General features: G+C 34.1%; 108 protein-coding genes (2 of these 108 only partly in view). 46 read left to right on the top strand and 62 right to left on the bottom strand.

Going from position 1 to position 115343, the window contains the following annotated elements:
* From Q0783_RS06040 to Q0783_RS05960, 17 genes are all read left to right on the top strand, one after another.
* A protein-coding gene (locus Q0783_RS06040) for a tetratricopeptide repeat protein (RefSeq protein WP_298893991.1) crosses the window boundary here: on the top strand, positions 1-643 show its 3' end. 1133 nt of this gene lie to the left of the window's left edge; the window shows 643 of its 1776 coding nt (coding positions 1134-1776); its start codon lies beyond the left edge, outside the window; the stop codon is at positions 641-643.
* A gap of 7 nt (positions 644-650) precedes the next feature.
* Positions 651-1163: a GNAT family N-acetyltransferase gene (locus Q0783_RS06035; RefSeq protein WP_298893989.1), complete on the top strand. Its 513-nt coding sequence runs from the start codon at positions 651-653 to the stop codon at positions 1161-1163.
* Between the two features lie 44 nt (positions 1164-1207).
* Complete coding sequence (locus Q0783_RS06030; protein ID WP_298756244.1) at positions 1208-1531, top strand: DUF4286 family protein; 324 nt, start codon at positions 1208-1210, stop codon at positions 1529-1531.
* A 1-nt stretch (position 1532) separates the two neighbouring features.
* Positions 1533-2324, top strand: a complete 792-nt coding sequence (gene rsmA / locus Q0783_RS06025) for a 16S rRNA (adenine(1518)-N(6)/adenine(1519)-N(6))-dimethyltransferase RsmA (protein WP_298893987.1) — start codon at positions 1533-1535, stop codon at positions 2322-2324.
* Positions 2325-2338: 14 nt separating this feature from the next.
* Positions 2339-3709, top strand: coding sequence for a magnesium transporter (mgtE, locus tag Q0783_RS06020; protein ID WP_298893985.1), 1371 nt, complete (start codon positions 2339-2341; stop codon positions 3707-3709).
* Between the two features lie 114 nt (positions 3710-3823).
* The gene (locus Q0783_RS06015; RefSeq protein WP_298893983.1) at positions 3824-4189 is read left to right on the top strand and encodes a cupin domain-containing protein; all 366 of its coding nucleotides are present in this window, start codon (positions 3824-3826) and stop codon (positions 4187-4189) included.
* 6 nt (positions 4190-4195) lie between these two features.
* Positions 4196-5131 (top strand): 2-hydroxyacid dehydrogenase, encoded by a 936-nt coding sequence (locus tag Q0783_RS06010; RefSeq protein WP_298893981.1) that lies wholly within the window; start codon positions 4196-4198, stop codon positions 5129-5131.
* A gap of 46 nt (positions 5132-5177) precedes the next feature.
* On the top strand, positions 5178-5588 hold the full coding sequence (locus Q0783_RS06005; RefSeq protein ID WP_298893979.1) for a response regulator transcription factor: 411 nt from the start codon (positions 5178-5180) through the stop codon (positions 5586-5588).
* Positions 5589-5693: 105 nt separating this feature from the next.
* Entirely contained in the window at positions 5694-6200 is a 507-nt protein-coding gene (locus Q0783_RS06000; RefSeq protein WP_298893977.1) for a DUF4199 domain-containing protein, read from the top strand.
* Between the two features lie 10 nt (positions 6201-6210).
* Positions 6211-6669, top strand: coding sequence for a DUF1801 domain-containing protein (locus Q0783_RS05995; RefSeq protein WP_298756224.1), 459 nt, complete (start codon positions 6211-6213; stop codon positions 6667-6669).
* Positions 6670-7056 carry a VOC family protein gene (locus Q0783_RS05990; protein ID WP_298893975.1) on the top strand — a complete coding sequence of 129 codons (387 nt, stop codon included), beginning with the start codon at positions 6670-6672 and terminating at the stop codon, positions 7054-7056.
* 52 nt (positions 7057-7108) lie between these two features.
* The gene (locus Q0783_RS05985; protein WP_298893974.1) at positions 7109-7654 is read left to right on the top strand and encodes a DUF883 family protein; all 546 of its coding nucleotides are present in this window, start codon (positions 7109-7111) and stop codon (positions 7652-7654) included.
* Positions 7655-7709: 55 nt separating this feature from the next.
* On the top strand, positions 7710-8210 hold the full coding sequence (locus Q0783_RS05980) for a YtxH domain-containing protein (protein WP_230934853.1): 501 nt from the start codon (positions 7710-7712) through the stop codon (positions 8208-8210).
* Positions 8211-8314: 104 nt separating this feature from the next.
* The gene (locus Q0783_RS05975; RefSeq protein WP_298756212.1) at positions 8315-8638 is read left to right on the top strand and encodes a metalloregulator ArsR/SmtB family transcription factor; all 324 of its coding nucleotides are present in this window, start codon (positions 8315-8317) and stop codon (positions 8636-8638) included.
* A 54-nt stretch (positions 8639-8692) separates the two neighbouring features.
* Positions 8693-9190: a DUF6428 family protein gene (locus Q0783_RS05970; protein ID WP_298893971.1), complete on the top strand. Its 498-nt coding sequence runs from the start codon at positions 8693-8695 to the stop codon at positions 9188-9190.
* 8 nt (positions 9191-9198) lie between these two features.
* Positions 9199-9693 carry a GNAT family N-acetyltransferase gene (locus tag Q0783_RS05965; protein ID WP_298893969.1) on the top strand — a complete coding sequence of 165 codons (495 nt, stop codon included), beginning with the start codon at positions 9199-9201 and terminating at the stop codon, positions 9691-9693.
* A complete protein-coding gene (locus tag Q0783_RS05960) occupies positions 9693-10109 on the top strand; it encodes an arsenate reductase ArsC (RefSeq protein WP_298893967.1) in 417 nt (138 codons plus the stop codon). Before Q0783_RS05965 ends, Q0783_RS05960 begins: the two co-directional genes overlap by 1 nt.
* Here Q0783_RS05960 and Q0783_RS05955 read toward each other — a convergent pair.
* Genes Q0783_RS05955 through Q0783_RS05940 form a run of 4 tightly spaced genes read right to left on the bottom strand, consistent with a single transcriptional unit; the run spans position 10106 to position 14701 of the window.
* Entirely contained in the window at positions 10106-11122 is a 1017-nt protein-coding gene (locus Q0783_RS05955; RefSeq protein WP_298893965.1) for a carboxypeptidase-like regulatory domain-containing protein, read from the bottom strand. The genes Q0783_RS05960 and Q0783_RS05955 overlap by 4 nt on opposite strands.
* Positions 11115-12947, bottom strand: coding sequence for a lysophospholipid acyltransferase family protein (locus Q0783_RS05950; RefSeq protein ID WP_298893963.1), 1833 nt, complete (start codon positions 12945-12947; stop codon positions 11115-11117). Before Q0783_RS05950 ends, Q0783_RS05955 begins: the two co-directional genes overlap by 8 nt.
* 22 nt (positions 12948-12969) lie before the next feature.
* The gene (locus Q0783_RS05945) at positions 12970-14220 is read right to left on the bottom strand and encodes an aspartate kinase (RefSeq protein ID WP_298893961.1); all 1251 of its coding nucleotides are present in this window, start codon (positions 14218-14220) and stop codon (positions 12970-12972) included.
* Between the two features lies 1 nt (position 14221).
* Positions 14222-14701: a GNAT family N-acetyltransferase gene (locus tag Q0783_RS05940; RefSeq protein WP_298894168.1), complete on the bottom strand. Its 480-nt coding sequence runs from the start codon at positions 14699-14701 to the stop codon at positions 14222-14224.
* Positions 14702-14818: 117 nt separating this feature from the next.
* Here Q0783_RS05940 and fbp point away from each other — a divergent pair, with 117 nt between their 5' ends.
* Positions 14819-15823 (top strand): class 1 fructose-bisphosphatase, encoded by a 1005-nt coding sequence (fbp, locus tag Q0783_RS05935; protein WP_298893959.1) that lies wholly within the window; start codon positions 14819-14821, stop codon positions 15821-15823.
* Positions 15824-15881: 58 nt separating this feature from the next.
* Here the strand turns inward: fbp and Q0783_RS05930 are convergent, their stop codons facing one another.
* Positions 15882-16313 carry a TerB family tellurite resistance protein gene (locus tag Q0783_RS05930; protein ID WP_298893957.1) on the bottom strand — a complete coding sequence of 144 codons (432 nt, stop codon included), beginning with the start codon at positions 16311-16313 and terminating at the stop codon, positions 15882-15884.
* 98 nt (positions 16314-16411) lie between these two features.
* Here Q0783_RS05930 and mfd point away from each other — a divergent pair, with 98 nt between their 5' ends.
* From mfd to Q0783_RS05915, 3 genes are read left to right on the top strand one after another with little or no spacing between them, the layout of a single operon-like run.
* On the top strand, positions 16412-19741 hold the full coding sequence (gene mfd, locus Q0783_RS05925) for a transcription-repair coupling factor (RefSeq protein ID WP_298893956.1): 3330 nt from the start codon (positions 16412-16414) through the stop codon (positions 19739-19741).
* Positions 19738-20604, top strand: a complete 867-nt coding sequence (locus tag Q0783_RS05920) for an EamA family transporter (RefSeq protein ID WP_298893955.1) — start codon at positions 19738-19740, stop codon at positions 20602-20604. The genes mfd and Q0783_RS05920 overlap by 4 nt, the downstream gene beginning before the upstream one ends.
* Before the next feature lie 53 nt (positions 20605-20657).
* Positions 20658-21968 carry a TlpA disulfide reductase family protein gene (locus Q0783_RS05915; RefSeq protein WP_298893954.1) on the top strand — a complete coding sequence of 437 codons (1311 nt, stop codon included), beginning with the start codon at positions 20658-20660 and terminating at the stop codon, positions 21966-21968.
* Positions 21969-22036: 68 nt separating this feature from the next.
* Here Q0783_RS05915 and lysM read toward each other — a convergent pair whose 3' ends face one another.
* On the bottom strand, positions 22037-22546 hold the full coding sequence (gene lysM / locus Q0783_RS05910; protein WP_298893952.1) for a peptidoglycan-binding protein LysM: 510 nt from the start codon (positions 22544-22546) through the stop codon (positions 22037-22039).
* A gap of 197 nt (positions 22547-22743) precedes the next feature.
* On the bottom strand, positions 22744-23688 hold the full coding sequence (locus Q0783_RS05905) for a nicotinic acid mononucleotide adenyltransferase (RefSeq protein ID WP_298893951.1): 945 nt from the start codon (positions 23686-23688) through the stop codon (positions 22744-22746).
* A 230-nt stretch (positions 23689-23918) separates the two neighbouring features.
* Here Q0783_RS05905 and Q0783_RS05900 point away from each other — a divergent pair, with 230 nt between their 5' ends.
* Positions 23919-24920: an NAD(P)H-dependent glycerol-3-phosphate dehydrogenase gene (locus Q0783_RS05900; RefSeq protein ID WP_298893950.1), complete on the top strand. Its 1002-nt coding sequence runs from the start codon at positions 23919-23921 to the stop codon at positions 24918-24920.
* A gap of 31 nt (positions 24921-24951) precedes the next feature.
* On the opposite strand, the gene Q0783_RS05895 is transcribed toward Q0783_RS05900, so the two are convergent.
* A complete protein-coding gene (locus tag Q0783_RS05895; protein WP_298893949.1) occupies positions 24952-25347 on the bottom strand; it encodes a hypothetical protein in 396 nt (131 codons plus the stop codon).
* Between the two features lie 103 nt (positions 25348-25450).
* Here Q0783_RS05895 and Q0783_RS05890 point away from each other — a divergent pair, with 103 nt between their 5' ends.
* The gene (locus Q0783_RS05890; RefSeq protein WP_298893948.1) at positions 25451-26803 is read left to right on the top strand and encodes a kelch repeat-containing protein; all 1353 of its coding nucleotides are present in this window, start codon (positions 25451-25453) and stop codon (positions 26801-26803) included.
* Here Q0783_RS05890 and pheS read toward each other — a convergent pair.
* Together pheS and Q0783_RS05880 are read right to left on the bottom strand one after the other, a co-directional pair.
* A complete protein-coding gene (gene pheS, locus Q0783_RS05885; RefSeq protein WP_298893946.1) occupies positions 26800-27819 on the bottom strand; it encodes a phenylalanine--tRNA ligase subunit alpha in 1020 nt (339 codons plus the stop codon). The two genes, Q0783_RS05890 and pheS, sit on opposite strands and share 4 nt — an antisense overlap.
* A 144-nt stretch (positions 27820-27963) precedes the next feature.
* Positions 27964-28320 (bottom strand): hypothetical protein, encoded by a 357-nt coding sequence (locus Q0783_RS05880; RefSeq protein ID WP_298893945.1) that lies wholly within the window; start codon positions 28318-28320, stop codon positions 27964-27966.
* 113 nt (positions 28321-28433) lie between these two features.
* Here Q0783_RS05880 and Q0783_RS05875 point away from each other — a divergent pair, with 113 nt between their 5' ends.
* Positions 28434-28964 (top strand): CvpA family protein, encoded by a 531-nt coding sequence (locus Q0783_RS05875; protein ID WP_298893944.1) that lies wholly within the window; start codon positions 28434-28436, stop codon positions 28962-28964.
* Between the two features lie 7 nt (positions 28965-28971).
* Here the strand turns inward: Q0783_RS05875 and Q0783_RS05870 are convergent, their stop codons facing one another.
* From Q0783_RS05870 to Q0783_RS05790, 17 genes are all read right to left on the bottom strand, one after another.
* A complete protein-coding gene (locus Q0783_RS05870) occupies positions 28972-29337 on the bottom strand; it encodes a DUF6686 family protein (RefSeq protein WP_298893942.1) in 366 nt (121 codons plus the stop codon).
* Positions 29338-29468: 131 nt separating this feature from the next.
* Entirely contained in the window at positions 29469-30098 is a 630-nt protein-coding gene (locus Q0783_RS05865) for a carbonic anhydrase family protein (protein ID WP_298893941.1), read from the bottom strand.
* A gap of 19 nt (positions 30099-30117) precedes the next feature.
* The gene (locus Q0783_RS05860; RefSeq protein ID WP_298893940.1) at positions 30118-31986 is read right to left on the bottom strand and encodes a SulP family inorganic anion transporter; all 1869 of its coding nucleotides are present in this window, start codon (positions 31984-31986) and stop codon (positions 30118-30120) included.
* Between the two features lie 94 nt (positions 31987-32080).
* Complete coding sequence (locus Q0783_RS05855) at positions 32081-32887, bottom strand: universal stress protein (protein ID WP_298893939.1); 807 nt, start codon at positions 32885-32887, stop codon at positions 32081-32083.
* Positions 32888-32899: 12 nt separating this feature from the next.
* Positions 32900-34495, bottom strand: a complete 1596-nt coding sequence (locus tag Q0783_RS05850) for a SulP family inorganic anion transporter (RefSeq protein ID WP_298893938.1) — start codon at positions 34493-34495, stop codon at positions 32900-32902.
* 85 nt (positions 34496-34580) lie between these two features.
* Complete coding sequence (locus Q0783_RS05845) at positions 34581-34856, bottom strand: hypothetical protein (protein ID WP_298893937.1); 276 nt, start codon at positions 34854-34856, stop codon at positions 34581-34583.
* Between the two features lie 89 nt (positions 34857-34945).
* On the bottom strand, positions 34946-35707 hold the full coding sequence (locus Q0783_RS05840) for a tetratricopeptide repeat protein (RefSeq protein WP_298893936.1): 762 nt from the start codon (positions 35705-35707) through the stop codon (positions 34946-34948).
* Between the two features lie 2 nt (positions 35708-35709).
* A complete protein-coding gene (locus Q0783_RS05835; RefSeq protein ID WP_298893935.1) occupies positions 35710-37485 on the bottom strand; it encodes a BatD family protein in 1776 nt (591 codons plus the stop codon).
* A 23-nt stretch (positions 37486-37508) separates the two neighbouring features.
* Positions 37509-38318, bottom strand: coding sequence for a BatD family protein (locus Q0783_RS05830; RefSeq protein WP_298893934.1), 810 nt, complete (start codon positions 38316-38318; stop codon positions 37509-37511).
* A gap of 34 nt (positions 38319-38352) precedes the next feature.
* Entirely contained in the window at positions 38353-39183 is an 831-nt protein-coding gene (locus Q0783_RS05825; RefSeq protein WP_298893933.1) for an aerotolerance regulator BatC, read from the bottom strand.
* Between the two features lies 1 nt (position 39184).
* Positions 39185-39685, bottom strand: a complete 501-nt coding sequence (locus tag Q0783_RS05820) for a hypothetical protein (protein ID WP_298893932.1) — start codon at positions 39683-39685, stop codon at positions 39185-39187.
* A gap of 84 nt (positions 39686-39769) precedes the next feature.
* A complete protein-coding gene (locus Q0783_RS05815) occupies positions 39770-40813 on the bottom strand; it encodes a VWA domain-containing protein (RefSeq protein ID WP_298893930.1) in 1044 nt (347 codons plus the stop codon).
* A gap of 5 nt (positions 40814-40818) precedes the next feature.
* Positions 40819-41823, bottom strand: a complete 1005-nt coding sequence (locus Q0783_RS05810; RefSeq protein WP_298893928.1) for a VWA domain-containing protein — start codon at positions 41821-41823, stop codon at positions 40819-40821.
* Complete coding sequence (locus Q0783_RS05805; RefSeq protein ID WP_298893926.1) at positions 41823-43442, bottom strand: hypothetical protein; 1620 nt, start codon at positions 43440-43442, stop codon at positions 41823-41825. Before Q0783_RS05805 ends, Q0783_RS05810 begins: the two co-directional genes overlap by 1 nt.
* Before the next feature lie 39 nt (positions 43443-43481).
* Positions 43482-44348, bottom strand: a complete 867-nt coding sequence (locus Q0783_RS05800; RefSeq protein WP_298756123.1) for a DUF58 domain-containing protein — start codon at positions 44346-44348, stop codon at positions 43482-43484.
* Between the two features lie 116 nt (positions 44349-44464).
* A complete protein-coding gene (locus tag Q0783_RS05795; RefSeq protein ID WP_298756121.1) occupies positions 44465-45466 on the bottom strand; it encodes a MoxR family ATPase in 1002 nt (333 codons plus the stop codon).
* Positions 45467-45620: 154 nt separating this feature from the next.
* Positions 45621-46193 (bottom strand): DUF4382 domain-containing protein, encoded by a 573-nt coding sequence (locus Q0783_RS05790; RefSeq protein ID WP_298893925.1) that lies wholly within the window; start codon positions 46191-46193, stop codon positions 45621-45623.
* A gap of 104 nt (positions 46194-46297) precedes the next feature.
* On the opposite strand from Q0783_RS05790, the gene Q0783_RS05785 reads away from it, so the two are divergent.
* Genes Q0783_RS05785 through Q0783_RS05765 form a run of 5 tightly spaced genes read left to right on the top strand, consistent with a single transcriptional unit; the run spans position 46298 to position 50422 of the window.
* Positions 46298-47164, top strand: coding sequence for an aldo/keto reductase family oxidoreductase (locus Q0783_RS05785; protein ID WP_298893924.1), 867 nt, complete (start codon positions 46298-46300; stop codon positions 47162-47164).
* A gap of 13 nt (positions 47165-47177) precedes the next feature.
* On the top strand, positions 47178-47930 hold the full coding sequence (locus tag Q0783_RS05780; protein WP_298893923.1) for an SDR family NAD(P)-dependent oxidoreductase: 753 nt from the start codon (positions 47178-47180) through the stop codon (positions 47928-47930).
* The gene (locus Q0783_RS05775; RefSeq protein ID WP_298893922.1) at positions 47927-48556 is read left to right on the top strand and encodes a hypothetical protein; all 630 of its coding nucleotides are present in this window, start codon (positions 47927-47929) and stop codon (positions 48554-48556) included. The genes Q0783_RS05780 and Q0783_RS05775 overlap by 4 nt, the downstream gene beginning before the upstream one ends.
* A complete protein-coding gene (locus Q0783_RS05770) occupies positions 48531-49292 on the top strand; it encodes a phosphodiester glycosidase family protein (protein ID WP_298893921.1) in 762 nt (253 codons plus the stop codon). Before Q0783_RS05775 ends, Q0783_RS05770 begins: the two co-directional genes overlap by 26 nt.
* Entirely contained in the window at positions 49289-50422 is a 1134-nt protein-coding gene (locus Q0783_RS05765; RefSeq protein ID WP_298893920.1) for an ATP-binding protein, read from the top strand. Before Q0783_RS05770 ends, Q0783_RS05765 begins: the two co-directional genes overlap by 4 nt.
* Before the next feature lie 44 nt (positions 50423-50466).
* Here Q0783_RS05765 and Q0783_RS05760 read toward each other — a convergent pair whose 3' ends face one another.
* The 3 genes from Q0783_RS05760 to Q0783_RS05750 all read right to left on the bottom strand — a co-directional run bounded on the left by Q0783_RS05760 (position 50467) and on the right by Q0783_RS05750 (position 54173).
* Complete coding sequence (locus Q0783_RS05760) at positions 50467-51039, bottom strand: hypothetical protein (protein WP_298893919.1); 573 nt, start codon at positions 51037-51039, stop codon at positions 50467-50469.
* Positions 51040-51606: 567 nt separating this feature from the next.
* Positions 51607-52797, bottom strand: coding sequence for a DUF1501 domain-containing protein (locus Q0783_RS05755; protein WP_298893918.1), 1191 nt, complete (start codon positions 52795-52797; stop codon positions 51607-51609).
* A 2-nt stretch (positions 52798-52799) separates the two neighbouring features.
* Positions 52800-54173 carry a DUF1800 domain-containing protein gene (locus Q0783_RS05750; protein ID WP_298893917.1) on the bottom strand — a complete coding sequence of 458 codons (1374 nt, stop codon included), beginning with the start codon at positions 54171-54173 and terminating at the stop codon, positions 52800-52802.
* Between the two features lie 136 nt (positions 54174-54309).
* On the opposite strand from Q0783_RS05750, the gene Q0783_RS05745 reads away from it, so the two are divergent.
* The gene (locus Q0783_RS05745; RefSeq protein WP_298893916.1) at positions 54310-54714 is read left to right on the top strand and encodes a hypothetical protein; all 405 of its coding nucleotides are present in this window, start codon (positions 54310-54312) and stop codon (positions 54712-54714) included.
* 51 nt (positions 54715-54765) lie between these two features.
* Here the strand turns inward: Q0783_RS05745 and Q0783_RS05740 are convergent, their stop codons facing one another.
* A complete protein-coding gene (locus tag Q0783_RS05740) occupies positions 54766-56319 on the bottom strand; it encodes an aldehyde dehydrogenase family protein (RefSeq protein WP_298756086.1) in 1554 nt (517 codons plus the stop codon).
* Positions 56320-56440: 121 nt separating this feature from the next.
* Between Q0783_RS05740 and Q0783_RS05735 the strand changes: the two genes are divergently transcribed.
* The 7 genes from Q0783_RS05735 (at position 56441) to Q0783_RS05705 (ending at position 67224) form a co-directional block, all read left to right on the top strand.
* The gene (locus Q0783_RS05735) at positions 56441-57514 is read left to right on the top strand and encodes an isoaspartyl peptidase/L-asparaginase family protein (protein WP_298893915.1); all 1074 of its coding nucleotides are present in this window, start codon (positions 56441-56443) and stop codon (positions 57512-57514) included.
* A gap of 190 nt (positions 57515-57704) precedes the next feature.
* Entirely contained in the window at positions 57705-63287 is a 5583-nt protein-coding gene (locus Q0783_RS05730) for an MG2 domain-containing protein (protein ID WP_298893914.1), read from the top strand.
* Between the two features lie 10 nt (positions 63288-63297).
* Complete coding sequence (locus tag Q0783_RS05725; RefSeq protein ID WP_298893913.1) at positions 63298-63546, top strand: hypothetical protein; 249 nt, start codon at positions 63298-63300, stop codon at positions 63544-63546.
* Entirely contained in the window at positions 63536-64003 is a 468-nt protein-coding gene (locus tag Q0783_RS05720) for a hypothetical protein (RefSeq protein WP_298893912.1), read from the top strand. The genes Q0783_RS05725 and Q0783_RS05720 overlap by 11 nt, the downstream gene beginning before the upstream one ends.
* On the top strand, positions 63990-64301 hold the full coding sequence (locus tag Q0783_RS05715) for an antibiotic biosynthesis monooxygenase (protein ID WP_298893911.1): 312 nt from the start codon (positions 63990-63992) through the stop codon (positions 64299-64301). Before Q0783_RS05720 ends, Q0783_RS05715 begins: the two co-directional genes overlap by 14 nt.
* Complete coding sequence (gene pbpC, locus Q0783_RS05710) at positions 64298-66646, top strand: penicillin-binding protein 1C (protein ID WP_298893910.1); 2349 nt, start codon at positions 64298-64300, stop codon at positions 66644-66646. Before Q0783_RS05715 ends, pbpC begins: the two co-directional genes overlap by 4 nt.
* Before the next feature lie 137 nt (positions 66647-66783).
* Entirely contained in the window at positions 66784-67224 is a 441-nt protein-coding gene (locus tag Q0783_RS05705) for a hypothetical protein (RefSeq protein WP_230934800.1), read from the top strand.
* Between the two features lie 55 nt (positions 67225-67279).
* On the opposite strand, the gene Q0783_RS05700 is transcribed toward Q0783_RS05705, so the two are convergent.
* Positions 67280-68350 (bottom strand): endonuclease/exonuclease/phosphatase family protein, encoded by a 1071-nt coding sequence (locus Q0783_RS05700; protein ID WP_298893909.1) that lies wholly within the window; start codon positions 68348-68350, stop codon positions 67280-67282.
* Between the two features lie 146 nt (positions 68351-68496).
* Here Q0783_RS05700 and Q0783_RS05695 point away from each other — a divergent pair, with 146 nt between their 5' ends.
* From Q0783_RS05695 to Q0783_RS05685, 3 genes are all read left to right on the top strand, one after another.
* A complete protein-coding gene (locus Q0783_RS05695) occupies positions 68497-71346 on the top strand; it encodes a TonB-dependent receptor (protein ID WP_298893908.1) in 2850 nt (949 codons plus the stop codon).
* Positions 71347-71412: 66 nt separating this feature from the next.
* Positions 71413-72831 carry a DUF5689 domain-containing protein gene (locus tag Q0783_RS05690; RefSeq protein ID WP_298893907.1) on the top strand — a complete coding sequence of 473 codons (1419 nt, stop codon included), beginning with the start codon at positions 71413-71415 and terminating at the stop codon, positions 72829-72831.
* 69 nt (positions 72832-72900) lie between these two features.
* Complete coding sequence (locus Q0783_RS05685) at positions 72901-73284, top strand: hypothetical protein (protein WP_298893906.1); 384 nt, start codon at positions 72901-72903, stop codon at positions 73282-73284.
* Between the two features lie 70 nt (positions 73285-73354).
* On the opposite strand, the gene Q0783_RS05680 is transcribed toward Q0783_RS05685, so the two are convergent.
* The 5 genes from Q0783_RS05680 to Q0783_RS05660 form a co-directional block, all read right to left on the bottom strand.
* Positions 73355-78403, bottom strand: coding sequence for a choice-of-anchor L domain-containing protein (locus Q0783_RS05680; protein WP_298893905.1), 5049 nt, complete (start codon positions 78401-78403; stop codon positions 73355-73357).
* Positions 78404-78546: 143 nt separating this feature from the next.
* Positions 78547-80460: an OmpA family protein gene (locus tag Q0783_RS05675; RefSeq protein ID WP_298893904.1), complete on the bottom strand. Its 1914-nt coding sequence runs from the start codon at positions 80458-80460 to the stop codon at positions 78547-78549.
* 19 nt (positions 80461-80479) lie between these two features.
* Complete coding sequence (locus Q0783_RS05670; RefSeq protein WP_298893903.1) at positions 80480-81382, bottom strand: type IX secretion system membrane protein PorP/SprF; 903 nt, start codon at positions 81380-81382, stop codon at positions 80480-80482.
* A 71-nt stretch (positions 81383-81453) separates the two neighbouring features.
* Positions 81454-86868: a gliding motility-associated C-terminal domain-containing protein gene (locus Q0783_RS05665; protein ID WP_298893901.1), complete on the bottom strand. Its 5415-nt coding sequence runs from the start codon at positions 86866-86868 to the stop codon at positions 81454-81456.
* Between the two features lie 218 nt (positions 86869-87086).
* Complete coding sequence (locus tag Q0783_RS05660; RefSeq protein ID WP_298756043.1) at positions 87087-88052, bottom strand: endonuclease/exonuclease/phosphatase family protein; 966 nt, start codon at positions 88050-88052, stop codon at positions 87087-87089.
* A 71-nt stretch (positions 88053-88123) separates the two neighbouring features.
* Between Q0783_RS05660 and hflX the strand changes: the two genes are divergently transcribed.
* On the top strand, positions 88124-89335 hold the full coding sequence (gene hflX, locus Q0783_RS05655; RefSeq protein ID WP_298893899.1) for a GTPase HflX: 1212 nt from the start codon (positions 88124-88126) through the stop codon (positions 89333-89335).
* 74 nt (positions 89336-89409) lie between these two features.
* On the opposite strand, the gene Q0783_RS05650 is transcribed toward hflX, so the two are convergent.
* The 5 genes from Q0783_RS05650 to Q0783_RS05630 all read right to left on the bottom strand — a co-directional run bounded on the left by Q0783_RS05650 (position 89410) and on the right by Q0783_RS05630 (position 92331).
* A complete protein-coding gene (locus Q0783_RS05650) occupies positions 89410-90351 on the bottom strand; it encodes a DUF3078 domain-containing protein (protein ID WP_298893897.1) in 942 nt (313 codons plus the stop codon).
* 163 nt (positions 90352-90514) lie between these two features.
* Positions 90515-91024 carry a DUF2480 family protein gene (locus tag Q0783_RS05645; RefSeq protein ID WP_298893896.1) on the bottom strand — a complete coding sequence of 170 codons (510 nt, stop codon included), beginning with the start codon at positions 91022-91024 and terminating at the stop codon, positions 90515-90517.
* Position 91025: 1 nt separating this feature from the next.
* Positions 91026-91352: a DUF59 domain-containing protein gene (locus Q0783_RS05640; protein ID WP_230934787.1), complete on the bottom strand. Its 327-nt coding sequence runs from the start codon at positions 91350-91352 to the stop codon at positions 91026-91028.
* Positions 91353-91359: 7 nt separating this feature from the next.
* Positions 91360-91782 (bottom strand): SufE family protein, encoded by a 423-nt coding sequence (locus Q0783_RS05635; RefSeq protein ID WP_298893894.1) that lies wholly within the window; start codon positions 91780-91782, stop codon positions 91360-91362.
* Positions 91783-91836: 54 nt separating this feature from the next.
* Positions 91837-92331, bottom strand: a complete 495-nt coding sequence (locus Q0783_RS05630; protein ID WP_298893892.1) for a hypothetical protein — start codon at positions 92329-92331, stop codon at positions 91837-91839.
* A 154-nt stretch (positions 92332-92485) separates the two neighbouring features.
* On the opposite strand from Q0783_RS05630, the gene Q0783_RS05625 reads away from it, so the two are divergent.
* Positions 92486-92941: a hypothetical protein gene (locus tag Q0783_RS05625; RefSeq protein ID WP_298893890.1), complete on the top strand. Its 456-nt coding sequence runs from the start codon at positions 92486-92488 to the stop codon at positions 92939-92941.
* Between the two features lie 55 nt (positions 92942-92996).
* Here the strand turns inward: Q0783_RS05625 and Q0783_RS05620 are convergent, their stop codons facing one another.
* The 8 genes from Q0783_RS05620 to Q0783_RS05585 all read right to left on the bottom strand — a co-directional run bounded on the left by Q0783_RS05620 (position 92997) and on the right by Q0783_RS05585 (position 100337).
* On the bottom strand, positions 92997-94052 hold the full coding sequence (locus Q0783_RS05620) for a zinc metalloprotease (protein ID WP_298893888.1): 1056 nt from the start codon (positions 94050-94052) through the stop codon (positions 92997-92999).
* Between the two features lie 197 nt (positions 94053-94249).
* The gene (locus Q0783_RS05615) at positions 94250-95488 is read right to left on the bottom strand and encodes a cysteine desulfurase (protein WP_298893886.1); all 1239 of its coding nucleotides are present in this window, start codon (positions 95486-95488) and stop codon (positions 94250-94252) included.
* On the bottom strand, positions 95488-96801 hold the full coding sequence (gene sufD / locus Q0783_RS05610) for a Fe-S cluster assembly protein SufD (RefSeq protein WP_298893884.1): 1314 nt from the start codon (positions 96799-96801) through the stop codon (positions 95488-95490). Before sufD ends, Q0783_RS05615 begins: the two co-directional genes overlap by 1 nt.
* Positions 96802-96845: 44 nt before the next feature.
* Complete coding sequence (sufC, locus tag Q0783_RS05605; RefSeq protein WP_230934780.1) at positions 96846-97598, bottom strand: Fe-S cluster assembly ATPase SufC; 753 nt, start codon at positions 97596-97598, stop codon at positions 96846-96848.
* A 1-nt stretch (position 97599) separates the two neighbouring features.
* On the bottom strand, positions 97600-98034 hold the full coding sequence (locus Q0783_RS05600; protein ID WP_298893881.1) for a hypothetical protein: 435 nt from the start codon (positions 98032-98034) through the stop codon (positions 97600-97602).
* A gap of 20 nt (positions 98035-98054) precedes the next feature.
* Positions 98055-99506 carry a Fe-S cluster assembly protein SufB gene (gene sufB / locus Q0783_RS05595; protein WP_298893879.1) on the bottom strand — a complete coding sequence of 484 codons (1452 nt, stop codon included), beginning with the start codon at positions 99504-99506 and terminating at the stop codon, positions 98055-98057.
* A 9-nt stretch (positions 99507-99515) separates the two neighbouring features.
* On the bottom strand, positions 99516-99845 hold the full coding sequence (locus Q0783_RS05590; RefSeq protein ID WP_298893877.1) for an iron-sulfur cluster assembly accessory protein: 330 nt from the start codon (positions 99843-99845) through the stop codon (positions 99516-99518).
* A 252-nt stretch (positions 99846-100097) separates the two neighbouring features.
* Positions 100098-100337, bottom strand: a complete 240-nt coding sequence (locus Q0783_RS05585) for a hypothetical protein (protein WP_298756004.1) — start codon at positions 100335-100337, stop codon at positions 100098-100100.
* Positions 100338-100499: 162 nt separating this feature from the next.
* Between Q0783_RS05585 and thiL the strand changes: the two genes are divergently transcribed.
* Complete coding sequence (gene thiL, locus Q0783_RS05580; RefSeq protein WP_298893875.1) at positions 100500-101552, top strand: thiamine-phosphate kinase; 1053 nt, start codon at positions 100500-100502, stop codon at positions 101550-101552.
* On the opposite strand, the gene Q0783_RS05575 is transcribed toward thiL, so the two are convergent.
* The 3 genes from Q0783_RS05575 to Q0783_RS05565 all read right to left on the bottom strand — a co-directional run bounded on the left by Q0783_RS05575 (position 101533) and on the right by Q0783_RS05565 (position 102987).
* The gene (locus Q0783_RS05575) at positions 101533-101802 is read right to left on the bottom strand and encodes a hypothetical protein (protein WP_298893873.1); all 270 of its coding nucleotides are present in this window, start codon (positions 101800-101802) and stop codon (positions 101533-101535) included. The two genes, thiL and Q0783_RS05575, sit on opposite strands and share 20 nt — an antisense overlap.
* A 77-nt stretch (positions 101803-101879) precedes the next feature.
* A complete protein-coding gene (locus Q0783_RS05570) occupies positions 101880-102149 on the bottom strand; it encodes a hypothetical protein (RefSeq protein ID WP_230934773.1) in 270 nt (89 codons plus the stop codon).
* A gap of 64 nt (positions 102150-102213) precedes the next feature.
* Positions 102214-102987, bottom strand: coding sequence for an alpha/beta hydrolase (locus Q0783_RS05565; protein ID WP_298893871.1), 774 nt, complete (start codon positions 102985-102987; stop codon positions 102214-102216).
* A gap of 80 nt (positions 102988-103067) precedes the next feature.
* On the opposite strand from Q0783_RS05565, the gene Q0783_RS05560 reads away from it, so the two are divergent.
* The gene (locus Q0783_RS05560; RefSeq protein ID WP_298893869.1) at positions 103068-104384 is read left to right on the top strand and encodes a branched-chain amino acid transport system II carrier protein; all 1317 of its coding nucleotides are present in this window, start codon (positions 103068-103070) and stop codon (positions 104382-104384) included.
* Between the two features lie 31 nt (positions 104385-104415).
* Here the strand turns inward: Q0783_RS05560 and Q0783_RS05555 are convergent, their stop codons facing one another.
* The 3 genes from Q0783_RS05555 to Q0783_RS05545 are packed head-to-tail and all read right to left on the bottom strand — an operon-like array spanning position 104416 to position 108449.
* Positions 104416-105876, bottom strand: a complete 1461-nt coding sequence (locus Q0783_RS05555) for a serine hydrolase domain-containing protein (RefSeq protein WP_298893867.1) — start codon at positions 105874-105876, stop codon at positions 104416-104418.
* A 15-nt stretch (positions 105877-105891) separates the two neighbouring features.
* Positions 105892-106965 carry an alpha/beta fold hydrolase gene (locus Q0783_RS05550; RefSeq protein ID WP_298755984.1) on the bottom strand — a complete coding sequence of 358 codons (1074 nt, stop codon included), beginning with the start codon at positions 106963-106965 and terminating at the stop codon, positions 105892-105894.
* Positions 106965-108449 carry a serine hydrolase domain-containing protein gene (locus tag Q0783_RS05545; protein ID WP_298755982.1) on the bottom strand — a complete coding sequence of 495 codons (1485 nt, stop codon included), beginning with the start codon at positions 108447-108449 and terminating at the stop codon, positions 106965-106967. Before Q0783_RS05545 ends, Q0783_RS05550 begins: the two co-directional genes overlap by 1 nt.
* Positions 108450-108538: 89 nt before the next feature.
* Between Q0783_RS05545 and Q0783_RS05540 the strand changes: the two genes are divergently transcribed.
* Entirely contained in the window at positions 108539-109048 is a 510-nt protein-coding gene (locus tag Q0783_RS05540) for a helix-turn-helix domain-containing protein (RefSeq protein ID WP_298755979.1), read from the top strand.
* A gap of 1 nt (position 109049) precedes the next feature.
* On the opposite strand, the gene Q0783_RS05535 is transcribed toward Q0783_RS05540, so the two are convergent.
* The 4 genes from Q0783_RS05535 to Q0783_RS05520 form a co-directional block, all read right to left on the bottom strand.
* Positions 109050-109814: a hypothetical protein gene (locus Q0783_RS05535; protein WP_298755976.1), complete on the bottom strand. Its 765-nt coding sequence runs from the start codon at positions 109812-109814 to the stop codon at positions 109050-109052.
* Between the two features lie 111 nt (positions 109815-109925).
* A complete protein-coding gene (locus tag Q0783_RS05530) occupies positions 109926-110747 on the bottom strand; it encodes a LytTR family DNA-binding domain-containing protein (RefSeq protein ID WP_298755973.1) in 822 nt (273 codons plus the stop codon).
* 20 nt (positions 110748-110767) lie between these two features.
* A complete protein-coding gene (locus Q0783_RS05525) occupies positions 110768-112057 on the bottom strand; it encodes an aminopeptidase P family protein (protein ID WP_298893865.1) in 1290 nt (429 codons plus the stop codon).
* 97 nt (positions 112058-112154) lie between these two features.
* The gene (locus Q0783_RS05520; protein WP_298893863.1) at positions 112155-112739 is read right to left on the bottom strand and encodes a Crp/Fnr family transcriptional regulator; all 585 of its coding nucleotides are present in this window, start codon (positions 112737-112739) and stop codon (positions 112155-112157) included.
* A 135-nt stretch (positions 112740-112874) separates the two neighbouring features.
* On the opposite strand from Q0783_RS05520, the gene Q0783_RS05515 reads away from it, so the two are divergent.
* Complete coding sequence (locus tag Q0783_RS05515; protein WP_298893861.1) at positions 112875-114683, top strand: T9SS type A sorting domain-containing protein; 1809 nt, start codon at positions 112875-112877, stop codon at positions 114681-114683.
* A gap of 68 nt (positions 114684-114751) precedes the next feature.
* Here the strand turns inward: Q0783_RS05515 and Q0783_RS05510 are convergent, their stop codons facing one another.
* Positions 114752-115054, bottom strand: coding sequence for a hypothetical protein (locus tag Q0783_RS05510; protein WP_298893858.1), 303 nt, complete (start codon positions 115052-115054; stop codon positions 114752-114754).
* A 137-nt stretch (positions 115055-115191) separates the two neighbouring features.
* Positions 115192-115343: the 3' portion of a hypothetical protein gene (locus Q0783_RS05505; RefSeq protein WP_298893855.1), read on the bottom strand. The gene runs 1114 nt beyond the window's last position; the window shows 152 of its 1266 coding nt (coding positions 1115-1266); its start codon lies beyond the right edge, outside the window — the gene reads right to left on this strand; its stop codon occupies positions 115192-115194.

Genomic DNA, 115343 nt, shown 5'->3' with positions numbered 1-115343 from the left:
TATTCTTGTATTTCAAGAACGGTTTAATGAAGCCTTAATTTACTATACGCAAATTCAAGCCAACCTAAAAAATAGCACCATTTCCCAAGAGGCCAGATTTAAAGTGGCAAAAACCAGTTATTACAAAGGAGATTTTCAATGGGCAGAATCACAATTAAAAATATTAAAGGCATCTACATCTCAGTTAATCGCTAATGACGCTTTAGATCTTAAGTTATTGATTTCAGACAATAAAGATGAAGACTCATTACAAACGTCATTAAAACTCTACTCGAAAGCAGACTTAATGTCCTTTCAAAATAAAAATGAAGAAGCCATTGCTCTTTTAGATAAAATACTAACCGAGCATAAAGGCGAAACTATAGAAGATCAAGCTCTGTTTATGCAAGCCAAGTTATTTGAAAAAACCAATCAAATTAGTAAGGCAGTTGATAATTATGAATACATTATTACCAATTACAGGGATGAAATTCTAGCAGACGATGCGCATTACTACTTAGCCGAGCTTTACCAGACCAAATTGGATCAGCCCGAAAAAGCCAAAGAGCTTTATGAAAAAATTATTTTTGATCATGAAGACAGCATCTACTTTATTGAAGCCAGAAAACGTTTTAGACGATTACGTGGTGATGCTATAAATTAGATAACCAATGCAAATAGCCGAAACCAATCGCCTTATCCTCACAAAAATCACAACAGATGATGCGCCATTTATTTTAGAATTAATGAACACACCTGGTTGGATCAAATACATTGGTGATCGCAATGTAAAAACTGTAGAACAAGCTGCAACATATATTCAAAATAACCAACTTAAGTGCTATGAAGATTTTGAATTTGGATACTATATTGCCAGAACTAAATCTAAAAACATGACACCTATAGGCTCGTTTGGTTTATTAAAACGTGATACTTTGGATCATGTTGACATTGGCTTTTCGTTACTTCCAGATTATGAAGGCCTAGGCTATGGTTTCGAAGGTGCCAACGCAGTAATGAGGCTCGCTAAAAACACTTTCAATATAAAAACAATAAGCGCCATTACGCTTCCAGAAAATCAACCATCCATACATCTTTTGGAAAAATTAGGCTTATCTTACCAAAAAAGAGTAAAACCCTTTGACAACGACGAAGAACTTCTGTTATTTGTAAAAGATTTATAAAACTCATGATCTGCTTGTGATGCAGAACACATAAATACATGCAAATGATTATATACAACGTCACAATCAATATAGACGATAGTGTTCATGATGAATGGCTACTTTGGATAAAAGAACACATTCCTCAAGTATTAGGAACTGGAAAATTTGATAAAGCCACTTTGACCAAAGTTTTGGTAGAAGAAGAAATGGGCGGACAAACCTATTCTGTACAATATCGTTCTTACTCTCGTGAAGCACTAGACGCATACTATAGAGAAGATGCCGAAAGACTTAGAACCGACGGATTAAAAAAGTTCGCCGATAAAATGCTGGCCTTTAGAACAGAACTTCAAATAGTAGATGAATACACCGTAAATTTTAAATAACGTGGCAAATAACCATCAGGTCAAAGCAAAAAAACACTTAGGTCAACACTTCTTGACTGACGAATCTGTAGCTCAAGATATCGCCAACACCTTAACTTTAGAAGGTTATAAGCATGTGCTTGAAATTGGACCAGGAATGGGTGTTCTCACTAAGTACCTACTGGACAAACCCATCAAAACACATGTTATTGAAATCGATACCGAATCAGTAGATTATTTAAAAGCCAATTACCTCAATTTAGCCAATCGCGTATATGAGCAGGATTTTTTAAAGTATGATCTTACAGAAATTTTCGGTGATGAACCATTTGCCATCATAGGAAACTTTCCTTATAACATTTCAACACAAATTGTTTTTAAAACTTTAGAAATGCGCAACCAAATCCCCGAGTTTTCTGGGATGTTTCAAAAAGAAGTTGCTCAGCGTATTTGCTCTAAAGAAGGTTCCAAAGTCTACGGAATCCTCTCAGTACTCACACAAGCATTCTACGATACCGAATATCTATTTACAGTGCCACCTACTGTTTTTAATCCACCGCCAAAAGTTGACTCTGGTGTATTACGACTTAAACGAAAAGAAAACTTCACCTTGCCAGTCGATGAAAAGCTATTCTTTAGAGTGGTAAAAACAGCGTTTCAGCAACGTAGAAAAACATTACGTAACAGTTTAAAAACATTCAATCTTTCCGATAATTTAAAAGCAAATGTTATATTTGGCAAACGCCCAGAGCAGTTGAGTGTAGATTCTTTTTTAGAACTCACGCAACTCATTGAAAACGATAGTACAAATTAGCAAAACCATCTCGTTTGATCGAAGAGAAAGAAAATATCCAATTTGAGCTTACTCATGAACTCATTGAGCAGGTAGAAATGCTTGTCGCTAATAGCGATGATAAAGCATTAAAACTGCTATTGAATGATTTTCATTATGCTGATGTTGCCGAAATTCTAGATGAACTAGATCTCGAGGATTCTATCTATGTCATTAAATTATTAGATTCTGAAACCACTTCAGATATTCTTACAGAACTTGATGATGATACCAGAGAAAAGGTCCTCGAAAACTTATCGGCCAAAGAAATTGCTGAAGAAGTAGAAGAATTAGATACCGATGATGCTGCAGATATTATTGCCGAATTACCCGAAGAACGTCAAGCCGAGGTTATTTCAAGAATTGAAGATGATGAACATAGGGATGAAATTACAGAACTACTTACCTATGATGACGACACTGCAGGTAGTTTAATGGCAAAAGAGCTTGTTAAGGTTTACGAAACTTGGACAGTTGCAGGATGCTTACGTCGTATTAGAGGACAAGCTAAAGAAGTGACTAGAGTACACTCTATTTATGTCGTTGATAAAGAAGAAAAGCTCATTGGACGCTTATCATTAAAAGATCTAATCGTTGCAAAAAGTGAACAAAAAATAGCTGACATAGCAAAAGAGAATGTAGATTTTGTCAATGTTGCAGATGATGTAGAGGATGTTGCAAAAGTGATGGCTAAATATGATTTAGAAGCCATACCTGTAGTAGATAATCTGCAAACTTTACTTGGTAGAATTACCATTGATGATATTGTCGATGTCTTAAAAGAGGAAGCCGATAAAGATTATCAATTGGCGGCAGGTATTACTCAAGACGTTGAAGCCGATGATAGTATTATAGAACTTACACGAGCCCGTTTACCTTGGTTATTCTTAGGTTTAGTTGGTGGTGTTGGTGCTTTTTTGATTATGGAAGGCTTTCAAAATACATTTGAAAAATATGCTGTATTATTCTTTTTTACACCATTAATTGCGGCAATGGCTGGAAATGTTGGTGTACAGTCTAGTGCAATTATCGTACAAGGTCTTGCTAATGACGATGTTAAAGGCAGTATCAATAGTCGTCTAATAAAAGAAATGTTACTCGCTGCACTCAACGGAACTATTTTAGCACTCTTCTTGTTTTTATTTGTTTGGGCTACCAAAGGCGAATTCTATACGGCTCTTGCTATTTCAGTATCTTTAATTGCTGTTATTATCGTTGCAGGTTTAATTGGTACGTTTGTCCCTTTGTTTTTAGACAAAAGAGGTATTGATCCAGCTATTGCAACAGGTCCATTTATTACTACAAGCAATGATATTTTTGGTATACTTATCTATTTTTGGATTGCTAAATTAATCCTTAACATCTAGGGCGTTACCTTTCAGGTCGTGCTCTCACAAGTCGCTCTCATTGAGGAGCTCCAACAATTGCTCCATCACTAACGCAAAACTTTGTAACTTTAAAGCATAAAACATCTATACCTAATGAAACCCATAAACATCAAAGAAAAACATACACTTTTCTCAAAACAATGGCATCCACATCGTATTGCGACTGTAGACAATATGCAAGTCATACTAGCCAAAATAAAAGGCGAGTTTGTGTGGCATAGTCACGACAATGAAGATGAATTATTTCAAGTTATTAAAGGCACGCTATATATGCAATTTAGAGATCGAACAGAAGTCGTGAAAGAAGGAGAAATGATTGTTGTCCCTAAAGGTGTAGAGCATAATCCATCTACTAAAGATGGTGAAGAAGTACATTTACTCTTGTTCGAAAAACTAGACACTGCGCATACAGGAAATGTTCAAGATGAAAAAACACAAACAGAGTATCCTTGGATATAATTATACATGAAAGTACTTCACTTAGACACCAATCATCTATTACTTTTAGAGCAACTTAATGCTTTAGGTTTTACTAACGATGAAAATTATACAGATTCAAAAAATACTGTCGAGCAATTCATCCATCACTATGACGGTTTAATTATTCGTAGTCGTTTTAAAATTGATGCTCAATTTTTAGACGCAGCAAAAAACTTAAAATTTATTGGTCGTGTTGGTGCAGGACTAGAAAATATTGATACGGATTATGCACAACAAAAAGGGATCAAACTTATTGCTGCTCCCGAAGGTAATCGTAATGCTGTTGGTGAGCATAGCCTGGCCATGCTATTATCCCTTTTTAATAAACTAAATACTGCAGATAAAGAAGTTCGTGATGGTAAATGGAGGCGAGAAGACAATCGCGGCTTAGAGCTCGATGGTAAAACAGTTGGCCTTATTGGCTATGGTAATATGGGTAAAGCCTTTGCCAAAAAGCTTAGAGGTTTTGAGGTTAAAGTACTTTGTTATGACATTAAACACAATGTTGGCGATGATAACGCTACTCAAGTCTCTCTAAAAGAATTGCAGAAACATGCAGATGTATTAAGCCTTCATACACCAGAAACACCTCAAACCATCAATATGGTGAATTCTAAATTCATCGATGCGTTTAAAAAACCTTTCTGGCTCATAAATACAGCACGTGGGAAAAGCGTTGTCACCAAAGATTTGGTAGCTGCCTTAAAATTGGGTAAAATTTTAGGCGCTGGTTTGGATGTATTAGAATATGAGAAGTCCTCTTTTGAAAATTTATTTACGTCTGATATGCCTAAACCTTTCAAGTATCTTATTGCTGCAGAAAATGTTATTCTCACACCACATGTTGCTGGATGGACTTTTGAAAGTAAAGAAAAGTTAGCCCAAACGATTGTTGACAAGATAAAAGCAGAATTTTGCTAAATTTAAAACATAAAACCAACACTAATAATTACCAAAATTCAAACGTGTGAAACGAACCATTCTTGTATTTGGATTGCTCATTCTTGGATTGTTACTGCTGTTTCAGTTTAGTAAATATGCTATTATTTCTGGTGATTTAAAATCAGAATTCACTATTGCTTTGATTGCTGTGGTCTTCTTTTTTGTTGGCGTATACCTCAACAAAAAAAGCCTCCACAAATCTACTAAGGTCTTAAAAGAAATTGATCATAAAAAAATCGAAGCTTTGGATATAAGTAAACGTGAGTATGAAGTGCTCATTGGTATTTCCGAAGGGTTATCTAATAAAGAAATTGGAGATAAACTCTTTGTTTCAGAAAGCACTGTAAAGACACATGTTTCGAATCTGCTATCTAAGTTAAATGCTAAACGTCGCACACAAGCGCTTCAAATAGCAAAAGACATCAACATTATATAAAAATGTAGTATTTTATACTTAAGTATGACCGCTTTGGTACTTTAGTATGAGCCTTTAATGGCATCATTAATCTACTTTTGGGCTATTAATATAAATCAACACATTATGAAAAACACAGTTATTAGATTTGGACTTTATGGTCTTGCGGTTGCCGTTATTTTATTCTTATTGGCATTAGTATTTGGGAAAGGTTTAAGTTATTCCACTCAGGAAATTATAGGTTACACAACAATGGTGGCTTCACTTTCTTTCGTTTTCTTTGGAATAAAACATTATCGCGATCATGTTAATGATGGTATGGTAAGTTTTGGTAAAGCCTTATTAATTGGTGTTCTTATTTCTGCAATGGTTGGTATTGGTATCGGAATTGCTGATTACCTATACACTACAGTTATAAATCCAGATTTTGCTCAAGAGTTTTTAGACACTTCGATTAAAGGTTTAGAGGAAACATATTCTGGAGCAGAATTAGAAGCCAAAAAAAATGAACTTACTCAGCAAATGAATGATTATGGAGGTTCTGGGTTTCTAGCATTTATCATGTTCGCTAGTGTCGTAATTATAGGATTTATCATATCTTTAATTTCTGCATTAATCCTTCAACGTAAATAAAATTAATATTATGCAATACAAAGCAACATCACCTGAAGACTATATTAGTCAGCTACCGGAAGAAAGAAAAGCCCCTATTACGAAATTAAACAATCTTATAAAAAAACACATGCCCAAAGGACTTGAAGCCGGAATGGGATATGGTATGTTAGCATATTACGTTCCAAAATCCATTTATCCAGCGGGTTATCATTGTAAACCATTCCCACCATTACCATTTATTAATTTGGCGTCACAAAAAAACTTTATCGCATTGTACCATTCTGGGATGTATGCAAAGAAAGAATTGTACGACTGGTTTGTATCAGAATATCCAAAACATTCAAAATATAAATTGGATATGGGAAAAAGTTGTATTCGTTTTAAAAAGATAGATGATATTCCATATGATCTCATTGAAGAGCTTTTAGGAAAAATGACTGTTGAAGAGTGGATAGATATTTATGAAACAGCACTAAACAAAAAATAGATGAAAAATAGAGTAACAGGAATAGGAGGTTTATTTTTTAAGTCGAAAGACCCTAAAGCGTCAAAAGATTGGTACAAAAAGCATTTGGGTTTTAATACCGATGACTATGGCTGCACCTTTTGGTGGAAAGATAAAGAAGGTAATGATTGCTCCACACAATGGAGTGCTTTTAAAGACGATACTAAATACTTTGAACCATCTAAAAAAGAGTTTATGTTTAATTATCGTGTTGAAAATTTAAAGGAACTTTTAGTGACTTTAAAAGAAGAAGGGGTCACAATAGTAGGAGAGATGGAAGAATATGACTATGGAAAGTTTGGTTGGATATTAGATAACGAGGGCAATAAAATTGAACTTTGGGAACCAGTAGATCAAGCGTTTAAGTAGAGGTGTAACAAATTGTAATTTTAAACTACTCATAAATAAACAAGTAACAACAATGACCGAAGACAACAACAAAAATCTAGAAGACGACTTAAATAATGAAATTGAATCTACTGAAGATACGGTAAACGAAATAACAGATGCCGCTTCTGATAAAACAAGTGATTTAAAAGATAATGCTACTGACGCTTTTAATAATGCTAAAGAAAAAGCATCAGAATTAGCAGAAGATGCTAAAGAAGTTTTAGGAAATGTAAAGGATAAAGCTACAGAGTTTATTAAGGGAGACGGCAAAGAAATGTTCGATAATGCAAAAGAGAAAGCATCAGAATTAGCAAGCGAAACTGGTGAAAAACTTAGTGCTTTTGCAGATGTTGCCAAAGAAAAAGCGTCTCACCTTGCCGAGGATGCTAAAGAATTTGCTGGAGAAGCAAAAGAAAAGGCAGCTGAATTTATTGATGAAGCTGGCGAAAAGTTAGGTGAATTTGCAGATGTTGCCGAAGATAAATTAGAAGATTTGGCAGAAGATGCTAAAGAAACCTATACAGAAGCTAAGAAAAAAACAAAAGGCTTTTTTCAAAGGTTGTTTGGTAAAAAATAAATCGATTTAGTGCTTTTTTGTTAACTTTATATCATAACCATAAACCAATTATATTATGTCTGACGATAATAAAAGCTTAAGTGACGACCTTAATGACATGTTAGGCGACGCTAAAGAAGGTGCAAAAAAAGCAGCCGATAAAGTAAGTGAAAAAGCAAGCGAATTTGCCGAAGAAGCTAAAGAGAAAGCTAGTGAGTTCGCCGAAGAGGCTAAAGCATCTGCTAAAGAATTTGCTAGTGACGCTAAAGAGGTTCTTAGCGATGGAAAGAATGTCGCTATAATAGCTCATATTACAATCATAGGTTTTATTATAGCAATAGTTATGAATGGAAGCAATAGGACCGAATATGGTTCATTTTATATTAGACAAATGCTAGGCATATGTATTCTTAGTCTAGGAATTTGGGTATTGAGTTTTGTTATGCCTCTTTTAGGATTTCTATCATTAATTACAATTATCCTCTGGGTAATGAGTATAATTGGTGCTTTGAGTGGAGAAAAAAAGCCTGTTTTTTTATTAGGCGAACAATTTCAAGACTGGTTTAAAACATTATAAAATATAGAGGCCGGAATTATTTATTCTGGCTTTTTATTAATTTCTATTATCGTAATATTGCAATATTACGATAATTTACTATCTTTGTACTTAAATAGAATACTATGGGTGTTACTAAACGGTTTATTTATACCGAAAATATTAATGAAATTGCCAATATTGCAAAAGTGTTTGCACATCCTGCTCGCGTCTCTATATTAAAATACATTAGTGAGCAAGAGGGTTGTATTTGCAATGATTTGGTCGATGAAATTGGTTTATCTCAAGCCACTATCTCTCAGCATCTATCTGTTATTGGTGATGCTGGTTTATTAAAAGGTCGATTTGAAGGTAAGAAAAAATGCTACTGTCTTAACTTAGAACGATTTGAAGAATTTCAAATACTATTAAACTCATTTTTTAACAAAACAACATCCAACTGCTGCTAGTCGATAATCGACTTTAATTAGTGCGCTCATAAAAAAACTAAATATTAAATTAAGATGAAAACACAAGAATTATTCTCAATACTGGAACAAAACCAAGACAAGTCATTACTTTTTGAATACATCCCTAATGCTTTTGTTGGTGCAAATTATCATATTACTGAAGTTAAGCATATCACAATCAACTCTGTAGATTGTGGTGCTCAAACTGATAACTGGAACGAAACAATTATTCAGCTATGGGAAAGTCCAAGTGAAATAGATAAAACCAATTTCATGTCTGTTTATAAAGCTTTAGGAATTCTTAATAAGGTTGGAAAGATAAAACCTTATGATTTAAATGCTGAAATCAAATTTGAATACAGTAATAAGACATTTCATACGGCTCAATTATTTGTTAGTGACTTTACAATAGAAAATAATAAACTCATCATCAAGTTATCTGTAGAACAAACAGATTGTAAGGCTAAAGAAGCCTGTGGAGTTCCTGATCAAAAGAAAGAATTAGTAACCAATGATGAACCTTGTTGCTCACCAAGTGGCAATTGCTGCTAAGCTCAACTATGTGTATTGTTCTAAGGGCATTTAGAAAAGATGATTTTCAACAGGTTTTGGATATCTATGGAGATGGTATACGCACTGGAATTGCTACTTTCGAAACCAAATTACCAGATTGGTCATTATGGAATAAAAAATATATTGATCATCCAAGAATTGTAGCTAGCATTGATCAAGACATCGTCGGATTTGCAGTGTTGTCTAAAGTTTCTCAAAGAGAAGTCTATAAAGGTGTTGCAGAAGTAAGCGTATATGTTGCCAAACCAATGCAAGGTAAGCGCATTGGAAAACAACTGCTTTTGCAACTTATAAAAGAAAGTGAATCTAGAGGATTTTGGACATTACAAGCAAGTATTTTTAAAGACAATAAAATTAGCATACATTTACATAAATCTTGCGGATTCAGAGTGATTGGCGTACGCGAGAAAATAGGAAAACTTAATAATAAATGGTTTGACAACGTCCTTTTAGAACGACGAAGTCACCACATAGGAATTTAATGAAAAATATACTCGTTCTCTGCACAGGTAATTCATGTCGAAGCCAAATGGCTCATGGTTATCTCAATACATTTACTCAAGGAAAAGCAAAAATCTATAGTGCTGGAATAGAAACTCATGGCTTAAATCCAGGAGCAGTGTCTATTATGAAAGAAGATCATATTGATATTTCAAATCACACGTCTAATCACGTCGATGAATATGAAAATATTGATTTTGATTATATCATCACTGTTTGTGATCATGCTAATGAAAACTGTCCATATATTCCAAGTAAAAATGCTGTGAGATTACATCACAACTTTTTTGATCCATCAAAAGTTGTTGGAAGTGATTCTGAAAAACATAATGCGTTTCTAAAAGCTAGGAACGAAATTCGATCATATTTCCAAGCCTTTGTCAACGAGAAACTCTAGTTGCTTTCTAATCTGTAATTAGTGGGCAATAAGTCCCCTATTCGATAGCTTCCCATTACACCTCCAAAAAGGAGCTCTGTAATAGGTGAATAATTGCCATAGGCATCAATATAGAAATAAGCGACCCTAGGTTCTAAAACAGATTGATCTTTAAGGTCAAAAAGAATATTGACTTTGGTATTGAGCGTTACCTTCTTGAATGAAGAATCTTTTACATCTTCTATTTTAAAAAATTCCCATTCATTTACCTGAAATTTTTTATGGAAAATATCAAAGCCTTCTTTTCTTAAATTCTTGTCATATAATGAGCGCATAAAATGCTGGACAGACCCCTTAAAGGCTTTCTCCCTATTCTTTTTTGTTTTTCGCTTTTTCCTATTGCTTACATCTTTATAAAATGATGTTCCTGTGTACAATACTGAATGTGTGGAATATTGATCAAGCTTAGGATCTACATAACGAAACGCGATTTCAAAATCTTGAATATCATAAGCAATTTCATATTGTAAGCTTTTATTTTTCACCAAAACAGGCCTTTTAGCACTAACAGTTAATATATTATCTGTCTTATTAAACCTTAATATTAAATCATCTTCATTGAGAATTTTACAGGATTTCGAAAACTCAGAAAAGCCCAGAAATTCTTTTCGAAATAGTTTCAATTTTTGTTTTCGTGTCAAACCGTCGTCTGCATTAACAACCACTTCGTTTAATTGGTTTAACGTTTCCTTCAACTCAACTAAAATAGTAGATGTTGTTCTATAATCTGAAATAATAATAGTCTCATAACCCAAATAAGAAATAATGAGATTGGATTGGATTGCATCAGAAAAGTCGATTGAAAAAACACCTTGATCATCGGTTGTTGTTCCTATGGTTGTATTATCAAAATAGATAGAAACAGCCATCAACGGTTCCTTGGTTTTAAAATCAACTACCCTTCCAGAGAATGTTTGAGAATGAAGTAATGAGGTAACAATAAAAAAGCAAATAAAACCTAGCGCTCTACTCATCATTATTGTTTGAGAATTTGCGTTCCAATTCAGCTTGAAACTCTTCCATAACAGGCTTTACAGTACTTTCGGGAAGATCGGCTATTTTTATGTACATCAAACCATCAACCGAATTATTAAACAAGGGGTCCACATTAAAAGCGACAAGTTTTGCATTTTGCTTAATATATTTTTTGAGTAAGACTGGTAATCGTAACGCACCTGGTTCAACCTCATCAATTATTTTATCAAATTTATTTAAATCGGCTTCTGCCTCATCAAATACAAAATCTTTATCTGCGTCTTTAAGTTTTACTTTAAACTCTTTCTTAGGGTGTACATATTGTGCTACATAAGGATCGTAGTAATGTGATTTCATAAACTCTATCATCAGTGATTTTGAGAAATTAGAGAATTGATTACTAATACTTACTCCTCCAATTAAGTACTTATGTTCTGGGTATCTTAACGTGGTATGCACAATCCCTTTCCATAGTAAAAATAATGGCATTGGTTTTTGTTGGTATTGCTTTATAATGAAAGCTCTGCCCATTTCAATAGATTCGCTCATCATTTTATACAATTCGGGCTCAAATCTAAAGAGGTCTTGAAGATAAAACCCATCAATCCCATAACGTGCATAAATTTTAGAGCCTAAGCCCATCCTGTATGCTCCTGCTAATTGTTTGGCTTCTGTATCCCATAAAAACATATGGTGATAGTAAGTATCAAAACTATCTAAATCAATTGCTTCGTTAGTTCCTTCTCCAATAGCTCTAAAGGTAATCTCACGTAATCGACCTATTTCGTGAAGTATATTAGGAATTCGTTCTGCATCTGTTAGATATACTTCGTAATTTTTACTCACCAACAACCTACAATCTTCTTCACGTAAAGCGTCAACTTCGGCCGCCATTTTTTCTGTACTTACAGATCCAACGATTCGTTTTGGTGGCTTTGCAGGTGGTTTAAGTGTATTAGATAAATTATCTAAAATCTTTGGTTTCTTATCAAAAGCATTTGATAACATGTATGTCTTTCGTCTTATAAATTCTGAAAAATCCGAGAGTGTCTCGTGTTCTTCTTGATCTTTAACCGAAATAGGTTTCCCTATTCTAACTTTTATAATTCTGTTCTTCTGTGTTAATAATTCCGAAGGTAATTTTGCCGTTCTAAACGTATCACTAACCTTTGATAACTTATAAAATAGTTTACTGTTTTTGGCATGGAAATAAATTGGAACTACAGGTACTTCAGCCTTTTTTATGAGTTTCATAGCGGCTTCTTCCCAAGGTTTATCAACAACTAGTTTTCCATCTTTATAGGTCGAAACTTCTCCCGCCGGAAACACACCTAAGGGATGACCTTCCCTTAAATGCAGAATCGCATTCTTAAAACCAGCAATACTTGACTTCACATCCTTTCGGTCTTCAAAAGGATTTACAGGCATAATATAAGGTTTTAAGGGTTCTATACGATGCAATAAGAAATTGGCTATAATCTTAAAATCTTGACGCTGTTCTATCATGAGTTTAAGTAGTAAAATGCCATCTATACCTCCAAGTGGATGATTAGACACAGTGATATAAGCGCCATCTTTGGGAAGTCGTTTTAAATCTTCTTCTGGGATTTCAAATTTAATCTGAAAATCATCTAAAATAGCATCTAAAAATTCACCATCACTCAAGTGTTTATTTCTCTTGTAAATTCTATTAAGCGTCGATATTTTTAAGACCTTCATCAACAACCATCCAAAGAACGTACCTACAAATCCGTACTTATCTACTTTAATTGCTTTCGCAACTTCTTTGGCGGTTACCAATCCTATATCTTGTTGTTTACTCATGAGTGTAAATGTACTAAATTGTTTATTTAGTTACGATTTGAATGGTTTCTTGTGTTAACTGTTTTAGGAGCAATTCTTTACCTTCTTCTATAGAGGAAATAGCCTGCTCATTATAATGTCTTACAGTATATAGACTCACATTATTATGAGATGTTACTTTAAATTTTGCTTTTAAATGCTGAAGCAAGCGTTCGAGGTTGTCATAATTATTATCAAAACACACCGAAAAACTAATGGCCGAATTTTGAATCACATCAACTTTCATCTTATACAAATGCAACAATTTGAAAATCTCACTAATATTCTCTTCAACGATATAACTAAAATCTAATGATGATAAAGACACTAACACCTGATTTTTCTTTACAATATAACACGGTATGTTAGGCTCAATTCCAAATCCTTTTCCAACGCGTGTTCCTGCCTCTTTCGGATTTAAAAATGATTTCACAAACAACGGTATTTCCTTCTGCTGTAAAGGCTGTAATGTTTTCGGATGAATGACCGAAGCTCCATAAAATGCAAGCTCTATCGCTTCTCTATAGGATATACTATTCAATAATTGCGCATTTTCGAAATAACGAGGATCGGCATTTAAAACACCTGGTACATCTTTCCAAATGGTGACGCTTTCCGCATTTAAACAATAGGCAAAAATAGCTGCTGTATAATCACTCCCTTCACGACCTAAGGTCGTTGTAAAATTGTTAGCATCACTTGCTAGAAACCCTTGAGTAATATTAAGAACCTTAGTGTCAAGCTTTGCTTTTATTTTCGATTGTGTATGTTCCCAGTCCACATTTGCTCTACGATAATAGTCGTCAGTTTTAATCAACTCACGTACATCAAGCCAATTATTTGTCAAGCCAATTTGATTTAGATAAGCACTGATAATTGTTGTAGAGGCAAGTTCACCAAAACCAATCACTTGATCATATACAAAGTTATAATCGGGCGATTTATTACGGCTTAAAAAGTAATCTAACTCCTCAAAAATGGAAGCTATTTTTTTAAATATAGGGTGTTGTATATGTTCAAAAAGATCTACTAAAATCTTATGATGAAAGGTTTTCACCTCTTCGATTGAACCTGCTAATTCTGATGGCTGATCAAAATAGTTTTTGATAACCACTTCGAGTGCATTGGTCATTTTCCCCATGGCCGATACCACCACAAGTGTATTCTCATAACCGACCTGTTGTAATACCGACGCCAAGTTTTTGACACCTTCAGCATTTTTTACTGAGGCACCTCCAAATTTGAATACTTGCATGCTAAATATTTGCTATATAATTTTTTATTTCTGCTTCATTAAGCTGAACCACAAACCAGTCACGCTTAACTAGAGCTCCCTTTTTTTCGTAAAAAGCAATCGCTGGTTCATTCCATTCTATCACTTCCCAACTCACACGCTTTACACCTAAGCTATACGCGTATTTTACAACTTCATCCAATAGGGCTGTTCCTAACCCTGTACTTCGTTTACGCTCACTTACAACCAGATCTTCTAAATGTAGTACTTGACCTTTCCATGTTGAAAATCGATTGTAAACCAAAGCAATGCCTTCTATTTTTCCTTCACACTCAGCAACAAAGCATACAAACTGTTTTGGGTCTTCAAATCCACCTTGTTCTAAATCTTCTACAGTGACTTTCACCGCATCTGGTTCCTTTTCAAAAACAGCAAGCTCTACAATGAGTTCTAGAACTCTAGGCATGTCTTCTTTTGTCGCTTTACGTATAGAAAATGTCATCATTTTTTCTTTACCTCAAATATAGTTTAAAACTTGAGAATTTAATCATGTAATTATAATACGAAAACGTTGTAGTTGATTAAAAAAATGAGATATTTGCATAAACAATCACACTACATGTCTCGAAAAAATCAAACTCTAGGTGAATTTATAATAGAAAATCAATCCTCTTTTAAATACACGTCTGGAGAATTATCACGTCTTATCAATTCTATTAGATTAGCCGCAAAAGTCGTTAATCACGAAGTCAACAAAGCTGGTTTAGTAGATATTATTGGCGCAGCAGGCGATACTAATGTTCAAGGTGAAGACCAACAAAAATTGGATGTTTACGCTAATACAAAGTTTATCCAAACCATGACCAAACGTAATATCGTTTGTGGTATTGCCAGTGAAGAGGAAGACGATTTCATTTCTATTAATAGTCAGGATGAAAATCATCAAAACAAATACGTCGTGCTTATCGATCCTTTGGATGGTTCATCTAATATTGATGTGAATGTTTCGGTAGGAACCATTTTTTCTATTTATAGGCGTGTAACTCCTGTGGGTACACCTGTTACTATTGATGATTTTCTTCAAAAAGGAAATCAGCAAGTGGCAGCTGGATATATTATCTACGGTACCTCAACTATGATTGTTTATACCACTGGAGATGGTGTGAACGGGTTTACTTTAAATCCTGCTATAGGTACCTTTTACTTATCACATCCTGATATGCAATTTCCTAAAGACGGTAAAATCTATTCAGTAAATGAGGGAAATTATATCCACTTCCCGCAAGGCATAAAAAACTACATTAAATATTGCCAGATGGAAGAAGGTGATCGACCTTATACAAGTCGTTATATTGGTTCGTTAGTATCCGATTTCCATAGAAATATGATCAAAGGTGGTATCTATATGTATCCTAAAAGTTCTAAAAACTCTAATGGTAAATTACGTTTGTTATACGAGTGCAATCCGATGGCATTTTTAGCCGAACAGGCTAATGGTAAAGCAAGTGATGGGTTTAATAGAATTATGGATATTGAGCCAACCGAACTTCACCAACGCGTCCCATTTATCTGCGGAAGTAAAAACATGGTTGAGAAAGCAGAAGAGTTTATGAAAAAAGCATAATTACACGTTAAAAAAAAAGCAACCATAATGGTTGCTTTTTTATTTTTTTGTAAATCGTTTATTGATTCATATTTTTCATTTTATCAATAAAGTCGTCTAAGTCTACTTCATAATGTACTAAACTCAAGGCTTTATCTGTAATGTATTTTACATTGTCTGGATTAAAACCTAAACCTATACATAGTTTCTCTAATAAACGCACTTGGCTTTCACCTTCTATGTGATCTGCCCAAACCATACGCGCTAAATCGTATAAACGCTCTAAACGTTTATCATAAGATACAGGTGGATTAATTGGATGACTTTGATAATCTTTTAATATCGTTTTATAATCAGCCTCTGTAATATCTAAACGCGTCGCTAAACGGTCTAAAAAAGCTCTTTCTGCTTCATTAATAAATCCATCACTCATTGCAACTCTAACAATCGCTGCAAAGTGGTCTTCGTTACGCTTTTTAAATCCGCTTTCGAATAATTCTGAAAATGACATATATTTTGTTATTTAAGTGGCACAAAGATAGTTTTATTAATACATTTTAACAATAAGAAATTGGACAAAAAAATTATATTTGCACAAAATAAAATGCCTTGAGTAAAACCATTCTCTCGCAAACGTATGTTCAGGCTTTGCAAATGCAAAATCTGCAAACTGCTATTGCCCAATCTCAAAGTAAACTTCATTTAAAAGGTCTTGTTGGATCTTCATTATCGCTCATTATTAGTGAAGCATTTAAAGCTGCCGAACGCCCTTTTTTACTCATATTCAACGACAAAGAAGAAGCTGCGTTTTATCTCAACGATCTTGAAGTTTTACGCAATGATAAAGATGTACTTTTTTATCCTGGAAGCTATCGTAGACCATATCAAATTGAAGAAACCGACAATGCCAACGTACTCCTAAGAGCCGAAGTGCTTAATCGCATCAACTCGCGAAAAAAACCGGCTATTATTGTCACCTATCCTGATGCCCTTTTTGAAAAAGTGGTGACGCGTCGTGAACTTGAAAAAAACACATTGAAGATTGCTGTTAATGACGAACTCTCTATTGATTTGGTAAACGAAGTCTTATTTGAATATCAATTTAAACGTGTCGATTTTGTAACCGAACCTGGTGAGTTTTCGGTACGTGGTGGTATTGTAGATGTATTTTCATTTTCTCATGACGAACCTTATCGTATTGAATTTTTTGGTGATGAAGTGGATAGTATTAGAACCTTTGATGTAGAAACTCAACTCTCTACCGAGCAGATTAAAAAGATTGGGATTATCCCTAATGTTGCCAATAAATTTTTAGAGGAAAGCAGACAGAGTTTCTTAAAATATATCGCTCAAAAAACAGTTGTTTTTGCTAAAAATACCGACCTCCTTTTTTCTCGCATTGATGATAACTTCGGAAAGGCCGAAGAAACATTTAAAGCTTTGTCTTCAGAATTAAAACATTCTGAACCTGAAGAGCTATTTTGCAATTCAGATACACTGAAACGTCAATTACTCGAATTTAGTTTGGTCGAATTTGGAACGTCTAGCCTATTTTCAGCAGAACAAATCGAATTTAATACCACGCCTCAACCGTCCTTTAATAAGCAATTCAACTTATTGATTGATGACCTCAACACCAATCATAATAAAGGTTATACCAATTATATTGTTTGTGCAAGTGAGCAACAAGCTAAGCGTTTTCATGATATTTTTGAAGATGTCGACCAAGAGGTGCATTATAAAACCATCGTACTGTCTTTATACCAAGGGTTTATAGATCACGACCAGAAAATCACCTGTTATACAGATCACCAAATCTTTGAACGTTATCATAAATTCCATCTCAAAAATGGTTACGCTAAAAAGCAGGCCATCACGCTAAAGGAGTTGACCAATCTTGATGTAGGAGATTATGTAACACATATCGATCATGGTATTGGAAAATTTGGCGGACTCCAAAAAATTGATGTAGAAGGCAAAAAACAAGAAGCCATAAAATTAGTATATGGTGAGCGTGATGTATTGTATTTGAGTATTCACTCATTACATAAGATCACCAAATTTAATGGTAAAGATGGGAAGCCTCCAAAAGTTTACAAATTAGGCAGTAAAGCTTGGAAAACACTCAAGCAAAAAACAAAATCACGCGTTAAGGAAATTGCTTTTAACCTTATTAAGGTCTATGCAAAACGTAAACTAGAAAAAGGCTATCAATACAAACCCGATAGTTACCTTCAGCATGAATTGGAAGCCTCCTTTATCTATGAAGACACACCAGATCAAATCACATCTACAGCAGATATTAAAGCAGATATGGAAAGTGACAGGCCAATGGATCGTCTCGTTTGTGGCGACGTAGGTTTTGGGAAAACTGAAGTAGCGATTAGAGCTGCATTTAAAGCTGTAGATAATGGAAAGCAAGTGGCCGTTTTAGTACCTACAACAATTTTGGCTTATCAACATAACAAAACATTTACAGAGCGCCTTAAAGATTTTCCAGTGACCGTAGATTACCTCAACCGTTTTAGAACGGCTAAGGAAAAACGTATCACACTCGAAAAACTAGAAAAAGGTCATGTCGATATTATTATTGGTACCCATCAGCTAGTCAATAAAAATGTAAAGTTTAAAGACCTTGGTTTACTCATTGTCGATGAGGAACAAAAGTTTGGTGTAGCCGTAAAGGAAAAACTAAAAACACTTAAAGATAACGTTGATGTATTGACACTCACAGCAACACCAATTCCAAGAACCTTACAGTTTAGCTTAATGGCTGCTCGGGACTTGTCGGTTATTACAACACCACCTCCAAACCGTTATCCTATAGAAAGTCATGTGATTCGGTTTAATGAAGAAACCATTAGAGATGCGGTAACTTATGAAATCCAACGTGGCGGACAAATATTCTTCATCCATAATCGTATTGAGAATATAAAAGAAGTGGCTGGTATGATTCAACGTTTAGTTCCTGATGCGAAAATTGGAATAGGTCACGGACAAATGGAAGGTAAGAAACTTGAGCAACTCATGCTTGCTTTTATGAATGGAGAGTTTGATGTTTTAGTGAGTACAACTATTGTAGAAAGTGGTTTAGATGTCCCTAATGCGAATACCATTTTTATCAATAATGCCAATAACTTTGGACTAAGTGATCTGCACCAAATGCGTGGTCGTGTTGGAAGAAGCAATAAAAAGGCCTTTTGTTATTTTATCACTCCAGAGTATTCGGCAATGACCAATGACGCCAGAAAACGTATTACTGCACTTGAACAATTTACCGAGTTGGGTAGTGGTTTCAATATTGCCATGAAAGATCTCGAAATTCGTGGTGCTGGAGATTTATTAGGTGGTGAGCAAAGCGGTTTTATCAATGATATCGGGTTTGATACCTATCAAAAAATTCTAAATGAAGCTATTGATGAACTCAAAGAAAATGAGTTTAAAGATTTATATCAGGACGATGGAAAAGAGAAAGACTATGTTAAGGATATTACTATCGATTCTGATTTCGAACTCCTATTCCCTGACGATTATGTAAACAATATCACTGAGCGACTAAATCTATATACGAAACTGAATACACTTAAAACCGAAGACGAATTACAAACTTTCGAAACGGAGATTATTGACCGTTTTGGAGAATTGCCTATTCAAGTCACCGATTTATTGAATAGTGTTCGTGTGAAATGGATTGCAACCAAAATAGGACTTGAAAAAATCATTATGAAACAAGGGCGTTTTGTGGGATATTTTATCAATGATCAACAGAGTCCGTTCTATCAAAGTGATAATTTTACGAAAGTGTTGAGTTACATTCAAAGCCGTCCACAAGATTGTAAAATGAAAGAGAAGCAAACCAGAAACGGTTTACGTTTATTACTCACATTTGAGCATATTAAATCGGTTAAACAAGCATTGAGTAGACTTCAAGAGATATGAAAGACACGCATGTAAAGCACGTACTTTGGCTAACGGTTGCTACCGTATTTATAAGTACGTCTGGTGCTTTAGGCAAATTTATAGATATGCCTATTCCTGTTATTGTGTGGTGGCGATCTGCTTTAGCAGCAGGTTTTTTATTCCTGTTTTGCAAATACAAAAAGATTAACCTTAAGATTCATTCTAGTCAGGACCGATTGACATTTTTTGTATCTGCCCTGTTTTTAGGAGCCCATTGGATTACTTATTTCTATGCGCTCAAATTATCTAATGTCGCTATTGGGATGTTATCTCTGTTTACATTCCCAATCATTACCGCTATTTTAGAACCATTCTTTTCAAAAGTAAAGTTTGATCCCATTCATCTTGTTCTTGGCGGACTGGTATTAATTGGTATCTATTTTTTAGCGCCAGATTTCGATTTGGAAAGCTCGCAGCTAAAAGGCGTTTTGTTTGGATTACTCTCGGCGGTATGCTATGCCATTAGAACACTTATGCTAAAACAACACGTGTCTTCTTATAACGGAAGTATGCTTATGTTTTATCAAGTGCTCATCTTAGCTGCTGTTTTAGTTCCGTCGTTATTCATTTTAGGAACTTCAGCTATTGAAACACAATTTCCATATGTGATTTTATTAGCCTTATTGACAACTGCCATTGGTCATACCATGTTTATCAATAGCCTCAAATATTTTAAAGTAAGTACAGCGAGCATCATAGCGAGTACACAACCTATTTTTGGAATTATCATTGCCTTTTTCTTCTTAAATGAAATCCCAACATGGAATACCTATTTGGGTGGTGCACTCATTATTTCTACAGTCGTTATTGAAAGTATGCGATCAAAAAGAAAAAAATCCTGATATTTGGCTTGATATTTGAAACTGATAATGTGTTTAAAATAAATAAAACACCAATGAAAAGACTTTTACTACTTCTAACGTTAATCCCCTCTTTTATTTTTGCTCAAAACAGCATAAGCGGGACATTCACTCCTGCCGAACAATTTACCTATGCTTTTTTATATCGCGCCACGCCAACGGGTTCAGATTATATTGATAGAGCACAACTGGCAGATGATGGTAGTTTTAGTATTGTTTTAGCTGCTGATGCCAAACCTGGTATTTATAAAATTGTCTATGCATTACCTCCTGAAGAAAATAATTTCGACTTCATTTACAACGGCAAAGAATCCACTGCATTTACATTTGATCTCGATAAAGGTTTAGAGTTTACAAACAGTAACGAAAACAAATTATGGGCGAGTTATATGAAAAGTATGGACATGATAAACCAAACCTTAAGTAATTTTTACACCCAAGAAAGCACAGATAAAAAAGCCTATTTAGATATCATAAAAACATTGAGTGATACACAAAGTGCTTACGAAGACTCTTCAAAAGAAACCTTAGCATCGCAATTTATAAAAGCGAATTCGCCATACATTCCTCAAGAATTTGAAGACCTATCAACCTACTCTAAAAATTTAAAACGTACATATTTAGATCATGTAGACTTTGGAAGCGCCTTATTACAGAGCTCAGACTTCCTTATAGATCGTGTGTTGGCCTATATCTTCGGAATGACAGCCAGTACAAGTAATGACGTCTATAAAAAGGACGTTGATCATTTAATGACTACTATTGGAGATGGACATGTAGAGATTAAAACGATTTTATATGAAATGATCTGGAGACGTTTTAAGGGTATGGACAATTCAGAGTTGGCCAATTATGTAGCAGATAACCACTTATTAGAACTCGCTAAGACCGTTAATTACGATGCCCTTACCGAACAGCTCGTCGTATATAAAAACAATACTGTTGGGAATAAAGCGGCGAATTTTGATTTAGCCATTACAAAAAATGGTGAAACCATAAGCACAACACTTCATGACTTAGATATTTCAGAGCAGTATTTAGTGGTGTTTTGGAGTAGTACTTGTGGACATTGCTTAGACGAGTTACCAAAATTAAAAACCATGCTTGCCAACAAAAAAGGACTGAAGGTGATTGCTTTTGCACTTGAAGATGACGCTGAAAACTGGCAAAAGAAGATTGCTGAATTCCCAGGTTTTATTCATGTACTAGGCTTAGGAAAATGGGATAACCCAACTTCTGATGCCTATGGCATAGAATCTACACCATCTTATTTCCTATTAGACAAAAACAAAACCATCGTGGCTAAGCCTTATGATGTTGAGGCCTTGAAAACAGTTTTAAAGTAAAAAACGGCTAAACTAAAAAAGGCACAACTTAAAGTTGTGCCTTTTTTTTTATATCGTTAATTTAAACCTTAGTCTAAATGTGGTATACGTAATACTTGTCCTGGATAAATTTTATCAGGATCTGTTAGCATTGGCTTATTAGCTTCAAAGATTTCAGGGTATTTCATGGCATTACCATAATAATGCTTTGCAATTTTTCCTAAAGTATCGCCACTAGCAACCGTATGAAATTGTGCTTCTGGTTCTACATGCTCTACTGTCATTTGATCATCTACAGTTGCTATGCCAGCCGTATTTCCAATCACTAATACAACCTTTTCTTTTGTTGCTTGATCATAAGCCATACCAGATACTCTAGCCATATCATCATCAACAAATACATATAGATTGTCTACTCGTAATTGTAAATCATTAATTGTTTCTTCTAAATTACGTGCTGCTGCTTCCTCTAACTTTAGCTCTGCTTCATCTGCATCTCTTCTTGCTTTTGCTCTTGCTGCTGCAGCTTCCTCTTCTGTTGTTTTTCCTATTCCAAAGACTCTAGCGCCTGTGTTTTTAATAAATGAAAATAATCCCATAGTTGTTAATTGTTTTAAGGTTAATACTGTAATTGTAAAGTTGACGAAATGTTGGTTCTATTCCAATAATGTAATCAGCTTCCAATAGTTAGGACACAAGATATACACACAAGTCACTTCACCTTATAAAAGAAGAAACGCCCATCCCAAATAATTTGAGATGGACGCCTTATGGAGTCTAAATAACCAACCAAAATCTAGCTCCTTGTACTTACCCTAGGGTTATCTTTTTTAGCAGTTTTCTGCTTACGTTTTTTCAATTGTTTCGTACCAGTGATACGTTTTCCAGAAGCATCAGCTTCTCTTAAGAATTGAATGTATCCTCGTCCTGTAAATTCATACACTGTTTCAGATGATGGATGAAATAATTCTATCCTTTGATCATTAATAACGCTCAATTCGAAGAATTCATTGTCAAAGAAATCATAATCTAGTGTTAATGTTTTTAAATACATATTTACACTAATGTCTCCTACACCATATACTCCTGTATAATCCCAATAGATATTATCTGGGTTTGAGATATTTACGTCTTGAGAGCTTCTAAATTCTGAATCATTCCCACCAGCTAAAAACTGAAGGTAATTTTCGTTATCAAATTCATTCAACACACCCATTTCACTAGTATAGGTCTTTTCCCATGCCTCATATTCCTGTAAGAAATAGTGAATGTTATCATAGAATACAAAGTCATAATCAAATGTATTTCTTTGGTATCCATTTAAGAAATAAGACGTATCATTAAACGGGTTATATAATTCTATGGTATTGTTATCAATTTGAAAAACATCAAACGTTTCAAATCCATCAATATCGTGATTGATATCCAAAATCATATTGTACGCATCGTAAGTTCCAACATCAATACCATAACCATTACCTTGGTTACCAAAACCAACCAAATTGTTGTTAGCATATAACACACCATTTCTAAACGAAACCGTAAATGCAATCTGTAAAAACGGTGTCTCACCAGGTCCTAAAGTTTGATTGATATCTACATACCATAACTCGTAGGAGTTTAACAACTGGTTTAATGAAATACCAGGGTTGTTATCTGTGATAATAACTTCCTCTGTGTAACAAGAGGTAAATAATGTTGCGGTTAAAGCAAAGCTTAAAAGTAGTTTCATCGTTTTCATTTGTCCATGTTTTATAAAAAAATGCCGTCAAATGGAATTCACAAAACTTTAAAAAATCTTAGTTACAAAATTCAGATTCTTAAAGTTTATGTTCATTTCATAATTGTCCCTTTTTTGATTTCTAATATCTAACTTTCAAAACGCGTGCCAAAAATGGAAAGTCTAGAGGTTTCCTTCGGAAAAGCGCATAAATTCCTTATTTTTGACTAACTGAAATTGATAATCCATTTATGAGTCAACCATTAAAATATGCTGTATTTGGCGCGGGAAGTTGGGCAACTGCTATCGTAAAGATGCTTTCTGAAAACTTAGATGAAATTGGTTGGTATATGCGAAGTGTGTATACTAAAGAGCATTTATTAAAAGAACAGCACAATCCTAGTTATCTCAGTTCTGTAGAATTTAAGACCGAACAACTCAAAATAAGTAATGATATTAATGACATAGCCGAATGGGCTGATGTCTTAATTTTTGTGATTCCATCGGCTTTTATTCATGGTGAACTCGAAAAGTTAAATGTGGATATCTCAAAAAAGATTGTTGTCTCTGCCGTAAAAGGTATTATGCCTGAGTCTGGATTATTAGTAGGTGAGCATTTTCATGATATTTACCATATCCCATTTGAAAATATTGCTGTTATCGCTGGACCTTGTCATGCTGAAGAAGTGGCGTTAGAGCGATTGTCTTATCTCACCATTTCGTGTGCAGATGCTACTAAAGCACAAGCGATTGCCGATGCACTGTCAAGTAATTATATCAAGACGAAAATTAGTGACGACATTATTGGTACCGAATATGCTGTTATGCTCAAAAACATATATGCCATTGCCGCTGGAATTGCTCACGGATTAGGTTATGGTGACAATTTTCAGAGTGTATTGATGAGTAATGCCATTCGTGAAATGAAACGTTTTATCAAGAAGATGCACAAAATGAAGCGTAATATTAATAATTCGGCTTATTTAGGTGATCTACTAGTAACAGGATATTCAACATTTTCTCGTAATCGTATGTTTGGCAACATGATTGGTAAAGGTTACACTGTAAAGTCTGCACAGATGGAAATGAATATGGTTGCCGAGGGTTATTATGCAACGAAAAGTGCTCATGAGCTCAATAAGAAGAATATAAAAAAAACACGGTTGCCAATTATAAATGCGGTTTATGATATTTTGTATGAGAACAAAAATCCAAAGAAGGTCTTTAAGAAACTGACAGAGAAGTTGGATTAGATCCCTCCTCTTTAGTCGGAATGACAAACCATTACTTCACCAAAACCCCTTTGAGCTGCATCAACGGAATCGTTTGCAAAGCATTAATGTTAATCGTATTCTTTCTAAACACATAGGTTTTGTCTAGCATCGCATTACCTTCAAAAAATGTCACTTTAAACTCATTGTTTAATTGTAGGACATCATTTTGCATAAACTCTATCTTGGCATAGCTTCTGGCAGGAAGTAACTTTATGGTATGACGCATTACAGGTGTCATCTTATCTTCAGAATAACCTTTAGATACGATTAAAACGGTATCGAGATCGACATCTTTATTGTTGATGATATAAGCATTCCAATCATCGGTTTTATACTCAGGGTGTTGTTCTTGAACGACGGCAACAAACACATCTTGAACTTCTGGAATATGGATGTCTTTTTTCATGGCTACAAAATTAATATATTAAGTTTATTATTAAAGTTTAACCTATTGATATTCTCATAAAAATAGTCGAACTTCGTTAGGCAATCATAAGTAATCAAATTTTATGAGGTTCACTTTATTCTTTTTATTTTTTACACAATTTATAATTGCACAAGATATTAGTGGGATAATTCTTGATTCTGAAACAAATGAACCTATTGAAAACGTAACTGTTTATTTTGAAAAGAAAAATATTGGAACAGTTTCTGGTACCGACGGAAGGTTTAATCTTACGCTGAAATCTAAAACATCAAAAACAGATCGATTAGAGTTTTCAATCATTGGTTATCATTCTAAAACGGTAGCAATATCAACATTCACAAAAACAAATACCACGATTTACCTTTCTAAAAAATTAGAAAACCTTGATGAAGTTGTGGTCAATTCTTCCAAAAAATTAAACTCTACAATACAATTCAAAACATTGAAACCCTTAAAAACTGGTGTATTTGCTTTTGATTCACAAGTTGTAGGGAATTACATTTATGTGATTAGCGGGAATTCATCATATACCGAAGACACCGGAAAAAGAGCCTTAGCCGCAGTTAGCTATATGCCACGAGCTACCTTAGGTGATGTTATTAGAGAATTCAGACGAAATTATCCTTTTGAGAACTATAGTGAAAATCTTCAGATTTATGATATTCAAAATAACCAATGGTCAATAGCTGAAACCAAATTTAGAAAACGAGCCTATCATAACCTCAATTGCTACGGAAACACGCTATATAGTTTAGGTGGAAAACGATTATCAGTCAACCGAAAAAAAGAGTATCTAGATGACAAGATTGAAGTGTTCGATATGGGTTCTAAAGACATCGTCATTGATCATACTAATCCACATCAAGGGGTGAACTTTGCATCGTTTACCTATGAAGATAACATTATTGTTATGGGAGGTTCAACTTCAAAAAACAAAAAAGGCAAGAAAGTATATAGTGATGTATCTCATATTTACAATATCACTTCTGGACATTGGTATGAGCTCCAAAAAATGAAAACTGCTAAAGAAACACAGGGTGTTATCATAGACAGAACTGTATATCTTATTGGCGGTTATAATGAAAAGGCCTTGAAAGACATAGAATCTTATGATATAACTACTGGAACATGGAAAACTGAAGGTGAACTATTCTACGATATGGAGCGTCCTGCTTTGGCTGTTCATAAGAACATCATATATATGTTTAATGAAGATCGACTATTAACATATGATACAACAACTGGTCTATTAGAAGCTTATAAAATTAATTTAAACATCAAGCACCCAAAGATGCACTATCATCAAAACAAACTCTATATTATTGGTGGTTATATGGAAAACGACTACTCAAAAAAGGCTTTATCAAGTTTATATGTTATAGACATTGATGAATTTTCTAAAGCGAAGCCTGTAGACTCAAAAATAGTTAATTAAAGTGCACTCTTAAATTGCTCTAAGAAACGTACATCATTTTCGCTTAATAAACGAATATCACTAATTTGGTGAAGTAATAGCGCAATACGATCGATTCCCATACCAAAGGCAAAACCAGAGTATTCTTTAGAATCGATACCACAGTTTTCTAATACATTAGGATCTACCATACCACAACCCATAATTTCTAACCAACCGGTTCCTTTGGTCATTTTATAATCGGTTTCGGTTTCTAATCCCCAATACACATCAACCTCAGCACTTGGCTCAGTAAAAGGGAAATACGATGGACGTAAACGAATTTTTGACTTCCCGAACATTTCTGTAGTGAAATATTGAAGCGTCTGTTTGAGATCGGCAAAACTCACATCTTTATCAATGTATAAACCTTCTACCTGATGGAAAAAGCAGTGTGAACGTGCCGAAATAGCTTCGTTACGAAATACACGACCAGGAGAAATGGTACGAATAGGTGGCTTGTTATTCTCCATATAACGTACTTGCACCGAACTGGTGTGTGTACGTAGTAACACATCTGGATTGGTTTGCACAAAAAAGGTATCCTGCATATCACGAGCAGGATGGTATTCTGGTAAGTTTAATGCTGTAAAGTTATGCCAATCGTCTTCAATTTCTGGCCCTTCACTTACATTAAACCCTATGCGAGAAAAGATATCGATAATCTGGTTTTTTACTATTGAAATTGGATGACGTGCACCAATTTCAATAGGTTCACCTGGACGCGATAAATCACCGTAAATACCAGCTGTTTCCTCTTTGTTCTCCAATTCTTCTTTTAGAGCATTAACCTTTTCTTCTGCAGTCTTTTTGAGTTGATTAATGGTTTGACCAAACTCTTTTTTCTGCTCATTTGCTACATTTTTAAACTCGGCAAAATACTGCTTTAGGAGTCCTTTAGATCCTAAATACTTGATACGGAAGTTTTCAACCTCTTCTTTAGATTGAGTTGTAAATGCTTCGGCTTCAGCGATGAGTTCTTTTATCTTATCTATCATAATACCTGAAAATGAAACGCAAATTTAATCATTTTATCGAGATTTGCGTTAGCGATGGAGGCATTTGTTGGAGCTCTCCAGATACTTTTTATCTGGAAGCGACTGACGAGAGCGCGACCCTTGCGGTAACGCCCAACTAACTAATTAGTCTATAAATTCGGTTTCAATGAAATAGTTAACAATAGCGTCTTTCATCAAGACACTTTGTTCGCCTGCTTTTAAAGGTGGCAATTGCTCTTTTACCTTGTAATGCGGCCAGCCTTCTTCATCTACAAAATCGAATTCGTAATAACCGTAAGGTGATAAGAGTTTACAAATAGCAATATGCATGAGATCCAGCTTGTGGTCTTTTTTAAAACGCCTATCTAGTTGTCCTAATTCTTGAACACCTATTAAATAAATAATTGCGTCTAGATCTAAGGGATCTCCATCTGAAAATCGTGCAGATAATTTCTCTACAACCAATTCCCAACGTTGTTTTAATTGCTCATCTCTTGCCATAAGTTCTTATCGAAGCTATTTAGTTTGCAAAGTTAATAAACTATAAGTTCAACTTTAGCGTTATTATTTTAAAATGAGAAAAATTATGTAGGTTTGTTAAAACTGACTAAACTATGGCTATTATTGATATCATATTAGGAGCGCTTTTATTATTTGGACTTATACGAGGTTTCATGAAAGGGCTTTTTGTAGAAGTGGCTTCTCTTGTTGCATTGATTGCAGGTGTATATGGTGCTATTCACTTTAGCAATTTTGCTGCTGAATTCCTAGATAGTAGGCTGGATTGGGATGAAAAGTATATCAATATTGTTGCGTTTGCTATTACGTTTGTCATCATTGTTTTAATTATTGCTCTTGCAGGAAAAGCATTAACCAAGTTAGCAGATTTTGCGGCATTAGGTGTATTGAACAAACTTTTAGGGGGTGTGTTTGGTGCATTAAAAATTGGTTTAATTTTAAGTGTACTACTTATCGTTTTTGATAATATGAATAATTCGATTCCGTTTGCTGATAAGGAAGACTTAGAAGATTCTATTCTTTATGAACCTGTAAAATCATTAGCACCAATGATTTTCCCAAGTATCTTGAATAAAGGGAAAGATGATCCAAACGAAGAAACCTCAGAAGACACCACTGAAGCCTAATACGCCGTTAATCTCCTTTACTAATATTATTCGCTTTAAACACATGTTCTAATTCTAATTGTGTTATTGTGCCTTTTATTAAATCTTGAACATCTTGAAGCTCGATTAAACTCATTGCTAAACTTATTTGGTTAGCAGGTGTTTGTAATAGCAACGAACGACATGTCCCGTTGTGTTTACAGTCGGAACACAATTGCTGAGAATCTAGGCTTCGTTTCACATTTTTATGAAATTGAATGAGCTCAGCTTCGGTTAAAAAAAACCCTGTATTTCTAAATACAAGTTGTACTTTTTTAAAATCCTTTGCTGCACATCGCTTCCATTGAAACGCAATTCCGAAATCATTATAATAAAGCGTATTGATGTCATTCATAGAAGGTAGATTTTATTGACACAAATATAAATTAGAATGATTCTAAATAAAAATTTATACGCTTTTATATATGTTAAATTTTGGTATAAAAAAAAGCCGCTCAATGAGCGGCTTTTTTAGGATTGATATTTTTACAACATATTTACTTTTCCTGTATGTAAGCTATATACACCACCAGCAATCTTGATTTCTCCATTATCTTCCATTTCCTGTAGAATTTTACTTTTCTCACGAATACGATCTATGGTCAACCTTACATTGTTTTCAACTGTTTTAGCAACAAATTCTTTATTAGATGAATTCGCTTCACCATCGACCTCATCGGCAGATTTTCTAACTGCTGGCATAATATTATCCAACATAGCTGTTATGTTTCCTAATTCGACACCATCGCAAGCTGCTTTTACAGCACCGCAACTTTCGTGACCTAATACAAGAATGAGTTTACTTCCTGCAACATTGCAAGAGTACTCCAAGCTTCCTAAAATATCTACATTTTCGAAATTCCCGGCAACTCTAGCCACAAATACATCTCCAATGGCTTGATCTAATACAGTTTCGACTGGTACACGAGAATCTATACACGATAGTACAACGGCTTTAGGGTATTGCCCACCTGTAGTTTGGTTTACCAGAGCCGAGTTGTCTGTTGCTTGAGAATTTCCGTTAACAAAACGGCTATTTCCTTGTAATAAATCTTGCAAAACACTATCAGGTGTTAATGCGCTTTGAACGTCTTTTGTTATTGCTATATTTTTCATTTGTTGTTGTAATTAAATATTAATATTCGTCTTTTACGTTTGTTTTTATCCAATTCATGCAGTCATTAAAAGATGCAAAGATGTGTTCTTCAGAAATGAAATCTGGTATAATGTCAATACGCTCCATCATATAACGCGGTTGTCTTAACAGTCCTACAAATAGTACATCGACACCTTTAGCTTTTAAATCTTGAAGCATATCTTCCATCGCATATAATCCCGATTGATCCATATATTGCATTCTACCTAAACGCAATACCACTATAGATGCGGTATTTGGTATTTGTAAGGTGAGTTGTTGAAAATCTGAAGTCGATCCAAAAAACAAAGGTCCTTTTAAGTGTTTTATAAAAACTTCTTCTTTTAATTTACTTGGAAAATTGGCTTCATCTGCCCAAGCTTCTTCTTTTAATGGTTTTACATCAGATCGTTCAGCGGTAAGGTCACCTATTTTTTTCATAAACATTAATGAAGCTATCACTAACCCAATACCTACGGCGTAAACTAAATCCCAAAATGAAGAAAGTATAAGTACTACGAGCATTATCAATACTTCGGAACTCAGTTTTAATGGTCCCAATTTAATATCTTTTGGCATGGCAGGAATTGCTTTTAAGCCCTTATAATCCATCACTCCAATACCAACAGTAATTAATATACCTGCTAACACAGCTGCAGGAATTTGAGAGGCCAAATTTGGCAAGCCTGGAATCATTAAGATGCTAAACAATAATATTCCAGCAATCATACCAGATAGTTTTGTTTTTCCACCTGAATTAATGTTCACTACAGTACGAATAGTAGCACCTGCTCCTGGAATACCACCAAATAAAGCTGCGATACTATTACCAATCCCTTGACCAACTAATTCCTTATTGGGTTTATGTTTGGTTTTGGTCATATTGTCTGCCACGATACTTGTTAGGAGTGAATCTATTGCTCCTAAAAGCGCTAGAGCTAGAGCTGTAAAAACATAAGGCGTTATTGCATTTAGATTGAAACTTGTAATGATTTCTAAATTGGGTATTGGTAAGCCTTCCGGAATCTCAGGAATAGGCTTATAATTTAAATTCCCTACGATGGCAATGGTAGACATCACTACTAATGCGACCAGCGTACTTGGAATCTTAGTTGTAATTCGTTTAAATCCATAAATTATAAATATCGTACCCAAAGCCAGTATGACTTCTAGCCAGCTGATGTTCTTGAGCGCTCTTGGCAATACTTTAAGTGCTCCTAAAACCCCTGAAGCATTTTTAGCAGCAAGTGTTTGCGACTCTTTTAAAATATCGTCTTGAGTAATCTTTTCGGCTCGAGATATAGTTTCCTTAAAATCTTCTAATACTAAAATATCTTCAGCAGCTTCTTCTTTTAAAATATTTTCTAGAATAACTTCTTCGGCTTGAGGCTTAAACTGATTGACATAATCCATATCTTCTTTAGGATAATACCCAAGCGAAGGTAAAATTTGTGTAATCAAAATAATAACCCCTATGGCCGTCATAAAACCAGATACAACTGGATAAGGTATATACCGAATATACTTACCTAACCCAATGGCTCCAAGTCCTATCTGCATTAGACCTGCTAACAAAAATACCGTCAAAATTGCCGGAAGTGCTTTTTCTACACTTCCATCATTAGCAGCAATAATACCTGCAATAACTACCATACTTACGGCAGTCATTGGGGCAGTTGGGCCAGAGATTTGTGTATTTGTACCACCAAAAAGAGCTGCAAAAAAGCTAATAAAGATGGCGCCATATAACCCTGCACTAGGTCCTAACCCAGAAGAAACTCCAAAGGCCAGGGCTAAAGGTAAAGCTACAATACCAGCAGTGATACCACCAAAGGCGTCACCCTTGATATTAGAAAACAAATTTTTCATATTTGAAATGTTAGGTTAACCCTAAATTTAGCACTTTTTAAATTAATAAAAAGCAAAGCCTACCTTACCTGTTCCAATTAACATGAATTTATGATTACTGTTTTTGTCCTTCGGAAATTAACAATGATACATTCACATTACTCATCACATCCTTAATAGTTGATTTATTATTTTTGACATCGCTGCTGCCTCTATTTAAACACAATAAATTAACATCACTTTTTGCTAAGTAATTTGATAAGCTTTTAATAGAATTATTTCCATGATCAAAAACTAATTCTATCGTGTCTCCAGTATTGAGCGGTTTTTCTTCAGTACTTGCAACTGGGTTTTTAACTGTTCTGAATGATTTTAATGGTTTTTGTGTATGTTTAAACAAGGCATCGATAAACTCCAAGTTAAAAGTAGTATTAGCATCATCAAGTAAACCTAATGATAATTCTTTTTCAGGTTCTAATACCTCTTCTTCAGAAGCAATCATAATAGCACCATTATAGTTTTTAATAATAAAATCTGTAATCTTATCTCCTAACAAGTTAATTGGTTTAGACTTTCGTCTTCCAAGTACTATTATATCTGGTCTTTGCTTTTTAATACAATCTAAAATTTCATTTTTTACATTACCAAATGTGTGGTTGTAAGTAATATTGGTGTTATAGTCTTTAGCTATTGGTTCAATTAGATTTTGTATGTCACTTGAGATAGAAACATAAGCCTTGTTAATTGTTCTCATAGCAGACAACTGACTTTCTTTTTCTACAATTTCTGTAGGTTTCTTTACATGAAAAAAGTGAATATCTCCATCTATCATTTTAGAGAGACTAATACTACTTTTAATTGTTTTGGAAGCTGTGTCTTTCATATCTGAAAGCACTAATATTTTATATTTATTGGTTTTCATAATGTTATTGTTTTATGCCGATTTCGGTCTTAATTTAAAAAATTCTATAAAGCTTTCAGGATTTTCAACAACACCTCGTTCTGAAATGAGTTGTATGTCAATATTCCTCTCTTTTGCCTTAAATGCAAAATCATCAAGAATTTCGATAATATCGTTATCTAAGTATCTCGTTTTTCTTACATCCAACTCTAAGTATGTATCTCTTGGCAAACTATCTAGTTCTTTTAAGATTGCACCTTTGTTAAAGAAAGTTACCTCTTCAGCAAGTGTCATTTTTATTTTATGCTTCCCATTACTCTTATCTTCAATATGTAAAAAGTGAGAGTTCTGATAGCTTTTAATTAAAATCACTACGATTCCTACCGCTAATCCCATACCGATTCCTACTAATAAATCGGTGAAAACGATACCTAAAACTGTGACAAAAAATGGAATTGATTGTTTCCACCCTAAGCTATACATCTTTTTAAATAATGAAGGTTTTGCTAATTTGAATCCTACAATAAATAAGACTGCAGCTAAAACTGATAATGGAATCATATTTAATAGTCTAGGAATTAGTATCACTGATATCAATAAGAAAAAACCATGGATAATAGCCGAGGCTTTACTTCGACCTCCAGATTGGATATTTGCAGAACTTCTTACAATTACTTGTGTAATTGGTAAACCTCCAATCATTCCCGAAATAATGTTCCCTGAACCTTGCGCTAATAATTCTCGGTTGGTAGGTGTTACATTTTTATGTGGATCCAGTTTATCTGTAGCCTCAACACAAAGTAATGTTTCTAAACTTGCAACCAGCGCTATAGTGAATGCCACAATCCATATTTCAGGATTTGTAATTGCTGAAAAATTAGGGAAACTAAATTGCCCAAAAAATGATGACGCATCCTCTGGAATTGGAACACTTACTAAATGAGAAGCCTCTAACGATAATGCATCGTTTGATTTGGTGACTACATAGAATACTATACCTACTATTACAGCGACTAAAGGTCCTTGTACAATCTCAAAGAATTTACCTTTTTTACTCAATACTTTACTCCAAAGCAATAATATCCCTAAAGCAACAAATGCTATAAGTGTAGCGCCTTTATCAAAGTTTCCACTTATCAATGCGTTTATAGATTTTAGTAATTCTGTGAACGTATTTTCACCATCCAATTGCAAAAATGCAAAATTGCCTTCTGGGTTTTTATCAAGTCCGAAGAAATAAGGTATTTGTTTTAAAATAATTATAATACCAATTCCTGTTAACATTCCTTTTATAACGGAAGACGGGAAATAATACCCAATAATTCCCGCTTTGAGAAATCCAAAGATCAATTGGATAACACCTCCTAAGACCACTGCTAAAAGAAAGTTTTGATAACCTCCTAAAGTACCAATAGCTGTTAATACAATAGCAGCTAGTCCTGCAGCAGGTCCACTAACTCCAATTTTAGATCCGCTTAGTCCTCCTACAACAATTCCTCCTACAATACCAGCTATAAGTCCTGAAAAAAGAGGTGCTCCACTGGCTAATGCAATACCTAAACATAAAGGTAGTGCGACAAAAAATACGACTATACTCGCTGGCAAGTCATTCTTAATAGTTTTAAACATATATAAATTCATTTAGGCTAAAGAGAAATTCAATAGCTTATTTCAATAATTTTTTTGGATAATTTTATCCGAAGTGCTCTAAAAATTATGAAATGAATTCGGGAGGTGGGAAAATTAAATTGAGATGTGGTTTGGGATAAGTTTTGTAGGCATACTTAAGATTTTTTGCCTTTTTAATTACTGGAAAACCATCTAAATCCTTATCTGAATCAATAAGGAATTTTTCAAATTCTTTATTCTTGTCTTTCCCTTTTTTTTCTTCTTCTTCTTCTGAAATATCATAAACAAATGACATATCTATTGAATCATCAACAATCATGAGTATCGTTGGCGCTGTAGTGAGCGACAAAAATAATATCATAAAGAAAATGGTTAGTAGATTTTTGTTCATATTCAAAAGAGAAAGTTACAAATATAAGCTTTGATTCTGGAAATTTTGTTAAAGAATGTTTAAAAAGTCTTCAACATTTTAATATCCTCGTTTAAGACCCAACCCACTTTACCGTCGCTTAGTTGTATTTTTTTCCAACTAGACACCGTATCTAGAACTTGAACTTTAGTTCCTTCATGGAGTTTAAAGGTCTCTGCGCTTCTTAAATTGGGCTCACTCTTAACCTGAGCTTCTTGAGCAAAAACAATAGCTGGTTGATCTTTTTCGACCAAGTCATATTTGTGAAAGGCAAAGGCAAAGGCAACACATGCTAGAAGCAAACACGACAAACTCGTCACAAAGGCAACTCTTTTTTTTGCAGTACTATGAGAAAAGTAATATCCTAAAAATAAAATGACAAATATAACGACTAAAGCCACACATAACTTCGCCCAATTATTAAAACTGAAGGTATTTGTAATCGTTTTTATAAGTTTGGAAAAGCCAACTTCAGGAATGACCTCTATAGCATCGATTGTCATATTTCTAGCATATGCAATATTGTTCTGAATATCTTTATCACGAGGTTTTAATAGCAGTGCTTTTTCATAATAATAAATACTTGGAGCAATATGATTGAGCTTATAATGTGCATTGGCCATGTTGAAATACAATTCGGCTGAATGCTCTTGAGTTTCTAAAATAGACTCATACTTATCTAATGCTTCAGCATAATTTGCTTCATTATAAAGTGAATTAGCTTCCTTAAATAGCGCTTCATTCTGAGCAAAGGACGCGCTTGTACTTATAAACAATATTAATATGTAAAATAGCTGCTTCATTCTTATCTGATTTCCTTATCAATAATTGAAATAGTTGACGCTGCCTTATCATAATCTTGTTGCATCTCCACATTAGTGATAGGTGTATATCGTGCCAATTCGCAATGTTCCAAAATGCTAATAAACTCTTTAACTGTGATATCATTTACTTGACGCTCTATTAGTATGGCCTCGATTTTTTCTTTGCTAAAATCACTTGTTTCAATATGTAACTTGGCTTTCAAATAATTATGCAATGCTTTCTCTAAAGCAATATAAAATGCTTCTTTATGTCCTAATGATTTTTTAGCTTCTCCTAAATAGCGTCTTGCTAATTTATCTGCTTTTCTAATTTTATTTCCGAAGACATCAGCATTACGCTCTTCTTTTTTCTTACGATATACAAGTGCTAATGGAATGGCTAATAATGGGAGTAATAATGAGCTCCAAAACTCAGCAGATTTAAAGAAGTTTTCTTGTTTTGTTGGTTTTAAATTAGCTTTCGTTTTTATAAATGCAAATTGTGCATTATTTAAGGTAACTTCTTTTTTATTGCTATCAGATTCAGCAATATTATCATCACTAGCACTATTATTAACTGGGCCTTCGATAACATCAATAACAATTTCACCAGATGATACTGTTTTATAGGTTTCAGTCTCTAAATCAAAGTAAGAGAAAGAAAGGCTTGGTATTGGGTATTTACCTTTATATTGTGGAATAATAGTGTAACTATCTGAAATAGAACCATACATTCCGTCTAATCTAGTTCTTATGTTTTCATTATGTTCTGGTTCATAAACCTCTAAAGAACTCGGCACAGTTAGCTTTGGCAACTGAAACAAATTCAAATTACCTTTTCCAGTCACTTCAACTCTAGCTTGGAGAGACTCTGATGCATTTAACTCAGATTTAGACGTAATGACATTAAATTTAAAATCACCAACAGCTCCTGTAAAATTCTCTGGTTTTCCTTCGTCTGGTAAAGGTTTTACATTAATGGTTCTACTTCCTGCAGAAACCGTTCTATTGGTTTGAGCCATATGTCTTCCTCCAAAAATATCTCGCCTTTTAGTTGGCACTTCTACTGTGATATCAAGTGTTAAGGGCTCTATTTCTAACTTTCCTGTTTTTTGAGGGTAAAGTACAGTCTTACGAAGAACGACATATCTATAGTCTTGACCTTTATATTTGCCATTTTGAATGCGATATCCTTTCGTATCAATTTTCTGACTCCAAAAATCGTTATACCTTGGATTATCAACTTCTCTCCAATTACTTACACCTGTATTTGCCGAAACGTATAGTTTATATACCACAGTAATTGCCTCATTAAGGTAAGGATTTGACTTTGAGACTTCGGCAACTAAATGTATGTTTTCGGCTGCAACACCATCAACATTATAAGGATCATTTGGTCGTTTTACAGCATTAGTCACATTTACCGTTACGGCTTTTGTTTTATAAACTACACCTTCAATTTCGATACTTGCTTCATTAATTTTTAGTTTACCTTTCTTTGTAGGTGCTAAGAAATAACTGTAGGTTTTATTATAAGAATGTTGTCCATTAAGCCAGGAATTACTGACAGAAGTGTTAGGTCCTCCAACTACATTAAAATTTGCAAAATCTGGTGGATTGAAATTATCACCATCTTTATTCATTACAAAATCGATACGTAATCGTTCATTGACACCTAATTTTTGCTTACTCAATTTTGCTTCAAATTTAACTTGCGCAGAAGCCATACTCGAAGTCAGTACGATAAGTAATAATGTTATGTGTTTTACGATTTTCATCTCAATAGATACTTTTCTATTTTTTATTTAACTGTAACTGTAATAACGTTGGTAGTTAATGTTTTATTTATGGTTTGCATTACAGGACTACCAAAAATATCATTTTTATCTGTTGGCATTTCTACTGTTACGTTAAGTTTTAAAGGTTCTAATTGAAACTGACCTTTTTCTTTTGACGTTAATTTTGTTTTGCTCAATACCACAAAGCGCTGTTTTTCACCTTTGTACATTCCGTCTTCAACTTTCAGCGGTTTTACATCAATATCTTCAGATTCAAAATCTTCATATTCTGGTTTAGCCAATGCTTTCCAATTTGAAATTCCAACATCTGGAGACACATACAGCGTATAGGTAACTTCAATAGAACTTCCTACTGAAACCGTTTTGTTAGATACCTCAGCAACCAAATGAACAGTATTATTAAACTTTAAAAGTTGAGGATTCTCTTCCTTACTTTTATATATGTCATTAACTTTAACAGACATTGGTTTTGTTAGGTAAGTTTCATCATCAACAGTCATTCGAGCTTGATCAATTGTTAGATCACCTTGCTTTTGAGGCACAACATAATAAGTTATGGTTTTCTTATAACTCTCTTCACCTTTAATCCAACTTCTACTCACATTTTTTTGTGGACCGCTTACCACTTCAAAATCACTAAAGCTTGGCGGCGTAAATTCCTCTTCCTCTGCATCCATCTCAAAATCTACTCGAATAGATTCATTAGGAGCCACTTTATCTTTACTAACTTTAACTTCAAAATTCACTTGTGCGAATACTATTCCAACTGAAAAAATACTCAGCAACAATAGCGTTTGTTTAATAGATTTCATAGTGTTCGGATTTTGGTTGTATGTTAAAAGGGCACTACCAATCCTTTTCAGGTTTGACTTTTACTCCTTTTTGTTTATCAGCATTTATTTTTTCCTGAACTTTCTGTTCTTGATTGTTCATAGCTTCTAGCAAGTTTTTAATTTGCTGTGGTGAAAGCTGCCCAGGTTTTGGTTTTGGTTTTCCTTTTTGCTTATTATCCTCTTTTTCTTTTCCTTCTCCTTTATCTTTTTCGTCTTTTGGCTTTCCTTCTTCATCTTTTTCATCGTCTCCTTCCTTTTTATCTTGATCGCCTTCATCTTTAGGGTCCTGCTTTTTCTCGTCCTCTTTCTTTTCTTCGTCTTTATTTTCGTCTTCTTTATCCTCGTCTTTTTTCTCTTCTTCCTTTTCCTTCTCTTTCTTTTGCTGCTCAGCACATTGTTTAGCTATAGCCAAATTGTAACGCGTTTCATCATCAGTTGGATTGTTTCTTAATGCGTTTTTAAAAGACTCAACAGCCATTTCGCATAAGTCTTGTTTCATTAAAATATTTCCAATATTGTGAAATATCTTATGTTTTTCTTCTTTAGATTCTGAATTATCAGCAGCAAGTTTTAAACGATACAAAGCTTCATCATAATTCTCTTTTTCATAGTAGGTACTTCCCAAATTATACGAGCCAGCAACCACTGAAGGTGCTTTGGAAATTGCCTTTCTGTATTCCATCTCAGCAGAGATATAATTATCGGCATCTACCAATTCGTTGCCTTCATATACATAATTAGTAGCTTTCTCTAGCTTTAATTTTTCCTCACGCTCTTTGTCTTTATCCTGAGCAAAACTCAGGGTCGTCATTAAGACCGTACAAATGATAAGTAGTTTCCTCATTTTACTTTTGTTCTTTAAAAACGGTATTCAAGTAAACTTGTTCCCATGTTCCGTTGTTATAACTCCCTACTTTAAAATTATAAGTAGAATCATCTACATATTCCCACATATCAGTAATTATTGATTCTCCATATTGATACTGATAAATGATATTTTTACCTTCGGCTAACACTTCTCCTTTAGTCACATTTCCGAAAACATCAAACTCCCAAAACTTGATCGTATTGGTCGTTTTATCATAGTGTCTAACACCATGGTTTCTATCACCAAATTCAGTTTGTTCTTTATTAATAAACCCTTTTGACTTTGCTATCACAACCGAACGCTCTAGATCAAAACTGAAATGCACATCTTGTTTAAACTTTGGACCGTTGTTTTCCCATTGTCCTTCTGCACTCCAAGTTTTGTCAACTAGATTTTCGAATATAGACAAATCTTTATCTTGACCAAAACTTAGTAATGGTAACACTAAGAATAAAATTATAATTTTTATGTGGTTCATTCTCATATTTAGTAAATAGCAAGATAAAAAACTGTAGGGCTTGATATAGTTAAAGAATTTATAAAATATATAATACTGAAACGATTACATATTCTCATTAAAAAGATTGAGTCGTTTTAACCATCCTGTTTTTCGTTCGAGGAAGAAAATATCTATAAACAAAAAGAAGATCCCAAAACCTAAAAACCATTGAAACTGGTCTTTAAAATCGGCAAATTCTTTGGCTTCAAATTCGGTCTTCTCCATTCGATTCAAAATATCTTTGATCTCATCGATTACTTCAGAAGTGTTATTCCCTCTAATATATGCGCCATTGGCTTCATCTGCTATATCTTTGAGTGTTTCTTCGTTAAGTTTGGTAATTACAGTCTCTCCTTGATTGTCTTTTTTGTAATTTAAAAGCACACCATTTCGTTTAATAGGAATTGGACCACCTTTCTCATCTCCAACACCTATGGTGAAAATTCGAATGCCTTCTTCTCCAGCTTCTTCAGCAACATTACTGGCAATATCGCTATGATCTTCACCATCGGAAATAATAATTAATACGCGATTGGTTTGCTCTTCGTCATTAAAATAAGTCTTTGCCAATTCAATCGCTTCATTAATGGCGGTTCCTTGAGACGACAACATGTCGGTATTTAAATTTTGGAGAAACATTTTTGCCGATCCATAATCTGTAGTAATTGGCAGTTGCGGAAATGCTTTGCCAGCATAGGCGATAATCCCAATACGATCACTAGCCAAATTGTTTATAATCTGTGTTACTAACTGCTTTGATTTTTCTAGACGATTGGGCGCTATATCTTCGGCAAGCATACTTTTTGAAACATCTACAGCAAACACAATATCGACTCCTAATCGCTTTACAGTCTCTAACTTCGTTCCTATTTTAGGATTTACCAAGGCAATGGCTAGACAAGCAAATGCGAGACTGAGCACTACTATTTTTAAAATAGACTTGAATAGAGATTGGTTGGGGCTTAATCGTTTTAGCAACAGCGAATTTGCAAATCGCTTTTGAGTTCTATATTTCCAAAACTGTAGTATAGCAAACAGGAAGATAATCACCGGAATTACCAGTAATATCCAAAACCAAACTTTTTCTTCTAATTGAAAATCAAACATAATCGCTATACAAAACTTCTAAAAACGGTTAATCGCAATAAGGCTTCAATAATTAAAAAGCCAAGAGCTATCAAAATCAACGGACGATATTTCTCATCGTAGCTTGTGTATTTGATCTCTTCGATTTCAGTTTTTTCCAGTTTATTTATTTCGTTGTAAATCTCTTTTAATTTCTTGTTATTAGTAGCTCTAAAATATTTACCTCCTGTAACATCTGCAATTTCATTTAGTAAGTCTTCATCAATCTCTACTTGTACTCTTCGGTATTGAAATGTACCATTTCTATTCATTGAATAAGGTGACAAAGCCATGCCATTGGTTCCAAGTCCAACTGTATAAACTTTAATGCCGTATTCGACCGCTAACTCACTTGCGATTTTAGGATCTATAAACCCAGAATTATTGACACCGTCCGTCAATAAAATGATAATCTTACTCTTGGCCTTGCTATCTTTTAATCGGTTAACAGATGTTGCCAAACCCATACCTATAGCCGTTCCCGTTTCTATGATGTCATTATATTTCACGTCTCTAAGTGAACGTAGCACTATTGCTTTATCACTGGTAATTGGTGTTTTTGTATAACTTTCTCCTGCATATTCTACTAAACCTATTCTATCATTTGGTCGCCCTTGAATAAATTCTGCAGCCACTTTCTTTAAGGCCTCAAGACGATTAGGTAATAGGTCTTTTGCCAACATACTTGCTGATACATCAATAGCCATAACGATATCGATACCTTTAGTCGTTTTCGTTTTGGTTGTTTCATCTGAAGTTCTCGGTCTTGCAAGTGCCGTAATCAAAAATGCTAAAGCCAATAAACGACATACAAATAACATTGGACGTAGTTTAGGTAAAATAGACTGTCCTACTTGAAATCCTTTAATACTAGATATTTTGAGCTCTGCAGTTTGACGTTTTCTCTTAAACACATACCAAACTATAGCTAGAGGCAGCAATAAAAACAACCAAAAAAACTCTTTATTTAAGAACTCTACGCCTTCAAACATCACTCTTCTACTTTTTTAAGTTCTACAGAATTTAAAATACGATCCATAATTTGATTGGTATATTCATCTTCATTATTCCATATCAATGCAACTTTTTGCATTACAGATTTGTCATCGGCAACAAAGATTAAAATCAAATATTCTCCAGACCTATATTGATCTTTAACATCAGTTGGAAATTCTCCTGTACCAAACACTTTTAATCCTTCGGCAGCATTTGGTGTAATAAATTGTTCTTGCTTTACTAAAAGGTTTCTTGCGCCATTATTTTCTAAGGACTTTATTGTTTCTTCTACAGCTCCGTTTATATCAATTTCTTCACCTTCAGGAAGATTATATTGTGTAGTTCCAACACCAATATTAAACGCACTATCCAGATCTCCATAACCAAATGCCGTTCGCTTAACTTGCTGAATTGTATCTATAGCCTGTAATTCAATACGTTCTAAAACAACTGGTGTTGATATCATAATTGGCGGCACACCATAATCACTTTTAACCCAATCTCCTTCTAAGAGTTCTTTGGTTTCATTTCCAATAATTGTATCTGCAACGTACTTGAATCCGTATTTGAGTCCAAAACCAACATAAGTCGCTACCAAAATTAAAATGCTAGCACAAACGGTAAGTACGATTTTCTCTCGTTTCTTCTTGCGATCTTGCTCTTCTTTATATTGCTTATTTAGTAATTTTTCTTCTTCAGTAGGTTCTGGTAAGGCTTCTTTCACTTGATCAATTTCGACATCAATAGTGTCTCTATCAATTCTCGCCAATTCGATATCTGGAGCGGACTTAGCAAATTTCACCAAATCGGCACGTTTCAATATCGTTTCAATATTATCAATATCTGTTTGACTCAATTCTATTTGACTGGCATCTTTAAGCATATTTAGTCGATCTACCAATTCATCTGTCGTACTTTCTAAGGCACGATCATATACTTTTTCGTCGAGATATTTTCTAATGATGAAGGTTAACTCAGAGTAGTAATCTTTTAATTCAGATCGTTGTAAATAGTTACTCTCGTCAAGTTTTTTAAGTGCGAGTTTTGCCCTATCATAAGGCGGAAGCATTGCAATTTCCTCCTCTTCGGTTAATGGCTTTTTTCGCCAAATAAACCAATACAGTAAGAATCCGATTAAACCTAAAGACACTAAAGCAATTAGAAGGTAAATCCACCAATTACTGGCTCCTTTTTCAACTTCAATAAGCGGTTTGATGTCGTATAAATTTTGCTTGGTCGTATCCACAGCTACAGAAAAGACCTCAACATTTAACGAATCTGTAAACACTGTTTTAGTCCCAATCACAACCTTCTGTTTTGGAATCATGTAAGACCCAGAATCAAATTGTGTTAGTCCGTATTTTTTTATTAGTTTGAATCTCGCATTGTTTTTTGTGGTATCCACCTTGTAGGACTCAATCATTTCTAAAGGCATGAAGGTTTGACCTTCAGGAAAAACAACAAGATCTGTAGTATCTGCTTCAACTTGAATCTTGTAAGTAATTTGTTCTCCTATTTTAATTTTGGTGGTATCAATTGATGATGTTACCTGAGCATTAGAAGCTATTGTAAGGAAAAAACAACAAACCGTGAGTACGGTAAGTTGCTTACTCAAGACATTGATTATATGTTTAATTTTTGATCCTGTCACTGCTTACCCTCTTCTTTTAAAATAGCCTAATAACTTCTTTACATAACTTTCGTCCACGCGACAATCAATTGTGCCCGAACCAGATTTTGTAAAGGTGTCTTTATAGTACTCTACTTTTTCATTATAGTATTTACTGTAATTATTTCTTACGGTCTTTGATGCCGTATTTACCAACACCAACTCTCCAGATTCTTCATCTTCCATTTGCACCATTCCTAAATTTGGAATAGCTTCTTCTCTCTTGTCATAAACACGTATCCCAGTAATATCATGGCGTCCTGCTGCAATTTTTAAATTCTGTTTGTAATCGTCTGCAATAAAATCGCTAAGCACAAATACAATGGCTTTCTTTTTCATGACATTAGATAAAAACTTAAATGCCTCGGCGATATTGGTCAACTTACTCTTTGGTTTAAATTCAATGAGTTCTCGAATAATTCTCAGTACGTGCGAACGTCCTTTTTTTGGAGGAATATAAAGTTCAATATCATCTGAAAATAAGATAAGTCCAATTTTATCATTATTCTGCGTTGCTGAAAAGGCTAAGGTCGCTGCAATTTCGGTTACAATTTCATTTTTAAATTGAACATCTGTACCAAACAATTCTGATCCCGAAATATCAACCATAAGCATCATGGTCAATTCTCGTTCTTCTTCAAACACTTTAACAAAAGGTTCATTGTAGCGCGCTGTAACATTCCAATCGATATTACGAACGTCATCTCCAAATTGATATTGGCGTACTTCGGAAAAAGTCATACCACGACCTTTAAACGTCGAGTGGTATTCGCCTCCAAATATATGATCAGACAATCGGCGTGTCTTAATCTCAATTTTTCGTACTTTTTTTAGTAATTCCTTAGTATCCATTATTTTCAACTATCGTTTTGACATAAAATTTTGTTGATGCTTATGAAGTGCATCGTGTACTTTGTCTAAATGTTTTTTTGAAAAATTTTGAAGTCGAAATTCTTCAGATCCATTTCTTAAGGCACCTCGATTTCATTTACAATTTTGTTGATGATGTCTTCCGAAGTGACATTTTCAGCTTCAGCTTCATAGGTAATTCCTATTCTATGACGAAGTACATCATGAACAACAGCTCTGACGTCTTCTGGAATCACATAACCTCTTCGTTTTATAAACGCATAGCATTTAGCAGCAGTTGCTAAATTGATACTACCACGAGGTGAAGCTCCAAATGATATGAGTGGTTTTAAATCGGCTAGTCGGTATTGTTCTGGATAACGTGTTGCGAAGATGATGTCGAGAATATATTTTTCAATTTTTTCATCCATATAAACCTCTCGAACAACACTTTGCGCTTTCATAATTTGGGCAACAGATACTACTGGATTTACTTTATCCCAATCTCCTTTGAGATTAGCTCTCATAATAAGTTGCTCTTCGGCTTGCTTTGGGTAATCTATAACTGTTTTTAACATGAAACGGTCTACCTGTGCCTCAGGTAAAGGATAAGTTCCTTCCTGCTCAACTGGATTTTGCGTTGCCATTACTAAAAAAGGTTTGTCTAGGATAAATGTTTCGTCACCAATGGTCACTTGTTTTTCTTGCATCGCTTCCAGCAAAGCCGATTGTACTTTGGCTGGTGCTCTGTTAATCTCATCTGCTAAAACAAAATTGGCGAAGATTGGTCCTTTTTTGATAGAAAAATCATTTAGCTTCATATTGTAGATTAATGTTCCTACAACATCGGCTGGTAACAAATCTGGAGTAAATTGGATTCTACTAAAACTTCCATCTACAGCTTGAGATAATGTATTAATCGCTAGTGTTTTTGCTAATCCAGGCACACCTTCTAGCAAAATATGACCTCTACCAAGAAGTCCTATTAACAATCGTTCTACCATATGTTTTTGTCCAACGATGACTTTGTTCATTTCCATCATTAACAAATCAACAAAAGCACTTTCTTTTTCTATTTTTTCATTGATGCTCTTAATGTCAATTGTTCCTGTTTCTTCCATTATCTGTGTGTTTTAAACGCTGTGATTATCTCTTTTTAATTTAGTTATGCAAATTGTTAAAATTTTTTCTGTGATGCTGTTAATAATTGGTTAAAAGTTAAAGAGCAGCACCAATGGTACTGCTCTTATATATTTTATTTAAAATTACAGCGACTTAAAATAATTCAAAACGTCGTAAATGTGTACTGATTTGAGGATTGAGATTGACTTCACCTTGGGAAGAAAATTCTATAGATCGATCAACATCAAATTCAATTAAAAATTCATATAACTTATTAGCATTCAATTCTTTTCCGACCATGTTTATTGATTCGTTTTCGTATTCTGGAGCCATGCTCACCACATATTCTACACCATTTCTTACAACAGAGTTTCGATCACCTAAGATTAATTTTATGTTGTAAACAAATCCTGTTGGTATCACATCAAAATCAACCAAAGTCACAACTTCATTATCTGTTATATCGGTTAAATCATGAATTCCAGTATTAATTGTATTAAGGCTCACCCAGGCATTTGGGCTTGATTCATCTTCTAGAACTCTAAGTTGCACATCCAACACTTCAATATTTGCACGATTTAGGAGACTTTGTGTGCCTTGAAGTTTGACAGTTATTAGGCTACTATCGTCAAAAGTTTCTGTTTCGATTTCTTTAGAACAGCTACTTAAAAAAAATAAGACTATGATACTGTAAATAGCAGTTTTGTAATGACTTAAAAATTTCATGATTTGGGTGACTTAATTATTACATGGCAATAATACTTTCTTCTTACAGATTTGACTATTTTTATACGTGAATTGCAAAAAAAACGGCATAAACAGAAAAAAAAGTGAAATATTCTCGATTAATTGCAGGCACTATGACTTGGGGTGCCTGGGGAAAACAACTCTCAAAGAAAGACATGATCAACCTCATGCATCATTGTATAGCCCATAATATTTCAACATTTGATCATGCCGATATTTATGGTGGCTATACTACCGAAGCCGAATTTGGAATTGCGTTTGCTGAAAGTGGTATACAAAGAGATACTGTTGAATTGATTAGCAAATGTGGTATTCAATATTTAAGTGACAACAGACCTAATAATACAGTAAAACATTATGATTACAGTAAGTCTTATATTATTTGGTCTGCCGAATCATCTCTTAAACATTTAAAAACGGAATACTTGGATGTGCTACTCTTACATAGACCAAGCCCATTAATGCAACCAGATGAAATTGCCGAGGCTGTTTCTAATTTAAAAGAAAGAGGATTAATAAGATCATTTGGCGTATCTAATTTCTCGTCTTCTCAAGTAGACTTATTGTCAACATCGGTTGATATTTCAGTAAATCAAATTGAATTTTCTCTAACACAGCATGAGGCTATGCATGATGGTACGCTTGACCATATGATGACTAATCAAATAACATCTATGGCTTGGTCTCCTTTAGGCAGCGTTTTTAGGGAAGATAATGAGCAAACAAGACGTATTCATAGACAGCTTGGTGAATTATTGGAAAAATACGACGCAACTGAAGACCAATTACTTTTAGCGTGGATTTTAAAACATCCTTCTCGAATTCATCCTGTAATTGGTACAACAAATGCAAAACGTATTTCAAATGCAGTAAAAGCGGTAGATATTAATTTGGAACTCGAAGATTGGTTTAAAATATTGGTGACATGCCAAGGTCATAAGGTACCATAAACAAAAAATAAGCATGAAAAAAACAGCATTGATTACTGGGGCAACAAGTGGAATAGGAAGAGCCACAGCTCACGAATTTGCAAAACACGGTATTCATTTAATTCTCTGCGGAAGACGACAAGAACGACTAGACACCATACAAAAAGCATTGAGCAAACAAACAGAGGTCTATACACTCAACTTTGATGTAAGAGATAAAAACGCGACTTCTAATGCCATCACTTCTCTTCCCGATAGTTTTAAAACGATTGACATTTTAATTAATAATGCTGGAAATGCTCATGGGAAAGATCCGATACATACTGGTAATTTAGAAGACTGGGATGCTATGATTGATATTAATGTGAAGGGTTTGCTTTATGTAAGCCAAGCAATCATCCCTCAAATGACCGAACGCAAAAGTGGTCATATTATTAATATTGGGTCTTCGGCTGGAAGAGAGGTATACCCTAAAGGCAATGTTTATTGTGGTAGTAAGCACGCTGTATTAGCTATTACCGAGGGGATGCGTCTTGACCTGAATCCCTTCGGAATAAAAGTCACAGCTATTAACCCTGGTCTTGTAGAAACCGAATTTTCTCAAGTTCGTTTTAAAGGCGATCCTATTGCAGAGGATGTTTATAAAGGCTACAAAGCACTTCAAGCAGAAGATATCGCTGAAGTTATTCAGTTTGCCATTTCTCGCCCTGCACATGTGAATATTGCCGATGTACTTATGTTTTGTACAGCACAAGCCAATAATACCATATTAAACAAAGATCTATGATAGATTGGTTGCCGAGTGAATGGACACAGTTGTCTTCAAAATATACTGAAGACGAACTTTTGATATCTCAATATTGGAAGACTATTGAAAAACACTACGCATCCAAAAATAGACATTATCATAATTTAACTCATATTTATCACATGCTTGTTCAGGCTAAAGATATTACACATGAGATTATAGATTATGATGTCTTTAGATTTGCCATTTGGTATCATGATATTATTTACAAAGCCACAAAAAAGAACAACGAAACAAAAAGTGCAGAATTTGCTCAAAAGAGCCTAAAATCATTCAATTTTGATGAAAAACGTATCAAAAATGTCGTTATTTTAATTAAATCGACACAAAATCACGATATTGTTTTACAAGAAAATAATGACAATGCTTATCTTTTGGATATTGATTTGTCTATTTTAGGAACAGATTGGCATATTTACCATACTTACATTAAAAACATTAGAAAAGAATATGCAATCTATCCCGATTTTATGTACAAAAGAGGTAGAAAAGAAGCAATGCAACATTTTTTAAAACGTAAATCAATTTATTTCACCCAATTATATCGAGACAAATTTGAACAACAAGCCCGACAAAATATTGAAAAAGAAATTAGTTTATTATAGCATTAGAACTTTCAATACTACATTTCTAATAGTTGCAAGTACACTTTTGATGTTATGTATATCTTGTACCTCTGTCGCTCAAGATATAGATGACACTAGATTTGTAAGCCATGTGGTAGATCTAAAGTCTCAAACCTTGAAGTTTTATTTAAAAGATTCCTCTGGAGTTAATTATGGTAGTCTCCAAAAACTCAAAACCAGATTAGAAAAAAAGGGTCAAAAGTTACATTTTGCCATGAATGGCGGTATGTATTTAAAAGATGGTTCTCCTCAAGGTTTATATGTTGAAAATGGAATTGTTAAAACACAAATAGACACCACAAAAGAAGCGTATGGTAACTTTTATTTACAACCTAATGGCATTTTCTACATCACAAAAAACAAGCGAGGTGTCGTTTGTAAAACCGTCGATTTTAAAATAAATCCAAACATTAGTTATGCAACACAATCTGGCCCAATGTTAGTTATAGATGGTCATATTCATTCTAAATTTGTAAAAGGATCTAAGAATTTACACATTAGAAATGGCGTTGGGATTTTACCAAATGGTCAAGTTCTATTTGCTATGTCAAAAGATCTCATTAACTTATATGACTTCGCCGAATTTTTTAAAAACCTTGGCTGTAAAAATGCATTGTATCTTGATGGTTTTGTCTCAAGAACTTATATTCCGAAGAAAAAATGGGAGCAATTGGATGGAAATTTTGGAGTTATTATTGCTGAAACTGAACAATGATTAATAAACGACTACTTATTAAAAATCTATTAGCTCATAACGATGAGAATAGTTTTTATGATAAAAAACGTAAAGTCGATATTACACACAAAGAGGGAAAAGCTAAATTTTTAAAACACATTTGTGCGCTTTCTAATAGCAACCCAAAAAACAACTCTTATATTGTTATTGGTGTTGAAGACGAAGACAATAAGATCATTGGTGTTAATTTTTTTGACGATAGTAAAATTCAAAATCTTATAAACGCGTATCTATCCAATCCACCAATAGTACAATATGAAAACATCCCATTTCCGCATTTACCAGATGATAAAGTTGTTGGCTTAGTTACAATTAGAGCTATTGATAATCTCACATCGTTACGTAAAAATATCTGGAAGTATTATGGAGGCACCGTATTTTTTAGAGATGGCAGTATGAGTATGCCTAAGGTTTTTGACATTGAGATTAAAGATGTTAACTCTAAAATTGTAAGTGCCATCGAATCCCACGCGCAAAATAATATTGAGTACACCTTAGATGGTGTTTTTGATTTTATGAATAAACGTAAAGATTACAATCCGCAATACAAGGTGTTTAAAGAATACTTTGTGCTATGTTGGTCTGGGCAAAAAAAAGTAGTTAAAGATGAAGTTTTTTATTCTCGTGTGGATATAGAACTCATTAATGAACAGGTTCGTTTATTCTTTTCTACATTAGATGAAGTATCAATTACTTATGATAGTGATACATTTAAAATTATAGAATATGTGAGTTTAGGGCTTCAAAATCAAAACAAGTATTATCAACTTGAAGAAACCATTATTCATTTTGAAGATAATGCTAATTATACTATTGAAACCAATCTGTTATTCAAGCCGCCACAATTTGAAAAAAAGCTACTTCATCATATCAATAATTCAAATAATACCATTTTAGAAAAATTAAAGAAAGGGTTAGCTTTAAATAAACACGAAGAACTAGATCTAAAAAATCTTCCAGCAACTTACCTCATCTGTTATCTTAATGATTTTCCTGATGCTATTAATAAATTAAATGAAGCCAAGCCTTACTTGAAAAAACACAGTAAAGCGATTTATAATTCTTATCAAGAAGCTACTCGAATTTTAAGAAAAGTAAAATACAGTTAACCATAAACTATTACTTTGCGGTTAACTGTATTTATAAGTTGACGTTAGTTTTTGTCATCTTTTTTAAAAGGACAAACTACAGCGTGAGCGATAATATAGATCCCACCTTCAACATCATCAATTTTGTAACTGTCATCTGAAGCTCCTTCAGGAATATCATTACTGAAAGGGTATTGTCCTGGAGCTACAGTATATTGGCCATTTCTTTTCGTTGGATACTTCGTGGCGCCTACATACAAATGTGTTTCAAAAAAGCCATAGCCCTCATTGGCAACAAAATCAACTAATACATAGTCATCTTCATAAACAACATTCAAAGTGCCTATGACCTCTCCGTTATTTAAATTACATCCTCCTGCAGCTTGATAAATAAGATACGACTCATAATGATCTGGTGTAAGAGGTCCAATTGACCATCCCCATCTATTCGAATTTAAATCATCATCGTCTAAAAAACATACGGCTTCATCTTCTTTGCCATAAGCAAAAGCCGTTTCACATTCCTTTTCATTAATTGGTTCTCGATTACTGTTATTTTCTGTAATTACATCTTCTGTCTCGCACGACGTAAAAGAAACAAAAAAAGTCAACAGAATTAACTTAAAAAAAGTTTTCATAATTGGTTATGTATTGATTAATAGCAGGATCAATTTAAGAATTATTTTAACACAAATGCCATTTAACACTCTGAAAACCTTATAATTGGACGCAAATAGCTAATTTTCCAACTATTTATATGAAATCTCTTACGACCTTGACTATGATTTCTAGCTATTATAATAACTTAAAGGCAGTTAATCTGATAAATTTTCCAAAAATTACCATTCATACAGTTTTTTTAACCACTCGTAGTTTTTTTGATAGACCATCCTTGATTTTTACGATTTTAGCCTTGCTATTAATCAATTACATATAACCTTATTTCAATGTTGACTTGTCAATAACGAAATAAGGTTTTTGTCTTTTTCAACAATTTATGTAAGTGATTTTTCGTCAAAAAAAACAGATGCCATTTTTAAAATTGGTCATATTTACCATTCATACAGTTTTTTTGACCACTTATAGTTTTTTTTAGAAATCAATCTTAATTTTTAGCATTTTTGTAGTGCTATTAATCAATTACATATAACCTTGTTTCAATGCCGATTCGTCGAATGTGAAACAGGGTTTTTGTTTTTCTAATGCTATATGAAATTTAATTTTTGAAACGATGTATTTAATATTGTTTCATCGTCTACAGCTAGCCACTTATCTAAGATTGTAGCATAAATCGATCTAAAATCTATCGTGTATTTTAAGTCTCCATTATCATCTAAATCACTTAAGCTTGCCAGATTATTATAAAACCCTGGCGTTTTTAATTGATTGCCAATAATAAACACATTACTTGCAGCACCATGGTCTGTACCATTTGCTGCATTTTGTTTTACTCGCCTTCCAAATTCGGAAAAAGTAACAATAAGTGTATCGTTAAAAGTACCTTGTTGTTTTAGATCATTAACAAAAGCTTCCATGGTTTCGGCATATGTTTTTAACAATCGAGCCTGACTATTTAATTGTCCAGCATGTGTATCAAATCCATCAAGCGATGAATAGAATACTTTCGTTTCAATATTAGAAGCTATCAATTTTGCCGTTGTTTTCATTTGTTTGGCAAACTCATTACTTGGATAATCTTGTTTTGATACAGCTGTTTTATGCTTTTCGAAAATATATTTTGCAGAGGATTCTGCAGTAATCATTGTTTTATATAAGTAACCAAGATTATGTTCGCTCAAATGTTCATCTTGATAATGGTTTAGTACATTTTTAAAATAGGGATCTTGAGATGTTTTAAACAACACATAAGGATTTTTAACCGCAATACCATTAGTTTTATGTCCTTTTAAAGCGAGTGACAAACTATCGTCAATCTCAAGTGCATTAAATGGTTTATTGCCATACTCATCCAAATAACGACCAATCCAACCTGTTTGCCAATATTGATTAGAGTTACTAGCCGTTTGCCAAATGTCTGTAGCTCTAAAATGTGAGCGATTAGGGTTTGGATAGCCAACATTATTGATAATTGTTAGATGCCCTTGATCAAATAATTTTTTAAGAGGTAGTAGGCTCTTATGAAATCCCAAATCGTCACTTGCTCTTAACACATCACTCTTAGAAATACCAATAGTTGGTCGATTTCGATAATAGTCATCATTATTAAAAGGAATAATTGTATTAAGTCCATCATTTCCACCTGAAAGTTGAATAACAACCAAGCGTTTAAAGCCTAAAGTATGCGAAGGCAAACTTTCAAAGGCCTTTATAAAATTAGGCACAAAAAAGAGGCTACTCGCTAATGTGGATTGTTTTAAAAAATGTCTTCTGTCCATAATTAACACATTTGATATTCGGGTAATGACATTAACTGAACGCAATACTCTTGTTTTGACGATTTGCTCAATGTCTTTAAATAGGTTTTCGTTCCTTCACTTAACTTAGGCAATAAGAGTAATTCTTGTAATTCGTTAATGCTATAATCTGCAAATTGCTTCTCAAACGTTTCCCAATCTACAGTCACATTGACAAACTTATTTTTTCGCTTTTTCGTAATATACGCTTCAAAAGCGTCTTCAAATTCGCCTTTTTCTTTTGTTGATATTCGTGCATTTGCTAAAAGTATTGATGGCAACTTCAATCTAATCATGATGGTGTTACTATCGATCCAATTTTTACCACCTTTCCAACCTGCAACATTTGGCGGATTGAGGAGCATTTGACCTAATAACTTTTGAATTTTCAACACATCCATAGAACTTTCAAATGTTACAGGTACTGTTCGGCAAATCCCTACCAAAAACTCAATTGGCGATTTTATCTTAGCACCTATATGTTCTTGTTGATAAAACCAATCAGACATAAAAATATGTCGCATGAGCTTTTCAATATTATAATCTTTATAGAATATAGATGTTAGTTCTTCAACTTTGGCGTCATCAATAGTTTCATTTACAAAATAGCTGTATATCTTCTTACAGATAAAACGAGCACATTGTTTTTGTTCAAGTATAATATCAATAATATCATCACCATTGTAACGTCCTGTGCTTCCAAAAAACGTTTTAAAACCATAATCATGATGCATTCTACGGAATACAAATTCACCTTCAAAATTGTTGTTATAACCTGTAAAAGCTCTAGCACTCTCCTTTATGTCTTCTTCTGAATAATGACTTTCCCCTAACATAAACAACTCCATAAGTTCACGAGCAAAGTTTTCGTTAGGTTTTTGCTTTCTATTTTGTTTATTGTTTAAATATTTGAGCATCGATGGCTCTTTTGAAATAGCTTTGACAAAATCGCCAAAATCACCTAGTGCATACTCTCTAAGTATATTATTGTATTGCACCATATGAAAAACGTTTTCATCTCGACAAACAAAATGATTCGCCCAAAACAAGGTCATTCGTTCTCTTAAAGCTTCATTGGTGTTAATGAGTCGTTCTATCCAAGCCAAATTGTACGCTTTAAGTTTCTCCTTGCTCTTATCTCTAAACTCAAATAATTTTTTCTTATTTCCAATAACCGTTTCCGAAGTATAATGATCTAAATCTGTCGTATCAATACTTAAGTTTGTCATAGACGACGACTTATAAAACAGTTCATCAACTATTTGATGCCTATCTTTATTGGTGATTTGCACTAGTTGATTTGGAACAATACCAAAACCAAGCCTCTGATATAAATGTTGTATGTGTTGAACTTTCATATAGCTTTAAGACTTAAAAAATGATTTTAAGTTTAATTATACCTCTCAAAAATGATTCCAAAGCAAGAGAGTAGTAACAAAATCAACTCATTAGATTAAATTTTATTATATTATGAAGTAAAATATATTCTAAATTATGAAAACAATTTCAAGAATTTTTAGTGTTGTGTTTATCTTGTGCTTAGTGTCCTGCTCTGCAGAAGATGGTGATGATGGAATGGATGGAAATGCTAATGTCATTTCCTCTGAATGGATTCCTACTAATTTTTCAACCACCTCTGTAACTTTTACAAGTTTTGCTATTCAAGATGAAAACATTAATCCAGAAAATGTGGCCAATGCAGCGATAATTGCTCATGGCAGACTCTTTTCTAATGATGAAGTTGTAACAATTCCTTATGCCAGAAACAGTCGCTTCTATTATTTCTCGCTCTCGCCAGATACAAATGAAATCATTTTTAGAGCCGAAAACTTAATTGGCAATCAAAGTATCTTTAATGATTTAACTGAAGTAAGATATACGATAATTCCGTCAAATTAAAAAGCCATATCAAATGATATGGCTTTTATAAATATATTCTGTTTAATTAAATTAAAGATCAAACTTAATACCTTGTGCTAAAGGTAATTCGTCTGAATAATTTATCGTATTGGTTTGTCTTCTCATGTAGACTTTCCATGCATCAGATCCAGACTCACGTCCACCACCAGTTTCTTTTTCACCACCAAAGGCGCCTCCAATTTCAGCACCAGAAGTTCCAATATTCACATTAGCTATTCCACAATCAGAACCAGCATAAGATAAAAACTTCTCTGCTTCTTTCATTTCGTTTGTCATAATTGCAGATGATAATCCTTGAGCTACACCGTTTTGCTTATCAATAGCATTTTCTACATCACCTGAATATTTCATCAGGTATAAAATTGGAGCAAACGTTTCATGTTGTACAATTTCAAAATGATTTTCAGCTTCAATAATAGCTGGTTTAACATAACAACCACTTTCAAAACCTTCTCCTTCTAATACACCTCCTTCAACCAATACATTTCCACCTTCTGCTTTTGCTTTTTCAATGGCAGCTAAATATGTATTTACGGCATCTTTATCAATTAACGGTCCTATATGATTCTTTTCATCTAATGGATTCCCAATAGTTAGTTGATCATAGGCACCAACAATTGCATCTCTTACTTTATCGTATACAGAATCGTGAATAATTAATCGCCTTGTAGAGGTACAACGTTGACCACAAGTTCCTACAGCACCAAATACGGCACCAGGAACCACCACTTTTAAATCTGCAGAAGGCGTAATAATAATTGCATTGTTACCACCTAATTCTAATAAAGATTTACCAAAACGTTTGGCAACTGTTGCACCAACAATTCTTCCCATTCTTGTAGACCCAGTTGCAGAAACTAAAGGAATTCTAGAATCTGTAGTCATCATTTCTCCTACTTTGTAATCTCCATTTATGATACAAGAAATACCCTCTGGCAAATTATTTTCTTTCAAAATATCTGCAATAATATTTTGACAAGCAACAGAGCATAAAGGTGCTTTTTCAGAAGCTTTCCAAACACATACATCACCACATATCCAAGCTAAAGCTGTATTCCAAGCCCAAACAGCAACAGGAAAGTTAAATGCTGAGATAATTCCAACAACACCTATTGGATGCCATTGTTCTCTCATCACATGTCCTGGTCGTTCAGAAGGAATTGTTTGTCCGTTTAATTGTCTTGATAAACCTACAGCAAAATCACAGATGTCAATCATTTCTTGAACTTCACCATAACCTTCTTGCAAAGATTTTCCCATTTCGTATGACACTAATTTACCAAGTGGTTCTTTCAGGTCTCTTAATTTGTTTCCAAATTGACGAACAATTTCTCCACGTTGAGGAGCCGGTACATCTCTCCAAGATTTAAATGCTTTTGTAGCAGCATCCATTACTTTGTCATAATCTTCTCTTGTAGTTGTTTTTACTTTTCCTATTAATTGACCATCAACAGGAGAATACGATTCAATAATCTCTCCATTAGAAAAATTATTTGAACCTGTAGATGTTCCTTCATTTACCTCATGAACACCTAACTGTTTTAAGGCTTCTTTTATTCCGAAATCGGTAGCAATAGCTTCCATATTTGTATATTTTTTATGATTTATTAGATTTTGACGCGAAGTTACTAATAAAAAGTCATTTTTACTTGAAGCATTTTGTTTAATAATGTAACTTTAAAGCACTTATAAATTTGATATCACCATGAGACATTATATCCTTCACTTTTTTGTTTTTATCATCTGTTTTAGTTGTGCAAAAGAAGTTAAAAAAACCGATGAAAACTCCGAACCAGGTTTCCCTGAATACACTAGTAATCCCAAAGCTGATTTTGCCATTATCATCCACGGTGGTGCTGGAACAATTCTGAAAAAAAACATGACTCCTGAACGTGAAGCCGCTTATAAAGCTAAATTAGAGGAAGCCATTAAAGTGGGATATGAGATTTTAAAAAACGGCGGAACAAGTTTAGACGCCGTTCAAAAAACGATTAATGTTATGGAAGATTCCCCATTATTTAACGCTGGAAAGGGGTCTGTATTTACTAATGCTGAAACAAATGAATTGGATGCGTCAATTATGGATGGGAAAACACTAAATGCTGGAGCGTCGGCAGGCACGACCACTGTTAGAAATCCCATAAATTTAGCGCGAGTAATCATGGATAAATCGCCTCATGTGATGATGGCTGGATCTGGAGCCGAAACCTATGCCAAAGAACAAGGTTTAGTCATAGTTGAGCCTAGTTATTTTCATACCGAAAGACGTTTAAACTCAGTAAAAAGAGCAAAGGAAAGAGAACAGGTAGAGTTAGACCATGATGATAAAACAGCGTTTTACGATGCCGAAATTCAAAACTATAAATTTGGAACTGTTGGCTGTGCAGCCTTAGATAAAAATGGTAATCTTGCTGCTGGAACGTCAACAGGAGGTATGACCAATAAACGTTATGGTAGAGTTGGTGATGCACCAATTATTGGAGCTGGCACATATGCCAACAACAACTCTTGCGCTGTTTCAAGTACAGGTTGGGGAGAATATTTTATACGTGCCATGGTTGCTCATGATATTTCTGCCTTAATGCAATACAAAGGCTTATCGCTTAAGGAAGCTGCTCAAGAAGTCATTCAAAATAAAGTGCCTGAACTTGGTGGTGATGGTGGTATTGTTGCCGTTGATAAAAACGGTAATATGGTTGCCGAATTCAATACTGCTGGTATGTATAGAGCAACAATGAATGACAAAGGCGAATTAGTCATTGGAATTTATAAAGAATAACACTAATCGTATCTCTTTATTTTTTCTCAAAAAACGAATTCTTTTCTATTTGTAACGAATTCTATTTTATTAATTACGCATAACAAAACGTATGCGCGAATCCCTCACAATTACTATAATTTTATGGTATTCAACTATCAAATTGATGGTTTGAAACGATCATATAAACCAATAAAACATTTCTGTAGCCATGAAACTAAAACATCTTTCTGCACTCATTCTATGTCTAGCTATCATTCTTTCTTGCAAAAAGAAAGACCCAATTACTCAGGAGACTGACAATCTTTTTAAGTTTAGGGACTATATTAGTTATACAACTTCTGGTTTGCAATCGGTTGCCAATCCAATTACTATTAACCTATCTAATGATGTAGAAAATTGGGATATGGATCAAGAGGTTAATGATGAACTTATTCGCATATCACCTCATGTCGAAGGTAAACTTAAAGCAGCTAATAAACACACCTTAATCTTCACACCAGATGAGTATTTGGATCCAGCAACAGAATATACTGTGGTCGTAAAGCTTGATAAGATCTACAAAGATATGCCTAAAGATTATGAAGACTATACATTTCAGTTTAAAACTATAACACCAAACTTCAACATCGTTACTAATGCTCTTCAGTCATACAGTAAAAAATGGCAACACTTAGAAGCAGTTATTAAATCGGCAGATGTTATTTCGTTGGAAGATGCTAAGACATTGGTAAAAGCAACACAAAATGGGAAGCAACTCAAATTACATTTTAATGAGGTTGAAAAGAACTCAAAATATTTCGAATTTAAAATCGATAGCATTAATCGTTTGGTTGAAGATTCTGAAATTGTTATACAATGGGATGGGGAAATTATAAAAGCAGAAAACAAAGGCGAAAACACTATTCAAATTCCAGGTATAAATAACTTTAAAATTGTAAATATTGAAACCTATAAATCCCCTGAACAGTATCTATACATTAACTTTTCTGACCCAATTAAAACCCAACAAAACTTTGATGGATTGGTCACTATTCAAAATGTAAAGAATCCAAAATTTGTAGTTGTTGGTAATGTTTTAAAGGTATATCCAGACACGAAGCTTATTGGAAATATTCAAGTAGATGTATTTCAAGGCATAAAAAATACCGATGGTTACAAACTAAAGAGTCCATTTTCAGAAGCGATCTCATTTGAAGAAATGAAACCACAGGTTCGCTTGGTGAGTAACGGAACTATATTGCCAAATTCTAATGATCTCAAATTTAATTTCGAAGCTGTAAACCTTAGTGCTGTAGATGTGAGGGTTATTAAAATCTTTGAAGATAATATACTTCAATTTCTTCAAGATAATGTGATGAGCAGTAATAACCAAAACGAAATTAAACGTGTTGGTCGTCGTATTGTCAAACAAACTATTCAATTACAATCTTCTGCTGAAAATTCTGGAAAATGGAAAGCCTACAGTATCGATCTTTCTAAATACTTTAAAGCTGATCCTGGTGCCATTTACAGAGTCGAGTTGAGTTACTCAAGACAATATTCTCTTTATGATTGTGAAGCTAATCCTGACAGCTCACTCAATGAAAATGACGAATATGATGATTACTATTATGAAGAAGATTACTACTACGATGAATATGCCGATACCAATACTGAAGATGACGAATTAAGAGAACAAGAGTATTGGGACAATCGTACGTATCGATACAGAAACTATACTTACAATTGGAGACAGCGTGATAATCCTTGTCACGATGCATATTATGGCGACAATAAAATTATTGCTCAAAATTTACTAGCTTCTAATTTAGGCGTTATTGTGAAACAAGGTGCTGGGAACAAATACTACTTTGCAGTAACTGATATTTTGAGTACCAATCCAGAGGCTAATGCCACAATTAAGTTGTATAACTTTCAACAACAAGAAATCGCTACTGTTACAACAAATGGAGAAGGTTTGGCAACACATGACGCTAATAAATTTGCATCATTTGCCATTATATCTAAAGGAAATAACACAAGCTATTTAAGACTTACCGATGGAAATTCACTATCGCTAAGCAAATTTGATGTTTCTGGAAATAGATTGCAACGCGGACTTAAGGGTTACATCTATGGAGAGCGAGGTGTATGGAGACCAGGAGATTCGCTATTCTTAACTTTTATGCTTAACGACAAAGCCAATGAACTTCCTAAAAGACACCCTGTAAAAATGGAAGTGACCGATCCAAACGGAAAGCTCATTTATAAGAGTGTAACTTCCGATCATGTCAATAATTTCTACAAATTTATAGTCCCTACTGTTTCCGAAGGAAAAACAGGGAGTTATAATGCCAAAGTTTCTGTTGGTGGTGCACAATTCTACAAATCATTAAAAGTTGAAACCGTTAAACCTAACCGACTCAAAATTAAAGTTGATTTTGAAGAAGAGATACTTTCTAGTAATGAACCCATTAACGGAACACTAGACGTCAAGTGGCTACATGGTGCACCAGCTAAAAATATAAAAACCGAAATTAAAGCCAAGTTTAGCAATTCATACACTAACTTCAAAAACTTTAAAGGCTATGTATTTAATGATCCTTCACGTCAATTCAATACTGAAGAACTTAATATTTTTGAAGGTAATCTTGATGCAGAGGGAAAGGCAACCGTTAAGACTAATCTTGATATTGGAAAAAATGCCCCAGGAATGCTCAACGCACAATTTTTAGTGAGAGCCTTTGAAAATGGTGGTGATTTTTCTCTCGATGCTTTTACAAAAACCTATTCACCTTATGAATCTTATGTTGGATTAAAATCACCTAAAGGGAATTATTATGGATCCTACTTTACAGATACCAATCAAACATTTGACTTAGCAGTTGTTGATAAAGATGGAAAACCTGTAAAACGTGATAGCTTAGAAATTAAAGTCTACAAAATTGAATGGCGTTGGTGGTGGAATTCCTCTTACGATAACCTTTCAAATTATGTGTCGAGTCGTTACCACAGACCTGTATTAAATCAAAAAGTATCTACTGGAGCCAATGGAAAAACCTCGTTCTCAATTAAAATCCCTGAAAATGATAGAGGACGTTATCTGATTAGAGTTTATGACCCAGTGAGTGGTCATGCCACTGGACGTACTGCTTACTTCTACAGAAATTGGTCTGGTATGTCAACAGGAAACGATAAGGAAGCTGCTAAAATGTTGGTGTTTGCTTCTGATAAAGACAAATATATTGTTGGTGAAACGGCCAAAATTAAATTCCCATCAGGACAAGAAGGTCGTGCATTGGTAAGTATCGAAAACGGTTCAGATGTTATTGAACATAAATGGGTAAAAACGAAAAAAGGACAAACTACAGTTAATATTCCTATTACTTCGGAAATGGCGCCTAATGTATTTGTAAACATCTCTTTATTACAACCTCACGCTATTACTAGTAACGATTTACCTATACGATTATATGGTGTCATTCCAATCCTAGTTGAAGATCCAAAAACCATTCTAGAACCCGAATTACGAATGGCAAGTGTATTAAGACCTGAACAAGAGTTTGAAGTTTATGTTACAGAAAAAAATAAAAAACCAATGACATATACCATTGCCATGGTAGAAGAAGGACTGCTAGATTTAACGCGATTCAAAACACCTAATGCTTGGAATACGTTCTATTCTCGTGAAGCACTTGGCGTAAAAACCTGGGATATTTTCGATGATGTTATTGGAGCTTACTCTGGAAGTATAGATCAAGTATTCGCCATTGGTGGTGATGGAAGCGCTGCAAAAGGCAAGAACAAAAAAGCAAATCGCTTTAAACCTGTAGTCACCTATTTGGGGCCTTTTAAACTTGAAGCTGGCGGACGACAATCACATAAAATTAAAATGCCAAACTATGTTGGAGCTGTGAGAACAATGGTTGTGGCTGGAAATAATCAAACAGAAGCTTACGGAAGCACTGATAAATCGGTTGAAGTTAAAAAGCCGTTGATGGTCTTGGCAACATTACCAAGAAAACTCAGCCCTGGAGAAAAAGTAACACTTCCTGTGACCGTATTTGCTATGGAACCTAAAGTGAAAAATGTTAATCTAAGCTTGAAATTAAGCGATGGTATCTCTGTAGTTGGTAACAACTCGCAAAAGTTGTCTTTTGCAAAACCAGATGAACAAATGGCTTATTTTGAATTAGACGTAAGTAAAGCAAAAGGCATCAATACTGTTGAAGTTATTGCTACAGGAAATGGTGAAAAATCAACATACAAGGTCGAGTTAGATGTTGTAAACCCAAACCCAATAACCTCTAGATATGAAAACACCCAATTAGAAGCAAATGCATCACAAAGCCTTCAGTTTTCAACCTTTGGCGTTGCTGGTACAAATACTGCAACAGTAGAATTCTCAACGCTTCCTCCAATGGATTTCTCGAAACGATTAGAATACCTTATTCGATATCCACATGGCTGTGTTGAACAAACCACGTCTAGCGTATTTCCACAATTATACTTAAGCGATATTTTCGATTTGAAATATGAAAAACGACAACAAATCCAGTCAAACATTGAAAATGGGATTAAGCGTTTGGGGAATTTCCAACGTCCTAGTGGAGGCATGAGCTATTGGATTGGAGAGAATGCAGCTAATGATTGGGGAACAAGCTACGCTGGGCATTTTATGATAGAAGCAGAAAAAAAAGGATTTGTTTTACCATTAACATTCAAAAGTAATTGGTTACGTTATCAAAAAGAAGCTGCTAGAAACTGGAGACCAAGTTATAGGCGTTATAATTCAGATCTGGCACAAGCATATCGTTTATATACTTTAGCATTAGCTGGAAGTCCAGATCTAGCTTCCATGAACAGATTACGTGAGTTTAGCGAAATTTCAAATGAAGCTAAATGGAGATTAGCTGCAGCTTATGCCTTAGCAGGTCAAAATGAAGCGAGCGCACAATTATCAAAAACAGCAAACATCGATTTCAAACCTCCAAAACATAATTATTATACGTATGGTTCGGTTGATAGAAACAGAGCTATGGCACTAGAAACCATGATCATTACTAAAAATCAAAAAGCACGAGAACTATCAGAATATATCGCGAAAGATTTATCTAGTGATCAATGGATGAGTACACAAACGACTGCATACAGCTTATTAGCTATGGCTAAAATGGTGGAAGCCAATGGAGGAAAGAATATGAATTTCAGTTATACCTTTAACGGTAAAACCGAAACGATAGACACTAAAAGTACCATAGCGCAACGAGAACTCGCAGTTAACGATGGTTCTAATACAATAAAGTTGGACAATGCAGTGAGTAATTTGGTATATGTTCGTGTTTTAAATTCAGGTAAACTGCCATTAGGTCAGGAGTTAGCTGAGAAACGCGGCTTAAGTATTTCGGTTATATATCAGGATCTAAAAGGAAATCGACTAGATATTTCTAAGCTGCAACAAGGTCAAGATATTGTCGCAAGAATTAGCGTGAGCAACTTAAAAAGTCAGTCATTACACGATGTTGCACTTACACAGATCTTCCCTTCAGGATGGGAAATTGTAAACACACGTTTTACAGATTATGGTGATACAACAACAAGTAGTGCAAGATATACAGATATTAGAGATGATCGCGTGAATTTCTATTTTGATTTACCATCAAAAGGGAAACATGGTACTAAAGTATTTACAGTAATGCTTAACGCAGCTTATCTTGGCACCTATTATTTACCAGGCACTCAAGTAGAAGCCATGTATGATAATGATTTCTTTGTGAGAAATAAAGGACGTTGGATCGAAGTAAAAAAATAAACTCAAGACCATGAAAACATATATTGCTTTACTGTTTACTTTTCAACTTCTCTTTTCTTGTGGAATAGATCGCTCTAAAGCTGAACCCTTGAATTGGAACTATGAAAATGGTAGCTTGAGAATCGAAAATGACACAATTTATAATGACAGAATCCCTGTAGCGATTAAAGTATCAGAAATTCAACGATTTGACAATAGCCGAGTATTGATTATAAAAAAAATTGACAACAACGACACAGATAAAGACCATGCAAAATAGTAAATCAGTTAAAATAAAATTAGCCCTACTTTGTGTTTTATCTGTTCCAATAACTACATTGTTTTTGGGTTGTACAACTGATAATGTCAATGGCATTGTTATAGGAGATTCGTTATACGTCCATCAGAGTTATACAGAAAACAGGAAAATGATCCGTTTGATAAAAAAAGTATTAAGTAAGAACACAGATGCTTTAATTGAACTCAAAAAATCCCCTAATGGAGGTGCAGGTGGAAGTTATGATTTAGGCTATGTGATTACACAAATTATTTATAGACTAGGTGAAGATGATATCATCAAGATGGTAAAGAAATTTCCAGAAAAAGAGAAAAGTTTTGAAGGACTTATTGATGTCGGCTTAGAGTATGGCGATAATGATTATGATGGCAAAATGGATAATAAAAAATTTAAAAAGGAATTCCCTAAACTATTCAAATATTTAAATGAAAACAGATAAAACATACTACGCGGTGATTTTTACCTCAACGCATTCTGAAAACACAGAAGGTTATACTGAAATGGCCGATCTAATGGAAACCTTAGCCAAACAGCAACAAGGATTTATAGGCATTGAAAGCGCAAGAAGTGAATTGGGAATTACAGTAAGTTACTGGGACAGTTTAGACGCCATCAAAAGTTGGAAACTGCAAACCGATCATTTGGCGGCTCAACGAAAAGGACGTCAAGATTGGTACAGTTGGTACAAAGTAAGAATCTGTAAAGTTGAGCGTGAATACGAATTTGAAAATAAATGAAACTAGTTAATTATATAAAGCAACGTAAAAAGAGATTTGTCCTTTTGGCAATACTCCTAATTATATATGCTTTTTGTTTACCTAGTGATTTATTTAAAGACCCAACTGCAACAGTCATCACGAGTAGAAACAATGAACTTCTTGGCGCGCAAATAGCAGCAGATGGACAATGGCGTTTCCCTCATAATGACAGTATTCCTGAAAAATTTAAAACCTGTATCATTCAATTTGAAGATGAGTATTTCTATAAGCATCCGGGTTTTAACCCCATTTCTATTTTCAAAGCACTAAAAGACAATTTCAGTGCTGGTGAAGTGAAACGAGGTGGAAGTACATTAACACAACAAGTGATTCGCTTGTCTAGAAAAGGGCAAGCCAGAACCTATCTCGAAAAAATTAAAGAAATCATTTTAGCAACACGATTAGAGTTTCGAGACTCTAAAGACGATATTTTAGCGTATTACAGCAGTAACGCCCCTTTTGGAGGTAATGTAGTAGGTCTAGATGCAGCGTCATGGCGTTACTTTAATAGGGATGCGCATCAACTTTCTTGGGCTGAGAGCGCAACACTTGCCGTATTACCAAATGCGCCAAGCTTAATTTATCCAGGGAAAAATCAACAACGTTTACTTGATAAACGTAATAGGTTACTTCATAAATTATTAGAAAATGCTATCATAGATTCCTTGACTTACGAACTATCAATTGCTGAAGAACTACCGCAAAAACCTTATGCGCTACCACAAATTTCACCGCATCTTCTACAAAAAGTTGCAAAATCAAATCGAGGTGAACGCATCCAAACGACTATTGACATGAAACTTCAAGAGCGTATTAATCTTATTGTGAAAAACCAATATAATCTCTTAAGACAAAATGAAATTCATAATGCGTCGGTTTTGGTTTTAGATGTACATACGAGAGAAGTTTTGGCTTATATAGGGAATACACCAACCGATCGAGCGCATCAAAAAGATGTTGACATTATAGATAAACCAAGAAGCACAGGTAGTATATTGAAACCATTTTTATATGCTGCCATGCTAGATGCTGGTGACCTGCTACCACATACTTTAGTTGCTGATATTCCTTCTCAATTTGGAAGTTATAATCCAGAAAACTTCAATAAAGAATTTGATGGTGTCGTGCCAGCTAGTCGTGCCTTATCTCGATCATTAAATGTTCCTGCTGTAAGAATGCTTCAAGATTTTGGATTAGATCGTTTTCATCAATATCTAAAACAATTACATCTCAAAGATTTAAAATACAATGCAAATCACTATGGCCTATCACTCATTTTAGGAGGTGCCGAAAGCAATCTGTGGGATTTATGTAAAAGTTATGCAGCACTATCATCAACGTTGAATCATTTTTCTGAAACCTCAAGTGAATACTATACTAATGAATTTGTAGAACCTACATTTATGGCTTCGGAAACAGTTGACTTTGGAACAAAATCTTCTGATAAAACCTTATTTGATGCTGCTTCAATTTATCTCACTTATGAAAGTTTAAAAAAGGTAAACAGGCCTGAAGGTGACGAAAGTTGGGAGTTTTTCGATGACTCTAAACAAATCGCATGGAAAACAGGAACAAGTTTTGGGTTTCGTGATGCATGGGCTATTGGTACCACCAAAGATTATGTGGTTGGCGTCTGGGTTGGAAATGCAGATGGGGAAGGTCGACCAGGTTTAGTTGGTGTACAAACTGCGGCTCCAATACTATTTGATGTATTTGACCTATTACCAAATAGCGATTGGTTTGCCACTCCTTATGATGAGATGCAGAACGTACGTATCTGTTCTAAAAGTGGTCATCGTGCTTCTCCAATTTGTGATACAACCGAAGATTATTTTATTCAAGTTAGTGGATTAAAGACAGCTCCTTGCCCTTATCATATTTTAGCACATGTTGATGCTACTGAAACCTATCAAGTGAATTCTTCTTGTGAAAACTTAAGCAATATCAAACATAAACCTTGGTTTATCTTGTCTCCGTTAAAATCACACTACTACAAAACGAAAAATCCGTTTTACAAACCACTTCCTAAATTGCGAATGGATTGTATGGGAGATATTCAATTGACCATGGATTTTATTTATCCTAAGAAAAACAACTCTGTATTTCTTCCTAAAGATTTTGATGGTGAAACCAATGATCTTGTTTTAAAAATTGCTCATTCAAAACCTGAAGCTACAATTTATTGGTATCTCGACCAGACTTATGTTGGTACAACGAAGGATATTCATGAGTTAGCTATTCTTCCTAAAAAAGGGAAACACCTTATTACAGTTGTTGATGAATTTGGTAATGAGGCAAAGCGACAGATATCTATTTCAGAATAAAATCTAGTAAGGTATTATATTAAAGTTGAGCTACATATAATACTCTTAATTAAGAGTTTAGAGAGTCTACAGTGTCTTTCTACTTCTAGTTGTATTAAATTCTTACCTTTGTTTTCGTAATTTTTAAACTATAAAAGATGTACGATATTGTTAAAATGCTTCACTCTTATTGGGCTTACCTCGTAGTAGTAATGGTGGTGCTAGCGACCTTTAATGCCTTGATAAAGTTTTTTGGAAATAAAGAATTTCAAGCTGTCGATTTTAGAATTTCATTGTTTACTTTAATTGTTACTCACATTCAATTACTGATTGGATTGGTGTTATATTTTACATCTCCTTTTGGATTTAAGAATATTCAAAATAATGGTATGGGAGGATTAGATTCTTTTTCTCGACTATTAGCAGTAGAACATCCATTTGTTGGGATTTTAGCTGTTGTATTTATAACCATAGGCTACTCAAAACACAAAAAGAAATTAACATCGAAACCAAAATTTAAGATGTTATCCATATTTTACACCATTGGGCTACTTTTAATTTTATCTAGAATTCCTTGGAACAATTGGTTTAACTTTTAACAAAAAAATGCGCTATTAAAATTTAATAGCGCATTTTTTTATTGTGATCTGTTTTTTAGTCTTCAACTTGTTTAATTAAGTAAACATAAACAGGGAAGTGGTCACTAAAACCTCCTGTAAATCCACCATCGGCAAAACTTCTAAACGGATAGCCTTTGTAACGTCCTCTTTTATTAGCAAGATATAATTTATTGTAAATGCCTGCTTTATAAAATCTAAATGACGAATAATCATCTTTCTTAATGATAGGTTGTGTCATCATAATTTGATCGAACAAACTCCAAGCATCTCTATATGCTGTTGTACCATAGCCTTTTTCAGTAAACATTTTTTCAAAAGGATTATAAATACCTTTTAAATCTACTTCATCTTTGTCTGCTTTAGCCTTCAATACATCTTTTACACTTGAATTTGTAGGATCATCGTTCAAATCTCCCATTGTAAATATTTTAGCATAAGGATCTTTAGATTGTATAGAATCCATGATGCGCTTATTTAACTTTGCGGCACCAACACGTTTTGATCGACTTCTAGCTTCTCCACCGCTTCTAGAAGGCCAGTGATTAACAATGACATGTATAGGGTCTCCATCTAACTCACCACTAACTAATAGCTGATCTCTAGTAATGACGCGCTTTCTACTAACATCATCATAAATTAATAATTCAAAAGAATCGTGACTTGTTGGTTTAAACAATTGTTTTTGATAGAGTAATGCCACATCAATTCCTCTAACATCTGGAGATTCATAATGTATAATCCCATAATTTTTAGGTAATAATAATGGGTGGTTAACAAGATCAACTAACACTTGTCTATTTTCGATTTCGCAAACACCAATTATAGCAGGAGAATTTCCTGTGATATCGGCTCCAATATCTGCAATAACTCTAGCCATGTTATTGACTTTCTTCTTGTAAATACCTTCTCTATCAGCCTTGATTTCCATTATAGGACTTCTCTCATCAAACTTAGTCGTATCATTGATAGTGTCAAATAAATTTTCTAAATTGTAGAATGCTACAGTGTGAATTTTAAAGCGTTTTTCTTTTTTCTCATCTTGAGAAAAGCCATTAAATGTCATTAAAAAACAAATAATAGCTAAAGAAAAATGTAGTGGTTTCATAGTTTAAATATTATGTTATCGTTATGATGATTACAAATGTCGAGCCAAAAGTATGTATTTATTATAAATAATGTAAATTTGCACGCTTTAAATAAATTAAAAACACTGTTATTTAGAGCAAAAGAATTATTAATCTAATATAAGGCATGAAAAAAAGTTTCTTTATTTTTTTATTCGGAATATTCTCCGTGTTGACATCCTTCGCTCAAGATACTATCGTAAAAGGTAGTGTTTTAGATGGAACTACTGGAGAACCTATTCCTGATGTAACAATTACTATTGAAGAAACCTCGCAATCTGTTAAAACTGATGCGAATGGTGAATTTCAATTTAAAACTATTGTTCCTCTTGGAGAACAAGTACTTAGAGTTGAAAAAGTAGGTTATGTTACAAAACGTTATCCTATTGTTGTTAATGAAGGTCAAACTGTAGATATAAGCGGTATGACACTTGATTATGATTCTAGTGACAAAACAGATTTATTCATTATTTCAATTTCTGATGATAATTTAAATAGTGAAGATGATGGTTTAACAGATAATATCTCAGGATTACTACAAGCATCCAGAGATCAGTTTTTAAGTGCAGCAGCATTTGATTTTAGCGCAACATTCTTTAGACCAAGAGGTTTAGACAACGCCAATGGTAAAGTTCTTATTAATGGTATTGAAATGAACAAGCAGTTCACAGGTAGACCACAATGGGGAAATTGGGGTGGATTAAATGATGTTCAGAGAAATCAAGAATTTTCAATGGGAATGTCTGCTAATGATTACACCTTTGGAGATCTTGCAGGAACTAACAATATTGTAATGAGAGCATCTAGATACCGACAAGGTGGTCGTGTGTCTTATGCATCGGCAAACAGAAGTTACACAGGTCGTATCATGGCTAGTTATAATTCTGGAATAGTTAAAGGCGGATGGTCTTATTCTGTATTAGCCTCTAGACGTTTCGGAGATGAAGGTTATGTAGATGGGACACTGTACGATTCGAATTCGTTCTTTGCTGCTGTTGAAAAGAAAATCAACGATAAGCATAGTATTAACTTTACTGGAATATACGCACAGAATAGACGTGGTCGTTCTACGGCTATTACAGATGAAGTGCTTGCATTAAAAGGAAGAGAATACAACCCGTTTTGGGGAGAGCAAGATGGAGAGATTAGAAATTCAAGAGTAAGAGAAATAGAAGAACCTATTTTAATGTTAAATCACTTTTGGGATATTTCATCTAAAACAAAATTAAATACAAACGTTGCTTACCAATTTGGTAAAATAGGTAATACTAGAATTGATAATGGAGGAACACGTTTAGTAAACTTCAATGGTCAAGCTAGTTATCTAGGTGGTGCTAGAAATCCTGATCCAGCATACTATCAAAACTTACCAAGTTATCACTTAAGGTTTCCTAATCCTACTGCTGCAGATTTTGAACAAGCATATTTAGCTGAACAAGACTTTAGAAATGATGGTCAATTAGATTGGAATGCATTATACAGTGCCAATGCTACTGTAAGAGCTCAAGGTGGAAATTCTATTTATGCGATTCAAGAAGATAGAAACGACGATTCACAATTTACAATCAACTCTATTTTAGACTCTGAACTATCAGAACGTGTTCGATTAAACGCTGCGATTAGCTATAGACGCTTAAAGAGTGAGAACTTTGCTAACCTAAAAGATCTTTTAGGAGGAACAGGATACTTAGATGTAGATTTCTTTGCTGAAGAAGATTCAAATGTTATCGAATCATTAGAAGATGTAGCGCAAAGTGACTTAAATAATCCTAATAGAATTGTTCAGGAAGGTGATCGTTACAAATACAATTATGAAATTGACGCTAATGTCATCACTGGATTTGCACAAGCTCAATTTAAATACAACAAAATAGATTTCTATTTAGGTGCTAATATATCCCAAACAACATACCAAAGAAATGGTTTGTTTAATAACGGAAACTTTGCAGGAGCACGTTCTTTTGGAAAAAGCGAAAAATTAGACTTCTCTAATTATGGTGTAAAAGCTGGTGGAACTTATAAAGTTACAGGTCGTCATCTTATTGATTTTAATGCCAGTTACTTTACTAAAGCACCAAATATTAGAAACTCATTCAGTAATGCCAGACAAAACAATGATGTTGTTATTGGTTTAGATAGTGAGAAAATTCAGTCTGTAGATGCAAGTTACATTTTCAGATCTCCAATTATTAAAGCGAGACTTACTGGTTTTTACACTGGATTCCAAGACGGAACAGATATCGGCTTCTACTTTACTGAAGATTTAGCTGGACTAGGTTTAGATACTGGAGATGCCTTTGTACAAGAAGTACTTACCAATGTTGAAAAAAGACATATTGGAGCAGAGATGGGTATTGAAGCTCAAGTAACACCAACGATTAAATTAAAAGCAGCAGCTTCTTTTGGTCAATACACATTCAACAACAATCCAAACTTATATTTAACAAGTGATGATTTTGATGGTCCATTAACTTTTGGAGATGGCACAACAAATATTAAAGATTACCATGTTGCTGGAGGTCCAGAGCGTGCGTATCAAATTGGATTTGAATATCGTGATCCAGATTTTTGGAATGTTGGTTTAACAACAAACTATTTCTCAAATGCTTATATAGATGTAAGTAACCTAGCAAGATCAGCAAACTTTACTACAGATTTTGACGGTCAAGCGGCTGTTGGTTATGATGAAGACATTGCTAGAGGTTTGTTAAAACAAGAAGAATTTGATGACTATGTACTTGTTAATGTTGTAGGTGGAAAGTCATGGAGAGTAGGTGATTATTTTGTTGGATTCTTTGCAACAATTAATAACATCTTCGATCAAGAATACAAAACAGGTGGATTTGAACAATCAAGACTAGCAACTTATGATCGTGTGCTAGAAGATAAATCAAGAGCTAATGGTCCAGTGTTTGGTTCTCGTTATTTCAACGGAAATGGAACAACATACTATTTAAACGTCTACCTTAGATTCTAAAAAAAGCTAAAAAAGTAAATTTCAAAAATAATATCCTCAAATGAGGATGAGATAAAAAAGAAAAAAATGAAAACAATTAATTTAAACAAAATCGTACTATTTGCTTTAAGCTTATTAGTATTTAATGCTTGTGTTCAGGACGATGATTTTGACACACCTAATGTTGACGTTACAGATCCTGTGATCAATGGAAACATTATAGATATAGATGCTGTTATTGGTAACCTAATCCAATCTGGTGAAGATATTATCACTTTTGAAGAGACAAATAACTTTATGGAAGGTTATGTAATCTCTAGTGATGAAGGAGGAAACTTCTTCGAAGAATTGGTATTACAAGATAAAGCTGAAAACCCAACAGCTGGTATTGTTGTACAAGTTGATGTAAATCCTTTATTTACAATTTATGACTTCGGAAGAAAAGTATATATTAAACTAGATGGCTTATCTGTTGCTGTTGATAATGGTGTTGTTCAAATAGGAAGACGAGACGGAAACGAATTGGCTAAAATTGCCGCTTCGGAAATGTCTGAAACTATTCTTCGTACATCAGAAGTTGCTACAATTGTACCTTTAGAAGTGAGTATTAGTGATTTTTCAAATGATCTTGAAAGCTTATATATTCGTTTAACTGATGTTCAATTTAATAGAAATGATGTGTTAGGTGATGATTTGAAAACATTTGCTGCAGAAGACACAGATCAATTTGATGGAGAACGTGTTTTAGAGAGCTGTGCTACAAGTTCATCTGTAATATTAAGCACAAGTACCTTTTCAGATTTTAAATCGCTTCTATTGCCTGCAAATAGAGGATCGATTGACGGGGTTTTAACAAGAGACTTCTTTGATGAATTTTATACCTTAGTTATTAATTCACCTGAAGATATCAACTTTACCAATGAGGTACGTTGTGACCCAATCGAATTATCTTGTGGATTAGCTTCAACAACAGGAATGAATAATTTATTTGCAGATGATTTTGAAAGCCAGTCTACAAACTCATTAATTTCAGGAAACGGATGGACAAACTTTATCGAAGCTGGATCTGAAGGATGGGAAGCTTATACACAAGGTGGAACTAATTCTTCTCAAGGTGTTTCTGCAAGAGTAGGTTCTTTCAATTCAGGTGATGCTAGTACAGTAGCTTGGTTGATTACTCCTGAAATTGATCTTGATGCTAACTCAGGTGTGACTTTAAACTTCGAAACATCTAATAGTTTCTCTGACGGTAGTACATTAGAAGTATTATTCTCAAATGATTGGGATGGAACTGAAGCTGGAATTACAACAGCTACTTGGGGAATCATTACAGATGCTTATGTAACTCAAGACAGTGATTTCTTTGGTGAGTGGTTCGAATCTGGAAACGTAGATTTAACATGTGGATCTGGACAAATTTATATCGCATTTAAATATGTTGGTAGTGGTCAATCTGATTTTGATGGAACTTATGAATTAGATTTCGTAAGTATTGATGCGCAATAAAAATTAAGCTTACATAAATAAAGCCACATCAATATTGATGTGGCTTTTCTTTTATCAATACATTTGTATATGACCATTTTTGAAACGTTTTTCTTTAATGTATTTCAGCATTATAAACCTACTCATAAAAAGAAAGCAAACTCTATTGCCTTATTTTATATTTCAACACTTCAATGTAGTTTATTATTGCTTTCTGGTGTATTGCTATCGGCATTCTTAAATGAGATGAATTCGATAACACTATCATCAGGTAAGGCAAGGGTACTTTTTGTTATAGGAAGTATTTTTATATACTTCAAGAACTGGATTCAGTATAGTGGTAAAAAAAGAAAGGTTTTAAATGCAAAAAGAAATAGTAAAAATGCGCCTCAACACTATAACATTTGGTTATTGTGGTTTTTACTCCTCGGCAGCATAAGCTTATCAATTATTTTATTGAGTACTGTATTTTAATTAAGACTTATAATTATAAAAAAACCTCTAGCAATTATTACTAGAGGTTTTTTAATTATTTAGTGATTGATTAATTCAAACGTTGAATGTAAACCCATGCACTTCTTTGCTTAGTTCCATCTTCATATTCCATAGTATAGAAGTATGTACCTACTGGCAACTCTTCACCATCATTGGTTTGTCCATGCCATTCATCAACATAATTTGTTTTAGAATACACAAGTGTTCCCAATCTATTAAATATCTCTAATTTAGTAACACGATAGCTACTTAAATCAAAGGTGTCATTCATACCATCTCCATTTGGAGAAATACCTTGAGGAATAACACAGCTTTCCAATTCAATAACAGTTTGGCTTGTAATACTAGAGCATCCAGTGTCATTAAAAATCACTTCAATTTCATAATCTCCAGCGATTAATACTGGGAATGTCAATCCATTTTCTCCCGATTGCAACACACCATCTAAGTACCAGTTAATAGTCACTTCAGACGTATTGTAATTTACAGGTGTTGCTTCGATAATGATTGGTACAGTAGCGTTAGGGCATACCTCATAATCAAAATCTTGGGTGAATGTGGTCTCAGGCTCTGTACCTAATACTAAGTTAAAGCTAGTTGTATTTGTACAACCAGTAGCATTATTAGTTACTTGAGCATAAACCGTTTGAGGGTTAGATAAACTTGTATAAGGACTCACTAATGGGTTAACTCCATCAATAGCATCTTGTTCTGTTAAATGAATTGTTACAGTGAAGTCATCTGGACTTTGAGTCTCACCCAATATATCGAGATCATTATCTGACAAGTTAAATACTGCTGTGTCATTTCCTATTGAACATCCTACTAAATCTGGTGGAGTATTTGCAATTGGTAATGGCAAGAACTCTACTAAAATCTCATCAGATATAATACATGATGGTGAGAAAATAATTTGAGTTGTATAAGTTCCATCTTCAGTAACAACTAGCGAATTAGACGTTTCATTTTCAATAACAAAACCATCTTTAAACCAAACGTGATCTACAGATAGCGCTTGAGTTTCTAAAACAATTTGCTCGCCTACACAAGCTGCAGTTCCTGATGCAATAGTAATATCTTCACCTAGCTCTACTTCACCAATATCAAAACTTCCTGCTTTTAAGAATACACCCGAATCTAACGCTGAATCTGTTGCATCTGCAATAACTAATTTGATATGATATGTTTCTCCAATATTTACTTCTGAAAACGCTGTAAATACTTCTGTTCTACCATCAAAAGAAATTGGAGGAAGGTTTTGTGGAGTATAACCTCCAAAATATTCTTCATTTATTGCAGGACAACCTGGGTTTTCAGGGTGAATATTAGTTACCAAAATAGGTGTATCTGTTCCAGGTAATACTGCTAGATTAGTTGTATCACCATCTTCATCTGTTAATAAGAATGCAAATGCATCAGAGAACGTACATTCAAATGTACCACCTGTATTTCCATTATATTCTTCTGAAGCCATTATAAAATCAAAACTTATTTCATCTGAAAGCGGCACAAAATCAAATTCTATGATAGATGCATTATTAGAAACCGCAATACCTACTGCAGCTTCTAAATCGGCATCTCCTGGCCATGCACCATCACTCATTGCATTGATGTTTGGACCTCCAGCTAAGCTAGCATCTCCAGACGTTAAAATGATTCCATCTTCAAATGGGAAACTACCTTCATCAGAAGTAAAATATCCTATACCATTAACATCTCCAAAGTTTGTACCTGTTGAAAATTCAATATTTGTAATTTGCGCACAAGGGCTATCAATTAAAATATCCACAACTAATTCTTCTATGGTATAGGTGTCTTGATCAATAGATACATTTCCAGTACCAGGTCTAATACATAAATCAAATGTGTAATCAACACCCTCATCTCCAGCAGAAAATACTCTTACATAGTAAGTATTTCCAACGGTTAATGCTGGTGTAATGCTTGCATCTGCAGGAGAACAGTATAACTCTACTGGTGCATCACATGTACCTTCATAAACTGCGTGATCTAAATCTTGGAAGAAACCTCCTCCATCTATATTGATTAACTGTATAACTTGGAATTCATCTACTGCTGTAAATTCAAACCAAACATCATCATCTGGATCGCCACCACAGGTTCCGTTTGGAATACCTGAAGGTGTAGCCTCCAATAATGTTCCTGGCGTAATAATATCACAACTGTCATCCGTATTAACTCCTGCAACTATAGCATCACAAGGATTGTCGTTCTCAGGTGGACATGCTAATAATTGAATAGCATCACTATTGATAACACAATTTGCATCTTGATCGTTATTTATTGTTACAACAACATCAACACCAAATGGGAATGGCCCAACTTGATAAACACCAGCTGCAGTTGCAGCTACCGTATTAGCATCAATATTGTTTGAGATTGTTAAAGATGTCGCATCACCTAAAGATGTCACATTTACATCAATTAAGAATTGATCACCATTATCGCAATCATCAATCACTTGATAAGTTGCTGTCGGATTAACACAAGTTGCACAAGTTACAGTGTAATCTATTCCAGCTGAACAACAGAAACTTCCAGAAGAACAACTTACTGATCCGTCTGAAGTGACTTGGAAGAAAATAGTATCTCCAGTTGATTGGAATACTAATCCATCTAAAACACCATCGTTACCTTCATCATTATACAGCTCTGTGACACCATCAGAATCTAAGACAACTAAGAAATCGAAAGGAGCACCTTCTATTTCTCCAGAGTTAATCGTAATTCTTATAGGTGAACCGTCTGTACTTGTATATGAGAACTGGTTAGAATCATTGTTTTCATAACAGTAAAAAGCATTTAAGGGCCCTGCAGAACAATCAACAATATTGTCAATACAGAATTCTTGTGTTAACACGTCACTTGTTAAAACACAATTACCATCATCATCATTTGTTACTGTAATTTCTACTGGTGTATTATTAGCATAAGGTCCAAAAGTAACTATTCCTGTAGCACTTACCGTTTGATCTGCACTTCCTTGGTTATCACTAAGAGTAATAGAAGTCGCAGAACCTAAATTTGTTAAGTCGACATCGACAAAGAATTCTGGTGCAACCGTACAGTTAGATACAACAGCATATGTAGCTTCTGGTTGTACACAAGTTGCACAAGCCACAGTAAAATCCCATTGTGTAGTACAACAGAAACTTCCTGATGCACAACTTACAGATCCATCTGCGTCAATTTCCATATACATAGTATCTCCAGTAGAATCAAATTGTAACCCTGAAAGGTCTCCTCCATTATTTCCTTGAAAAATTAAAGGTGCAGTGTTGTCTGGGCCGTCGTACACTAAAATATCATCACAACAGCTCTCAATTCCTCCAGCATTAAATGTTAATCTAATCGGACTTCCATCTGTTGAAGTGAAGGTCCAGTTAGTTGTATCGTTATTATCATAGCAATATGTTATTTGAGTTGGTGGTTGTGTACAGTCAATTGAGTAATCCGACTGCACAGTTGTTGTAAAGGTTACTGGTCCAATCCAACTACTAAAACCATTTGCATCACAATTAGCTCTAACCCAAACTTCATAGTCTGTTTGAAATGTTAATCCTGTTTCGTTAACGGTCGTTGCGGTTACTGTAGTTCCTGATCCTGTTGGCATACCTGTTCCTAAAGGCTGAACAACATACTCCCAACTCGTTTCAGCACCTCCAGCAGTCCAACTTATATCTGCTGTTGTTCCTCCAACATTAGAAACAGTTAATCCACTAGGCTCTTGGCAAGATGGAATTAAACGTACTCTAAAATTATCTACAAAAATATCATTGTCTTCAGGATCATCAACAGTTCCCTCAGATCCTAAGATACCAAATTGAACTGTTTGTCCAGAATACGCTGTTAAGTCGGCAACAACTTGAGTTCCTGTTACAGGAATAACGCTTGTGTTATCAAATGTTATTAAATCAACCCAACTTGTTCCATTATCTGTACTTATGAATAATTGAACTGTATCATCAGAACCTAAAGTCCCAGCATTTGTACTACTTCCAAATTGCATAATACCAAAATCAAAATCCACTTGAAATGGTCCTCCTGTTAAATCAAATTGAGGTGATAAGATCCAATCACTTTTAGCAGCTTGCCATAAGTTTATTTTATAAGCGCCATCAAAACCATTATTTAAGAACCCATCTGGTCCCCAATCTCCTCCTCCAAGATTCGTAGGTCCAGTTGTTGCATCTCCATCTGCAGCTTCGTCCCAACAGTCTGGAATTATAGTAGTAAAGTCTTCTAAGTATTCAGGCACGAATACATCACAAGCAGATTCAAAAGTCCCAACGCTTGACCAAATACTAAAGCCATCTGGGCCACAATCTGCTCTTACAAATATTTCATACTGTGTGATTGGAGATAAACCAGTAACTGTATAAGGATTTGTTGCCGTTGCAGTACCAGCACCAGTTGGTTCTCCAGTACCTAATGGCTGAACAACAATTTCCCAGTTAGTTTCTGTACCACCAGCTGTCCAACTAATATCTGCAGTAGTAGACGTGATATTTGTTACAGTAATCCCTGAAGGAAAGTTACATGTAGAGTTATAAACTTGTACATTATCTACTAACCAGTACCATGCCCATACGTTACCATCATTATAGATAAATCGCACTTGCATCGCTGCATTAGAATAGGCTGTGATATCTATATGTTGTTCATCTGGAGCATCAAAACCTCCAGCATCGGCTGTTTGATTTAAAACTTCAATCCAGTTTGTTCCATCAAATACTTCAACAACTGCAGTATCATTGCCAATATTGTTGTAGAATTGATCGAAATCTAAGAATAATGCTGTTGCTCCTGTAGTATCAAATACAGGAGACGTCAATGTTTCGATTAGTTCGGTTCCATTTCCGTTAGAGTCACTATCTACAATGGCACAGTTAGTACCATTTAGACTGTTTCCTCCTCCTTGTTGACCTGAAATCCATGAATCTCCAGTGGCACCACCTTCGTCTGTTACAGTCCATGTAGCAGGGATTTCAGTATCAAAATTTTCTTGTAAATACGTTTGCGCATTTACCAACGAACAGGTAAATATAAACGCAATAAGTAAGATTATTTTTTTCATTTGTGTCGGTTGTTTTTTTACTTTTTCTTTTCTTTTTACATGATAATCATGTAGCAACTTTTGGATATAAACAATAAAAGCCCTGGTTGATTAATTCAGGGCTTTATATTGGTTAGTTATTCATTATTTAAATTTTATATTTTTTATTGTGCTTGTGGTCCTCCACTCACAATTATAAATTCTGATCTTCTATTCATTTGATGATCTTCATCAGAACAGTTAGAGCCACAATCTACTTTTAATTCACTCTCTCCTTTACCTGTAGCTGAAATTCTAGCTTTATCAATTCCTTTAGAAATCACATATTGAACAGTTGACTTCGCTCTTCTTTGAGATAATCCTTCGTTATAAGATCCAGGTCCTCTACTATCAGTATGAGATGTCGCATTAATAACTAGGTCAGGATATTTGTTCATAACTTGAACTAATTTATCTAATTCAAAAGCAGCTTGAGCAGTAATATTAGACTTATCAAAATCAAAATAAATTGCATTTAAAACAATAGCTTCTGGAGTAATAATCACTTCAATAGGATCTAAAGCAATATTAACTTCTACTTCTTCCTCTTCTGAAGCGCTTACAGTAACTTTTCTACTTTCATAACCGTCCATGGTTACTTCTAATTCTGAAGCTTTTCCACATTCAACTATAAATTCAACAGTACCATCAGAGTTTGTTACTTTTGACAATACACTATTTCCTTGATCATCATACATGGTTACTGATGCAGCATTAATTGGATTTCTAGTTTTAGAATCGGTAACGATACCTGTTATTAAAACATCACATAAAGGTTGTAATTTCTTGATAGCATATATATCATCACCACCTAATCCACCATCTCTATTAGAAGACACATATCCTTCTTCTGTTTCTTCATCTAAATGAAATGCAAAATCGTCTGCGCTACTGTTAATTGGCAAACCAATGTTACGAATTGGAGACATTTTACCATCTATTTCTTTAGTATGAAATACATCTAAGTTTCCTAAACCTAAATGACCATTAGAAGAAAAGTAAAGTGTATTATTACTACTTATGTAAGGGAACATTTCTTGTCCTTGAGTATTTACTTTCTGACCCAAATTTTCTGGATCACCAAGAGAGCCATCATCATTTATACTCGCTTTATAGATATCAAATAAACCATAACCTCCTGGCATATCTGATGCAAAGTATAATGTCTTTCCGTCTGGGCTAACTGAAGGGTTTTTTACTGAGTAATTTTGGCTGTTGATTGGAAATCCTTCAACATTGCTCCATTTACCACCAGATTTAGTAGCCTTAAACAGATGAAGCAAGCTATATCTATATTTTGTTATAGAATCTTTCTCATATTCTTTTTCATAGAAACTTTCTCTAGAAAAATACATTGTATTCCCATCTGGTGAAAAAGAAACAACTCCTTCATGAAACTTTGTATTTACCTCATCTTCTACTAAAGTTCCAGGTTGGTATGTCCCATCATCATTTTTAGCCATTTCATAAATATCTAAAAATGGTTCTTCATTCCATGAGTATGTTTTACGAGATGTATTTCTAGCAGATGTAATGTAAAGCTTTCCATCTTGAAGCGTTCCTCCAAAATCAGAATATTTGGTATTAAATCCTAAGTTTTGAATATTAAACTTCTTTCCTTTCTCTAAAATTTTAGGTAAGTAGTCTGGATTTTTATTAAAAGCAATCGCTCTATCATCACTTGGACGCATTGAAGCAAATTTTGCCATTTGAGTATTTGATTCTTCATACTTTCCATTAGCTTTTAACATTTGAGAATATTTAAAAACCATTTCTGGACTATCAGAAGTTTCTAAAGCTTTTGCATACCAACGTTCTGCTTCTTGAGTATTAAATACATTGTAATATGATTCTGCAAGCTGGCTATAAACATAAGGGCTACCTTTTCCGTCTTCAACTAATTTGGCATAGTCTTCAGCAGCTTCAACAAATTCAAATCTATTGAAATGTTTGTCTGCTCTTTTTGTGGATTTATCTTGAGCTATTAAGCTGAAACTACTTAATGCTGCTATTGTAAAAAGTGTCAATAATTTTTTCATGATTGTTTAGCTTAATTGATTAGAAATATCTTGGTGAACGTGAAACTTTCTTCGGAAAGTTTAAATCAAATAATAACATAAATTCGTGAGATGCAGGTGCATATCTTCTAATATCAGAAGTTACATTGTCATATGCATATCCAATTCTTAAAGAAGGCGTAATTGCAAAATTGACTAGCCCTGAGAAAGAATCGTCCAATCTATACGAAGCACCTATTTCGAATTTCTCGTAAAATAATGCGTTAAGGTTAACATCGAATGACGTTGGTGCACTAAATGCAGATTTCACTAAAAACGAAGGCTTTAACTTAGCATTTGGTGATAATTGAAAAACATATCCACCAGTAAGGAAGTAATGCGCTTCTTCAGAACCTAATTTATTTCCGTTAGCATCTAAATGAACAGAATTTAAAATATTTGGTACAGAAAGTGCTAAATAATAATTGTCTGAATAATAAAAGGCACCAGCTCCAATATTTGGTGTCGTTGTATTTATATTTTGAAAAAACGGATCATTTGGATCAATTAAATCTATTCCTGCTAATCCAATATCGTGAAACGTTGCTCCAGCTTTAACTCCGAAAGCTAACCTGTGCACTCCACCTAATTGCAATGTGTATGAGAAGTCAGCATACACATTTGTTTCTTTAATTGGCCCAACTTCATCAGAAATAACAGATAGGCCTAACCCTACTTTATCTCCAACTGGAAGATGTCCGAAAAATGTTCCTGTTTTTGGAGCGCCATCAATACCAGTCCATTGTGTACGGTAAAGTAATCCAAATGACAAATTCTCCTTAGAACCTGCATATGCTGGATTGATGACATTCATATTATACATGTACTGTGTGTATTGTGGATCTTGCTGTCCATACACCTGTGTTGCGATGAGCAATACAATAATGATATAAAATTTTTTCATTTGTTAGTTTGTTTGATTTTAGTTTGTTTGGTTGAATTCTTAGAATTCTATTTAAGATTTTAATTGGTTACTTAGTTGAGTCGTTGTATGTAAACCCATGCACTTCGTTGCTTACCATCTTCGTACTCCATTGTATAGAAATATGTTCCCACAGGTAGTTCATCACCATCGTTGGTTTGACCATACCATTCGTTTGTATAGTTCGCTTTAGAGTATACTAAAGTTCCATTACGATTAAAGATTTCAAGCTTACTTACATCATAACTACTTAAATCAAAAGTATCATTCATCCCATCTCCATTTGGAGAAATCCCTTGAGGAATCACACAACTTTCTAATTCAATTACATTTTGTGATGTAATACTAGAACATTGTGTTGCATCGTTAAAAGTCACTTCTATTTCATAAAGTCCTGCTTCTAATACTGGTAGGGTTAAACTGTTTTCTCCAGCAATAACGCCTCCATCTTGGTACCATACAATTGTTACTTCAGATTCTGAATAGTTATTGGCTGTTGCAGTAATTAAAATTGGTACTGTTGCATTAGGACACACCTCGTAATCAAAATCTGTAGTGAATGATGTACTAGGCAATGGCTTAACTATTAGGTCAAATGGTGTTGTAGAGAAGCAATCAAAAGCAATATTACTTTCCACTCTAGCATAGATTGTTTGAGAAGCGCTACTGTATAGTACAGATGTATCTATGGCATTAGTTCCTGCCTCAGCATCTGCCTCAGTTTCATAATAAGAGACCGAAAAGTCTGTAGCACTCTGACCATTGAGTATATTCGCGTCATGCGCTGCTAAGTCAAATAAAGTAGCTCCGTCTGTATCATCATCACATTCTTCAATTGGTACACTAGTTGCATCTGGAGTTGGTCCAGATATGATTAACTGGAACGATGTTGTAGCAGAACAAAATGTTGCATTAGCATCTTCAACTCTAACATAGATTGTTTGAGGATTAGATGTATTGGTGTAGTTTAATGGTAACGGATTCGCACCAGATTGAGCATCAGCCAAAGTTAAGTGGTAAGTTACATTAAACTCTGTTTCTGATTGTGTACCTAAAATACCTGCTGTTTGAATCCCTAAATCAAAGTCTTCAATCTCATCTGCTGATATGTCATCACAAGTAACAATATCTGCTACTGTATTTGCAACTGGTTCGTCTCCAAAAGTTATTGTCACCGAATCTTGAGCCTGAGCATCACATTGTTCATCATAAACTATAACTGTATAAGTACATGATTCTGTAACTATCAATGAAGACGATGTTTCGCCATCAATAATAAAACCATCACAATACCATTCCCAAGTATCAGCGAAAGGTGAATCAGCAATTATTTCATAAGAATCAAATCCACAAAACTCTTGATCTGGTCCTAAATCTACTTCTATTTCGGCTGTAATATCACCATCATCTTCACCACCTGCATTCGTTTGACTAATTGAAATGGTTCCTGGATCATCAGAGAAATTGGTTACTAATAAAAGGTAGATTTCTCCCGATAGAGCATTATCAATTGTAAGTGTTTCAGTAGAAATAAAAGAATAACTACAATCAACTATATTTCCAAAAGGATAAAAGTCTGGATCTGCTGTGTTGTTAGGACAATCTCCACCTGGATTAGGACATCCAAGGTCTAAATTCCCACAAGCATTTTCTACAGAATCAAAAGGACCCCATAGAACGAAATCAACGTCTAATCCATTTCCAGCATCATCAACTTGAGAGATTTCTATTTCAATCAATCCAGGGTCTCCAATTTGAATGATATTCCAAGTTGGGTTTGGTGCAGAGAATAGACAAGCAATATCTGAAGGATCAGGAATCCCAATAATATTAGGTGTCGTTAAAGCTCCGCCTGGTTCAGCACAGAAGTTTTCAGCATTTTCACAAATGATATTTGTAGGTGCTTCTTTGATACAAAGATCGAAGGTTGATGTTTCCGAATCATTTCCGCCTGAGAACACTCTAATAAAGTAAGTGTTTCCTATAACTAATTGAGGTGTTACGCTCGCTGTACCATCAGTACAATCAATCTCTACTAAACCATCACAAGTTCCTTCGTACAATGCATGATCTAAGTTAAAAGTTCCTCCAGCAATATTTACTAACGAGATTAATTGAACTTCACTTAATGCCGTAAATTCGAACCATACATCATCGTCTGGATTACCAGTACATGTACCATCTGGTACTCCCGATGGTGTTGCTTCAATTATTGTTCCTGGAGTTGTCAAATCACAAGAATCGTCATCATTAACCGCAGCAACAGTGGCGTCACACGGATTGTCATTTTCGGGTGGACATGCCAGTAATTGAATAGGACTACTATTAATAATACAGTTAACATCCTGATCATTACTTACAGATACAACGACATCAACCAAGAATGGAAATGGCCCAATTTGATAAGTTCCAACTGCTGTCACAGGTACTGTAGTAGCATCTATATTATTTGAAATTGTTAGTGATGTAGCATCACCTAAGCTAGTAACATTAACGTCAATTAAGAACTGATCGCCATTATCACAATCGTCAATAACTTGATATGTGGCTACTGGGTTTACACATGTAGCACAAGCTACAGTAAAGTCAATCCCATCTAAACAACATCCACTACCAGACTGACAGCTTACTGACGGATCTGATAAAATCTGGATGGTAATTGTATCTGTTAAAGACTGAAATGTTAATCCATCAAGTACACCATCATTACCTTCGTCATTATATAGTACAGTGCCATCTCCATCAGTTACAAGTAAGAAATCAAAAGGAGCCCCTTCTATTTCTCCTACATTAATAGTAAGATTAAGGAGTGAACCATCTGAACTTGTGTATGTAAATATTTCAGAATCATTATTTCCATAACAAAGGAAGCTATTCACTGGGCCTACTGCACAATCTACATCAAAATTGGTTTGTATTGTTGTCGTAAAAATCACCGGTCCAGACCATATACTAAATTCGCTACCACAATCGGCTCTTACCCAAACTTCATATTCGGTTTCAAAATCTAAACCAGAAATACTTGCTGAAGGTGTTCCTACAGTAGTACCAGGACCTGTTGGTTCGCCTGTTCCAGAAGGAACAACTACATATTCCCATGATGTTTCTCCATTGTTAGGTGTCCAACTTATATCTGCAGTAGTTCCTGTAATATTAGCTACTGTAATCCCACTTGGAGGAATACAGAAGTTTCCACAAGACTCTACTCTTACAAAATCTATAGACATATCGCCTTCAAAACCTGTTCCGGCTCCACCATAGCTAAATTCTAAATAAATCACTTGACCTAGATAAGCATCAAGATTAATTCCTACTGGTACCCAAGCTTCGTCGTCTGAGATTTGTAAATCTCCTACCCATGTAAATACATTAGTAAACGGACCTGCTGCATCTGTACCTACACCAACATTTAATGTTCCCATATCATCTCCAAAAGCATGGAAGAAGAATGACAATTCAGCGCCATCAACAGCCGTTGACATATCAATTGCTGGACTTATAGCCGATGCAATATCTGTAGCATCACCTGTTGCTTCATATTCTAAATGGTTTCCTCCGCCGCCATCAAAAGCATTTGCAGGACCAGTACCAAAAGAATTGGCTCCAGCTGCTGTGATATCCCAGTTACCATTAGAACCATCAAAACCTGTTCCTGTCCAACCTGATGGTGGATCTTGTTCAAAGTTTTCAGTAAAAATGAATGAAGACGAACCTGTTACACAAGTCACTCCAACTGGTGGTGGTGGTGGTGTATTTAATGTTGTAAAATTAATTGGTCCAACCCAACTACTTAAACCATCAACACCGCAATCACTTCTTACCCATACTTCATAAGCTGTACTTGGGTTTAATGGTGTTGCTGTGTAAGGGTTATCTGTTGTTGCTGTCCCAGCTCCTGCAGGAACGCCTGTTCCTTGAGGCTGTATCGCTACTTCCCAAGACGTCTCAGTTCCACCAGGCGTCCAACTTATATCAGCCGATGTATCAGTAACATTATCTACCACCACACCTGTCAATTCTTGACATGAAGGGATAGCACGTACTCTAAAGTTATCTACAAAAACATCATTATCTTCTGCATCATCAACAGTTCCTTCAGACCCTAAAATACCAAACTGTACAATCTGACCTGAATATGCTGTTAAATCAAATACAACTTGAGTTCCAGTAACAGGAACCACAGTAGTATTATCAAAAGTTATTAAACTCGTCCATGTTGCACCATTATCTGTACTAATCAATAATTGTACAGTATCATCAGAACCTAAAGTTCCTGCTGTAGTGCTACTTGCGAATTGCATGATCCCAAAATCAAAATCTACTTGAAATGGCCCACCTGTTAAATCAAACTGAGGTGATAAAATCCAATCGCTTTTGGCTGCTTGCCATAAATTTATTTTATATGCTCCATCAAAACCATTATTCAAAAATCCATCCGGTCCCCAATCTCCAGCGCCAAGTCCTGTAGGACCTGTTGTCGCATCTCCATCAGAAGCTTCATCCCAACAATTTGGTATTATTGTGGCGAAGCCTTCTAAATAATCAGGAACAAATACATCACAAGCTGACAAAAAGTTTACTGGACCAACCCAATTACTAAGACCGTCACCTCCACAATCTGCTCTTACATAGACTTCATAATCTGTTACAGCTGTTAACCCATTTTCAGTGTAAGGGTTATTTGTTGTGGCTGTTCCTGCTCCTGTTGGAACACCAGTTCCTATAGGTTGAACTACAACTTCCCAGTTTGTTTCAGCTCCACCTGCTGTCCAGTTAACATCTACTGACGTTGCAGTAATATTGCTCACTGTAATTCCTGTTGGCTCAGGACAACTTACGTCAAAAACAGATACAGTATCGAAAGCGACACCTTCATCTTGAACAGAAGTATCAGACCCAAATGCAAATCTTAAGATCACACTTGCTTCTCCTGCTAGTCCAACTAATGCATGACGAGCGATAACCCATCCTTGAGATCCATTTGCTGCACCTCTACCTGTCCAACCTTCTTGCTGGCCTCCTGGGTTTCCTCCTATAGTTCCATCGGTAAACCAATTGTTTGGATCACCAACGGCACCAACATTTTGCCATGTCGTTCCATCATCTATAGATGATTGTAAAACCATTCCATCCCAGCTAAATTCTGAATTCCACCAAATACTAAATTCAATTGATGGTGCAGTTAAGCTTGTAAAATCAAAAACAGGGCTTTGAACTGTTGATGATTCACTTACGTTATAATCACCAGTTAAATTGGTCACCCAAGCATTAACGCCAGAATCAGCACTATTAATTATTGTATTTGCAGGAGCTCCTAGAGCCCATGTTCCTGCTGTAGTATTATCTGCAACCCAACCTCCGTCTCCAGATTCAAAATCTTCTAGATACGGATATGATGTTACCTGAGCAGAGGCACACCAAATTGAAAAAGCAAGTAAAAATGATAACGAGAGTAAAACTTTTTTCATATCAATGAATGCTATTAAATTATTTTAATTAATTGATAGTTAGTGTCTTAATTTTAATCCAAAGGGGCAGGACCGAATAATTAAGACATTACTAAGTCTCTCTATAAGACCTAAATAAGTATCCGAAGATAAAAAAAATGGTAGTTAACGAACTGTTAACATTGTTATAATAGATAAAAAGCAGTTATTATCGACAAAAAGAAAAAGACGTTAAGAACTTATGTTTCAGAGACATTTAATTGTACAAAAACTGGAAAGTGATCACTGTAGCCTCCTTTGTATTTTTTACCAACAAAAGTTCTAAATGGTTGTCCTTTAAATTTACCCTTATATTGAGTAAGAAATTTTTCATCAAAAATATCGGCTTCATCAAACTTTAATTTATTCTTTTGAGTTTCGAAAAAATTAGTTGAAAATAATATTTGATCAAATAAATTCCATTTAAAATTATGGTTCAAACTTCCTCTGCTATAGGATAACATAGTTTCCATTGGATTGTAAAGATCACCATTTGCAGAAAGAAATTTTATACTCTCATTACTTGGGTTATCATTAAAATCTCCCATTACCAAAAGTTTAGCATTGGGATCTTTTGCTTTGATAGTATCAATTATCTCTACAACTTTTTGAGCCGCTTTTAAACGCTTAGGCATCGATTCTTGCTCTCCCTCTCTTCGTGATGGCCAGTGATTGATTATACAATGTACTTTTTCTGAATGAAGAATTCCTGATACTAATAAAATATCTCGAGTGTAATCTTGCTCGCCAATTTCATCTTCAAGGTATATAGAATAGGTTTTAGAATGTTGGACAGTAAAAACTGTTTTATCATAAATCATGGCAACATCAATACCTCTTTCGTCCTGAGAATTATAATGAACAATACCATAGTTATATGATTCCAGATCCTTGCTCTCAATAAGATCACGGAGCACGTTTTTATTTTCAACTTCAGCCAAGCCTACAATCGAGGGTGGCTTTTGGGCGTTTTCGACACCAATTTTGGAAATCACTTGTGCTAATTTAAAAAGCTTTCGATCGTAACGCTTTTGAGTCCAACGTTTATCAGAATTTGGTAAAAAGTCGTCATCGTGTTTTGATGCATCATTATATATGTCGAACAGATTTTCGAGATTATAGAACGCAACTGTATAAGTAATTGTTTTTTCGTCTTGGGAATTCACATTACAAATTTAGGTTTTAAAATGCAATAGACGAAGATTCAATTATGTAACTTTGTCTTTTATTTTAATATATGATTGAAAAAAAGAATATAGCACTAGAAAAAACAATACTTATAGGCGTGGTCACTAGAGATCAAAATGAAGAGCAATCTAAAGAGTACTTAGATGAGCTAGAATTTTTGACCTACACAGCTGGAGGTGAAGTTTTAAAACGTTTTACCCAGAAAATGGATATGCCAAATCCAAAGACATTTATTGGTTCTGGTAAAATGAATGAAGTGCAACACTATATTGAAGACCATAATGTTGGTACAGCGATTTTTGATGATGAACTTTCTGCTGCTCAAGAACGTAACATAAGTAAGATTTTAGGATGCAAAGTATTAGACAGAACAAATCTTATTCTTGATATTTTTGCTCAACGCGCTCAAACAAGTTATGCACGAACCCAAGTTGAATTGGCTCAGTGTGAATACTTATTACCACGATTAAAAGGAATGTGGACTCACCTTGAACGTCAAAAAGGTGGTATTGGTATGCGTGGTCCTGGTGAAACAGAAATTGAAACCGATAGACGTATTGTACGCGACAAGATTGCTTTACTCAAAGCAAAGATTAAAACGATTGACAAACAAATGGCGGTTCAACGTGGTAATCGTGGAAAAATGGTTCGCGTAGCTTTGGTTGGTTATACCAATGTTGGTAAATCAACATTAATGAATGTAGTTAGTAAAAGTGATGTGTTTGCTGAAAACAAATTATTTGCAACTTTAGATACCACTGTAAGAAAAGTGGTGATTCAAAATCTTCCTTTTTTACTCACTGACACTGTTGGATTTATTAGAAAATTACCTACGCAATTAGTCGAATCTTTTAAAAGTACACTTGATGAAGTTAGAGAAGCAGATTTGTTGCTTCATGTTGTTGATATCTCACACCGAAATTTTGAAGAGCATATTGAATCTGTAAATAAGATTCTTGGTGAGATTGACAGTTCAGACAAACCAACGATTATGGTATTTAATAAGATTGATGCTTATGAAGCTGAACCTTTTGATGATGATGATCTTATCACCGAGAGAACATCATCACATTATTCATTGGATGAATGGAAAAACACGTGGATGAATCGAGTAGGTAATAATGCCTTGTTTATTTCCGCATTAAACAAAAAGAATCTCGATACATTTAAAAAACGAGTCTATGATGAAGTAAGAGAAATTCATATCACACGATTCCCATACAATCATTTTTTGTATCCTGATTATACCGAAGAAACATAAGACACGTTTTATAGAAACAAAAAAAGCATCCTGTTAATCTCAGGATGCTTTTTTTATAGTATCTATTGTTAGAATTAGAACTTGTAAGTTAATCCTAATGTGTAGTAGCTTTGTAAGTCGTTATCAACATTATCAAACGTTGGTTCTGCTGCTGTTCCCATTGGATCAAACTGACTTAAAGCAAAATTTAAAGCCTCTTGCTTGTTATTTCTTAAACCAAAATCAAATCCTACACCAATACTTTTCCATAGTGTATAGCTAAACGAGTTGGTCCATGTCCAATTAGACAAATCACCACTTTTATAACTCTGAAACATTGATAGGTTTGATTTAAATGCTATTGCTCCAATTTGACGCGTATAATCTGCAACAATTTTTGCACCTAAAGATGATTCGAAAACGGTATCATTATCAGCAAAAACAAAATTGTAGTTTAATGGGTGGATTACAACAATCAAGTTCTCAAGTGGCGTCCATGTTGCACCAACACCAACATCTAAATATCCAGGATCATTGAAGTTATTTAAAATCGTTGTTCTGTATTCCATCAATCCAGAAATGGCAAATTTTTCGCTCAATTTTCTTCCGTATAAAGAAGAAATATTAAACACGTCTGTTGTTGGTTCGAAATCATCGCTATCGGTATCTATGTCTTTGTTATCTAACTTCGTCCAATTTAAATTAGTTGTTAAGGCATTTCTCCAGAAAAATTTCTCTTGAATTAGGTTCGCATATCCATTTACTGTAAACCCAATATTTCCCGATGAATTATTAGGAGCACCTTGCGCATACCAGTTATTAAAGTTAGACAAACTTCCTCCAATTACACCAAAGGCTCCAACTCTCCAACCAGGTAACGCATCTATTTGTGCTTGTAATGCGTTTGCTTCTGCTTGAGCAGCATCAGCTTCTGCTTGTTTTTCTGCTTTTTGAGCTTGTAATTCCTCTTTAGTTTGTGAGAAACCGAAAGACATTGATAACATCAATACTGCTGTAAAAAGTAATTTTTTTGTCATAGTTCTTGTTTTAGTTTTAATAGTTTTCAAATTGTTAATTAGAATGCAAATATAAATCATTAGCTATTTGAATGCCAACAATTTAGCTGAAAATGAAAATTTAGTAATTCGTATCTGTAGTATTTGACTCTATTTTTTCATTAAAGTCACAAGAAGGGTGGTTTTATTTTTTTCTTTTGAAAAGTGGTACAGATGAGCAAGCTTCACCATACATTATAGATTTAGCAACAGGTTTTAATTTGCTAGACAACATGAGGTAAGCATTGGTTGGAACAGGTTTATTAGCACAACCTTTAATAATGATTGGTTTATCCTTGTAAGATTCGACATCCAATGTATTTATAACATCTTGAAAGAGTGATGTCTCTAGTGTTTCGAGATCTCCTACACACACTTTTTTAGCATAGGGTTGTAATTCTAGAGTGAGCAACATAAAGGACCAAGCAGGAATTATGGCATCTGTAGAACAGGTTAATGCTACATATTGATTTTGATGTTGAGACCAATCATAATCTTTTACATATTGCCTAAACTCTTTTTCTCTCAACACAAAACCTTCATAAAGCCAATTTTTGATATCAAAAACATGGCGCTCTCCATCTGGATAGTAGTCTTCTAAGTCGACTACCATCAATTTACTTTGCGCAACTCTATTTACAATTTCCTCGGCCATATTAAAGCATTCCTAATTCTAATTTGGCTTCTTCACTCATAAGATCTTGACTCCATGGTGGATCGAATGTAATTTCAACCTCAGCTGTTTTTACATCATTCAATGACTTTACTTTTTCTTCAACTTCTAATGGAAGCGTTTCTGCAACGGGACAATTAGGCGTGGTTAAGGTCATTAAGATCTTAACATCATAATCTTCATTTACAAAAACATCATAAATAAGTCCTAATTCATATATATCTACAGGAATTTCTGGATCATAAATGGTTTTTAAAACTCTTACTATCTTTTCTCCTAATAGGTTTGTATCTATTGTTGTATCGCTCATTTTCGAACTAATTTAACTGTGTTTGATATGCAATTGCATACATTTTAATTTGTTTGATCATACTTACCAATCCGTTAGCACGTGTTGGAGACAAATGTTCTTTTAGACCAATTTTGTCGATAAAATCTGTATTACTTTCAATGATATCTTTAGGGTGTTGATTTGAGAATACTCTTATCAATATGGCAATAATTCCTTTAGTAATAATAGCATCGCTGTCTGCCGTAAACTCTACTTTATCATTGGTCATTTCGGCATGAACCCAAACTTTACTTTGACACCCTTTAATAATATGATCATCGGTTTTATATTGCTCATCTATTAAAGGTAAGGTCTTACCTAAATCTATCATATATTGGTAGCGTTCTTCCCAATCTTCAAACATCGAAAATTCATCAATAATCTCATCTTGTATCTCAGCAATTGTCATCTAAAATTCTTTTTCGTTTTAGCATTCATTTTTATAATGCAAAGATACGCATCTCTATTGTTTCTCAAACAATGTTTTAATCGATAAGATTTTCTCAACAACGCTTTTAATAGCTACTGGAGGTGTTCCGTGATCAAAGTTTTCAGTCTTATAGGTGTCTTCACCTTTTGAGATCTCTAAATGTGCCATAGGAGCACCATCATATCGAAATGCTCTTGAAGGTGGTTCTAGCCCTGGTAGTGTTTTTTCATCGGTTTCACTAATGAGTGCCATTAATGCCTCTTTTTCTTCTTTAGGGATTTGATATTTACGAATATCTTTGAGATTATAGTCATTAGTTACAGACATAGAATCGCCTTCAATCCATATTTGCAGAAAAAATCCTCTGGTATGTGCTTTATAATTAATTTTCATCGCCTCTTCTTGCAATCGTGCTTCGGTCATTTCGGTAGTGACTTGCGAAGACGTATCATTGGTCGTTTGTGCTTTATTTTTATCGCATTCTTTAGCTGAAATCAGCATGAATACCAAACATATAACTAGTTTCATAATTGTGAGCTTTTTGTTGTTAGTAGTAATATTACAAAAAAGAAGCCAAAGTTTATGATTGGTGTCACTTTTCAGAATTATTTAAAAACAAATTCTTTAGAACTAAGAAAAAAATAATACTTTTAGTACCATACATTAATCTTAAACACTAATAATGAAAACATTACTATCTCTTTTTCTGCTTATCTCTTTTACTGCATCTGCGCAAAAACTTGACCGAAAACAAATATATAACTATTCTAATGACGTTGAGTTTAGAATTTATGCTATTCAAAAAAGCAGAACTGCTGATAGAAATCAAGAAATTTTTGTTGCTGAAAAAGGTCAGCGTTTTTTTACCATTGTATTTGAGTTTAAAAATAATAGCTCGGAGGCTCAAATTATAGATTTTGAAAAGATATTCATTAAGGATAAAGATGGAAATCTACATCAAGTAGATTTGGTGGTTATGTCAATGAAGTTAACCTCTTCAATAAAGAAGTTTCAACAAAAATTAAAAGCCAATAAAAAACGAAAGATAATAGCTCAGTTTATTCCACCACTTCCAAAAAAGGAGCTTATAAAAACATTGGTCATTGACGGAACTGAGATAGAATTAAAATACAATTAATAAAAAAGGATGTCTTAGTAGACATCCTTTCTTTATATAGTATAAAACTGAAAAATTAGTTAGCCATTGCTGCTCTTGGTCCTCCAGCTTGGAACACAGTTCTCATACGTGTTTTTTGTCCTTCAGAGAACATATACATACACGCATCATCAACATAGTCCATATAATTCATCGTCATATCATTTGATCTACAATTTACCGTTGGGTATGATGGGCAACCATAGTTTGGTGCATCAGATTTAGGCGTGTCAGAAACAAAATCATCTCTATTACATCTTCCATCTCCCCAAATATGGCGTAAATTTAAGTAGTGTCCAACCTCGTGAGTTGTTGTTCTTCCTCCATTAAAAGGTGCAGATACAAACCCAGTATTTCCAAAATATTGTGGTGATACTACAACACCATCAGTAGATGAAGGTCCACCAGGGAATTGTGCATATCCTAAAATTCCGCCTCCGATATTACATACCCAAATATTTAAATGTGTTGCTGGTGTCACAGGTGGATATGCTACTTTCATAGCGTCATTAGTTCCCCAAGATGTTCTTGAGTCTGCATGTCTAAATGTACCCGCTAAAGTAAATTGAATTTCACTATCTGCTACTAAACCAGAAAACTCTCCAGGCACTTGACTCGCGTCACCATTAGTTGCTCTAAAATCTTCGTTTAACACATCTATTTGAGATTGAATTTGTCCAGCACTAATATTTTGTTGTGAGTTACTATAGATAACATGAACATATACAGGAATATCGATAACCCCTAAGTTATCTGTACCACCGTCTCCACCGCCGTCACCGCCGCCGCCATTGTTACCGTTGCCATTTCCATTTCCTGGTCTTAGTAGAATATTAGCTCTTGTTTGGTATTCAATGTCATACATTTTTTTGTACAGCTGTGGATCTTCTTCTAAAAGTCTGTTCAAGTTAGTCATCGAATAGCATTGTGTTACACCATTTCTTTCTTTTTCATCATTTTCGTCAGTTTCAGTATGTACAAAGAAGTCACTCATGTCTACTTTGTTTTGTTCCTGAGAAATTTCATTTTTGTCATTTTCACATGATGTAAAAATTAGGGCTAGAGCAGCAAGGCTCAAAAACATTTTTTTCATTTTTATATATATTTTGGTTAAAATTTTGCTGAATATATAATTATTTATATATAAAATTCAACAAAATGTTAAAAAAATATTAAGATTTTCAAAAAATCTGTTTATAAGTAAATAAACTACGGAAAACCCGTAATTCTAAGACAGAAAAATCTGTCTTCAAAAAACAATTAATTGAAAAAGAGGTATAGAAATTAAATTTAGCTCAACATAATTTTTGCCTTCACAACACCTTCAACTAAAGCATCAATTTCAGCTTTTGTGTTATAAAATGCAAACGATGCTCGAACGGTTCCTGGAATTTTGAAGAAGTCCATTATAGGCTGTGCACAGTGATGACCAGTTCGAACAGCAATTCCCATTTTGTCCAGGATAGTTCCTATATCATAAGGATGTATACCTTCAATATTAAATGAGATCACAGAGGTCTTTTCTTTAGCCGTTCCGTAGATCTTTAAGCCTTCTATTTGTGTTAACTTATTTGTGGCGTAGTTTAATAGCTCATGTTCATATGCTGCAATTGAATCAAAGCCAATAGCATTCATGTAATCTACAGCAGCACCAAAAGCAATGCCACCACAAATATTAGGTGTACCAGCTTCAAACTTATGTGGTAGTCCTGCATAAGTGGTTTTTTCGAAAGTCACCTCATCGATCATTTCTCCTCCGCCTTGGTAAGGTGGTAGTTTATTAAGCCATTCTTCTTTTCCGTAGAGCATTCCAATACCAGTTGGTCCACACATTTTATGAGCTGAAGTCACGTAAAAATCAACATCTAATGCTTGTACATCTGGTTTGATATGCGGACAAGATTGTGCACCATCAATGAGCACTGCTGCATCAACATCATGTGCTTTTTTGATGATCTGCTCAATAGGATTAATCGTTCCTAAAGCATTTGAAATATGATTAACAAACACAAGTTTCGTGCGTTCGGATAACAAGGCTTCATAATCGCTCATGATCAATTCACCGTGTTCATTCATAGGAATAACTTTCAACGTTGCACCAGTACGTTCACATAACATTTGCCATGGCACAATATTACTGTGGTGTTCTAAGGCTGATACCAAAACCTCATCATTCTTTTTAAGTAATGTTGAAAATCCATTAGCCACCATGTTAATCCCATGTGTTGTCCCTGATGTTAAAATCACTTCATAATTATGTTTAGCATTAAAATGATGCTGGATCTTTAGTCGTGCTGCCTCATAGAGATCGGTTGCTTCTTGGCTTAAGGTATGTACACCTCTATGAATATTAGCGTTGTAATTTGAATAATAATCTACGATCACATCAATCACCTGTTTAGGTGTTTGTGAGGTCGCGGCGTTATCAAAATATATTAAGGGTTTTCCGTTAATCTCACGATTTAAGATTGGAAAATCTTTTCTGATTTCATCGACATCAAGATTGATATGACTCACTGTGTTACTCATTACAAATCAAATCCGATACTAACGCCTAATTTATTGGCAATAAGTTTTGTAATACGTTGTTTGATCTCAGGGATTTTTACAGAGTCTAATACATTGTTACTAAAAGCAAACATCAATAAAGCTTTTGCTTCTTTTTCTGGAATTCCACGAGAGCGCATATAAAACATAGCGCTGTCATCTAGCTGACCAATGGTACATCCATGAGAACATTTCACATCATCGGCAAAAATCTCTAATTGAGGTTTAGTATTGATAGACGCTTTATCACTTAATAAGATATTATTGTTTGCCTGAAATGCATTCGTCTTTTGAGCGATCTTATCTACGACAACTTTCCCGTTGAACACACCTGTAGACTTATCACCAAAAATACCTTTATAATCTTGATGGCTTTCACAGTTTGGTTCGATATGATGTACTAATGTATTATGATCTACATGCTGTTTATCACCAATAATTGTAACACCTTTTAATGTAGAATCAATACGTTCTCCGTTTTGATAAAAATTAAGATTATTACGCGTTAATTGTCCTCCAAAAGAAAAGGTATGAACAGAGGCATGACTTTCACGTTTTTGTTTGATAAACGTATTATCAATTAAAGAGGCACTTTGTTTATCATTTTGAATTTTATAATAATCAATAATAGCTCTTTTATTGGTAAATATTTCAGTAACACTATTAGTTAATACTGGGTTTTCAGTAAGACTTTGATGACGTTCAATAATTTGAACATGAGAATTTTCATCTACAACAATCAAATTACGTGGCTGCAACATTAATGCAGACTCATTTCCTGTTGAAAAATGTATGATTTGAATTGGTTTCTCTACCAATTTATTCTTCGGAATATGAATATAAGCACCTTCTTGAGAAAAGGCTGTATTTAAAGATGACAACCCATCTTTAGTAGCCGCTTTATTGAAGTAATTCTCAATAATAAGTCGATACTTTGGTTTTGATAGTGCAGCAGACATCAAGCATACATCTATACCATCATGAGTGGTTTGAGACAAATGAGACGAATATTTACCATCAATAAACACAATTTTATATGTATCTATATCATAAATAAAATACTTCTTAACATCACTATATTCTATAGCATTTTCTTGCTTTGGAAATACGCTGTAATCATGTTTTAAAACACTGTTTAAAGAGGTGTATTTCCAAGCTTCATCTCGCTTAGAAGGAAAACCTTCATCTTCAAACGTTTTAATTGCTTCACTTCGAACATCATGAACAGGAGCATCTATATCTACCGTGTTCTCAAATGCCATAAATGACGATACTAATTTATCTTTTAAATCCATGTGTTGTGTCTTCGGTTATTTGTAAAATTTACCAATAACTTCAATTAAGCATTTACTTCCTCTTTTATCCAATCGTAACCTTTTTCTTCTAGCTCATGCGCTAGTTCTTTTGTTCCCGATTTTACAATTCTACCATCATACAATACATGTACATAATCTGGAACAATATAATCTAATAAACGTTGGTAATGTGTAATAACGATTACAGCATTATCCTTACTTTTTAATTTATTGACACCATTGGCAACAATACGTAATGCATCGATATCCAAACCAGAATCTGTTTCATCTAATATGGCTAACTTAGGTTCAAGCATGGCCATTTGGAAAATCTCATTTCGTTTTTTCTCACCTCCAGAAAACCCTTCATTAAGAGAGCGTGATAAAAACTTTCTATCAATTTCTAAAAGCTCTGATTTTTCGCGAATCATTTTCAGCATTTCATTTGCTGGCATATCGTCTAAGCCTTTGGCTTTTCTAGTTTCATTAATAGCTGTTTTCATGAAATTAGTCACACTAACACCAGGGATTTCCACAGGATATTGAAATGACATGAACACACCTTTATGTGCACGTTCTTCAGCTGATAACTCTTCAATATCTTCACCATCAAGACTAATTTCTCCTTTATCAACTTCATATTCTTCTTTTCCAGCAACAACCGAGGCCAAAGTACTTTTTCCTGAACCATTAGGTCCCATGATAGCGTGTACTTCTCCAGGTTTCACCTCTAAATCGATACCTCTTAAAATGGCTTTATCTTCAACACTTGCGTGTAAATTTTTTATCTTTAACATATTACTTACTTCCTAGTTTTATAACGTCGTTTTCTTCAGGACTTGGTTTAGATACCTTTAGAATTTCTTTAATCTCAATTTTTTGTTTCCATTGATTCTCAACATCATTTTCAATCATACGGACTCTCAAAGTCACAGGCACCATAGTGTATTGATCTGCTTTATATTGCTTAACCTGTTCATTTAACTCATTCATCTTGTCATCTATGACAACACCATACATTTGTGTTGGTGTTTTAAAGACTGCTGCCTTATCTGCATCTACATATAGAAAATCACCTTGTATAGCGATTAAGCCATCACTTTGTTTTAAGGTTTTGCCTGGTTCGGTAACCGTTGTTTTCTCTTCTGAAGACATCTCAGTTTCTGCTGTCTTGTCGTCTTTACAACTAACAAACACTACCAGTGTTATGAGTAATACAAATACTTTTTTCATGACTTTAATTCTTGGTTTTATTATCCAACCGATCCTTCTAAACTAATTTCTAATAGTTTTTGTGCTTCAACAGCAAATTCCATTGGTAACTTATTGAGTACTTCTTTACTAAATCCGTTAACAATTAATGCAATAGCTTTTTCAGTATCAATTCCACGTTGATTACAGTAGAAAATTTGATCTTCTCCAATTTTACTGGTTGTAGCTTCATGCTCTATTTGAGCTGATTTATTTTTGACTTCTATATATGGAAATGTGTGTGCGCCACAATCATTACCCATTAACAAACTATCACATTGTGAAAAGTTTCGCGCGTTTTCTGCTCTAGAGCTAATTTGAACCAATCCTCTATAAGAGTTTTGAGATTTTCCTGCCGAAATCCCTTTAGAGATAATAGTTGACTTGGTGTTTTTACCAAGATGGATCATCTTAGTTCCTGTATCGGCCTGCTGATAATTATTAGTTACTGCAATAGAATAAAATTCACCTACAGAATTATCTCCTTTTAAAACACATGAAGGGTATTTCCATGTGACGGCACTACCAGTTTCAACTTGCGTCCAAGATATTTTAGAATTAGTTTCACATAAGCCTCTTTTAGTCACGAAATTGTATACACCGCCTTTTCCTTCTGCATTTCCTGGATACCAATTTTGAACAGTAGAATATTTTATTTCGGCATCATCTAAGGCGATTAATTCTACTACAGCTGCGTGTAATTGATTTTCGTCACGACTAGGTGCCGTACAACCTTCTAAATAACTTACATAACTACCTTCATCTGCGATGACCAAGGTACGTTCGAATTGACCTGTTCCAGCCTGATTAATTCTGAAGTAAGTTGATAATTCCATTGGACAGCGAACACCTTTTGGTATATAACAAAAGCTACCATCACTAAAAACTGCGCTATTTAATGCCGCATAAAAGTTGTCTTTTTGAGGTACTACAGTTCCAATATATTTCTTTACCAATTCTGGATGTTCTTGTATCGCTTCAGAAATACTCATGAAGATGATTCCTTTTTCGGCCAAGGTCTTTTTAAATGTTGTTGCTACCGAAACAGAATCGACTACAACGTCCATTGCAACTCCAGCTAGCTTCTTTTGTTCGTCCAATGAAATTCCTAATTTTTCAAACGTCGCTAAAAGCTCTGGATCAACCTCATCTATACTATCGTATTTTGGCTTGCTATTTGGTGCAGAGTAGTAAGAGATAGCCTGAAAATCTGGTTTTTCATAATGCACATTTGCCCATTCAGGCTCAGTCATTTCTTTCCAGATTTTAAAGGCTTCAAGACGCCACTGGGTCATCCATTCTGGCTCTTCTTTCTTTTTAGAAATTGCTCTAACAATGTCTTCATTTAAACCAACAGGAAATGTTTCCGATTCAATATCTGTGTAGAAACCGTATTCGTATTCCTTAGTCTTCAGTTCTTCGCGAAGATCATCTTCTGTATATTTATTGCTCATACATCTTTTTTAAAGTGAGAATGACTCTCCACAACCACAAGTTCTATTGGCATTTGGATTATTAAATACAAATCCAGCACCATTTAAACCTCCTGAATATTCTAGGGTTGTTCCTATTAAATATAAAAAACTCTTTTTATCAACGATGATTTTTACACCATTGTCTTCAAAGACCTTATCATCTTCTTTTTGTTCTTTATCAAATTTTAAGTCATATGATAAACCTGAGCATCCACCACTTTTTACACCAACTCGTATAAAATCGGTAGCAGAGTTAAAGCCATCATCATTCATTAACTGAATGACTTTCTTTTTTGCTGTTTCAGATACTTTGATCATGTCTTATTTATAGATTTAATCTGTTCATAATATCCTTTTTCAAATATTAGATTGAACATCTATCTAAATACCTAACACCTTTAACAAAAAAACTTTGTTTGAATGTTTTATCTAAATAGATTGCAAATATACGACATAAGTCTATTTTTTCAATAGAACCTAACATTATATTAGCAAATGATTACATAAGTATAATTAATGCAAAGACCTGAGATCTAGAAAGTAATTCCAATGAGAAAAGTAGTCATTGTTCTAAGCCGAAATTGGACGATGAAAACGTCTGTTTTTCAACAGAAAAAGTTGTCTCATGGTTGTATTGATATCTCTATTTTTGTAAGGAAGCGCATTAAATTCACCTTGATCACCTATGATTACTTTTGAATGGCATGTTTTACAAGTGAGCTCATGAGTATCTTTAGATATCAATGACGAACGCTCTAAATTGTGTCCAAATACCGAACACGACAATTCGTTGTTAGAAGTGGTTTGCATAGTAGGTTAATAAGATTTGGGGAAGCTAACATAACAATTTTTATTCATTTAACCGATGAAATACTGGTTTTTTCGTTGAAATGCATGTTTTCTTATTCTCGAAAGTCATAAAAATAGCTTTAGCAGTCATGTTCTTCTGAAAAAGCTACTTATTTTTGCATCATGATAGAAGATAAAAACCCACAACGCACCTCATTAGAACAACTTGGAGAATTTGGTCTTATAGAACATTTAACCAAAAATTTTGATGTGAAACATACTTCAACCGTAAAAAGTATAGGAGATGATGCTGCAGTTCTAGATCATAAATCAAACCAAATCGTTGTCACTACAGATTTGCTAGTTGAGAATGTTCATTTTGATCTTAGCTATGTTCCTCTTAAACATTTGGGTTACAAAGCTGTAATTGTTAATTTGAGCGACATATATGCTATGAATGCTCATGCTGCTCAAATTACTATATCTATAGCTGTTTCCAATCGATTTCCTCTAGAAGCTCTTGAAGAATTATATGCAGGTATTGAAACTGCGGCAAAAATTTATAATATTGATGTGGTTGGTGGCGATACGACGTCTTCTACAACTGGACTTATTATCTCAGTTACCGCTATTGGTAATGTAAATAAGGATGATGTTGTATTAAGAAATGGTGCACAACCAAATGACTTAGTTGTTGTTACTGGAGATATTGGTGCGGCATATATGGGTCTTCAAGTTTTAGAGCGTGAGAAAGAAGTGTTTAAAGTGAACCCACAAAATCAGCCAGATTTAGATCCTTACACTTACATCATCGAGCGTCAATTAAAGCCAGAAGCTCGAAAAGACATTATTGAACTCCTTAAACAGTTAGATGTAAAACCAACAGCAATGATTGATATTAGTGACGGACTATCTTCGGAAATAATGCATATCTGTAAACAAAGTGATGTTGGTGTAGAAATCTATGAGAATAAAATTCCGTTGGATCCACAAGTTATCTCAACTTGCGAAGAATTTAAAATAGACAGTACAACTATAGCATTAAATGGAGGTGAGGACTATGAATTACTAATGACTGTAGCTCAAGAGGACTTCACTAAGATAAAAGGCAATCCAAATTTAACTGTTATTGGTTATATTACTGAAAAGGCAAGAGGTATGCACTTAATCACCAGAGGTGAGCAAGCAATACCAATTATCGCAAAGGGTTGGAATGCTATGAAAAATGAGGCGTAAAATCCAAAACTGAATTCTCTTCAATTGGATTGGACGCTTTCTGTTTTATTCGAGAAATTCTTCTGTTATGAATACGTTCTAACACCGAATTGATTTCTTTATACTTAGGCGTTAGTAATGTTAGACCACCTTTCCCATTTGTAGTGACTTGGGTATTGCAATGGCAACATTTATATTCTTTAACGTGATACGTGATGTTTTTAGAGACTTCGTATTGATGTCCAAATAACGAGCAGTAGAGACTTTTCACCTTATTGTGATATTTAGTTATTAATTTTAGAGGATTACTAAATATATGAAAACCACACAATAACGTGAGATTTTACACTAATATATCGATGAACTGAGTGTTTTCTTCTTTAAACGCATCATTCTGCGTGTATATATCTGCTCTAGAATAGCATTTATTTCTTTGTACTTAGGTGTAAGTTCTGTTAACTTTCCATTGCCATTGGTCGTCAATTGACGTTTACAGCATTTGCAAGTATATTCTTTAACATGAGAGGTGACTTTTTTTGTCATCTCATAGTTATGACCAAATATGTCACAGTAGATTTTTAACGGACTTGAAGTCTTAGTAGGTGTTGTTTTTTTCATGGCTGTTAGATTTGGGGACAGTAAACTTAGAAAAAAAAGTTATTAAAAACGTCTAAAAGTATTTTTATTCGATAAAATGTTTTATTATGTAAGATAATTCTGATTTATTTTCTATATGACTCATGTGTCCATCTGGTAATTGCTTACAAACAATATCGGTACCTTTGGTCTCTTTCAATATACGATCGGCATCAACAACTGGATCTTTTTTACCAACAATAATTATTTTTTTTGCATTTAAAGCCTTTAAAAGCTCATATTTATCTGTTCGAACCATCATTCCCTCTTGAGCTGCTATATAACCTTGAAGTGGTGTTTTTAATGCTTGAAATAATGCCCTATCAAGTTCATTAGCATGTGTTTTTCTGCTTTCTGAAGAAAATAAATTTATAAATGACATTTTAACAACAGCTTCATAATTGGACTGCACCATCTTATTGGCTCTTTGCCTTAACATCCTGCGCTCTTCATCATCTGCTTTATATGTCGAATTAATTAAACACAATCGATTGACAGCTTTAGGATAGCGTTCAGCCATGTCTAAGGCGACGTAACCTCCCATAGAATGACCAATTAAGTTGTACTCATTAACATCTAAATGATCCAAGACCGATAACACAGCGTTGGCCATATCTGACATCTTGTGAATGTATCCAATACATCCTGTTTGACCATGACCTAATAAATCAACACTTATAACTCTATTGGTTTGTATAAGACCCTTTTTAATATCATGCCACATTGATACATTCTCAAGAAAACCATGTAGTAGGACAATTGGTTCTCCCTCGCCTACATCCTCATAAAAAACTGGAGCATTTTTATACTTTAAAACCATAGAATACAAAGATACTACTTGAATAGATTTTGCATACTAAGTATTTATTATATTTGACAGCAACCTCAAAAATAATTTCATTGAATTCTAGAAAAGAACTTTTCATCACAAGCTTTGCCTTATTCTCACTTTTTTTTGGTGCTGCTAACTTATTGCTTCCTCCTCTTTTAGGTTATAACGCAGGAGAAAATTGGATTTGGGTCGCTATTGGTTTTATGATCACAGGTGTCGTAATTCCTATAATTGGAATTTTGGCTCATGCAAAGCTACAAGGAACACTATACGACTTTGGGAAGAAGGTCTCACCACAATTTAGCCTCATTTATTGCATACTTATTTATGTTATATCTATTGCAATTCCGTCGCCAAGAACAGCTTCAGCTACACATGAAATTGCTATTCATCCAGCATTTGGTACGAGTCCATTATTAACAAGCTCTATCTATTTTACACTCGTCTTAGTTTTTGTTCTTAATAGATCAAAAATATTAAGTTTTGTAGGTAAATTTTTAACACCGTTAATTGTAATAATGCTATTAATGGTAATTGGTATAGGTTTGTTCTCTTCGGAAATGACTACAAACGTGTCTCAATTTAAAACACCCATTGTAACTGGAGTCTTAGAAGGCTATCAAACTTTTGATGCTATTGGTGCCGCAGTTGTTGGAGCTTTTATAATTATATCTGTCAATATTAGACACAAAGGGAGTTTTGAAGAGAAGAGAGCACTCATTGCTAAATCAGGTTGGGTTGCTGGATTTGGATTGTTTATGATTTATGCTGGTTTAATTTCGGTTGGTGCCTATTATGGTTCTGAGATCATTATAAATTCAGAATTAAGTGATGATATGCAACGTGCTAATTTGCTAAGAGGAGTTAGTATTGCTGCTTTAGGCACCTTTGGGAATACCGTTTTAAGTATTTTAATTTCATTGGCATGTTTTACAACGGCTGTAGGTATTATCGCTGGAACTGCAGATTATTTTAAAGGTTTACTTGGTAATTCACATTCTGTTTATGTTGCAACATCAATTATTAGCTGTGTCCTTGGTGTCGTTGTTGGTCAATTAGATTTTCATTCTATTATTGTTATTGCTTTTCCAATATTACTTTTTGTTTATCCTATTACCATTGTTCTTATTATTCTCAATGTACTTTCAAAACGATGGTCGTCGCCTTTAATGTTTAGAGCTGTTGTGATAGTCACGTTCTTGTTTACCATTCCAGATGCTATTGGCTTTATACGTAATGCTATTGGTTATGAAAGCCCTTCGGAGGTTTTGAATACACTTATCCATTATATTCCCTTCGCCAAACATCAATTAGGATGGGTATTACCAGCATTGCTAACTTGTTTGGGTATAGGCTTGTTATCTAAAACTAATAAAGTAGCATAAGATGTTTGTGTTATGCGAATTGAAGAATAATTTAAAATTCGTTGAACTTTATATTTTTGAATCTATTGTTTTTATCAAAGCTAAATATAAATAGGTAGCTTTTTTTCGTTTTGGAATCTACTAATGTCACCTTTAAAGTATTTCCAGACTCGGATATTTTTTTATAATCTATAGTTTCTGAAAACGGCCATTCTATACTAGCTTTTTTTGCTTTTTTCGCATAACTATGTGTACATTGTTCATTTATAAAAGCATCAATAGTACTCCTATCGCTTGCGGTGATAAGGTCAAGAAATATTCCTATTTTTTGAAATTTATTCCCAGGAGGCAGTCTCCATTTTCCTTTTAAGTCATTTTTAGTCAAATGCTTTTCTTCATTTTTAGAATAATCTGACTGTTCAAAAACATCAGGAGCTAAACGCGCAAAATCAAAGTCAAAAAGTAATAGTATTATATCTCGTAACATGTAGGCGTGATCATTTCCTATATTATTATTTAAGGCAAACAAAAAATATTTGTCCTTCTGTTTTTCGACGAAATAACCAGCGACAAAACCTAAATCATCACCACCTCCATAAGTAATGTATTCTTCAGGTAAGTTTTCTAGATATCTAAACGCTTTGCCCAAATCTCCATACTTAGGGTTCTCATCTTGGTTTTTAATCATAAACCGCAATCCTTTATAAAGATCATCAAGAGATCCAGCCATACCCCCATTACCAAACAAAGTCATGGTATGTCTAGGCCAATAATAAGCACTGTTTTCCTTTCCATACGTTTGATTATTATAACCTATCGCAACTTGATTTGGTTGCCATAACTTACTACTGTAAAAGTCTGCATGTTTTGTATTGGCAGGCTTTAGAATGTAATTATAAATTACGTCTTCAAAAGATTTTCCTGTCACTTTTTCTATTATCAATGCTAATAATGTATACCCGGAATTTGAATAGTTTTGACTTGTGCCTGGTGCATATTTTAGCTCCTGAGACAGAATTCTTTCTAAGGCTTCGTTTTTTGTTATAGGGTAAAAATCGGCAGGAACGTTCGGATATTTATGACTTAAATTTAAACCATGATATTCTTGTAATCCCGAACGATGTTTTAATAGCTGTTCAATTGTGATTGCTTTTTTATCGTTCGGGACTCCATCAAAGAATTGAGTTAAATCATCTGTTTCTTTTAACATCCCTTCTATTATCAATTGAAATACTACAGATGATGTATATTCTTTTGTTATAGATCCATATGGATAAATAGTGTTTTTATTTGCCTTTATTTTTTTTTCTCGATTAGAAAAACCAATACTTTTTTTAAATATCACAACATCTTTTTCAATGACCAAGAAACTTCCGTAAACCCCTTTTTCTTCCAAACCATTAGTATAATTATCCAAAACACTCAAGTCATTTTCATCAACTACCTCAGGAAGTTTGCCCTCTTGTCCACAACTTGATATAAAAAAAGAAGAAAAAAATAAAATAAATAACAATCGTCTCATGTGTGTTTAATTATAGTTTTTTAAAAAATCTATGATGCTATTCAATAATGATCTTGATACATTCATTTCTTCTGGTTTGTGTTTTTCTAACCTTAGATTGTTATGAGTTAAAAAAAAGTGATCTGATTCTGACAATATTTTTATCTCATAGTTTTTATTTCCCGCTTCTAAAAGAGATTTATTGAGTTCAGTTATATTTTGATCTACAGTTACTTGATTATCGTAATTACCCATAACAATTAGTGTGGGAATGGTAATTTTAGATTGATATGTTCTCATATCTAATCCAAAAAAACATTGGTTCCATTTATTTCTAAAACCATCAAGAAGTTGATCAATAAACTTTGGTGTTATGCGCTTATCATCTTCATTTAAACCATGCGCTATTAAAAACTCTTTCCCGAGCGTGTAATGGATAGAATCGTTGGTAAAGTCTCTATTAATAAAATCAACATATTTACTAAAAACCCTCCTTATATTAACCGAGGTCGAATCTGGAATTCCTAGTCTTTTTATATTTCGTTTACGTTGTTCTAAAAAAATCTCTTTACCTGACACTCCTACTGAACCAATTTGTATGTTCCAACTCACCTTGTTTTCAGAGGCCAACATTGCAGCAATCATAGCCCCTTCACTATGACCAATAAGACCAATTTTTGTAGTATCTACCTTTGAATGTGTCTTCAAATAATTAATTGCTGTGTCAATGTCGTTTTTAAGGTCTATTGTAGTATAGTCACTTTCTGAGGACGGATATTTTATAGACGACTTGCCAAATCCTCTTTTATCTAATCTCATTACCAAAAATCCATTATTAACCAAGTGTCTTGAGATAATCTTAAACATTGGTGTCTTAGAAATTTCTTGATCTCTCGTGTGCGGCCCATTTCCCCATATTAGGATGGCTGCAGGCATTCGTTTGCCTGTGTTAGAATACTCTATAACTCCAGGTATATTAATTACATCACGTGTAGTGATACTAATGTCTTCCTTTTCAAATTTGACCGTATCATTTTGAGATTCTAGACTAGTCGGTCCTACAAAAAGAAAAAGACCAAAGATATAGACTAAACTTCTCATTATTTTTTGAGTTTAATAGATTTAAACTTGTAATTCTCTCCTCTATCCATTTTAACTTCAAACTTGAATGTTTTGTCTGTTAGAGTATCTTTGACAATAAGGTCCATCTCTGCGCCATAAGATGCCACTTCGTCAAATGTTATCGAATTTGATTTAGGCCAAGACTGGTGAAATTTTTTAACCTTTTTAGAAAATTTACTTGTGCAGTTCTCATTTGTAAATGTGTCTATACTCATTTGGTTTGAAACTACATCTAATAATGCTCCAAGTCGTTTATACTTAAGCTTATCTGGAAGTCCCCATTTTGATTTCTTCGTATCTGTACTTAATTGACTAAGCTCACTTTCTTCTTCTCCATTGTTGTTTTGAAATTCTTCTGGAGCAAGTGAAGCGATATCAAAATTAAATGCCATTTTGGTAACATCGCGTAACATTGCAACATCTTCCATACCATCATCATCATTATTTGAAGCAAAAAGTAAGTATTGATTTTTTGATACAATCCCGAAGTAAGTGGTAACGTTGCCTAAGTTTCCTCCTCCAGATGAACCAACAATATCGTTAGGCATGCCTTCTATATAGGGATACTTTTTTGATAATTCATTAAATTTTTTATGATTGTTTTCCAAATACATTAAATACTTAACGCCTTTATAAAGGTCGTCTAGTGTTCCCGAAACACCTCCATTTCCAATAAGTTGATTTGGATTTCTTGGCCAATAATAAGCGCTATTTTCTTTACCGAATTTTGAACGACCATAACCAATAGCAACATCTTCTGGTTTCCATAAAGGGCTTTGATAAAAATCTGTTGAAGTCATATTTGCAGGTTCAAATATTTTTTCTCTAACGACTGTATCAAAGTTTTTCTTGGTTAGATCTTCAATTAAATAAGCGAGCAAAGTATAACCTGAGTTTGAATAAGACTCATCTGCTCCTGGTTCAAACTTCAATTTTTGATTAAAAATATAGCCCAAAGCTTCTTCTTTGGTCCCAGGATATAAATCTGCGGGAATTCCTTTATACTTTTCCCTTAGTTCAGGAATATTATCGTGATAAGCTAGCAACCCTGAACGGTGTTGTAAAAGTTGCGCGATAGTGATTTTCTTTTTATCTTCTGGTATGTTATAATAGAACTTACTCAAAGGGTCATCTAAATTAAACAACTCTTCTGCTGCCAATAATAAAATTACCGTTCTAGTATAATCTTTTACTATAGAACCAAAAGGATATATAATTAATTTATGGCTTTTAATTCCTTTTTCTTTGTTGGCATACCCGATACTTTTTTCGAAAAGAATCTTATCATTTTCCATAAAAAGAAAACTACCATAAACTCCCTCTTTTTCAAGGTTATTCATATAATTATCTAACACTTCTAAATTACTTTTTGATTCTGTTAGAGCTACATCTTTATTAGGTGATTGTCCACAACTTGAGATGAATGCCATTAAAAATAAGATGATGATTGATGAATGCTTCATGTTTATTCTGATTTTGTTAATAATTTTTAAATTTAATCCGGGATCGTTATTTTTAATATATATTTAATGTCCTATTAATGTCTCTTTTTATGAAAAGTCAAATTGAAATATCTCAATCTGTTTCTTTATTAGCGAATGAAAATATTGTTATTGTTCATAAAAAAAAGGCGGTTGTTACGTTAAAAATAGAACCTCAACTCACACTTCTTTTCCTTGAATTATTGTATTCAAAAAATGAATTAGTTTCAAAAGATTACTTAATTAAATCAATATGGAAAGACAACATCTATGTTGGACAATCCGCATTGAGAAAAAATATTTACAAGCTACGTTTCCTGATAAAAAACAATAATCTAGAAGATGAATTAAGTATCACAACTGTACCAAAAAAAGGATATAAGTTAATTGTTCAACCATCTAATTCTCGTAATATTATACCGATAATCAAATCAAGATCTTCAGCATTTTTATATGTTTCTGCTGCTATATTTATTTTGTTTTTTTCTCTCAAATTTTCAACTGAAGAAGATATTATTTTAAAACAGCCTACTTCAGATATAGAGATTATAAGCAACGGTGATTTTTTTAATAAAACTTAATTTAGTTTTTTACATCTCTATAACTAAACACATGTTTCTCTTTTCCTGTGGAAACTTCCCGTTTAATGACATACGGAGCTTTGTCAATTACAACATAAAACGTATTTGAATCGTTAGCAGCTTCCCATATCTTGGCATCATAAGATTTACCTTCAAACAGCACTTTTCGGTTTTTTGAATACTTGTAATTAACCCAACCATGAAATGGAGATTGCATCCCAATTATTGGAAACGAAACTACGGTACCAATTGGAACATTTACAGCTCTAAAAAATAGTTCTCGACTTTCATTCTGAAATACTTTGGTCCCAATATCTATTCCTTTCCATTCATTGTCTGGCAAACTCACATCTTGCGTACCTTTAATTGTGGTTCCTTCTGTTTTAAAGGCAAAAGATGAGTTATTAGTTTTGTTGTCATACCTCCAGTATAAAACATGAAATGTAGTTGGATCGTAAATCGTTGTGTGAACACCTGTTAGTTTTTTCTTGTTATCAAAATATGATAAAACCTGTTTAATCACCTTTTGATTATTAAGCAGATCAAAATTCATTTGTTTATTGACATATCTAAAAACAGAAGTCTTTCCCTTTTTAGTTTCAATATTGATAACACCATCTACTGTAAAAGGCTCAAAAAAGCCTGTTTTAATTTCTGGTGAATTTGGAGTTACTTTTTTCCCTTCAATATTTTGTTTTTGAGCATTCGAACATGACATAAAAATAAAAAAGGCTAGTAATGAAAAAGTATAATTTAATGCTTTCATGAAGTTTTTGTTTTAAATTGATTGAAAGCAAATATTCATTCGTTTATGCACTATATGCAAGACTTATGTGGCAAGTGGAAGATAATTTGTGGTAAGCCGTTAATTATATGGTTATGACTTCATGAGCTGCTCAAGATTTTTCTTATAAGATCTACTCATTTTTAAGGTCTCGTCTGTTTTTAACAAAATATCTGCTCCTCCAGACTTTTGTTTTTTTATACTCTTTACATGAAAGGCATTCACAATATAAGACCTATGAATACGTATAAACCCAAAATCTTTAAGTTCGTTATTTAGATCCTTAAGTGTTTTTCTTACAACAAATAATCTATCAACGGTAAACACTTTTAGGTAATTATCAAAGGCTTCAAAGTATTTGATGTCCCCAAGAACGACCTTAAAAAGTTTTCCTTTATCTCTGAGAACAATATGTTTTAAAGGTTCAGTTTTAGATAGTTTTAGTTCTATTAGTTCTGTTTCTTTTTGTTTAAATTTAAAGTAATAGTCAATAAAATAAGCCGTAACTAATAAACCACAATACCCTATAAATATCATTAAAAAGTCATTCTGTAAACCATATTTTATCCTAGTAAATAAAGATATTTCATTAGCAATATAAAAGTGATTAAAGACTGATGCTATAATAATATGAGCTGAAGCCATTATTGCCGCAAAAAAAGAATGAATAAAAACTAATTTCCAATTTCTTATAAGGTCAAATCGGTTTTTTAAATAGTAAACCATTGGAACGAAAAGCAAAAAACAATAATAACTTCCAAAAACAGACACTAACATACTCCCTAAGGGAAATTCGACACTTTGATCTTTAAAATGCATGTAGGCTTGACCCAAGTAAATGCAGGCGGCAAGTGTAGTAATCACAAAGGAAATTACTAAAAGAATTTTCAATTTATGTCTTTGCCCTAATAGCATGCGCTTAGTTTTAAAGAGTATTAATTCATCAACTCTTCTATCTCATCAGCTTCAATTGGGATATTTCGCATAAGGTTAAATGGCTCACCTTCCTCTTGAATCACAACATCATCTTCTAAACGAATACCAAAGCCTTCATCTGGAATATAGATACCAGGTTCAACTGTAAACACCATATTTGCCTGCATTGGCTCTGTTAAAATACCATAGTCATGTGTGTCTAATCCCATATGATGAGATGTGCCATGCATAAAATACTTTTTGTATGCTGGCCAATCTTTATTTTCATTCTGAACATCAGCTTTATCAAGCAATCCAAGACCTAGTAATTCTGAAGTCATTAATTTTCCAACCTCAACATGATATTCAGCCCAAAGCGTTCCAGGTACTAATAATTTTGTGGCATCGTTCTTAACACGATTCACAGCGTTATAAACCGCTTTTTGTCTTTCGGTAAAACGACCAGAAACAGGAATTGTACGTGACATGTCACTACTGTAGTTTGCGTATTCTGCTCCAACATCCATTAAAATTAAGTCACCTGCTTTACATTGCTGATTGTTTTCAATATAATGTAACACATTAGCGTTGTTACCTGAAGCAATAATTGGTGTATATGCGAATTTTTTTGAGCGATTTCTTAGAAATTCATGCATAAATTCAGCTTCAATGTCGAACTCCCAAACATCAGGTTTTACAAAATTCAACACACGACGAAATCCCTTTTCAGTAATATCACAGGCTTGCTGTAACAGGTCTAATTCAATTTGATCCTTTACCGAACGTAAGCGTTGTAATATTGGGTTGCTCTTAGCTACTGTATGCGCTGGATATTTATCTTTTAACCATTTTGTGTAGCGATCTTCGCGCGTTTCAGTTTCAACAGATGCTCTATAATGCTCATTGGTATTAATATAAACCGTATCACATTGAGTCATGAGTTCAAACATGATTTTCTCCATATCTTGAAGCCAGTACACAGTCTTAATTCCGCTAGTTTTAAAAGCAGCATCCTTTGTTAGTTTTTCACCTTCCCAAACTGCTATATGCTCATTAGTTTCCTTTAAAAATAAAATTTCTCGATGTTTTTCTTTTGGGCAATCTGGAAATAACACTAAAATACTTTCTTCTTGATCTACACCACTTAAATAGAAAATATCGCGATGCTGTTCAAAAGGCATTGTACTGTCGGCACTTATAGGGTAAATATCATTTGAATTAAAAACCGCTAGACTGCTAGGCTTCATTTTTGTCATGAAATTTTTTCGATTTTTGATAAAGAGTTGACTATCTATTTTATGATATTTCATAAGATTGTATGTTTTGTATTCCTAAGCTTTAGGAACAATGAATACTTGTTTTTCCAAAAATAATTAAACAAAAATGTATTTACCCAGCCAAATGGCGTTAATTTATATTTTTCCGTATTCTGCTCATGTGTCTAGAAGATATGCCTAAGAATGAAGCGAGATAATGCAGTGGTACCTGTAACAACAATTCTGGATCATTACTCAGTAATTTTTTATAGCGCTCTTCAGGAGAAAGTGTTAGTAGATCAATACGATAATCATCTATGAGATATATTTGATTCTCAATAAGGTTATAATAAAACTTATTAAAAGCGTCATTGTTTCTAAGTAAATATTTGAAGGTATTAACTTTAATTACCCAAAGATCACAATCACTAATAGCCTTAATATTTTTTCTAGACGGGATTCCATCTATAAAACTTTTTAGAGCCGAAGTACATGAGTTTTTCATGGCCAAATAGGTTGTTTTTTCTTCGCCTTCAACATCAATTGAATGCTGCAAAACACCTGCTTCTACAAAACAGAAATAATCACAAACTTCACCTTCCTTGACAAAAAATTCGTTTTTATTCAATGTGAACTTTTGAAAAGATTTCAAAATTTCTGAAATAGACACATCAAAAACATCATTGTTTATTATAGATCTTAAATAAGCTTCAAAATTTGTTTTGGAAACACACATACTATTGTATTGATATGATAAATCTTAGGTGTTGTAAAAGTAAATAGATTAAATAATATTTTCATTTTATCGACAAATTGTTATATTTGTCCGTTGAAATACATATTTTCAACTGAATAAACCTAAATCTACGACATGAAAAAAACTACACTAACTACTGTGTTATTAACAGTATGTTTATCATTAACTATGGTAAACACATCACTTGCTCAAGAACTTTTATATGAAGTTCCGCTAAACACACAGGTGCAATCTTCTTCAGATATTATTGAAGGAAAAGTCATCTCAAAAACATCATTTTGGGATGATAATCAAAAAAATATTTTTACGGTTAATACTGTAGAAGTCTACAAAATATTCAAAGGACAAACGATTACTCAAATCATAGAAGTTATTACTCCTGGTGGAACTGTTGGTTCAGAATCTGAGGTCGTGACACCTAGTTTAAGTCTTGAAGTAGGTGATATTGGTGTTTTTATGCTTCATAATAATGATATTGCAATAACCAACGGAACTACTCAAAATAAATTTAAGCCTTTTGCATCATCTCAAGGATTTTACAAATACAATCTTAAAGAAAATACTGTACACAATCCTTTCCAAGCAAAAGAAGGTATTACAGATATCTTTTATAATCAAATTAGAAGTTTAACTAATAATACTGCAATTGTTGAAGTTTCAGATTTTAATGTTGATACTATTCTAGAGAATAATACCGCCAACAGAAATGTAAATGGTACGACATCAATAACAAGCTTTTCTCCTACAACTTTAAATGGAGGTGTAAAAGATCAACTAACTATTACTGGTGCTGGCTTTGGAGCTACAGAAGGCACTGTAGAGTTTAGAGATGCAAATGCTGGTGGTGAAGATAATATGGGAACACCTGTTTATTTTGCTGCTCTTTCTACTCAAATTATAAGCTGGTCAAATACTGAAATTGTTGTAGAGGTTCCTTCTAGAGCAGGAACTGGAGATATTAGAGTAACTACAAATGGTGGTGGGTCATCTGACGTGTCTAGCCAAACATTAACGGTATTTTATTCGCAAATAAACCCATCTAATGGAACCAATGCCTTTTCGTCTCAGCATTTTGACACGAATGGAAATGGTGGATACACTTGGCAAATGTTCACAGATTTTGATGCCGATGCCGATGCCAAAGCGTCATTCTTAAGAGCTTTTGATACTTGGGTTTGTACTACTGGTGTGAATTGGGAAATTGGAGCGGTTACAACAACAGATGAGATTGCAGCCGATGGTATAAATATCATTCGTTTTGACAATGGGACCGAATTGCCAGAAGGTGTTTTAGGTCGTTGTACATCTCGATTTGGATCATGTGGTGGATTTGAAGCTGTTGTTACAGAACTTGATATAGTTTTTAACGATGTGTTTACAGGAAGTTTATCTGTACTTTCATGGGAATTTGGCCCAGATACTGCTACAGGTTTTGAAGTAGATTTTGAAAGTGTTGCTGTGCACGAATTGGGACATGGTCATCAATTAGCTCATATTATCGACGCAGGAGAAGTGATGCATTACTCTATTGCAAATGGACAGAACAGTAGAGACCTTGGTGCTAGTGATCTTGCTGGTGGAACAGATGTTATGGACCGAAATGTCGCAACACCTGTGTGCTCTCAAACTTTAATGACCTATTCTGCATGTTCAACATTAGGTGTTGACGAAAACGAAATAGCAGAAAACATTTCAATCTATCCAAATCCAGTAAAGCATAATTTGAATATTCGCAATGCTCCTAGTATTGAATTAGAGCATGCAACGATATATGATGTTAGAGGAAGACGTGTTCTTTCTGAAAGTTTAAGTACTTCAAACACTTTAAGTACTATAAATGTAAGTGAACTTCAATCTGGTGTTTACTTTATTAAATTAAAAGTAGACAATACTACTATTAGTAAAAAGTTTATTGTTGAATAAAACAATTTTATAAAATAAAAAAGGCGTTCAATAATTTATTGAACGCCTTTTTTATTATGCTCACAAAGCTATTTACTACCCATAGCATTCTTTATCATTCCCACTATTGCCATGAGAACGCCTCCTCCAACACCACCACCAGCAACGCTACCAAGTATACTAGGTAAATCCATACTGGCTGAAGCCTCTGCAGCTTCTGCGCCTCCTAGTCCTAACATTCCTAAAAGTTGACCACCAAGTCCTCCTCCAAGAAGTCCTAAAATTGAGTTACCAAGCGTTCCTAAAGAAAACTTTTTCATTAGTGATCCTGCAAGGTTTCCGCCAACTGCACCACTGACTAGTTGGATAATTAAGGGTAAATACTCTTCCATTTTAAATAAAGTTATTAGTTAATATTTTGAAAAATAACAATTTTTTTAGTTAAAAAATTGAATTATATTTTATTTAATTAACATTTTTTTTAAAAATCAAGTAATTTAAAATGGTTTTTACTAGAGTGTTTTAAATATTATTTTGATCTATTTGGTATAGGATCTTCATCTGCAGGCAATAAAAGCTGATAATCATAACCATAGATTAAATTTTTTAATTTGTGATACTCTCCTGTTTTTGGTAATTGGATTTCATTATTATCTATTGCTTTTCTTATAGCTTTCAAAT

Source organism: uncultured Psychroserpens sp. (assembly GCF_947500255.1).
Classification (GTDB): Bacteria; Bacteroidota; Bacteroidia; order Flavobacteriales; family Flavobacteriaceae; genus Psychroserpens.
The sequence above is the reverse complement of the archived record's forward strand: the minus strand, read 5'-3'. Positions and strand labels throughout refer to the sequence as shown.

Bases quoted from the DNA above. Each gene is read 5' to 3' on its own strand.
- Q0783_RS05600 (WP_298893881.1), bottom strand. From the start codon at position 98,034: ATGAAAAAAGTATTTGTATTACTCATAACACTGGTAGTGTTTGTTAGT.
- sufC (WP_230934780.1), bottom strand. From the start codon at position 97,598: ATGTTAAAGATAAAAAATTTACACGCAAGTGTTGAAGATAAAGCCATT.
- Q0783_RS05880 (WP_298893945.1), bottom strand. From the start codon at position 28,320: ATGGCAAGAGATGAGCAATTAAAACAACGTTGGGAATTGGTTGTAGAG.
- Q0783_RS05650 (WP_298893897.1), bottom strand. From the start codon at position 90,351: ATGACAAAAAAATTACTTTTTACAGCAGTATTGATGTTATCAATGTCT.
- Q0783_RS05775 (WP_298893922.1), top strand. From the start codon at position 47,927: ATGATAGATTGGTTGCCGAGTGAATGGACACAGTTGTCTTCAAAATAT.
- Q0783_RS05790 (WP_298893925.1), bottom strand. From the start codon at position 46,193: ATGAAATTTTTAAGTCATTACAAAACTGCTATTTACAGTATCATAGTC.
- Q0783_RS05715 (WP_298893911.1), top strand. From the start codon at position 63,990: ATGAAAACAGATAAAACATACTACGCGGTGATTTTTACCTCAACGCAT.
- hflX (WP_298893899.1), top strand. From the start codon at position 88,124: ATGATTGAAAAAAAGAATATAGCACTAGAAAAAACAATACTTATAGGC.
- Q0783_RS05615 (WP_298893886.1), bottom strand. From the start codon at position 95,488: ATGAGTAACACAGTGAGTCATATCAATCTTGATGTCGATGAAATCAGA.
- Q0783_RS05920 (WP_298893955.1), top strand. From the start codon at position 19,738: ATGAAAGACACGCATGTAAAGCACGTACTTTGGCTAACGGTTGCTACC.
- Q0783_RS05840 (WP_298893936.1), bottom strand. From the start codon at position 35,707: ATGAAGCAGCTATTTTACATATTAATATTGTTTATAAGTACAAGCGCG.
- Q0783_RS05665 (WP_298893901.1), bottom strand. From the start codon at position 86,868: ATGAAAAAAGTTTTACTCTCGTTATCATTTTTACTTGCTTTTTCAATT.
- Q0783_RS05980 (WP_230934853.1), top strand. From the start codon at position 7,710: ATGTCTGACGATAATAAAAGCTTAAGTGACGACCTTAATGACATGTTA.
- Q0783_RS05985 (WP_298893974.1), top strand. From the start codon at position 7,109: ATGACCGAAGACAACAACAAAAATCTAGAAGACGACTTAAATAATGAA.
- Q0783_RS05670 (WP_298893903.1), bottom strand. From the start codon at position 81,382: ATGAAAAAATTTTATATCATTATTGTATTGCTCATCGCAACACAGGTG.
- Q0783_RS05690 (WP_298893907.1), top strand. From the start codon at position 71,413: ATGAAAACAATTAATTTAAACAAAATCGTACTATTTGCTTTAAGCTTA.
- Q0783_RS05620 (WP_298893888.1), bottom strand. From the start codon at position 94,052: ATGAAAAAAATGTTTTTGAGCCTTGCTGCTCTAGCCCTAATTTTTACA.
- Q0783_RS05585 (WP_298756004.1), bottom strand. From the start codon at position 100,337: ATGCAAACCACTTCTAACAACGAATTGTCGTGTTCGGTATTTGGACAC.
- Q0783_RS05510 (WP_298893858.1), bottom strand. From the start codon at position 115,054: ATGGAAGAGTATTTACCCTTAATTATCCAACTAGTCAGTGGTGCAGTT.
- Q0783_RS06030 (WP_298756244.1), top strand. From the start codon at position 1,208: ATGATTATATACAACGTCACAATCAATATAGACGATAGTGTTCATGAT.
- Q0783_RS05755 (WP_298893918.1), bottom strand. From the start codon at position 52,797: ATGGACAGAAGACATTTTTTAAAACAATCCACATTAGCGAGTAGCCTC.
- Q0783_RS05745 (WP_298893916.1), top strand. From the start codon at position 54,310: ATGAAAACAATTTCAAGAATTTTTAGTGTTGTGTTTATCTTGTGCTTA.
- sufB (WP_298893879.1), bottom strand. From the start codon at position 99,506: ATGAGCAATAAATATACAGAAGATGATCTTCGCGAAGAACTGAAGACT.
- fbp (WP_298893959.1), top strand. From the start codon at position 14,819: ATGTCTCGAAAAAATCAAACTCTAGGTGAATTTATAATAGAAAATCAA.
- Q0783_RS06010 (WP_298893981.1), top strand. From the start codon at position 4,196: ATGAAAGTACTTCACTTAGACACCAATCATCTATTACTTTTAGAGCAA.
- Q0783_RS05970 (WP_298893971.1), top strand. From the start codon at position 8,693: ATGAAAACACAAGAATTATTCTCAATACTGGAACAAAACCAAGACAAG.
- Q0783_RS05525 (WP_298893865.1), bottom strand. From the start codon at position 112,057: ATGAAATATCATAAAATAGATAGTCAACTCTTTATCAAAAATCGAAAA.
- Q0783_RS05995 (WP_298756224.1), top strand. From the start codon at position 6,211: ATGCAATACAAAGCAACATCACCTGAAGACTATATTAGTCAGCTACCG.
- Q0783_RS05895 (WP_298893949.1), bottom strand. From the start codon at position 25,347: ATGAAAAAAGACATCCATATTCCAGAAGTTCAAGATGTGTTTGTTGCC.
- Q0783_RS05795 (WP_298756121.1), bottom strand. From the start codon at position 45,466: ATGGAAGAAACAGGAACAATTGACATTAAGAGCATCAATGAAAAAATA.
- Q0783_RS05990 (WP_298893975.1), top strand. From the start codon at position 6,670: ATGAAAAATAGAGTAACAGGAATAGGAGGTTTATTTTTTAAGTCGAAA.
- Q0783_RS05765 (WP_298893920.1), top strand. From the start codon at position 49,289: ATGATTAATAAACGACTACTTATTAAAAATCTATTAGCTCATAACGAT.
- sufD (WP_298893884.1), bottom strand. From the start codon at position 96,801: ATGGATTTAAAAGATAAATTAGTATCGTCATTTATGGCATTTGAGAAC.
- Q0783_RS05930 (WP_298893957.1), bottom strand. From the start codon at position 16,313: ATGTCATTTTCAGAATTATTCGAAAGCGGATTTAAAAAGCGTAACGAA.
- Q0783_RS05850 (WP_298893938.1), bottom strand. From the start codon at position 34,495: ATGTTTAAAACTATTAAGAATGACTTGCCAGCGAGTATAGTCGTATTT.
- pheS (WP_298893946.1), bottom strand. From the start codon at position 27,819: ATGATAGATAAGATAAAAGAACTCATCGCTGAAGCCGAAGCATTTACA.
- Q0783_RS05675 (WP_298893904.1), bottom strand. From the start codon at position 80,460: ATGAAAAAATTATTGACACTTTTTACAATAGCAGCATTAAGTAGTTTC.
- Q0783_RS05810 (WP_298893928.1), bottom strand. From the start codon at position 41,823: ATGTTTGAAGGCGTAGAGTTCTTAAATAAAGAGTTTTTTTGGTTGTTT.
- Q0783_RS05945 (WP_298893961.1), bottom strand. From the start codon at position 14,220: ATGCAAGTATTCAAATTTGGAGGTGCCTCAGTAAAAAATGCTGAAGGT.
- Q0783_RS05630 (WP_298893892.1), bottom strand. From the start codon at position 92,331: ATGAAACTAGTTATATGTTTGGTATTCATGCTGATTTCAGCTAAAGAA.
- Q0783_RS05890 (WP_298893948.1), top strand. From the start codon at position 25,451: ATGAGGTTCACTTTATTCTTTTTATTTTTTACACAATTTATAATTGCA.
- Q0783_RS05875 (WP_298893944.1), top strand. From the start codon at position 28,434: ATGGCTATTATTGATATCATATTAGGAGCGCTTTTATTATTTGGACTT.
- Q0783_RS05780 (WP_298893923.1), top strand. From the start codon at position 47,178: ATGAAAAAAACAGCATTGATTACTGGGGCAACAAGTGGAATAGGAAGA.
- Q0783_RS05830 (WP_298893934.1), bottom strand. From the start codon at position 38,318: ATGAAATCTATTAAACAAACGCTATTGTTGCTGAGTATTTTTTCAGTT.
- Q0783_RS05725 (WP_298893913.1), top strand. From the start codon at position 63,298: ATGAAAACATATATTGCTTTACTGTTTACTTTTCAACTTCTCTTTTCT.
- Q0783_RS05635 (WP_298893894.1), bottom strand. From the start codon at position 91,782: ATGACAATTGCTGAGATACAAGATGAGATTATTGATGAATTTTCGATG.
- Q0783_RS05855 (WP_298893939.1), bottom strand. From the start codon at position 32,887: ATGAAAACCAATAAATATAAAATATTAGTGCTTTCAGATATGAAAGAC.
- Q0783_RS05640 (WP_230934787.1), bottom strand. From the start codon at position 91,352: ATGAGCGATACAACAATAGATACAAACCTATTAGGAGAAAAGATAGTA.
- Q0783_RS05965 (WP_298893969.1), top strand. From the start codon at position 9,199: ATGTGTATTGTTCTAAGGGCATTTAGAAAAGATGATTTTCAACAGGTT.
- Q0783_RS05815 (WP_298893930.1), bottom strand. From the start codon at position 40,813: ATGTTTGATTTTCAATTAGAAGAAAAAGTTTGGTTTTGGATATTACTG.
- Q0783_RS05825 (WP_298893933.1), bottom strand. From the start codon at position 39,183: ATGAGGAAACTACTTATCATTTGTACGGTCTTAATGACGACCCTGAGT.
- Q0783_RS05550 (WP_298755984.1), bottom strand. From the start codon at position 106,965: ATGAGAAGTTTAGTCTATATCTTTGGTCTTTTTCTTTTTGTAGGACCG.
- Q0783_RS06035 (WP_298893989.1), top strand. From the start codon at position 651: ATGCAAATAGCCGAAACCAATCGCCTTATCCTCACAAAAATCACAACA.
- Q0783_RS05700 (WP_298893909.1), bottom strand. From the start codon at position 68,350: ATGAAACCACTACATTTTTCTTTAGCTATTATTTGTTTTTTAATGACA.
- Q0783_RS05860 (WP_298893940.1), bottom strand. From the start codon at position 31,986: ATGAAAAATTTGTTTTCTAATATCAAGGGTGACGCCTTTGGTGGTATC.
- Q0783_RS05530 (WP_298755973.1), bottom strand. From the start codon at position 110,747: ATGCTATTAGGGCAAAGACATAAATTGAAAATTCTTTTAGTAATTTCC.
- Q0783_RS05975 (WP_298756212.1), top strand. From the start codon at position 8,315: ATGGGTGTTACTAAACGGTTTATTTATACCGAAAATATTAATGAAATT.
- Q0783_RS05685 (WP_298893906.1), top strand. From the start codon at position 72,901: ATGACCATTTTTGAAACGTTTTTCTTTAATGTATTTCAGCATTATAAA.
- Q0783_RS05515 (WP_298893861.1), top strand. From the start codon at position 112,875: ATGAAAAAAACTACACTAACTACTGTGTTATTAACAGTATGTTTATCA.
- thiL (WP_298893875.1), top strand. From the start codon at position 100,500: ATGATAGAAGATAAAAACCCACAACGCACCTCATTAGAACAACTTGGA.
- lysM (WP_298893952.1), bottom strand. From the start codon at position 22,546: ATGGGATTATTTTCATTTATTAAAAACACAGGCGCTAGAGTCTTTGGA.
- Q0783_RS05680 (WP_298893905.1), bottom strand. From the start codon at position 78,403: ATGAAAAAAATAATCTTACTTATTGCGTTTATATTTACCTGTTCGTTG.
- Q0783_RS05955 (WP_298893965.1), bottom strand. From the start codon at position 11,122: ATGAGTAGAGCGCTAGGTTTTATTTGCTTTTTTATTGTTACCTCATTA.
- Q0783_RS05540 (WP_298755979.1), top strand. From the start codon at position 108,539: ATGAAAAGTCAAATTGAAATATCTCAATCTGTTTCTTTATTAGCGAAT.
- Q0783_RS05900 (WP_298893950.1), top strand. From the start codon at position 23,919: ATGAGTCAACCATTAAAATATGCTGTATTTGGCGCGGGAAGTTGGGCA.
- Q0783_RS05740 (WP_298756086.1), bottom strand. From the start codon at position 56,319: ATGGAAGCTATTGCTACCGATTTCGGAATAAAAGAAGCCTTAAAACAG.
- Q0783_RS06015 (WP_298893983.1), top strand. From the start codon at position 3,824: ATGAAACCCATAAACATCAAAGAAAAACATACACTTTTCTCAAAACAA.
- Q0783_RS05645 (WP_298893896.1), bottom strand. From the start codon at position 91,024: ATGGCCGAGGAAATTGTAAATAGAGTTGCGCAAAGTAAATTGATGGTA.
- Q0783_RS05820 (WP_298893932.1), bottom strand. From the start codon at position 39,685: ATGAACCACATAAAAATTATAATTTTATTCTTAGTGTTACCATTACTA.
- Q0783_RS05950 (WP_298893963.1), bottom strand. From the start codon at position 12,947: ATGAGTAAACAACAAGATATAGGATTGGTAACCGCCAAAGAAGTTGCG.
- Q0783_RS05570 (WP_230934773.1), bottom strand. From the start codon at position 102,149: ATGAAAAAAACAACACCTACTAAGACTTCAAGTCCGTTAAAAATCTAC.
- Q0783_RS05865 (WP_298893941.1), bottom strand. From the start codon at position 30,098: ATGAAAAATATAGCAATAACAAAAGACGTTCAAAGCGCATTAACACCT.
- Q0783_RS05845 (WP_298893937.1), bottom strand. From the start codon at position 34,856: ATGATATTATTTTTGTCGCTCACTACAGCGCCAACGATACTCATGATT.
- Q0783_RS05545 (WP_298755982.1), bottom strand. From the start codon at position 108,449: ATGAAGCATTCATCAATCATCATCTTATTTTTAATGGCATTCATCTCA.
- Q0783_RS05870 (WP_298893942.1), bottom strand. From the start codon at position 29,337: ATGAATGACATCAATACGCTTTATTATAATGATTTCGGAATTGCGTTT.
- Q0783_RS06000 (WP_298893977.1), top strand. From the start codon at position 5,694: ATGAAAAACACAGTTATTAGATTTGGACTTTATGGTCTTGCGGTTGCC.
- Q0783_RS05835 (WP_298893935.1), bottom strand. From the start codon at position 37,485: ATGAAAATCGTAAAACACATAACATTATTACTTATCGTACTGACTTCG.
- Q0783_RS05940 (WP_298894168.1), bottom strand. From the start codon at position 14,701: ATGACATTTTCTATACGTAAAGCGACAAAAGAAGACATGCCTAGAGTT.
- Q0783_RS05750 (WP_298893917.1), bottom strand. From the start codon at position 54,173: ATGAAAGTTCAACACATACAACATTTATATCAGAGGCTTGGTTTTGGT.
- Q0783_RS05520 (WP_298893863.1), bottom strand. From the start codon at position 112,739: ATGTGTGTTTCCAAAACAAATTTTGAAGCTTATTTAAGATCTATAATA.
- Q0783_RS05730 (WP_298893914.1), top strand. From the start codon at position 57,705: ATGAAACTAAAACATCTTTCTGCACTCATTCTATGTCTAGCTATCATT.
- Q0783_RS05800 (WP_298756123.1), bottom strand. From the start codon at position 44,348: ATGGATACTAAGGAATTACTAAAAAAAGTACGAAAAATTGAGATTAAG.
- Q0783_RS05625 (WP_298893890.1), top strand. From the start codon at position 92,486: ATGAAAACATTACTATCTCTTTTTCTGCTTATCTCTTTTACTGCATCT.
- Q0783_RS05760 (WP_298893919.1), bottom strand. From the start codon at position 51,039: ATGAAAACTTTTTTTAAGTTAATTCTGTTGACTTTTTTTGTTTCTTTT.
- pbpC (WP_298893910.1), top strand. From the start codon at position 64,298: ATGAAACTAGTTAATTATATAAAGCAACGTAAAAAGAGATTTGTCCTT.
- Q0783_RS05695 (WP_298893908.1), top strand. From the start codon at position 68,497: ATGAAAAAAAGTTTCTTTATTTTTTTATTCGGAATATTCTCCGTGTTG.
- Q0783_RS05565 (WP_298893871.1), bottom strand. From the start codon at position 102,987: ATGGTTTTAAAGTATAAAAATGCTCCAGTTTTTTATGAGGATGTAGGC.
- Q0783_RS05705 (WP_230934800.1), top strand. From the start codon at position 66,784: ATGTACGATATTGTTAAAATGCTTCACTCTTATTGGGCTTACCTCGTA.
- Q0783_RS05735 (WP_298893915.1), top strand. From the start codon at position 56,441: ATGAGACATTATATCCTTCACTTTTTTGTTTTTATCATCTGTTTTAGT.
- Q0783_RS05905 (WP_298893951.1), bottom strand. From the start codon at position 23,688: ATGAAAACGATGAAACTACTTTTAAGCTTTGCTTTAACCGCAACATTA.
- Q0783_RS05960 (WP_298893967.1), top strand. From the start codon at position 9,693: ATGAAAAATATACTCGTTCTCTGCACAGGTAATTCATGTCGAAGCCAA.
- Q0783_RS05915 (WP_298893954.1), top strand. From the start codon at position 20,658: ATGAAAAGACTTTTACTACTTCTAACGTTAATCCCCTCTTTTATTTTT.
- Q0783_RS05720 (WP_298893912.1), top strand. From the start codon at position 63,536: ATGCAAAATAGTAAATCAGTTAAAATAAAATTAGCCCTACTTTGTGTT.
- Q0783_RS05590 (WP_298893877.1), bottom strand. From the start codon at position 99,845: ATGATCAAAGTATCTGAAACAGCAAAAAAGAAAGTCATTCAGTTAATG.
- Q0783_RS05535 (WP_298755976.1), bottom strand. From the start codon at position 109,814: ATGAAAGCATTAAATTATACTTTTTCATTACTAGCCTTTTTTATTTTT.